This is a genomic window from Roseateles sp. PN1, assembly GCF_038419725.1.
Lineage (GTDB): Bacteria > Pseudomonadota > Gammaproteobacteria > Burkholderiales > Burkholderiaceae_C > Paucibacter_A.
Genome location: NZ_JBCARA010000013.1, coordinates 1 through 111,872, shown reverse-complemented (window position 1 = coordinate 111,872; position 111,872 = coordinate 1). Strand labels below are relative to the sequence as shown.

General features: G+C 64.7%; 106 protein-coding genes and 1 tRNA gene (1 of these 107 running past the window's edge). 37 read left to right on the top strand and 70 right to left on the bottom strand.

Translation table 11 applies throughout. The annotated features are described in order from the left end of the window. On the top strand, positions 1 to 190 hold the 3' portion of the coding sequence (locus AABB87_RS19040) for a LysR family transcriptional regulator (RefSeq protein WP_341972849.1). Its footprint begins 737 nt before the window's first position; 190 of the gene's 927 nt are visible here — the last part of the coding sequence; its start codon lies beyond the left edge, outside the window; its stop codon occupies positions 188 to 190. Between the two features lie 151 nt (positions 191 to 341). Here the strand turns inward: AABB87_RS19040 and folE2 are convergent, their stop codons facing one another. The 4 genes from folE2 to AABB87_RS19020 all read right to left on the bottom strand — a co-directional run bounded on the left by folE2 (position 342) and on the right by AABB87_RS19020 (position 4,423). Further along, positions 342 to 1,139: a GTP cyclohydrolase FolE2 gene (gene folE2, locus AABB87_RS19035; protein WP_341972848.1), complete on the bottom strand. Its 798-nt coding sequence runs from the start codon at positions 1,137 to 1,139 to the stop codon at positions 342 to 344. Positions 1,140 to 1,275: 136 nt separating this feature from the next. After that, positions 1,276 to 3,234 (bottom strand): 1-deoxy-D-xylulose-5-phosphate synthase, encoded by a 1,959-nt coding sequence (gene dxs, locus AABB87_RS19030; protein WP_341972847.1) that lies wholly within the window; start codon positions 3,232 to 3,234, stop codon positions 1,276 to 1,278. A 38-nt stretch (positions 3,235 to 3,272) separates the two neighbouring features. Further along, positions 3,273 to 4,187, bottom strand: coding sequence for a polyprenyl synthetase family protein (locus tag AABB87_RS19025; protein WP_341972846.1), 915 nt, complete (start codon positions 4,185 to 4,187; stop codon positions 3,273 to 3,275). Continuing rightward, complete coding sequence (locus AABB87_RS19020) at positions 4,172 to 4,423, bottom strand: exodeoxyribonuclease VII small subunit (protein WP_058718979.1); 252 nt, start codon at positions 4,421 to 4,423, stop codon at positions 4,172 to 4,174. The genes AABB87_RS19025 and AABB87_RS19020 overlap by 16 nt, the downstream gene beginning before the upstream one ends. Before the next feature lie 462 nt (positions 4,424 to 4,885). Here AABB87_RS19020 and AABB87_RS19015 point away from each other — a divergent pair, with 462 nt between their 5' ends. The 3 genes from AABB87_RS19015 to AABB87_RS19005 all read left to right on the top strand — a co-directional run bounded on the left by AABB87_RS19015 (position 4,886) and on the right by AABB87_RS19005 (position 7,515). Further along, a complete protein-coding gene (locus AABB87_RS19015; RefSeq protein ID WP_341972845.1) occupies positions 4,886 to 5,998 on the top strand; it encodes an aromatic ring-hydroxylating oxygenase subunit alpha in 1,113 nt (370 codons plus the stop codon). A gap of 72 nt (positions 5,999 to 6,070) precedes the next feature. Continuing rightward, a complete protein-coding gene (locus AABB87_RS19010) occupies positions 6,071 to 6,952 on the top strand; it encodes a sulfurtransferase (protein WP_341972844.1) in 882 nt (293 codons plus the stop codon). 128 nt (positions 6,953 to 7,080) lie between these two features. Then, the gene (locus AABB87_RS19005; protein WP_058718976.1) at positions 7,081 to 7,515 is read left to right on the top strand and encodes a universal stress protein; all 435 of its coding nucleotides are present in this window, start codon (positions 7,081 to 7,083) and stop codon (positions 7,513 to 7,515) included. 31 nt (positions 7,516 to 7,546) lie between these two features. On the opposite strand, the gene AABB87_RS19000 is transcribed toward AABB87_RS19005, so the two are convergent. Continuing rightward, on the bottom strand, positions 7,547 to 8,326 hold the full coding sequence (locus AABB87_RS19000) for a ZIP family metal transporter (RefSeq protein ID WP_341972842.1): 780 nt from the start codon (positions 8,324 to 8,326) through the stop codon (positions 7,547 to 7,549). Positions 8,327 to 8,776: 450 nt separating this feature from the next. Here AABB87_RS19000 and ppx point away from each other — a divergent pair, with 450 nt between their 5' ends. Then, positions 8,777 to 10,300 (top strand): exopolyphosphatase, encoded by a 1,524-nt coding sequence (ppx, locus tag AABB87_RS18995; protein WP_341972840.1) that lies wholly within the window; start codon positions 8,777 to 8,779, stop codon positions 10,298 to 10,300. 57 nt (positions 10,301 to 10,357) lie between these two features. Here the strand turns inward: ppx and AABB87_RS18990 are convergent, their stop codons facing one another. From AABB87_RS18990 to AABB87_RS18980, 3 genes are read right to left on the bottom strand one after another with little or no spacing between them, the layout of a single operon-like run. Further along, complete coding sequence (locus AABB87_RS18990; protein ID WP_295130861.1) at positions 10,358 to 10,819, bottom strand: SixA phosphatase family protein; 462 nt, start codon at positions 10,817 to 10,819, stop codon at positions 10,358 to 10,360. A 17-nt stretch (positions 10,820 to 10,836) separates the two neighbouring features. After that, positions 10,837 to 12,924: a polyphosphate kinase 1 gene (ppk1, locus tag AABB87_RS18985; protein WP_341972836.1), complete on the bottom strand. Its 2,088-nt coding sequence runs from the start codon at positions 12,922 to 12,924 to the stop codon at positions 10,837 to 10,839. Between the two features lie 18 nt (positions 12,925 to 12,942). Beyond that, complete coding sequence (locus AABB87_RS18980; RefSeq protein WP_341972834.1) at positions 12,943 to 13,860, bottom strand: UDP-2,3-diacylglucosamine diphosphatase; 918 nt, start codon at positions 13,858 to 13,860, stop codon at positions 12,943 to 12,945. Positions 13,861 to 14,013: 153 nt separating this feature from the next. On the opposite strand from AABB87_RS18980, the gene AABB87_RS18975 reads away from it, so the two are divergent. The 4 genes from AABB87_RS18975 (at position 14,014) to AABB87_RS18960 (ending at position 18,503) form a co-directional block, all read left to right on the top strand. Then, positions 14,014 to 14,964: a hypothetical protein gene (locus AABB87_RS18975; protein WP_341972833.1), complete on the top strand. Its 951-nt coding sequence runs from the start codon at positions 14,014 to 14,016 to the stop codon at positions 14,962 to 14,964. Beyond that, a complete protein-coding gene (gene recJ, locus AABB87_RS18970; RefSeq protein ID WP_341972831.1) occupies positions 14,964 to 16,700 on the top strand; it encodes a single-stranded-DNA-specific exonuclease RecJ in 1,737 nt (578 codons plus the stop codon). The genes AABB87_RS18975 and recJ overlap by 1 nt, the downstream gene beginning before the upstream one ends. A 113-nt stretch (positions 16,701 to 16,813) precedes the next feature. Next, positions 16,814 to 17,692, top strand: coding sequence for a 3',5'-nucleoside bisphosphate phosphatase (locus AABB87_RS18965; RefSeq protein WP_341972893.1), 879 nt, complete (start codon positions 16,814 to 16,816; stop codon positions 17,690 to 17,692). A gap of 175 nt (positions 17,693 to 17,867) precedes the next feature. Continuing rightward, entirely contained in the window at positions 17,868 to 18,503 is a 636-nt protein-coding gene (locus tag AABB87_RS18960) for an L-threonylcarbamoyladenylate synthase (RefSeq protein WP_058722068.1), read from the top strand. 17 nt (positions 18,504 to 18,520) lie between these two features. Here AABB87_RS18960 and AABB87_RS18955 read toward each other — a convergent pair whose 3' ends face one another. From AABB87_RS18955 to ybaK, 4 genes are all read right to left on the bottom strand, one after another. Continuing rightward, on the bottom strand, positions 18,521 to 18,877 hold the full coding sequence (locus AABB87_RS18955; RefSeq protein ID WP_341972829.1) for a glutaredoxin family protein: 357 nt from the start codon (positions 18,875 to 18,877) through the stop codon (positions 18,521 to 18,523). 139 nt (positions 18,878 to 19,016) lie between these two features. Next, positions 19,017 to 19,370, bottom strand: a complete 354-nt coding sequence (locus AABB87_RS18950; protein ID WP_058718962.1) for a RidA family protein — start codon at positions 19,368 to 19,370, stop codon at positions 19,017 to 19,019. Between the two features lies 1 nt (position 19,371). Beyond that, positions 19,372 to 20,094: a glycerol-3-phosphate 1-O-acyltransferase PlsY gene (gene plsY, locus AABB87_RS18945; RefSeq protein ID WP_341972828.1), complete on the bottom strand. Its 723-nt coding sequence runs from the start codon at positions 20,092 to 20,094 to the stop codon at positions 19,372 to 19,374. Positions 20,095 to 20,100: 6 nt separating this feature from the next. After that, on the bottom strand, positions 20,101 to 20,595 hold the full coding sequence (gene ybaK, locus AABB87_RS18940) for a Cys-tRNA(Pro) deacylase (RefSeq protein ID WP_341972827.1): 495 nt from the start codon (positions 20,593 to 20,595) through the stop codon (positions 20,101 to 20,103). A gap of 86 nt (positions 20,596 to 20,681) precedes the next feature. Here ybaK and ydiK point away from each other — a divergent pair, with 86 nt between their 5' ends. Next, positions 20,682 to 21,752, top strand: coding sequence for an AI-2E family transporter YdiK (ydiK, locus tag AABB87_RS18935; RefSeq protein WP_341972826.1), 1,071 nt, complete (start codon positions 20,682 to 20,684; stop codon positions 21,750 to 21,752). Positions 21,753 to 21,911: 159 nt separating this feature from the next. Here the strand turns inward: ydiK and AABB87_RS18930 are convergent, their stop codons facing one another. The 12 genes from AABB87_RS18930 to AABB87_RS18875 form a co-directional block, all read right to left on the bottom strand. After that, positions 21,912 to 23,954, bottom strand: coding sequence for a transglycosylase domain-containing protein (locus AABB87_RS18930; protein WP_341972825.1), 2,043 nt, complete (start codon positions 23,952 to 23,954; stop codon positions 21,912 to 21,914). Between the two features lie 29 nt (positions 23,955 to 23,983). After that, complete coding sequence (locus AABB87_RS18925) at positions 23,984 to 29,971, bottom strand: alpha-2-macroglobulin family protein (protein WP_341972824.1); 5,988 nt, start codon at positions 29,969 to 29,971, stop codon at positions 23,984 to 23,986. 169 nt (positions 29,972 to 30,140) lie between these two features. Next, positions 30,141 to 30,365, bottom strand: a complete 225-nt coding sequence (locus AABB87_RS18920; protein ID WP_058718956.1) for a CsbD family protein — start codon at positions 30,363 to 30,365, stop codon at positions 30,141 to 30,143. Positions 30,366 to 30,456: 91 nt separating this feature from the next. After that, entirely contained in the window at positions 30,457 to 30,780 is a 324-nt protein-coding gene (locus AABB87_RS18915) for a BON domain-containing protein (protein WP_341972823.1), read from the bottom strand. Between the two features lie 62 nt (positions 30,781 to 30,842). Next, complete coding sequence (locus AABB87_RS18910) at positions 30,843 to 31,403, bottom strand: ferritin-like domain-containing protein (RefSeq protein ID WP_445944887.1); 561 nt, start codon at positions 31,401 to 31,403, stop codon at positions 30,843 to 30,845. 75 nt (positions 31,404 to 31,478) lie between these two features. Next, a complete protein-coding gene (locus tag AABB87_RS18905; protein ID WP_341972822.1) occupies positions 31,479 to 40,232 on the bottom strand; it encodes a GH36-type glycosyl hydrolase domain-containing protein in 8,754 nt (2,917 codons plus the stop codon). Positions 40,233 to 40,235: 3 nt separating this feature from the next. Further along, positions 40,236 to 40,472, bottom strand: a complete 237-nt coding sequence (locus tag AABB87_RS18900; protein ID WP_058718954.1) for a hypothetical protein — start codon at positions 40,470 to 40,472, stop codon at positions 40,236 to 40,238. A 28-nt stretch (positions 40,473 to 40,500) separates the two neighbouring features. Then, the gene (locus AABB87_RS18895) at positions 40,501 to 41,391 is read right to left on the bottom strand and encodes an OmpA family protein (RefSeq protein ID WP_341972821.1); all 891 of its coding nucleotides are present in this window, start codon (positions 41,389 to 41,391) and stop codon (positions 40,501 to 40,503) included. Between the two features lie 53 nt (positions 41,392 to 41,444). Next, positions 41,445 to 41,831 carry a DUF4398 domain-containing protein gene (locus tag AABB87_RS18890; RefSeq protein WP_341972820.1) on the bottom strand — a complete coding sequence of 129 codons (387 nt, stop codon included), beginning with the start codon at positions 41,829 to 41,831 and terminating at the stop codon, positions 41,445 to 41,447. A 130-nt stretch (positions 41,832 to 41,961) separates the two neighbouring features. Beyond that, positions 41,962 to 42,513 (bottom strand): NADPH-dependent FMN reductase, encoded by a 552-nt coding sequence (locus AABB87_RS18885; protein ID WP_341972818.1) that lies wholly within the window; start codon positions 42,511 to 42,513, stop codon positions 41,962 to 41,964. A 66-nt stretch (positions 42,514 to 42,579) separates the two neighbouring features. Next, the gene (locus AABB87_RS18880) at positions 42,580 to 42,891 is read right to left on the bottom strand and encodes a chaperone modulator CbpM (RefSeq protein ID WP_341972817.1); all 312 of its coding nucleotides are present in this window, start codon (positions 42,889 to 42,891) and stop codon (positions 42,580 to 42,582) included. Positions 42,892 to 42,902: 11 nt separating this feature from the next. Further along, complete coding sequence (locus AABB87_RS18875; protein ID WP_341972816.1) at positions 42,903 to 43,907, bottom strand: DnaJ C-terminal domain-containing protein; 1,005 nt, start codon at positions 43,905 to 43,907, stop codon at positions 42,903 to 42,905. Between the two features lie 306 nt (positions 43,908 to 44,213). Between AABB87_RS18875 and AABB87_RS18870 the strand changes: the two genes are divergently transcribed. Together AABB87_RS18870 and AABB87_RS18865 are read left to right on the top strand one after the other, a co-directional pair. Further along, complete coding sequence (locus AABB87_RS18870) at positions 44,214 to 44,933, top strand: Crp/Fnr family transcriptional regulator (RefSeq protein WP_341972815.1); 720 nt, start codon at positions 44,214 to 44,216, stop codon at positions 44,931 to 44,933. Positions 44,934 to 45,027: 94 nt separating this feature from the next. Continuing rightward, the gene (locus AABB87_RS18865) at positions 45,028 to 45,753 is read left to right on the top strand and encodes a Crp/Fnr family transcriptional regulator (RefSeq protein WP_341972814.1); all 726 of its coding nucleotides are present in this window, start codon (positions 45,028 to 45,030) and stop codon (positions 45,751 to 45,753) included. 232 nt (positions 45,754 to 45,985) lie between these two features. Here the strand turns inward: AABB87_RS18865 and AABB87_RS18860 are convergent, their stop codons facing one another. The 5 genes from AABB87_RS18860 to AABB87_RS18840 all read right to left on the bottom strand — a co-directional run bounded on the left by AABB87_RS18860 (position 45,986) and on the right by AABB87_RS18840 (position 48,596). Beyond that, a complete protein-coding gene (locus tag AABB87_RS18860; protein ID WP_341972812.1) occupies positions 45,986 to 46,792 on the bottom strand; it encodes an N-acyl amino acid synthase FeeM domain-containing protein in 807 nt (268 codons plus the stop codon). Between the two features lie 110 nt (positions 46,793 to 46,902). Then, positions 46,903 to 47,328 (bottom strand): hypothetical protein, encoded by a 426-nt coding sequence (locus AABB87_RS18855; protein WP_341972810.1) that lies wholly within the window; start codon positions 47,326 to 47,328, stop codon positions 46,903 to 46,905. A gap of 14 nt (positions 47,329 to 47,342) precedes the next feature. Continuing rightward, on the bottom strand, positions 47,343 to 47,771 hold the full coding sequence (locus AABB87_RS18850) for a hypothetical protein (protein ID WP_341972809.1): 429 nt from the start codon (positions 47,769 to 47,771) through the stop codon (positions 47,343 to 47,345). Then, positions 47,768 to 47,959, bottom strand: a complete 192-nt coding sequence (locus AABB87_RS18845; RefSeq protein ID WP_341972808.1) for a hypothetical protein — start codon at positions 47,957 to 47,959, stop codon at positions 47,768 to 47,770. Before AABB87_RS18845 ends, AABB87_RS18850 begins: the two co-directional genes overlap by 4 nt. Positions 47,960 to 48,104: 145 nt before the next feature. Then, a complete protein-coding gene (locus AABB87_RS18840; RefSeq protein ID WP_341972806.1) occupies positions 48,105 to 48,596 on the bottom strand; it encodes a BON domain-containing protein in 492 nt (163 codons plus the stop codon). Between the two features lie 252 nt (positions 48,597 to 48,848). Between AABB87_RS18840 and AABB87_RS18835 the strand changes: the two genes are divergently transcribed. The 3 genes from AABB87_RS18835 to AABB87_RS18825 are packed head-to-tail and all read left to right on the top strand — an operon-like array spanning position 48,849 to position 52,489. Next, a complete protein-coding gene (locus tag AABB87_RS18835) occupies positions 48,849 to 49,316 on the top strand; it encodes a hypothetical protein (RefSeq protein ID WP_341972805.1) in 468 nt (155 codons plus the stop codon). After that, positions 49,313 to 50,791 carry an ATPase domain-containing protein gene (locus tag AABB87_RS18830; protein WP_341972804.1) on the top strand — a complete coding sequence of 493 codons (1,479 nt, stop codon included), beginning with the start codon at positions 49,313 to 49,315 and terminating at the stop codon, positions 50,789 to 50,791. Before AABB87_RS18835 ends, AABB87_RS18830 begins: the two co-directional genes overlap by 4 nt. 12 nt (positions 50,792 to 50,803) lie before the next feature. Beyond that, entirely contained in the window at positions 50,804 to 52,489 is a 1,686-nt protein-coding gene (locus tag AABB87_RS18825) for a diguanylate cyclase domain-containing protein (protein ID WP_341972803.1), read from the top strand. 47 nt (positions 52,490 to 52,536) lie between these two features. On the opposite strand, the gene AABB87_RS18820 is transcribed toward AABB87_RS18825, so the two are convergent. Further along, positions 52,537 to 52,776, bottom strand: coding sequence for a hypothetical protein (locus tag AABB87_RS18820; RefSeq protein WP_341972802.1), 240 nt, complete (start codon positions 52,774 to 52,776; stop codon positions 52,537 to 52,539). Positions 52,777 to 52,909: 133 nt separating this feature from the next. Here AABB87_RS18820 and AABB87_RS18815 point away from each other — a divergent pair, with 133 nt between their 5' ends. The 4 genes from AABB87_RS18815 to fumC all read left to right on the top strand — a co-directional run bounded on the left by AABB87_RS18815 (position 52,910) and on the right by fumC (position 56,497). Next, complete coding sequence (locus tag AABB87_RS18815; RefSeq protein WP_058718932.1) at positions 52,910 to 53,128, top strand: hypothetical protein; 219 nt, start codon at positions 52,910 to 52,912, stop codon at positions 53,126 to 53,128. Positions 53,129 to 53,162: 34 nt separating this feature from the next. Continuing rightward, positions 53,163 to 54,083 (top strand): YihY/virulence factor BrkB family protein, encoded by a 921-nt coding sequence (locus tag AABB87_RS18810; RefSeq protein ID WP_341972801.1) that lies wholly within the window; start codon positions 53,163 to 53,165, stop codon positions 54,081 to 54,083. A 105-nt stretch (positions 54,084 to 54,188) separates the two neighbouring features. After that, entirely contained in the window at positions 54,189 to 55,073 is an 885-nt protein-coding gene (locus tag AABB87_RS18805; RefSeq protein ID WP_341972799.1) for a Crp/Fnr family transcriptional regulator, read from the top strand. Positions 55,074 to 55,087: 14 nt separating this feature from the next. Beyond that, positions 55,088 to 56,497, top strand: a complete 1,410-nt coding sequence (gene fumC, locus AABB87_RS18800) for a class II fumarate hydratase (RefSeq protein WP_341972797.1) — start codon at positions 55,088 to 55,090, stop codon at positions 56,495 to 56,497. Between the two features lie 51 nt (positions 56,498 to 56,548). On the opposite strand, the gene AABB87_RS18795 is transcribed toward fumC, so the two are convergent. The 3 genes from AABB87_RS18795 to AABB87_RS18785 all read right to left on the bottom strand — a co-directional run bounded on the left by AABB87_RS18795 (position 56,549) and on the right by AABB87_RS18785 (position 58,778). Then, positions 56,549 to 57,082 carry a CBS domain-containing protein gene (locus AABB87_RS18795; protein WP_341972796.1) on the bottom strand — a complete coding sequence of 178 codons (534 nt, stop codon included), beginning with the start codon at positions 57,080 to 57,082 and terminating at the stop codon, positions 56,549 to 56,551. Between the two features lie 377 nt (positions 57,083 to 57,459). Beyond that, positions 57,460 to 58,530, bottom strand: a complete 1,071-nt coding sequence (locus tag AABB87_RS18790) for a flavodoxin family protein (RefSeq protein WP_341972795.1) — start codon at positions 58,528 to 58,530, stop codon at positions 57,460 to 57,462. Continuing rightward, entirely contained in the window at positions 58,527 to 58,778 is a 252-nt protein-coding gene (locus AABB87_RS18785) for a hypothetical protein (protein WP_341972794.1), read from the bottom strand. Before AABB87_RS18785 ends, AABB87_RS18790 begins: the two co-directional genes overlap by 4 nt. Before the next feature lie 242 nt (positions 58,779 to 59,020). On the opposite strand from AABB87_RS18785, the gene AABB87_RS18780 reads away from it, so the two are divergent. From AABB87_RS18780 to AABB87_RS18755, 6 genes are all read left to right on the top strand, one after another. Beyond that, complete coding sequence (locus tag AABB87_RS18780) at positions 59,021 to 59,494, top strand: PRC-barrel domain-containing protein (protein WP_341972792.1); 474 nt, start codon at positions 59,021 to 59,023, stop codon at positions 59,492 to 59,494. Positions 59,495 to 59,521: 27 nt separating this feature from the next. Further along, a complete protein-coding gene (locus AABB87_RS18775; protein WP_341972791.1) occupies positions 59,522 to 61,249 on the top strand; it encodes an ABC transporter ATP-binding protein/permease in 1,728 nt (575 codons plus the stop codon). Between the two features lie 108 nt (positions 61,250 to 61,357). Then, positions 61,358 to 61,597, top strand: coding sequence for a hypothetical protein (locus AABB87_RS18770; protein WP_058718925.1), 240 nt, complete (start codon positions 61,358 to 61,360; stop codon positions 61,595 to 61,597). A gap of 80 nt (positions 61,598 to 61,677) precedes the next feature. Beyond that, positions 61,678 to 61,836, top strand: a complete 159-nt coding sequence (locus tag AABB87_RS18765; RefSeq protein WP_341972789.1) for a DUF3309 family protein — start codon at positions 61,678 to 61,680, stop codon at positions 61,834 to 61,836. A 106-nt stretch (positions 61,837 to 61,942) separates the two neighbouring features. Continuing rightward, complete coding sequence (locus AABB87_RS18760) at positions 61,943 to 63,259, top strand: PQQ-dependent sugar dehydrogenase (RefSeq protein ID WP_341972788.1); 1,317 nt, start codon at positions 61,943 to 61,945, stop codon at positions 63,257 to 63,259. 14 nt (positions 63,260 to 63,273) lie between these two features. After that, positions 63,274 to 64,710 (top strand): phospholipase D-like domain-containing protein, encoded by a 1,437-nt coding sequence (locus AABB87_RS18755; RefSeq protein WP_341972786.1) that lies wholly within the window; start codon positions 63,274 to 63,276, stop codon positions 64,708 to 64,710. Here the strand turns inward: AABB87_RS18755 and AABB87_RS18750 are convergent. From AABB87_RS18750 to AABB87_RS18730, 5 genes are all read right to left on the bottom strand, one after another. Beyond that, positions 64,628 to 65,209: a hypothetical protein gene (locus AABB87_RS18750; RefSeq protein WP_341972784.1), complete on the bottom strand. Its 582-nt coding sequence runs from the start codon at positions 65,207 to 65,209 to the stop codon at positions 64,628 to 64,630. The two genes, AABB87_RS18755 and AABB87_RS18750, sit on opposite strands and share 83 nt — an antisense overlap. Continuing rightward, complete coding sequence (locus AABB87_RS18745) at positions 65,206 to 65,610, bottom strand: hypothetical protein (RefSeq protein WP_341972782.1); 405 nt, start codon at positions 65,608 to 65,610, stop codon at positions 65,206 to 65,208. The genes AABB87_RS18750 and AABB87_RS18745 overlap by 4 nt, the downstream gene beginning before the upstream one ends. A 46-nt stretch (positions 65,611 to 65,656) precedes the next feature. Further along, on the bottom strand, positions 65,657 to 66,046 hold the full coding sequence (locus tag AABB87_RS18740; RefSeq protein WP_058718921.1) for a hypothetical protein: 390 nt from the start codon (positions 66,044 to 66,046) through the stop codon (positions 65,657 to 65,659). Between the two features lie 53 nt (positions 66,047 to 66,099). Beyond that, on the bottom strand, positions 66,100 to 66,264 hold the full coding sequence (locus tag AABB87_RS18735; protein ID WP_341972780.1) for a DUF1328 domain-containing protein: 165 nt from the start codon (positions 66,262 to 66,264) through the stop codon (positions 66,100 to 66,102). Positions 66,265 to 66,479: 215 nt separating this feature from the next. After that, positions 66,480 to 67,850 (bottom strand): CHASE3 domain-containing protein, encoded by a 1,371-nt coding sequence (locus AABB87_RS18730; RefSeq protein ID WP_341972779.1) that lies wholly within the window; start codon positions 67,848 to 67,850, stop codon positions 66,480 to 66,482. A gap of 56 nt (positions 67,851 to 67,906) precedes the next feature. On the opposite strand from AABB87_RS18730, the gene AABB87_RS18725 reads away from it, so the two are divergent. After that, entirely contained in the window at positions 67,907 to 68,539 is a 633-nt protein-coding gene (locus AABB87_RS18725; RefSeq protein WP_058718919.1) for a response regulator, read from the top strand. A 55-nt stretch (positions 68,540 to 68,594) separates the two neighbouring features. On the opposite strand, the gene AABB87_RS18720 is transcribed toward AABB87_RS18725, so the two are convergent. Then, entirely contained in the window at positions 68,595 to 69,044 is a 450-nt protein-coding gene (locus AABB87_RS18720) for a response regulator (RefSeq protein ID WP_445944886.1), read from the bottom strand. Between the two features lie 298 nt (positions 69,045 to 69,342). Here AABB87_RS18720 and AABB87_RS18715 point away from each other — a divergent pair, with 298 nt between their 5' ends. The 6 genes from AABB87_RS18715 to AABB87_RS18690 all read left to right on the top strand — a co-directional run bounded on the left by AABB87_RS18715 (position 69,343) and on the right by AABB87_RS18690 (position 72,318). Further along, positions 69,343 to 70,155 (top strand): beta/gamma crystallin-related protein, encoded by an 813-nt coding sequence (locus tag AABB87_RS18715; RefSeq protein ID WP_341972777.1) that lies wholly within the window; start codon positions 69,343 to 69,345, stop codon positions 70,153 to 70,155. 131 nt (positions 70,156 to 70,286) lie between these two features. Beyond that, complete coding sequence (locus AABB87_RS18710; RefSeq protein ID WP_156421871.1) at positions 70,287 to 70,430, top strand: hypothetical protein; 144 nt, start codon at positions 70,287 to 70,289, stop codon at positions 70,428 to 70,430. Between the two features lie 72 nt (positions 70,431 to 70,502). After that, the gene (locus AABB87_RS18705; protein ID WP_341972776.1) at positions 70,503 to 71,054 is read left to right on the top strand and encodes a hypothetical protein; all 552 of its coding nucleotides are present in this window, start codon (positions 70,503 to 70,505) and stop codon (positions 71,052 to 71,054) included. Positions 71,055 to 71,141: 87 nt separating this feature from the next. Beyond that, positions 71,142 to 71,342, top strand: coding sequence for a heavy-metal-associated domain-containing protein (locus AABB87_RS18700; RefSeq protein WP_058718916.1), 201 nt, complete (start codon positions 71,142 to 71,144; stop codon positions 71,340 to 71,342). Further along, positions 71,339 to 71,647 (top strand): hypothetical protein, encoded by a 309-nt coding sequence (locus tag AABB87_RS18695; RefSeq protein WP_058718915.1) that lies wholly within the window; start codon positions 71,339 to 71,341, stop codon positions 71,645 to 71,647. The genes AABB87_RS18700 and AABB87_RS18695 overlap by 4 nt, the downstream gene beginning before the upstream one ends. 11 nt (positions 71,648 to 71,658) lie before the next feature. Next, a complete protein-coding gene (locus tag AABB87_RS18690; protein WP_341972773.1) occupies positions 71,659 to 72,318 on the top strand; it encodes a SagB/ThcOx family dehydrogenase in 660 nt (219 codons plus the stop codon). A 51-nt stretch (positions 72,319 to 72,369) separates the two neighbouring features. On the opposite strand, the gene AABB87_RS18685 is transcribed toward AABB87_RS18690, so the two are convergent. From AABB87_RS18685 to AABB87_RS18655, 7 genes are all read right to left on the bottom strand, one after another. Next, positions 72,370 to 73,077, bottom strand: coding sequence for a VIT1/CCC1 transporter family protein (locus AABB87_RS18685; protein WP_341972771.1), 708 nt, complete (start codon positions 73,075 to 73,077; stop codon positions 72,370 to 72,372). Between the two features lie 53 nt (positions 73,078 to 73,130). Further along, entirely contained in the window at positions 73,131 to 74,345 is a 1,215-nt protein-coding gene (locus AABB87_RS18680) for an ABC transporter permease (RefSeq protein ID WP_341972770.1), read from the bottom strand. Then, positions 74,345 to 75,094 carry an ABC transporter ATP-binding protein gene (locus AABB87_RS18675; RefSeq protein WP_341972769.1) on the bottom strand — a complete coding sequence of 250 codons (750 nt, stop codon included), beginning with the start codon at positions 75,092 to 75,094 and terminating at the stop codon, positions 74,345 to 74,347. The genes AABB87_RS18680 and AABB87_RS18675 overlap by 1 nt, the downstream gene beginning before the upstream one ends. After that, the gene (locus AABB87_RS18670) at positions 75,091 to 76,383 is read right to left on the bottom strand and encodes an efflux RND transporter periplasmic adaptor subunit (protein WP_341972890.1); all 1,293 of its coding nucleotides are present in this window, start codon (positions 76,381 to 76,383) and stop codon (positions 75,091 to 75,093) included. The genes AABB87_RS18675 and AABB87_RS18670 overlap by 4 nt, the downstream gene beginning before the upstream one ends. Before the next feature lie 182 nt (positions 76,384 to 76,565). Continuing rightward, positions 76,566 to 78,008, bottom strand: a complete 1,443-nt coding sequence (locus AABB87_RS18665; RefSeq protein ID WP_341972768.1) for an efflux transporter outer membrane subunit — start codon at positions 78,006 to 78,008, stop codon at positions 76,566 to 76,568. Positions 78,009 to 78,315: 307 nt separating this feature from the next. Beyond that, positions 78,316 to 78,828, bottom strand: coding sequence for a hypothetical protein (locus tag AABB87_RS18660; protein WP_341972767.1), 513 nt, complete (start codon positions 78,826 to 78,828; stop codon positions 78,316 to 78,318). Beyond that, entirely contained in the window at positions 78,825 to 78,992 is a 168-nt protein-coding gene (locus tag AABB87_RS18655; RefSeq protein WP_156421869.1) for a hypothetical protein, read from the bottom strand. Before AABB87_RS18655 ends, AABB87_RS18660 begins: the two co-directional genes overlap by 4 nt. Positions 78,993 to 79,198: 206 nt before the next feature. Here AABB87_RS18655 and AABB87_RS18650 point away from each other — a divergent pair, with 206 nt between their 5' ends. Next, positions 79,199 to 79,849, top strand: coding sequence for a BON domain-containing protein (locus tag AABB87_RS18650; RefSeq protein WP_341972766.1), 651 nt, complete (start codon positions 79,199 to 79,201; stop codon positions 79,847 to 79,849). A 133-nt stretch (positions 79,850 to 79,982) separates the two neighbouring features. After that, positions 79,983 to 80,204 (top strand): hypothetical protein, encoded by a 222-nt coding sequence (locus tag AABB87_RS18645; protein WP_058718908.1) that lies wholly within the window; start codon positions 79,983 to 79,985, stop codon positions 80,202 to 80,204. Positions 80,205 to 80,229: 25 nt separating this feature from the next. On the opposite strand, the gene AABB87_RS18640 is transcribed toward AABB87_RS18645, so the two are convergent. The 14 genes from AABB87_RS18640 to AABB87_RS18575 all read right to left on the bottom strand — a co-directional run bounded on the left by AABB87_RS18640 (position 80,230) and on the right by AABB87_RS18575 (position 95,900). After that, positions 80,230 to 80,709, bottom strand: a complete 480-nt coding sequence (locus tag AABB87_RS18640; protein ID WP_341972765.1) for a hypothetical protein — start codon at positions 80,707 to 80,709, stop codon at positions 80,230 to 80,232. Positions 80,710 to 81,055: 346 nt separating this feature from the next. Further along, a tRNA-Pro gene (locus AABB87_RS18635) sits at positions 81,056 to 81,132 on the bottom strand. 45 nt (positions 81,133 to 81,177) lie between these two features. Then, a complete protein-coding gene (locus AABB87_RS18630; protein WP_341972764.1) occupies positions 81,178 to 81,702 on the bottom strand; it encodes a MerR family transcriptional regulator in 525 nt (174 codons plus the stop codon). 35 nt (positions 81,703 to 81,737) lie between these two features. After that, positions 81,738 to 82,151, bottom strand: coding sequence for an integration host factor subunit alpha (locus AABB87_RS18625; RefSeq protein WP_445944889.1), 414 nt, complete (start codon positions 82,149 to 82,151; stop codon positions 81,738 to 81,740). Positions 82,152 to 82,213: 62 nt separating this feature from the next. Further along, positions 82,214 to 84,640, bottom strand: coding sequence for a phenylalanine--tRNA ligase subunit beta (gene pheT, locus AABB87_RS18620; protein ID WP_341972763.1), 2,427 nt, complete (start codon positions 84,638 to 84,640; stop codon positions 82,214 to 82,216). 53 nt (positions 84,641 to 84,693) lie between these two features. Further along, on the bottom strand, positions 84,694 to 85,737 hold the full coding sequence (pheS, locus tag AABB87_RS18615) for a phenylalanine--tRNA ligase subunit alpha (protein WP_295077901.1): 1,044 nt from the start codon (positions 85,735 to 85,737) through the stop codon (positions 84,694 to 84,696). Positions 85,738 to 85,860: 123 nt separating this feature from the next. After that, entirely contained in the window at positions 85,861 to 86,217 is a 357-nt protein-coding gene (gene rplT, locus AABB87_RS18610) for a 50S ribosomal protein L20 (protein ID WP_058718903.1), read from the bottom strand. A gap of 26 nt (positions 86,218 to 86,243) precedes the next feature. Next, positions 86,244 to 86,447: a 50S ribosomal protein L35 gene (gene rpmI, locus AABB87_RS18605; RefSeq protein ID WP_058718902.1), complete on the bottom strand. Its 204-nt coding sequence runs from the start codon at positions 86,445 to 86,447 to the stop codon at positions 86,244 to 86,246. Positions 86,448 to 86,688: 241 nt separating this feature from the next. Further along, entirely contained in the window at positions 86,689 to 87,234 is a 546-nt protein-coding gene (gene infC, locus AABB87_RS18600; RefSeq protein ID WP_082679750.1) for a translation initiation factor IF-3, read from the bottom strand. A gap of 72 nt (positions 87,235 to 87,306) precedes the next feature. Further along, the gene (gene thrS, locus AABB87_RS18595; protein ID WP_341972761.1) at positions 87,307 to 89,214 is read right to left on the bottom strand and encodes a threonine--tRNA ligase; all 1,908 of its coding nucleotides are present in this window, start codon (positions 89,212 to 89,214) and stop codon (positions 87,307 to 87,309) included. A gap of 304 nt (positions 89,215 to 89,518) precedes the next feature. Then, a complete protein-coding gene (locus tag AABB87_RS18590) occupies positions 89,519 to 89,872 on the bottom strand; it encodes a glycine zipper 2TM domain-containing protein (RefSeq protein WP_341972760.1) in 354 nt (117 codons plus the stop codon). 89 nt (positions 89,873 to 89,961) lie between these two features. Beyond that, positions 89,962 to 91,089, bottom strand: coding sequence for a phospholipase (locus AABB87_RS18585; protein ID WP_341972759.1), 1,128 nt, complete (start codon positions 91,087 to 91,089; stop codon positions 89,962 to 89,964). A gap of 2 nt (positions 91,090 to 91,091) precedes the next feature. After that, positions 91,092 to 93,305, bottom strand: a complete 2,214-nt coding sequence (locus tag AABB87_RS18580; RefSeq protein WP_341972758.1) for a TonB-dependent receptor plug domain-containing protein — start codon at positions 93,303 to 93,305, stop codon at positions 91,092 to 91,094. Between the two features lie 240 nt (positions 93,306 to 93,545). After that, on the bottom strand, positions 93,546 to 95,900 hold the full coding sequence (locus AABB87_RS18575; RefSeq protein ID WP_341972757.1) for a Tex family protein: 2,355 nt from the start codon (positions 95,898 to 95,900) through the stop codon (positions 93,546 to 93,548). Between the two features lie 121 nt (positions 95,901 to 96,021). Between AABB87_RS18575 and AABB87_RS18570 the strand changes: the two genes are divergently transcribed. Continuing rightward, positions 96,022 to 97,515 carry an RNB domain-containing ribonuclease gene (locus AABB87_RS18570; protein WP_341972756.1) on the top strand — a complete coding sequence of 498 codons (1,494 nt, stop codon included), beginning with the start codon at positions 96,022 to 96,024 and terminating at the stop codon, positions 97,513 to 97,515. Positions 97,516 to 97,578: 63 nt separating this feature from the next. On the opposite strand, the gene AABB87_RS18565 is transcribed toward AABB87_RS18570, so the two are convergent. The 4 genes from AABB87_RS18565 to AABB87_RS18550 all read right to left on the bottom strand — a co-directional run bounded on the left by AABB87_RS18565 (position 97,579) and on the right by AABB87_RS18550 (position 101,311). Next, positions 97,579 to 98,853 carry an NAD(P)/FAD-dependent oxidoreductase gene (locus AABB87_RS18565; protein WP_341972755.1) on the bottom strand — a complete coding sequence of 425 codons (1,275 nt, stop codon included), beginning with the start codon at positions 98,851 to 98,853 and terminating at the stop codon, positions 97,579 to 97,581. A 61-nt stretch (positions 98,854 to 98,914) separates the two neighbouring features. Beyond that, the gene (locus AABB87_RS18560) at positions 98,915 to 99,811 is read right to left on the bottom strand and encodes an SDR family oxidoreductase (RefSeq protein WP_341972889.1); all 897 of its coding nucleotides are present in this window, start codon (positions 99,809 to 99,811) and stop codon (positions 98,915 to 98,917) included. Between the two features lie 16 nt (positions 99,812 to 99,827). Continuing rightward, positions 99,828 to 100,289 carry a GNAT family N-acetyltransferase gene (locus tag AABB87_RS18555; protein ID WP_341972754.1) on the bottom strand — a complete coding sequence of 154 codons (462 nt, stop codon included), beginning with the start codon at positions 100,287 to 100,289 and terminating at the stop codon, positions 99,828 to 99,830. Next, positions 100,289 to 101,311 (bottom strand): NADP-dependent oxidoreductase, encoded by a 1,023-nt coding sequence (locus tag AABB87_RS18550; protein WP_341972753.1) that lies wholly within the window; start codon positions 101,309 to 101,311, stop codon positions 100,289 to 100,291. The genes AABB87_RS18555 and AABB87_RS18550 overlap by 1 nt, the downstream gene beginning before the upstream one ends. 406 nt (positions 101,312 to 101,717) lie before the next feature. On the opposite strand from AABB87_RS18550, the gene AABB87_RS18545 reads away from it, so the two are divergent. Beyond that, the gene (locus AABB87_RS18545) at positions 101,718 to 103,271 is read left to right on the top strand and encodes a methyl-accepting chemotaxis protein (RefSeq protein WP_341972752.1); all 1,554 of its coding nucleotides are present in this window, start codon (positions 101,718 to 101,720) and stop codon (positions 103,269 to 103,271) included. A gap of 24 nt (positions 103,272 to 103,295) precedes the next feature. Here the strand turns inward: AABB87_RS18545 and AABB87_RS18540 are convergent, their stop codons facing one another. The 6 genes from AABB87_RS18540 to AABB87_RS18515 are packed head-to-tail and all read right to left on the bottom strand — an operon-like array spanning position 103,296 to position 110,030. Then, positions 103,296 to 103,811, bottom strand: a complete 516-nt coding sequence (locus AABB87_RS18540; protein ID WP_341972751.1) for a PaaI family thioesterase — start codon at positions 103,809 to 103,811, stop codon at positions 103,296 to 103,298. Continuing rightward, positions 103,808 to 104,605 carry an SDR family oxidoreductase gene (locus AABB87_RS18535; protein ID WP_058718888.1) on the bottom strand — a complete coding sequence of 266 codons (798 nt, stop codon included), beginning with the start codon at positions 104,603 to 104,605 and terminating at the stop codon, positions 103,808 to 103,810. The genes AABB87_RS18540 and AABB87_RS18535 overlap by 4 nt, the downstream gene beginning before the upstream one ends. Before the next feature lie 47 nt (positions 104,606 to 104,652). Beyond that, positions 104,653 to 104,868 (bottom strand): hypothetical protein, encoded by a 216-nt coding sequence (locus AABB87_RS18530; protein ID WP_341972750.1) that lies wholly within the window; start codon positions 104,866 to 104,868, stop codon positions 104,653 to 104,655. Between the two features lie 43 nt (positions 104,869 to 104,911). After that, positions 104,912 to 106,735: an acyl-CoA dehydrogenase gene (locus AABB87_RS18525; protein WP_341972749.1), complete on the bottom strand. Its 1,824-nt coding sequence runs from the start codon at positions 106,733 to 106,735 to the stop codon at positions 104,912 to 104,914. A gap of 2 nt (positions 106,736 to 106,737) precedes the next feature. Then, positions 106,738 to 107,913, bottom strand: coding sequence for an acetyl-CoA C-acyltransferase (locus tag AABB87_RS18520; protein ID WP_341972748.1), 1,176 nt, complete (start codon positions 107,911 to 107,913; stop codon positions 106,738 to 106,740). A 23-nt stretch (positions 107,914 to 107,936) separates the two neighbouring features. Further along, complete coding sequence (locus AABB87_RS18515; protein ID WP_341972747.1) at positions 107,937 to 110,030, bottom strand: 3-hydroxyacyl-CoA dehydrogenase NAD-binding domain-containing protein; 2,094 nt, start codon at positions 110,028 to 110,030, stop codon at positions 107,937 to 107,939. Positions 110,031 to 110,125: 95 nt separating this feature from the next. Here AABB87_RS18515 and AABB87_RS18510 point away from each other — a divergent pair, with 95 nt between their 5' ends. Next, positions 110,126 to 111,439 (top strand): esterase/lipase family protein, encoded by a 1,314-nt coding sequence (locus AABB87_RS18510; RefSeq protein WP_341972746.1) that lies wholly within the window; start codon positions 110,126 to 110,128, stop codon positions 111,437 to 111,439. The last annotated feature ends 433 nt before the right edge of the window (positions 111,440 to 111,872 follow it).

The window sequence follows — 111,872 nt, the reverse complement described above, 5'->3', positions numbered from 1 at the left end:
GCTGACGGCATTGAGTTGCCGCGGCGAGGGCCTGCAACTGCGCCAACTGAGCGTGTCGGTGCCCTTTCAGGTTAATGCCCTGACACCGAAGTTTCGCCCCCGGCAAGACTTGCTGGAGGACTTGCTGGCCAGCTTGCGTGAACAGATCAGCAGCGTGGAGGCCGAGCTAGCAAGCGCCCTGGCGGTTTGATTCAGGCGCTTGCTATGGTCAAGCCTGGAATTCAGGCGCGCTCAACACGAGCTTCAGTCGAGCACTTGTGACAAGGGCTCACATCGCCATTCGATGTGAGCCCTTGCCGTAACCATTCAGGCGCCCTACGGGCGTTTGCGCGAAGCGCTACTTAGGCGCGCTCAATGCGCGCATAAGCCGAGTGGTTGTGAATCGACTCAAAGTTCTCCACATCCACCGTGTAACGCCCAATCCGAGCGTCAGCATTCAGGCGCAAAGCGACATCGCGCACCAAGTCCTCGACGAACTTGGGGTTCTCGTAAGCGTGTTCAGTGATCCACTTCTCATCGCTGCGCTTGAGCAGCGGCCAGATCTCACTGGAAGCACTTTCCTCAGCGAAGCGCACCAGCTCTTGCCAGCTGACCGCACCCGCCTCAGCCATCTCAGCGCGGATGGTCACCAAGGAGCGCTGGTTGTGCGCGCCGTAATCCGAGATTTCTTTGGAGCAAGGGCACAAGCTCTTCACCGGCACAGCCACCTCGGCCCACACGGAGGTCACACCGGCACGGGTCTCGGAGATCAAGGCGCCTTGGTAGTCCAACAAGCTTTCGATGCCGGACACCGGCGCACGCTTGCGAATGAAGAAGGCAAAACGGACCTCGATGCGGCCTTCTTGCGCTTCCAGCTTGCTGAGCATCTGGCCGTGCAACTCACGCAGCGAGGCGGGCTCCAGCGGGGCCTTGAGCGCGTCCAGCCAGGCGACGAAGCGCGACATATGCGTGCCCTTCTTCTCCGCAGGCAGGGCCACGTCCAGGGTCCAGGTGCCGACCGTCGGCTGGGCTTGCTTGCCCACCAGAACTTGCAAAGGGTAGCGAACGTCCTTCACGCCAACGCGTTGGATCATCAAATGGCGCTCGTCGCGCTCGCTCTGGGTATCGGGAATATGCAGGGCGCTGGTAACTTGGTTCATGCGTAATTATCGACCGGCGGCCAAAAGCCGCATAAAAACAAGGCGGCGCTAAGTTTGCTAGCGCCCCAAACATCCAGCGTGAAGCCCGGAAGCTAAGCCGCCCGCCAAGCGGCAAGGCAGGCAAGACGCGCCATCATTACTGATTGGCAGCAGGACGCACCAGCGCCGGACGGCCACCGAAGCGCTTCAGGATCGACTGCTCGATACCCGCGGCATCCAAGCCGCATTGCGCCATCAGCACGCCGGCATCACCATGCTCAACGAACTCATCCGGCAGGCCCAGTTGCAAGACCGGTACGTTCAGCCCGGCAGCCGCCAGGCTCTCCATCACGGCCGAACCAGCGCCGCCCATCAGGCAGCCCTCTTCCACCGTCACCAAGGCATCGTGAGTGCGAGCCAACTCGGCCACCAACTCATGATCCAGCGGCTTGACGAAACGCATATTCGCCACCGTCGCATCCAGGCTTTCGCCCGCAGCCAAGGCGGGATACAGCACAGTGCCGAAGGCAAGAATGGCGACGCGCGGATTGCTTTGCGAGAGGCCGGCATTAGCGCCACTACGAGATACGGGCTTGCTGGAACTGCGGCGGATCTCGCCCTTGCCCCAAGCCTGGGCTTGCATCTCTTTTTGAACCGCCACACCGGCACCGGCACCGCGCGGGTAACGCACCGTCACCGGCCCCGTATGCTGGTAAGCGGTGAACAAGGCTTGGCGGCATTCGTTCTCATCAGCCGGCGTCAGCACCGCCATATTGGGAATGCAGCGGGTGAAGGCGATGTCGTAATTGCCAGCATGGGTGGCCCCGTCGGCCCCCACCAGACCGGCGCGGTCCAAGGCAAACACGACCGGCAGGTTCTGCAGCGCCACGTCATGCAGCATCTGGTCATAGGCGCGCTGCAAGAAGGTGGAATAGATCGCCACCACGGGCTTGAGCCCCTCGCAGGCCAGGCCGGCGGCGAAGGTCACCGCATGCTGCTCGGCAATGCCGACATCGTGATAGCGGGCCGGGAAGCGCTTGTGGAACTCCACCATGCCCGAGCCTTCGCGCATGGCGGGCGTGATGCCGACCAAGCGCTTGTCCTGCTCGGCCATATCGCACAGCCACTCGCCGAAAACCTGAGTAAAGGTGGTCTTGGCCGGCGCCGTTGATTTGACGAAACCCACGGCCGGGTCAAACACGCCAGATGCCGCGTGGTACTTGACCGGATCGGCCTCGGCCAGCTTGTAGCCCTGGCCCTTCTTGGTCACGATGTGCAGGAACTGCGGGCCCTTTTTGTCGCGCAGGTTTTCCAGTGTGGGAATCAGGGCATCGAGGTCATGGCCGTCGATGGGGCCGACATAGTTGAAGCCGAATTCTTCAAAAATGGTGCCGGGCACGACCATGCCCTTGGTGTGCTCTTCAAAGCGGCGGGCGAACTCATACAGCGGAGTGTTCTTCAACACCGTCTTGGCGCCCTCGCGAGCGGCCGAGTAGAAGCTGCCACTCATCAAGCGCGCCAGGTATTTGTTCAGCGCGCCGACCGGGGGGCTGATCGACATATCGTTGTCGTTCAGGATCACCAGCACATCGCCCATCAAGCCACCGTGCGGCACACCGGCATTGTTGAGGGCTTCGAAGGCCATGCCGGCCGTCATCGATCCGTCGCCAATGATGGCCACCGCCTTGCGGTCTTCGCCCTTGATCTTGGCGGCCATGGCCATGCCATGCGCGGCCGAGATGGAGGTGGATGAATGCCCAGTTCCGAAGGTGTCGTACTCGCTCTCATCGCGGCGCGGAAAGCCGCTGATGCCGCCCATTTGGCGCAGCGTGGACATCTGATCGCGGCGACCCGTCAACACCTTGTGCGGGTAGGTCTGGTGACCCACATCCCAGACCAAGCGGTCATGCGGCGTGTTGAACACGTAATGCAGGGCGACGGTCAATTCCACCGCACCCAGATTGGAGCCCAGATGGCCACCCACCTTGGAGCGTGACACCGTGTCCAGCACATAGGCGCGCAACTCGCCGGCCAATTTGACCAGTTCCGTGCGCGGCAGGCGGCGCAGATCGGCCGGGCTGTTGATCGTCTGCAGGAGGGAATAGCTAGAGGTCATTGCGGATCTATTCGGAGTCTCGGGAATGACACAGTCGTTCAGTGCTGACGCTCGACCACCATATCGGCCAGCAAGCTGAGCCAGGCGGTATGGGTCAGACCACTCTCAGCCAAGGCCTTGTGGGCCTGCGCGCGCAGTTGCTCGGCCAACTCACGGGCATGTTCCATGCCCATCACGCTGACATAGGTCGGCTTGTTGGCGTCTTGATCTTTGCCTGCGGTCTTGCCCAGCACGGCGGAGTCCTGGGTGACATCCAGGATGTCGTCCACCACTTGAAACGCCAAGCCCAAAGCCGAGCCGTATTCGGCCAAGGCAGCCGTGGCTTGTGCAGAGGCTTGACCGCAAGCGGCACCCATCATCACGCTGGCCTGCAAGAGCACGCCGGTCTTGCGGCGGTGCATATCGCGCAGGGTGCATTCATCCAATTGCTGGCCGACGCTGGCCAAATCGATGGCCTGCCCGCCCGCCATGCCGGCATGACCGGCCGAGCGTGCCAACAAAGAGCAAAGCCGCGCTTGCAGAGCCGGCGGCATGGCACTGTCCAAGGCACAAGGCGTCAGCACCTCAAAGGCCAGGGCTTGCATCGCGTCACCCGCCAGCATGGCTTGCGCCTCGCCGAACTTGACATGCGCGGTTGGCTTGCCGCGGCGCAAGACATCGTCGTCCATGCAGGGCATATCGTCATGCACCAGCGAGTAGGCGTGGATCAACTCCACCGCGCAAGCTGCACGCATGGCGGCCTCGGTATCGCCGCGAACGGCGTCACAAGCGGCCAAGACCAGCAAGGGGCGAAGGCGTTTACCGCCATCCAGCACCGCATAACGCATCGCTTCACCGAGACCCGCGGGCGAGTCGATCGGCACGAATCGATCCAAGGCCTGTTCACATGCAGCCAGTGAGCGCTGCATCCATTGTTCAAAAATACCTGCGTCCACGCTCAGGAATCTCCCCATTGTTTCAATCCCTCACCCTCCAGCACCTTGACTTGTTGTTCTACGGCCTGAAGGCGAGCACGGCAAAATCCGAGCAATTCAGCGCCCCGTCGGTAACTCTCAAGTAACTGATCCAGCGGCAACTGGCCCGCCTCCATGCCCATGACCAAGCGCTCCAGTTCGGCCAACGCCTGCTCATAGCTGGGCGCGACCGCGTCACTGGACGCATTTTTGTTAGATTGGCTTGATTTAGGCATAACAGAAGGCGAAAACGCGGATTGTAGTCAGTGCAATTACGGAGCATGTCATTCAAGCACCACGCCCTGGCGGGGGATAGGCTTGACAAGGCGACCGACTTGCGACTGTCAACAGGTACAATCCCCGGCTCGCGACAGGCGAGGCAAGGCGGAGCGATGCGAAAGCAAGGGCGAAGGCGATGGCTTCAAGCGGATTGTCAATGGGGCGTTTTGATCAGGACTGGATCTTGCGTGAATTGGCCTCATCTGAGAATCGTCAGCAAGCCCGTTTGCATGCAAACATCCTCACTTCTTGCGACGCGGCCTTGCCCCCAGGGCCGCAATTCAGCCACGCCGGCATGACAAATTGTCACTAGTGCCGGTTCTTTGTTTCACACCCGACGTCCGGGCCGTCATGCTTCTCTGGCCAATCCAATTGGTTTGAGTGGCTGACTATTGGTTTCTTGGAGACCCACTTGGATCATGTCCGACCTGAGTATTTCCCTCGCGGCTCTTGAACGCAGCGATACGCAGCTGCCTGTTTCCTCCTATTTCGACGAGGAGCTGTTCCGCAAGGAACAGGATGTCATCTTCAAACTTGGGCCGCGCTACCTCGGACACGCGCTGGCGGTGCCCGAGGTCGGCGACTACTACGCGCTGCCGCAGGAACAAGAAGGTCGGGCCCTGGTGCGCACGCCGCAAGGGCTGGAGCTGATCTCCAATGTTTGCCGCCACCGCCAGGCGGTGATGCTGCGTGGCCGCGGCAATACCCGCAGCAATATCGTCTGCCCGCTGCACCGCTGGACCTACGACCTCAAGGGCGAATTGATCGGCGCCCCGCATTTCGACCACGACCCCTGCCTGAACCTGAACCGCTATGAGTTACAGGAATGGAACGGGCTCTTGTTCGAAGCCAATGGCCACGACGTGGCCAGCCATTTGCAGGCGCTTGGTCCCAAGGCGGAGTTGGACTTCACCGGCTATGTGCTGGACAAGGTCCATGTGCATGAGTGCGACTACAACTGGAAGACCTTCATCGAGGTCTATCTGGAGGACTATCACGTCGGGCCCTTCCATCCCGGCCTGGGCCACTTCGTCACCTGTGATGACCTGGCCTGGGAATTCGGCCGCAACCACTCGATGCAGACCGTGGGCATCCACAAGGATTTGGCCAAGCCCGGCTCGGCCATTTACCAGCGCTGGCATGAGCAAGTGCTCAAGTTCCGCGGTGGTGAGCCGCCCAAAGCGGGCGCCATCTGGCTGACCTACTACCCGCACATCATGGTGGAGTGGTACCCGCATGTGCTGGTGGTGTCGACACTGTTCCCGCAAGGCACGCAGAAGACCGCCAACATCGTCGAGTTCTACTACCCCGAGGAAATCGCCGCTTTCGAGCGCGACTTTGTCGAGGCTCATCAGGCCGCCTATATGGAAACCTGCATCGAAGACGACGAGATCGCCTTGCGCATGGATGCCGGCCGCAAGGCCTTGATGCTGCGCGGTGATAACGAAGTCGGCCCCTACCAAAGCCCGATGGAAGATGGCATGCAGCACTTCCACGAGTGGTATCGGCGCGAGATGAAGCTGGGGCGCTAAAGCCTCAGGTCAATCACAAAGCAGTCAGCGCCCCACCAGCCGAGCAGCCAAACGCCAACAACAGGACCCAGCATGAGCCCCGTTTTCCAGACCTTGATCACCGTGTCGGAACTGCAGGGCCTGCTGGCTCAAGCTGAGGGCAATGGCAGCATGCCGCCCTTGCTGATTGACGTGAGCTTCGATCTGGCCAACCCGGCTGCGGGTGAGCACGCCTACCGCACCGGCCACCTGCCCGGCGCCCACTATTTGCACCTGGACCGCGACCTCAGCGGTGCGAAGAGCGGCAGCAACGGCCGCCACCCCCTGCCCGAGCGCCAAGTTTTCGCGCAAAAAATGGCGGATCTGGGGCTATCCGCCGGGCGCCAAGTGGTGGTCTACGACGCCCAAGGCAGCATGTATGCGGCGCGGCTGTGGTGGATGTTGCACTGGGTCGGCCATTCGGCCGTGGCGGTGCTGGACGGCGGCCTGAGCGCCTGGTTGAGCGCACCCCATGCCGACAAGACTAGCGGTAGCAGCGACGTCATTCCGGCGCCCTCCCCGGCCACATTCCAAGTCTCCGAATCGCTGGTCAGCAGCATTGACGCCGACAGGCTGCAAGCCCAACTCGGCACGATTCGCCTCATCGATGCGCGTGCGCCGGAGCGCTTCCGGGGCGAGGTCGAGCCGCTCGACGCCAAGGCCGGCCATATTCCAGGCGCCAGCAACCGCTTGTTCAAAAACAATCTGACGGCGGACGGCCTGCACTTCAAACCGGCCGCGCAGCTGCGCGAGGAATTCTTGTCCCTGCTCGGCGCCTACCCGGCGGACCAGGTCGTGCATCAATGCGGCTCCGGTGTCACCGCCTGCCACAACCTGCTGGCCATGAGCCATGCCGGCCTGCCCGGCGCCAAGCTCTACCCCGGATCCTGGAGCGAATGGTCCTCCAACCCGCTGCGGCCCATCGCGACGGCTTGACGCACTCCCCTTCGAGCTTGATTTAGCGCAAGATGCAGTTTGGCCGAGCAGGCCAAACTGAAGGCTATCGGCCAAGCCTAAACCGCTGCGCTTGATGCCATCTCGTCACGCCAAGGAGGATCCAAACCATGTTCAAACGCATTCTTGTCCCGACCGACGGTTCCGAAATCAGCGCCAAGGCACTGAACACTGCCATCGGTCTGGCACGCATTCACGGCGCCAAGCTTTTCGCCCTGAGCGTGAAAGAACCCTTCCCCTACAGCGCCGTCTCGGAAATGCAGCCGACGCCGCCGCAAGAGTTTTTTGACGCGCAAGAGCGCATCGCCGGCGCTCGCGTCAAGGCCGCTTTGGACCTGGCCGCCGCAGCCGAAGTGCAATGCGAAGGCTTCACCGTCGAAGCCCTGCATGCCTGGGAAGCCATCATCGAGTATGTGGCCGACAACCAATGCGATCTGGTCGTCATGGCCTCGCATGGCCGCCGCGGTGTGCAAGCCCTGCTGCTGGGCAGTGAGACCCAGAAAGTGTTGACCCACTGCACCACGCCGGTGTTGGTGGTGCGCTGACCGAGCAACTGCTCGATCCAGCCAACCAAGCTCAGTGGTCGTGCGCTGAAACAGCCACGACCACGACGACCAAGCCGATGCCCACAGCCAACCAGGCCAATTGCGCGACCGTCTCGCGCCAAGGCAGGCGGCGCTGCAATTGCGGAATCAAGTCGGCCACCGCTACATAGACAAAGCTGCTGCTGGCCGCGACCAGCAAGTAGGGGAACAAGCTTTCCCACGGGCCCACTACAAAGTAGCCCACCACCCCGCCCAGCACCGCTGCCAAGCCTGAAATGGCATTGAAGAGCAGCGCTTTGGCGCGCGAAAAGCCGGCATTGAGCAGCACGATGTAGTCGCCCACCTCTTGCGGAATCTCGTGCGCAATGATGGCCAGCGAGGTCACCACACCCAGATGCGGGTCGGCCAAAAAAGCCGCCGCGATGATGATGCCGTCGCAGAAATTGTGGATGCTGTCGCCGACCAGCACGCTCAACCCCCCCCGCCCGGCCTGCTCGGCATCGAAGTGGTGGTGGTGATGGTGACCATCGCCCTCGTGATGATGGGTGTGGCGATACAACTCCACCTTCTCGAGCAAGAAGAAGAACATCAAGCCGCCCAACAGCACCATGAATAGCGCATGCGGGCTGGCCTTGCTCTCGAAGGCCTCGGGCAAGACATGCAGCAAGGCCGTGCTGAGCAGCACACCGGTGGACAGGCTCACCAGGTTCTTGACGATGCGGCTCAGCAGGCTAACGGTCAGGCTCGCCGCAATCACGACGGAGAGCACACCGCCGGCGAAAGTGGCCAGCAAGATATAAAAAAGAGTCATCAAGTTTCCGTTGTGCGGCAGACCAAAAACAAACCGCGCCCAAGGTCGGCGCGGTCTGGCTCAGCATGCAGCACTGCTACTTCATCTACAAACAACAAACATCGGCGCCAGACCGGCTTTTCCGCCAGGCCAGCTTGCCACCCCTCGTTGGCCACATCCTGGCGAAAGCTGGGTCGGGCATCTGCATTGAAGGCCTGCGGCGCAGCCGGATCGATCTGACTCGACGCGGGTGCAGCGTCTGACGCTACCTTCAAGCGACCCCTCATCTTATCAACCGTGTCAATAGCCCCGCAGCGAAGCCGGCCAGCCGCCGCGTCAGCCCCTTCGGCGCCAGAGTTCACGCCCTACTGAACCCAACAGGCTGCGCATGCCGTTGCTTTTCAGCCGCCGAGGGCCAAGGCCACGCCTTCCGTCACGTCCGCGCCCAAGTTTGCCGCGACAATCGCCAGCATGAATTTGCTGCCCATTCCGGTCACCCCCGACATCGCCGCCCCCCTCGCCGCCATCGATATGGGCTCCAACAGCTTCAGGTTGGAAATTGCCCAACTGCCGCGCGGCCAATACAAGCGCCAGGAATATCTGAAAGAAACCGTTCGCCTTGGCGCCGGCCTGGACGAAGAAGGCATGTTGACCGAGGCCGCCATGCAGCGCGGTCTGGAATGCCTGCAGCGCTTTGCCCTGCGCCTGAAGGGCTTCCCGGCCGCCCGTGTGCGTGCCGTGGCCACGCAAACCCTGCGCGAAGCCAAGAACCGCAATGCCTTTTTGGCGCGCGCGCAAGAAGCCTTGGGCTACCCCATCGAGGTCATCTCCGGCCGCGAAGAAGCCCGGCTGATCTACGCCGGCGTGGCGCGCCTGCAGCCCTCGGACGAGCCCCGGCTGGTGATCGACATCGGCGGCCGCTCCACCGAGATGATTCTGGGCCGCGGGCGCCGCCCGGCTTCGGCCGAGTCTTTTCAGATCGGCAGCGTCAGCCTGTCGATGCGCTTCTTCCCCGACGGGGTCTTCACCGCCGACGCTTTCCGTGCCGCGCAAGTGGCCGCGGGCGCCGAGCTGGAAGAAGCCCTGACCCTCTTCAAGCCGGCCCTGTGGCAGCGCGCGCTGGGCTCCTCCGGCACGGTGGGTGCGGTGGCGCAAATCCTGGCGGCCAGCGGCGTGACCGATGGTCGCATCACGCCCGAGGCCTTGCGCTGGTGCATTGAGCAATGCATTGCCGCCGGCAATATGAGCCGCCTCGACCTGATGGGCCTGAAGGAAGACCGCCGCGCCGTGGTGGGCGGCGGCCTGTGCATCCTCTACACCTTGCTGACCCAATTCGGCATTGCCGAGTTGTTCCCGGCCAAGGGTGCGCTGCGCCAGGGCGTGATCTTCGATCTGGTCGAGCGCCTGGAAGCCGCGCGCACCAGCGACGGCGCCGCCAAGCAAGATATGCGCGAAGCCTCGGTGGAGGCCTTGCAAAAGCGCTTTGCTGTCGACCTGGCGCAAGCCGCCCGGGTGCAAGCCACCGCCCAAAGTCTCTACAAGCAACTGGCGCCCCGCGCACCGCGTGAACGCCAGCGCGAACTGGCCTGGGCCGCCGCTCTGCACGAGATGGGCATGATGGTCTCGCACCACGACCACCATCGCCACAGCGCCTATTTGCTGGCCCATGTGGACGCGGCCGGCTTTTCGCAAAGCCAGCTCAAGCGCCTGGGCGACCTGGCACTGGGGCAACGCGGCGGTCTGCGCAAGCTCGACGGCATCCTCGGTGACGAAAGCCTGCTGCTGCAATTGCTGAGCCTGCGCTTGGCCGTCATCAAAGCCCATGCCCGCGAAGCAGTGGACAGCCAGGCCCTGCGACTCACGCGCGAAGGAAAACGCTTCACCCTAAGCCTGCCCAAATCATGGGCCCAACAAAACCCGCGCACGTCCTATCTCTTGCAAGAAGAAGCCGCGGCTTGGGCTCGCAGCGGGGTGCTGGAACTGGTGCTGGCTTAGTCAGCGGGCGACGGAGTGGCTTGAGGCAAACCCCTCGGGCGGTCTGTCACGCAAGGACTAAAGAAAGTCCGGTGCCTGCACCGCTTGCAGCACCACTTCCGAATGGCCGTCGCGCTGGCGCGAACGCAGCCACCAGACGCCCCCCTTTTTGACCGCCCAGGGCTGGGCCGTGCCGGTCAAGAGCAGCGAGGCCAGCAAGCCCAGCGTCGGCTGATGGCCCACCATCAGCACCGGCTCGCTGGACTGCGGCCAGCGCGAGGCGGCCAGCAGATCCTGCACCGAGGCGTCGGGCGCAATGCTGTTGACGATGCGCACTTCGCGCCCCAAGGCCGCCGCAGTGCCACGCGCCCGCTCGGCCGGGCTGACCAGCACGCGGGTGGATGCGGCCAGGCGATGGTTCAGCCAATCCGCCATGCGCGCGGCCTGGCGTTCGCCCTTTGCCGTCAGGCAGCGCGCCATATCGGTGCTGCCTTCGCGCAGCAACTCCGCTTCAGCGTGGCGCCACAGAATCAGGTCCATGCCAGCAATCCCCGTGCTTAGTCGCGCTGCGCCTTGAAGCGCTGCATCAAGGCCTGCTGAGCGCTCAGGCCGGTAGTGGAAACTCGGCTAGATCGGCCGTCCGGCCCGAGCTGCCAAGCATCCAGCCCGTCGTGCAGATAAGGCACCAGGGCCTCGTCGATGATGCGCTGGCGCAGCTTGGGGTCGTTGACCGGCCAGGCGATTTCAATGCGGCGGAACATATTGCGGCTCATCCAGTCGGCGCTGGCCAAGTACAGCGCCACTTCATCCTCGCTGGCACCCCACTGGAAATAACAGACCCGGGTGTGCTCCAAAAAGCGCCCAACCACCGAGCGCACCACGATGTTGTCGCTGATGCCCGGCAGGCCCGGCGGCAACATGCAAGCACCGCGCACGATCAAGTCCACCTTGGCGCCGGCCTGGCCGGCCGCCAAGATGCCGTTGATCAACTCGGCATCGGTCAGCGCATTGATCTTCACAACGATGCGCGCCGGCTTGCCGGCCCGCGCCGCCTCGGCCACCTGGGCCAGGTGCTCCATCATGCGGCTGTGCATATTGAAGGGCGCCAGCAGCAAGCGCTTGGGCGTCTTGATCTTGCCCAGCGAGGCCAGCTGACGGAACACCGAGTCGGCGTCCGAGGTCAGCTCAGGGTCGGCAGTCAGATAACCCAGGTCGGTGTAGAAGCGCGCCGTCTTGGGGTTGTAGTTGCCGGTGGACAGATGCGCATAGCGGCGGAACTTGGTGCCCTCGCGGCGCGTCACCAGCAGCAGCTTGGCATGGGTTTTAAAACCGACGATGCCGTACACCACTTGCGCGCCCACCGCCTCCAGGCGCTCGGCCCAGTTGATATTGGCTTCTTCGTCGAAGCGCGCTTTCAACTCCACCACGGCCATCACTTCCTTGCCACGCCGTGCTGCCTCGATCAGCAAATCACCCAGCACCGACTTGCTGCCCGTGCGGTAAATGGTCTGCTTGATGGCCAGCACATCGGGGTCTTCCACCGCTTCGCGCAGAAACTGCACCACCGGGTCGAAGCTCTCGAATGGGTGATGCATCAAGACATCGCCCTTGGTGCGCAAGCGCTCGAAGATGGACTTCTGGCGCGGCAGCGACTGCGGCCAAGCCGGCTCATGCGGCTCGAAACGCAACTCGGGCGCATCGGTCTGATCGATCAGCTCATTCAGGCGCACCAGATTGACCGGCCCGTTGACCCGGTAGAGCGCGGCGGCTGGCAGATCGAACTGCTCCAGCAGGAACTGCGCCAACTCGCCCGGGCAGGTGTTGACCACCTCCAAGCGCACCGCGCGGCCGAAATGCCGCGTCGTCAGGCCCGAGCGCAAGGCATTGCGCAGATTGGCGATTTCTTCCTCGTCCACTTCCAGATCGGAATCGCGGGTGACCCGGAACTGCGAGAAAGCCTCGACCTTGCGGCCCGAGAACAATTCCTCCAGATGGGCGCGAATCACGCTGGTCAGCAAGGCAAACGCTTGGCGTCCATCGCTGATGGCGGCCGGCAAGCGAATCACCCGGGGCAGCACCCGAGGTACCTTGACGATGGCAATGCGGTTATCGCGGCCGAAGGCGTCTTTGCCCGACAAGCGGGCAATGAAATGCAGGGACTTGTTGGCCACCTGCGGGAAGGGGTGGGCCGGATCCAAGCCGACAGGCACCAGCAACGGGCGCACCTCGCGCTCAAAGAACTTGGCCACCCAGGCCCGCTGCACTTCATTGCGGTCCGCGTGATTGAGGATGACGATCTTCTGCTCGGCCAGCAAGGGCATCAGCTGTTCGTTGAAGATGGCGTACTGCTCATCAATCAAGGCGTGCGAGGCGCGGGCCACCCGCTCCACATCGCGGTTATCCACCGTGCCCTGCGGATCGCGGGCCGCGTCCAGCATGTCGGCAAAGCGCACCTCGAAGAACTCGTCGAGGTTGGACGACACGATGCAGATATAGCGCAAGCGCTCCAGCAGGGGCACGTCCAGGCGCATGGACTGGGCCAGCACACGACGGTTGAACTCCAGAATAGCCTGCTCGCGGTTCAGCAAAGCGGGGGCGGAAGGCAAAACACTTGGGTTTGTCGGCATCGATTCAGCAGCACTCATTCTTTGATTCTAGGTGCGCTAAGCCAGCACTTCTGGCCTAGCCGCAGGCAGGCCTGGTTCAGTTAAAGGGGACGATCCAGCAGCCAGCACTTGACCCCAATCGAGGATTTCCAAGCGTCCATCGGCATGCTCGACCAAGGCGGTCAGGCTTTCCACCCAATCGCCATCGTTGCAATAAAGGATGCCGTCAATATCGCGCATCTCGGCAAAGTGAATATGACCACAAACCACGCCGTGCACGCCGCGCTTGCGTGCCTCCCGCGCCACAGCTTCTTCGAAGTCAGACACATAGCTGACCGCCCGCTTGACCTTGAGCTTGAGGTATTTGGACAAGCTCCAGTAAGGCAGGCCGAACTTGGCGCGCAGATGGTTCAGGTAGCGGTTGAGTTTGAGTGTCAGCTCATACGCCCAGTCGCCCACATGGGCTAGCCACTTGGCGCACTGGATCACCCCGTCGAACAAATCGCCATGGGTGATCCACAGCTTGCGCCCGTCGGCGGTTTCGTGGATCCATTCCTTCACCACCTCAATGCCACCGAAGTTGTGGTTGAGGTATTTGCGGGCGAACTCGTCGTGGTTGCCCGGCACAAAGTAGACCTTGCAGCCCTTGCGGGCCTTGCGCAGCAACTTTTGCACCACATCGTTATGGGCTTGCGGCCAGTACCAGCTGCGGCGCAGCTGCCAGCCGTCGATGATGTCGCCGACCAGAAACAGCTCCTCGCACTCCACTTCGCGCAAGAAGTCGAGCAAAGCATGGGCCTGGCAGCCGGGCGTGCCTAGATGCAGGTCCGAAATCCACACCGTGCGGTAACGGCGGCTGGGCTTGCCGCCGCCGTCCACGCCCTCGGAATCCGCCACATCAACCGATGTGGGCAGGCTGGTCAGGGCACCCGCTGCAGTCGCGGCGGCGCGCATCAAGGCGTGGTCGTTCTGCATGGCTAGTGAGTTTGGTCCCAGGCCGTGTCCAGCCCATGGCAGCTTGATGAAGCTTGTGTGACAAGCGCGCCCCGTCCCTATCGATTAGCCCGCACCTGCCCAGCCAAAGCCTGCGCAGCGTCTGACCAAGCACCGCACTCGATAATGGCCACCATGCACCTGATGATTTCCCACGCCAGCGCCCTCGACGAGGCCTGTAAGCACACCCTGAGTCACCTGACCCTGCCCCATCTGGCGGGCTTGCTAGGCCTGCTCAAACCCGCCGGCCCGGCGCTGGGCAGCGATGAGCAAAGCCTCAACACCCCCTTCGAACACAGCCTGGCCCGCTTGCGCGGTAGCGTCCAGCCCCACGCTGACAGCGATGGCCTGCTACCCACCGCCGCTTGGACTGCCGAAGCCGCTGGCGAAGACCCACGCCTGCCCTGGGCCCTGCTGACGCCGCTGCACCTGGCCGTGGGCAGCGATCAGGTCAATGCCTACGCCCCCGAATCCTTGGAGCTGACGGATGAAGAGTCACGCCAGTTCTTCGCCGCCCTCGCCGAGCTGTGGCCAGCCGACGAGGGCTGGCGCGCGCGCTGGCTCTCGCGCTACCAATGGCTGCTGACCCACGACAGCCTCGCGGGGCTCAGCAGCGCCAGCGTCGAGCGGGTGCTGCTGCGCAATGTCGACCCCTGGATGCCCAGCGCACGCCGCCTGCGCACCCTGCAAAACGAGGTGCAGATGCTGCTGCACCGCGAGCCCTTGAACGCCCAGCGCGAAGCGCGTGGTGCCTTGGCGCTCAACTCGGTGTGGATCAGCGGCTGCGGCGCCGCGCCCGACACGCTGACGCCGCTGCCCGGCAATCTGCAAATCAACAGCAGCTTGCAAGCGCCCCAGCTGGCCGCTGACTGGGCGGCCTGGGCCGAGGCCTGGACGAAGTTGGACGAAGGCGCGGTGTCGGAACTGCTGCAGCGGGCGCGCGTGGGCGAGCCGGTGCAGCTCACACTGTGCGGCGAGCGCTTCGCGCAGAGCTACCAGCTGCCGCCGCGCGGCGCCCTACAAAAAACCCTGCAGCGCTGGCTGCCGCCACGCGCCAATGCCGCCGCTGCGCTGGAGGCTTTGTGATGGCCGCTAACACCCCCCAACTGCTGACCCGCGAGGTGCCGCCCCGCGCCGCCTGGGCCCTGGAGCAAGCCGGCCACACGCCCCTGCTGGCGCGCCTGTTTGCCGCCCGTGGCGTGCGTGAGCCGCTTGAATTGGACGATGGCCTGGCTCGCCTGCTGCCGCCCGAATCCCTGCTCGGCGCCACCGCCGCCGCCCAGCTCTTGGCCGATGCCATCCTTGCCGGTGAGCGCATCTGCCTGGTGGCCGACTACGACTGCGACGGCGCCACCGCCTGCGTCGTCGCCCTGCGCGGCCTGGCTCTGCTTGGCGCCAAGCCCGAGCAACTCGGCTACGTCGTACCCGACCGCGCCGTGCATGGCTACGGCCTGACGCCCGCCATCGTCGAGCTGGCCCTGCCCCAGCGCCCGCAGGTTTTGATGACGGTAGACAACGGCATCGCCAGCATCGCCGGCGTGGCCCATGCCAAGGCCTTGGGCCTCAAGGTGCTGGTGACCGACCACCATCTGCCCGCCCTCATTGACGGCCAAATCGTACTGCCCGAGGCCGACGCCATCGTCAACCCCAACCAGCCCGCCTGCAGCTTCGAGAGCAAGAACCTGGCCGGCGTCGGCGTGGCCTTTTACGTGCTGCTGGCCCTGCGCAGCGAGTTGCGCCGGCGCGGCGCTTTTGATGCCGCCAGCCAACCCAAGCTCGACGGCCTGCTGGACCTAGTCGCACTCGGCACAGTCGCCGATGTGGTCAAGCTAGACGCCAATAACCGCCGCCTGGTCGCGCAAGGCCTCAAGCGCATGCGCGCCGGCCGCGTACAGCCCGGCGTGCAAGCCCTGTTCACGGCAGCCGGGCGGGATTGCAGCCGCGCCACCGGCTTCGACCTGGGCTTTGCCCTGGGGCCGCGCATCAATGCGGCCGGGCGCTTGTCCGATATGACGCTAGGCATTGAATGCCTGCTCAGCGATGAGCCCAGCCGCGCCCTGGAACTCGCCAAACAGCTCGACGCCATCAACCGTGAGCGCCGAGAGATCGAGGCCGATATGAAGGAGCAGGCCGAGGCCAAGCTCGATCACATCATGAGCTTGCTGGACGGCGAACCACCCGCCGCCCTTTGTTTGTTCGAGGCCGACTTTCACGAGGGCGTGGTGGGCATCATCGCCTCGCGCCTGAAGGACCGGGTGCATCGCCCGACCTTTGTATTCGCGCAAGGCGCCGATGGGCAGCTCAAGGGCTCGGGGCGCTCCATCCCCGGTTTTCATCTGCGCGATGCGCTGGATCTGGTCAGCAAACGCCAACCCGAGCTGCTGAAGAAATTCGGCGGCCACGCCATGGCGGCCGGCTGCACCTTGGCGGACCCGCGAAGCTTTGCCGCTTTCAACCAGGCCTTGCAAGCCGTGGCCGCTGAATGGCTGGACGCGGCCGCCCTGACCCGCACCCTGCGCACCGACGGACCACTCTCGCCCGAGTTCTTCACACCCGACACCGTGCGCAGCCTGGACGCACAGGTCTGGGGCCAGGCTTTCGAGGCGCCACTGTTCTGCGATCAGGTTGACGTAATTTCGCAGCGCATTGTGGGTGAGCGCCACCTCAAGCTGCGCATACGCCAGGCCGGCGTGCTGCGCGACGCTATCTGGTTCAGTCATATTGACCCAGTGCCCGAGAGCGGCCGCATGGCCTACCGGCTGAGCCTGGATGAATACCAAGGCCAGCAGCGGGTGCAGATGATTGTGGAGGCGCTGGTCTAGCCGCTTGAAGCATCCCGGTGGGCAATGACCTTGCGCAAGGCCGGTCGGCGTCGGCCACCTAAAATGGGCGGGTGAATAACAGCCCAACATCCCAGCCCTCTGCCAACATCGCCATTGGCAACCCTCGCAGCGTCGACGCCAGCACCAACGCCGACCTGCACTGCCATTCGCGCGTGTCCGACGGCACCCTCACGCCCGAAGAACTGGCGCAGCGCGCCAAAGCCAATGGCGTGGAACTCTGGGCCTTGACCGACCACGATGAAGTGGCCGGCCAACAGCGTGCCATGGAAGCCGCCTTGGCGCAGGGCATGGCCTACCTCACAGGCGTGGAAATCTCGGTCAGCTTTGCCGGCCGGGTGGTGCACATCGTGGGCCTGGGCTTTGATCATCACAACGCCGCCTTGATCCAAGGCTTGCGTGAAACCCGAGGCGGGCGCGAAGCCCGTGCCCGCGAGATGGCGGCCGGCCTGGCGCAAGTGGGCATCAAAGATGCGTACGAAGGCGCGCTGCAATTCGTTGGCAACCCCGAGCTGATTTCGCGCACCCATTTCGCGCGCTTCTTGGTCGAGGCCGGGCATTGCCAGGACGTCAACGAAGTGTTCCGCCGCTTCCTCACCGAGGGCAAACCGGGTTATGTGGAACACCGCTGGGCCCGCCTGGGCGACGCACTGCGCTGGATCAAACAAGCCGGCGGCGAGGCCGTCATCGCCCACCCGGCCCGCTATGCCTTCAGCCCCACCGAAGAGTACGCGCTGATCACCGAATTCATGGCCCACGGCGGGCGCGGCATCGAGGTGGTGACCGGCAGCCACTCGGCCGCCGAGGCCATCAAGTACGCCGACACGGCGCTGGAGTTCGACCTCTTCGCCTCCCGCGGCTCGGACTTCCACTCCCCCGAGGAAAGCCGCACCGATCTGGGCCGGCTGGACGGCTTGTCTGGCCGCCTGAAGCCGGTGTGGCAGGCCTTGGCGCATCGCATCCACTGGGCCTGAGCGCCAACTTCAAACGTCGCCGGTGCCTCTGATGAGCATGCTCTCACGGCAATAGCGCTTCTTTGCCCGCGACCTTGCCGGGCAATGCCGATAAACATGGGATCTGCCGTCGCGTTTTCGGCAACAGCCCTAGCCGGCTGTGCCGCAAGCCGCTGGCGGCGATGGACAATGCGGCATGGCCCAATATTTCGAAGTCCACCCCGAGAACCCGCAAGCACGCTTTCTCAAGCAAGCCGCGCAGATCCTGCATGGCGGCGGCGTGGTGGCCATCCCCACCGATTCCAGCTATGCCCTGGTTTGCCGTTTGGACGACAAAACCGCGGTTGAAAACCTGCGCCGCATCCGCGGCATTGACGACAAGCACCACCTGACCCTGCTCTGTCGCGACCTGAGCGAGCTGGCCAGCTACGCCCGGGTCGACAACCAGCAATACCGCCTGCTCAAGCTGGCCACGCCGGGACCGTTTGCCTTCATCCTGGAAGCCACCAAGGAAGTACCCCGCCGCTTGTCCCACCCCTCGCGCCGCACCATCGGCCTGCGAGTACCGGATCACCGCGTGGTGCAGGATTTGCTGGCCTTGTTTGGCGAGCCTTTGTTGTCGGCCACCCTGATTCCCCCCGGCGAGACCGAACCGCTCAACGACGCGCAAGAGATTTCCGCGCGCTTTGACAAGGTCTTGCAAGCCATCGTCGATGCCGGTGCCTGCACGCTGCAGCCCACCACGGTGATCGACCTCAGCGGTGACGCGCCGGTGCTGATTCGCCGCGGCCAGGGTGACCCGGAAAAGCTGGGCCTGAGCTTCAGCGATTGAGTTTCAGCGATTGAGACTCAAGGCTTGAGCGACTGAATCAGCCGCGCTTGATCGAAGCCTAGCTGGGTTTGACCTCGCACCACCAGCGTGGGCGTGCCCCGCGCGCCGCGCGCCTGAAACTCGGCCAGGCAGGCCGCATCGCTTTCAATAAAGCATTCCCGAAACGGCACTTGCTGCGTCGTCATCCAGGCACGCGCTTTGTCGCAGTAGATGCAGGTCTGCGAGGACAGCATCACGATGTCACCCGGCTTGGCCAGGGCGCGCAGTTCTTCGCCCTGCCCGCGCCCAAGCCACCATGACGCAGCCTGGGAGGCCCCCAGCACCAAGGCCAGGATCAGCGCCAGCGACCAGAAATCAGCTTTGACCCTGGCCATCAGATGGACGGCCTCAGGTTAATGCGAGTAAAGGCCGGCGCCGACGTGGCGGGTGCGGCCAAAACACGCGGCAAGTCTGGCGCGCAAGGCGTCTCGGCTGCGCTGAAGCGCTCAAGCACCAGACTCATGGCTGCAGTCTTTACACCGCAGCCGTCACCACAATTTCCACCTTCCACTCGGCGCGGGCCAGCTTGGCCTCGACCGTAGCGCGGGGCGGGGTGTGGCCGGGCACAACCCAGGCGTCCCAGGCGGCGTTCATGCCGGGGAAGTCGGCCAGGTCGGCGATGAAGATCTGGGCGCGCAAGATCTTGGTCTTGTCGCTGCCGGCCTTGGCCAACAAGGCGTCGATGGCGGCCAGCACCTGGGCGGTTTGGCCGGTGATGTCTTGCGTTGCATCTTCGGGCACTTGGCCGGCCAGATAGACCACGCCGTTGTAGACGGCCATCTCGGACATGCGTGCGCCGACGTCAAAGCGCTGGATGTTGTTGCTCATTTCAGGAACCTTTCTTTTTGGACGGATGGTGGTGCGAATGGCCATGCGGCTTGGCGCCCACATGCCCATGCGGATGTTTCTTGCTCGTGCCTTCGGCCGGAACAGCGCCAGCGGCCTTGTGGCCGAGCTTGCTCTCGGTGCCATTGAGCAGCTTCTTGATGTTCTCGAGATGGCGCCACACCAGCAGCAAAGCCATCAAGATCAGCACGCCGACGATGGGGCCGGTGTCCCAGATCAGCATTTGGTAGAAGGGCGCGAAGGCCGCAGCAGTCAAGGACGCCAGGGAGGAATAGCGGAAGAAGTAGGCCATGATCACCCAGGTGGCCAAGGTCGCCAGGCCCAGAACTGGGTTCAGCGCCAGGATCACGCCGGCTGCGGTGGCCACGCCCTTGCCGCCTTCAAAGCGGAAGAACACCGGCCACAAATGGCCCAAGAAGGCGCCCAGGCCCACCAAGGCGGCCGTGCCTTCACCCAGGCCGAAGCGGGCGCCGTACAGCGCCACCAGCAGCACCGGCACATAGCCTTTGAGTGCGTCGAACACCAGCGTCAGGATGGCGGCCTTTTTATTGCCAGAGCGCAGCACATTGGTGGCGCCGGGGTTGCCCGAGCCATAGCTGCGCGGGTCCGACAAGCCCATGAAGCGGCTGATGATGACGGCAAACGAGAGCGAGCCGACGAGGTAGCCGCAAATGGCGGCCAGCAGAGGGAGGAGTTGTTCTTGCATGGGGCGCTATTCTGCACTGGCACAGTGAACCGGCCGCGCTGCCAGCAGTTCGACCAAGAGATGAGGCGCCAAGCCAACCAAAAAACCACGCCGGCCGCCGTTGATGCAGATGCGCGGCAGCTCAAGAATCGTCGCCTCCACATAGATGGGCATGGCCTTCTTGCAGCCAAACGGCGAGGTGCCGCCCACCATATAGCCGCTGTGGCGTTGCGCCACTTCGGGCTTGCAGGGCTCGACCTTTTTGCAGGGAATTTGCCGCGCCAACTCCTTCAGGCTGACCTGGCGGTCGCCGTGCATCAGCACGATCAGGGGCTGGGCTTTTTCATCCTGCATCACCAGAGTCTTGATGACCTCATGCTCGGGCACGCCGAGCTGGCGCGAGGACTCCCCGGTTCCGCCATGCTCGACGTAGTCATACACATGCTCGGTGAAGCTAACGCCCTGGCGGCGCAGCATCTGCGTGGCCGGGGTCTCGCTGACGTGGACTGTTTTCTTACTCATGTTTTCTTGCTCCTGCGGGCATTTTCTCCGACTGCAGTCAGAATCTGGCCCATCGCCATTCTTCTGAGCCCGCAGCCCCCCCGCCCATGAGCAACACGCCCCGCCCCGAACTCATCCGCAATTTGCTGGCCATCGTGAGCGTCGCGCTAATGATGGCCGCCTCGCTATGGGTGCTGCGCCCTTTTCTCGGGCCTTTGATTTGGGCCACCATGGTGGTGGTGGCCACCTGGCCAATGATGCGCGGCCTGCAAGCGCGGCTGTGGGGCCGGCGCGGCCTGGCCACCGCCGTGATGGTGCTGGCCTTGCTGCTGGTGCTCTTCGTGCCCTTGTCGATTGCCTTGGGCGCCATGATCACCCATGCGGACAGCGTGGTGGCCCTGGCCAACAAACTGGCCGACTCAAGGTTGCCGGAGCCGCCCGAATGGGTGGGCGACCTGCCCCTGGTGGGCGGCAGCGTGGCGGAGATCTGGCACCGCGTGGCCGTGGATGGCTACGGTTATGTGATGGCCTTGGTCAAACCCTATTTCGGCATCTCCTTCAAATGGCTGGCGGGTCAGGCCGGCGGCCTTGGCATGATTGGCCTGCAGTTCCTGATCACGGTGGGCATTGCCGGCGTGCTTTACAGCTGCGGCGAAACCGCCGCGCGCGGTGTGCGCGGCTTTGCCTTGCGTCTAGCCGGTGCCCAGGGTGACCAAGTCATCACCTTGGCCGGTCAAGCGATTCGCGGCGTGGCGCTGGGCATTGTGGTGACGGCCATCGTGCAATCCTCGCTGGGCGGCGTGGCCTTGCTGATCGTCGGTGTGCCCTTTGCCGGCCTGCTGGCCGCCGTGATGTTCATGGCCTGCCTGGCGCAGATCGGGCCGGTGCTGGTGCTCGCCCCCGCCGTGGGCTGGTTGTACTGGAGCGGTGACAACACCTGGGGCACGGTGCTGCTGATCTTCACGGTGATAATCACCTCGCTGGACAATGTGCTGCGCCCCTGGTTGATCAAAAAGGGGGCCGACCTGCCCCTGCTGCTGATCTTCTCCGGCGTCATCGGCGGCTTGCTGGCCTTCGGCTTGGTGGGCCTGTTTGTGGGGCCGGTGGTGCTGGCCGTGACCTACACCATGCTGATCGCCTGGATCGGCGATGACATGCCGCCAGAGGAAAGCCACTAAGAACTTATCCGTCAATAGTCGGGGTCGGCTGGCGGCCGCTTTGAACGCATTGCTGCGTTGCAGATCCTCGCGATACCTACGGGTATCGCTCCGGTCTTCGCCTTGCTCTGCGCTCAAATCGCCTTGCCATCCTCTGACCCGCCTATTCACGGACAAGTTCTAAGGCTTCTTCAACAGCTCCGCCCCACGCACCTCAAATACCACCGCCTGCAAGACCTGACCCCGGGCATCCAGCAGGCGCAGGCGGTGCTTGCCCGGCTTTGGCGCCCATTGCCAGCTGGCGCCTCGGCCCAGGGCTTTGCCATTGAGCTCCCACAACCCCGTCTGGCCTTCGAAGCGGATGCGTTGGGCTTGCGGTGGAATGTCGGGGTCCAGCGCAAAAATGCTGCCATCGCGTGGGCTGGCAATGCCCATGGCGGCGCGTGCGCCCATCTGGGCGGTACTGCGCATCAGGGCCTGTTCGGTGCCGGCCACAAACCATTCTTCGCGGGAGGGCTCCCGCTGGGCCTCGAACTCCACGCGCTGATGCAGCACGCCGGCCGGCGGCTGCGGCGCGCGTGAGGGGCGGCCTCGGTGCAGATGGCGCATCAAGCCGGCCCAGATCGGCGCCGCGCCGCTGATGCCGCTGACCCCGTGCATGGGCGCGCCGCTGGCATTGCCGACCCAGACGCCGACCACAAAGCGCTCAGAAAAACCCAGGCACCAGTTGTCGCGCATATCTTTGCTGGTGCCGGTTTTGACGGCCGCAAAGCCGCTGGTGGCCAAGGGGCTGTCGAGGCCGAAAGTGAGCGCGCGGGCATTGTTGTCGGCCAGCATGTCAGCCACGATGAAGGCGGCGGGTGAGCGGTCATTGGCCAGCGTCCGGTAGGCCTGGGTCAGCTTGAGCAAGCTCACCTCGGCGCTACCCAGGGCCAGCGACAGGCCGTAAAAGCCCGCACTCTCACGCAGCCCCAGGCCCAGGGCATTGAGGCGCTCGAACAGCGGGTCCACGCCCAGCATGGCGGTCAGTTTGACGGCTGGCACATTCAGGCTATTGCCCAGCGCGGCACGCGCCGACACATAGCCGCGAAAAGTCTTGTCATAGTTCTGCGGCAGATAGAGGCCGGACGGGGTGCTGATCTGCGCCGCGGAATCGTCCAGCCAGCTGGCCGCAGTGATCAGCTTTTTTTCCAAGGCCAGCTGGTAGATGAAGGGCTTGAGCGTGGAGCCCGGTTGGCGCCGCGCCAGCACGCCGTCGACCTGGGCCGCGCTGGAATAGTCGTCCCCGCTGCTGCCCACCCAGGCCAGCACCGCGCCGCTGGCCCGGTCCAGCACCAGCACAGCGCCGTCCTCCACATTGCGGCCGGACAACTCGGCCAGTTGCTGGCGCAGCAGGTTCAGGGCCTGGCGCTGCAGGCCGGCGTCCAGGCTGCTGGCCTGGCGCGGCGGGCCATCTGCTTTGAGCACTTGGCGCGCGTAATGCGGCGCCAGGGCCTCGCCTTGCAGCGGTGAGGCGGGCCTGGCCAGCAAGGCCTCGACCTGACCCTGTACTGCCGCGCAGTTGGCAGCCACCCCCTGCAGCTTGAGCAAGGCACAAGCACGCTCGGCCACGCGCACAGGCGCGGCATTGGGCGCGCGCACCAGGGCGGCGGCCAGGGCGGCCTCCTGGGTCGTCAGCCCGGAAGGATGTTTGCCGAACAGGGTTTGGCTCAGCGCAAGGATGCCGATCACCTCGCCCCGGAAAGGCACGCTATTGAGATAGGCCTCCAGGATCTGCGCCTTGCTCCAGTTGCGCTCCAGCCGCCCGGCCTGCCAGGCCTGGCCGAGCTTTTGGCCCAGGCTGCGGCCGCCGCTGGGGCGGGCCAAGCCGTCATCGAGCAAGCCGGCCAACTGCATGGTGATGGTGGACGCACCGCGCGTGCGGGTGTTCCACAAATTGCCAAAACCGGCACTGGCCACCGCCGCCCAATCGACGCCGCTGTGGGCGTAAAAGCGCTGGTCCTCACCCAGCAGCATGGCCGTCAGCAAGGCGGGCGACATCTCGGCCAAAGGGACCCACGCCAGGCTGCGGCGTTGCATGTCCAGGCGCAAGGTCTGCAAGACCTGACCCTGGCGGTCCAGCAAAATGAAGTCAGAGACTTTGTGGGCGGCCTTGACCTCGGCAAAGCTGGCCTGCGCCGCTGCTGGCGGGGCCAGCAAGCTCAGCGCGAGACCAAGTGCCAAAACCGAGGCAAGCGCCGCCCTACTCCTCCTCAAGGCCCAACCTCCATCTGCTGCTGCGGCAGCACGCCGAAGCTATCGGGCGCATACATGGCCTCGGCGCGGGTGCCGGGCAGCTGGAAGCGGCCGGCATTGTTCAGGCGCACGAGGTACTCCACCGTGTGCTTGCCGCGCGGCAGATAGTCGAAATAGCCACGCCAAGCCTCGAAGCTGCGCTCTTCAAAAGTGGGCCAGATGGAGCTTTGATTGCGCTGACCTTGCTGGGCCAATTCGCTATCACCGCCCAGCCCTGAGCCCAGCACCGCCGCACCGGGCGGCAGCGGGTCGGCCAGCACCACCCAGCTCATATCGCTGCTGGCTTCCAGCTCCAGCCGCACCTTCAAAACATCGCCACGCGACCATTTGCCCGCCGTCTTTTGCTCCACCGGCAGCAAGGTGCGCGTCAGGCGGTAGCCCGAATACAAGGGCTGCTTGAGCGGCACGGCCGCCAGCGACTGGGTGGTCACGAAAGGCTTGCCCGTGCCCTCTTGCGTCAGCGTCAAAGTGCCGCTGGCCCAGGGCATCAAGAGGCTGCCGCCCTTGGCTTGCGTGGCCCAGTCCAGGCTTTGGGTCTGAGCGCCCAGCTCGGCCCGAGTGCGGCCACTCACAGCAACGCGCTCAAATCTGGCACTGAACTTGTCCAGCGCCAGCACACCCCACAGATTGGCCGTGGTGGTGGACCAGGCGCCCAAGCGCTGGCGCGCCAGCGTGCCTTGAAGCAAGCGCGGCAACTCAGTCGCCCAAGTCGTGTCGTCCAACACAGCCAGCAGCAGGCGCGAGGCATTGGCGTCGGCACTGTCCATCAACCACCACCAGGCATCGCCTTCCTCGGTGCTGAAGCGCAAGGTGGTGCCGGCATAGGTAAGGCGGCTGCGCAGCAGGTTTTGCGCCTCAAGAATGCGGGCCTGGCGCTGCGGCGCGGACTGCAAGCGCTGGTGGATTTGCAGCCAGTCCAGCACGGCGGCAGTCGGCCAGGTCGGCAGCGCCTGAGCGTCCACCGTACTGAGCATGGCTGGCGTGGCGCGGCCGTGCCGGGACAAGGCCTCCAGCGCGGCCAAGCGGCGCACTTGCTGGTCCAGTTGCCCGGGCTTGGGCGTCCAAGGCTGGCGCAGCAAACGCCCTTCGACAAAAGCCGTCAGGCCGTCCAGCATGCGGGCGCGCGGCACCGCGGGAATCTCCCGCCCGGCCTCATGAGCGGCCGCGATCAGATAGGCGGTGAGGCGTTCGCTGCCGCCTGCAGCGGCTTCCGGCGCCGGCGGGAAGTAGCTGGCCAGGCCGTCCCGGTCCAAATAGCCCGGCAGCTTGGCGCCCCAAGCCTGCCACAGCGCGTCGTCATGCAGGCCGATGGCTTTGGAGGCCATTTGCTCCAGGCAGCTATAGGGATAAGTCTCAAAGAAACGGCGCGGGCCGGGCAGATCGCCGCCGAGCTTGGGCAAGAGGCTGAGCTGAATGCCGCCGCGCTTGACGCCGCTCAGCGGCAAGGCATCAGCCGGCGGCGCCACTGGCAGGCTGAACTTGCCGTCCAGCTGAGTCAGGCTGGCTTGCAAGACCTGCAAGGGCACGGCGGGCAGCACGCTTTGCTTGAACTTCAGGCGGTCTTGGGCCGCGCCACTCGCATTGGCGGCAGCGCCCTGCTCTTGCGCTGCGGCCTCCCAAGTGAGGCTTTGCACGCCGACCGGCACCGTCACCGGCCACTGCACTTGGGCGGCAGCACCGGCGGCCAGCTGAACACTTTGGGCGGGCAAAGGCTTTTCCAGCCCCGGCGCCTGCAGCGTGGCCTGCAAGCTCATGGCGCGGCTGCTGCTATTGCGCAGGGTCAGCATGGCTTGGAATTGGTCGCCCTCACGCACCAGGGGCGGCAGGCCGGACAGCACTTGCAAGTCTTGCGTCACCCGCACCGTGGCCTGGCCGCTGCCAAAGCGCTGGGCGCCGGCATCGGCAATCGCCACCAAGCGGAAGCTGGTCAGCGAATCATTCAGCGGCACCTCGATCAGCGCCTCGCCCTGGGCGTCCAGCTTCACGCTGGGGCGCCACAAAAGCAAGGTGTCAAACAGCTCTCGGGTGGCACCCTGCCCGCCGCCGCCACCGGCCGCCACGGCCTTGCGGCCATAGTGGCGCCGGCCGATGATTTCGCTCTGCGCGGTAGACGTCTCCACCCCCCAGGCCCGCTGGCGGATCAAGGCGCCCAGCAGATCCCAGCTGGTATTGGCGCGCAGGTTCAGCAGGCCTTCATCCACGGCGGCAAAAGCCACATCGGCATCGGCCAGCGGCTTGCCGTCGGGCTGCAGCACCTTGAGCTTGGCACGCACCGTCTGGCGCACGCCGTACTGGGCTTTGTCGGGCGTGACCGTCACTTGCAGCTGATGGGCGGCCTGGCCCACCTGGAAGGCGGCCACACCGAATTTGTAGGACGGTTTGGCCAGATCCACCAGGGCGGTGGGCGCCGGCATGGCGCGCGACTCACGCCAGCTCTGCCACCAGTTCAGCGGCGCACGCCAGCCCCAGCTGAAAAAGCTGTACCAGGGCACATGGTGGATGCGGCCCCGCAAGGCCAGCACGCTGACGTAGACATTGGGCGCCCAGCTCGGCTCGATCTTGAGCGAGATGGTCGGGTCTTGGCCGCTGAGGGTGATCACGCGGGTGTCGATCACACCCTCGCGCTCGATCGCCACCAGCGCCGTGGCCTCACGGTAAGGCATGCGCACTTGCAGGCGCGCGGTTTCGCCGGGCTCGTAGCGCTGCTTTTCCGGCAGCACATCGATGCGGTCGTCATTGCTTTGGGCAAACCACTGCTCACCGCCGGCACTCATCCACATGGTGGTGGCGGCCTGCACGCTGCGGCCTTCGGCATCCTGCGCCTTGGCGATCAGCTCTACCTCACCGTTAGCATCCACCCGCGGCTCACAGCTCAGCAAGCCCTGGGCATCGCTAGTGCCGCTGCACACCACGCCCAGATCACGATGCTCGACATGGTTGTCGTAAGCGTAAAAGCCACCCACCATGCGTTTGCGGCTGCTGATGGTTTGGTTGACCCGGCCGCGCACCTCCAGGCGCTGACCGGCCTGCGGCTTGCCGGCGGTGTCCAGCGCCAGCACGGTGAATTTCAGTTGACCGTCGCGATTACTGGTCCAGGACGAAGCCCGCAGGCCCAGCACCAGCTTGGCGGGCCACAGGGCGATGCGCTGGCTGGCGGTCTTGATTTCACCATTCGGGTCGGCATAGCTCAGCTCGACTTGCAGCTCGGAGGGCCGCTCCAGCTTGGGTAAGGGTTTGAGCAGCAGCTCGGCCGCGCCATTGCGGTCACTCAGCAAAGCCACCTTGTCGGCCACCAGCTTACTGCCCAGGGCGGCCTGGCTGGCGTCCCCTTCGCCGTCCTCGCCCGCATCGGCCTCGCCAGCACCGATGTATTGCGCATCACTGCGTGGCGGATCAAAGCTGAAGCCGGGGTAAGCCGCGAACTGCACGGCACGTGGCCGCAGCAGGGCCGAGAGCTTGAGGGGGGCCTGCGCCATGCCGCCGCCCGACTGGTAGTTCAGCTGCGCGCTCAGGCGCAGCTCAGTTGGCGCCACCGGCACTTGCTTGGGCGCGCTGATCTGGGCCAGCACCAGGGGGACGCGGAATTCCTCCACCCGGAACTCGCCGCTGTCCCAGGCACGCGCGGGCTGGCCGTTCTTGGCCGCACGCAGCAGGTTGATGCGGTAGCTGCCCAGCTTGGCATTGGCCGGAATCTGCCACTGCGAGCTGCTGCTGCGCGGGCTGGGCCACTGCAAGGGGATAAGGGTTTGCTGGCCCGTACCCTCGTGGGTCAGCTGCACTTGATCGGGCAAATGCGCGGGCGTTGGCAAGGCCAGGCCGGTGCCAGTCTCGATGCGCAAAAAGTGCTTCATCGACACGGTTTCCCCGGCGCGCAGCAGGCTGCGATCCAGCACCGTGTGGGCGCGCAGATCCGGGTTGCGGTCGCTGGAGGTGGGCAGATTGAAGCGCCAGGGCTCGATGCCCTGATTCCAATTGCTGAACACAAACGCCATATCCGCTGGCGATTTGGCGTCGCCACCCGCACCAGCTGCAGTTCTCGCGGTCACGAACAAGCCGTACTCAGCCTCGCAGCTGGCATTCGAACCACGCGGTGTGAGGGGCAGGCTGTCTTGAATGCGGGCCAGGCCTTGGGCGTCGCTGCGGCCGCTCCACAAGCGTTTGCCACGGCAGTCGTAGATGGCCAGCTCGGCGTCCGCCACCGGCTTGGCATTGTCCAGCCGGGTCACCCAGACCAGGCTGTTCTCACGCCCTTGCTTGAAATGCACGCCCAGATTGGTGACCAGCACACCGGTGCGCACAAACATGCTGGTGTTGGCTTTGTCCAGCAGGGCCGCACCCAGGCGCGGCGAAGCGATTTCAACCACGTGATAGCCCGGCTCGGTCAGGGGCAGGCCGATCACCTCGAAGGGTCTCGTCGCTTCGCCGTTCTCTTTGCCCTTGCCCTCGGCAGGATCGGGCAGCTTCAAGGTCTGCGCCGCACGGTCGTTCTGCAGCAGCGAGACCTCGCGGGTGTGCACATAACGCGGCACTTGCCGGCTCTGGCTGCGGCCTTGGCCGTCGGTCCAGGTTTGCGTTTCCTGCCATTGCGCGGCGGGCAGGCCCAGCTCGCGGGCCAGCAAGGTGTTCTCGTGATAGCGGCGCAGCTTGTTGTACCAGGCCAGTACCTCAGCATCATTGCCCAGGCGTTTGATGCGGATCTGGCCGCCCGCCTTCAGGGCGGCACCGGCCGCAGCATCTGCCGCCCAATCGGCTTGCACATGGCGCATGGTCACCGGCAGCACGGCGGGGCCCTGGGCCTCGCGCTCGATGATGCCAAAGGGTGCGGCCGCAAACTTGGCCAGCGGCGGCGCGGTGCCGGTCTGGATCTTCAGTGCGGCAAGATTGGCGGCATTGGCCAGCGGGCGGCCACTGCGGTCGCGCAGCTCGGGCGGCACTTGCAGGCTGTATTCGGCGTTCTCGGCCAGGGGCGGGGCGAATTGCAGCTCGCTCAGCTCGGCCTGGGTATTGTCTTTGTCCACGCGCGGCGCTATTGCCGCACCACTCTTGGGCTGCAGTCGCATGCGCAGGGCCTGCTCGCGCGGCACGGCTTCGCTGAACAAGACGCGCAGGGGGCGGATCGGCAGGCATGGCGCCTGGGCGCGTTCGCGCTCGCAACTGAACTCCGCCGTGAAGGGCCGGCGCACCTGGAACTGGTAGCGCTGCACACCGGCCTCACCCGAAGCACTGGCACCTGAACCCGTGCCATGCTGCCACTTGATCAGCACCTGGGCTTCGGGCGGCAAGGGGCGCTGGCAGTTGAGCAGCACCGCCCAATCGGCCTGCTTGCCGCTGAGGCGTTTGGCGGCCAGCACGGCGGCGCGCTCGGCGCCCTCCACCCGCTTGACGGGCAGGCGCTCGCCCAAGCCCTCGACCTCGCACCAGGCCTTTTTGGCCAGCATGGCATCGCTGACCGGGCCGTTGAACTGCAGCAGGAAATGCTGGTCTTCCTCGATCTGGCTGCCCTCCCAGGGCTGCACACGGCTCACCACCGGCGCGCCGGTGCGCAACTCAAACTCACGCGGGCCGCTCAAGCTGATGCCGGCGAGGGGTTTGAACTGCGGGTCCAGCGTGACTTTGCAGACCGAGCTGGCCGGCAGGGGCTGTTGCAGATCCAACAGCCACTCGCGCTCGCTGGACCAACGCCCCTGTCCGGCGGGTGGCTTAGGGAAACCGGCGCATTGCAGGGTGGCAGGCGCGGGCAGGCGTGGGTCGCCGGCGGGCACGACCGCATCAGAAAAACTCAGGCGCAGCTGACGGACTTCGCTGACGAGGCCGGCTTGGCCATCCGGGCTGAGGCGCACCGTCGTGGCGGCGAGCCCGGCGAGCGGCAAAGCCAGCAAACCCAGGCCAAACATCGCGGCACGGCCCAAGCGCTGTGAGCTCTGCCAAATAAAACTTTTTCTCATCCCTACGCTCCTTCGGCGTCCGTCACCTGACGGCCTCGCGCGAGAGTCTAAGGCGGCGGCGCAAGGCCGGGGATGAATCTGCTACACCTACTGACCGCCTGCAGCCCGGCCCAAAACGACAGCGGCCCCTGTACGCACGCGCACAGGGGCCGCCAATCAAAACTGCTGCTTACTTCGCTGACGTGAACCAGTCATCGGTGACCGTGCGCTCCCAAGCGGCAATCTGCGACTCGGCCTCTTCCTTGGCGACGCCGTAGCGTTCCTGGATCTTGCCGGCCAGAATTTCGCGGCGGCCGGCGACGACATCAAAGTCGTCCTTGCTCAGCTTGCCCCATTGCTCAACAGCGCGGCCGCTGACTTGCTTCCAATTCCCTGCAATGCGATCCCAATTCATGGCGGACTCCCTAAGTGTTTGTAAAACCGTGTGCGTAAAAAGTACCCAGTTCAGTGGCGAGGCTGTTGCGCCACAGCCGCTGAACAGCCCATCAAGGGCGAACCGTGATTTCGTTCTTCACGGCCTTCACACCATTGACCTTCCAAGACATGGCTTGGGCGGTGTCTTTTTCCTTCTGGCTCTTGGCGAAGCCGGACAACATCACGGTGCCCTTCATCGTCTCGACGCTGATGGCGGCGGCGTCAACGTCGGTGTTGTCGACGAAGCGGGCCTTCACAGCCGTCGTGATGGCGCTGTCATCGATATAGGCGCCCAGAGGCTCTTGGCCACGGGTCACGGCACAGCCGGTGGCCGACAGCAGAGCGGCGGCGGCCACGATGATGGCCAGGGTGTTGCGAAGTTTGAGTGAGTTCATGGTGGTCAGTCTCCGGGTCGGGTTAGAACAAAAGAAATGGAAAGAACAGAGCCAGGCAGCCTTTAGGCAGCCAGCCAATCTTTGAGTTCCTCGGCATGGTCTTGCTCATCGCTGAGGATGCTTTCGAGCAAGCGGCGGGTGGTGCTGTCCTTGTCGCCGATCAGCGCGATCATTTGGCTGTAGCACTCGATGGCGACGCGCTCGGCGATCAGGTTGGCGCGGATCATGTCCTGCAGGCTGCTGGACTGGTCGTAAGCCGCATGGCTGCGCTCGGCCAGTGTTGCGGGTGAAAAGTCGGGTGCGCCGCCAAGCTGCACGATGCGCTGGGCCAGCCGGTCGGCGTGGCCTGCCTCCGCATTGGCATGCACCAGAAATTCCTCGGCAATCTTGGGCGAAGCCAAGCCCTGGGCGGTGAAGTGATGGCGCTTGTAGCGCAGCACACATACCAGCTCGGTCGCCAGCGAATCGTTCAGCAACTGAATGATGTCGGCCGCCCAGGGGCCGTAGCTGGGCGTCACCGCCCCATGCGCCAAGCTGTGCTTGGCGGCCTCAACGGCCACCATGTCCAGGCGCATCGCCGCATGAGGCTGGGCGGCTTGATCGTGATTCTTGTGATGCGTCATGGCGCGGTCCTGGTTGAACTTGGGGGCAGCCCCAAGCGATAAGGCCACTTTAAAAAACGCAGGCCCCGGCGACCATCAGCGCGCTTCGCCTGCCGCTGTAGGAAGAAGCCGCGCCGGGCTGTGGGCCGGCGTGCCGCCCGCAGCGGGCAAGAGTGGAATCAGGAAGTGGCGGGTAGCTGGCAACTCGGGCAAGTCGGCCCAAGCCAGGCTTTGCCCCGGCAGCAGAACCTGGCCCGCCAAGGCTTGGGCCATCTCCAGCGCCTCGGCCGGCGTGCCGCGCAGCAAGACAAAGTGCATCACCCGGCCGGCCCGCTTGAGCCTCAGCTCCACACGCGGCCAGTGGCTGGGCAGGCAAGGCGTGAAACTCAAGTTGCGCGCCTCCAGCCGCAGGCCACAGATGGACTCCAGCGCGGCGCGGTGCAACCAGGCCGCCGCCCCCGTGTACCAAGACCAGCCGCCACGCCCCACATAGGGCGGCTGGCTGTAGACATCGCCCGCCAGCACATAAGGCTCGGTCCGGTAGACAGGGCCGCGCTGGGGGTGCGCAGCACGGTGGGCCGGGCTCAGATAGCTGAAATACCGGTACAGCGCGTCGCCCACCAACTCAGTAACCTCACCTGCTCCACCCTGTTCGCCCCATGCGCCCTCCTCTGCCTGTGGGCTGGCCTGCGCCAGCTGGGCCCGGGCCATCAAGGCCCAGACCCCGGCGTGGGAATACTGGCCGCCGTTCTCTCGCACGCCCGGCGGATAGGCCTGGATGTAACCGGCGCTTGGCACGGCATCCACCAGCGGCGGATCCAGCAAGCGCAGCAAACCCGCCTCGGCATCCACCAGATGCGTCTTCGCGGCGGCCATGGCGATGCGCTGCAGGGCCGGCGGCGCGGCACCCGACAAAACGCTCCAGGCCTGGGCGATCAGGTCGATGCGGGCTTCCTTGTTCTGGCCGCTGCCCAGCGCCTCGCCGTTGTCGAAGAAAGCGCGCTTGAACCATTGCCCGTCCCAGCCCGGCCCGATCAAGGCCGAGCGCCAGCCTGCCGCGGCGTTCTCCCACACCGAGGCGCGGAAGCTTTCGCCGCGTGCCCGCGCCAGCGGTGCATAGTCGGCCACCACCCGGCACAAGAACCAGCCCAGCCAGACGGATTCGCCCCGCCCCTCGGCCCCGACCCGATTCATGCCGTCGTTCCAGTCGCCGCTGCCCATCAAGGGCAGGCCGTGCACGCCCACCTTCAAACTTCGGTCGATGGCGCGAGCGCCATGCTCGTAAACAGATGCCGCCTCGGCGCTTTCGGTCGGGGTGTAGTAAGCGTCTTCGGCGCCCTCGGGGATCTGCGCGCCGTCGAGGAAATGCACGCTTTGGTCCAGCAGTTCGGCGTCACCACAGCAGCGCAGGTAATGCGCGCAGGCCAAGGGCAGCCAGAGCAAGTCGTCAGAAAAATGCGTGCGCACGCCGGCCCCTTGCGGGCTGTGCCACCAATGCTGCACATCGCCCTCGACGAACTGGCGCGAGGCGCACAGCACGATTTGCTGGCGCAGCATGGCCGGCGCGGCCCAGGCCAGAGCCATGGCGTCTTGCAGCTGGTCTCTAAAGCCGGTGGCGCCGCCCGCTTGATAAAAGCCCGCCTTGGCCCAAAGCCGGCAAGCCACGGTCTGGTAAAGCAACCAGCGGTTGACCAGGGCGTCGAACATAGGGTCAGGTGTTGCCAGCTGGGTGGCGCCCAGCAGTTCATCCCAACTGGCACGCGTGGCAGCCAAGCGCCGCGCAGGAAGAACATCGGCGGCCTGCTCGGCCAAGTCCAGGGCGGCGGCCGGGCTGGCTGCGTAACCGAGCAAAAAAACCCGCTGCGCACTGGCGCCAGGCGCCAGCATCAGCTGGGTCGATAAGGCCGCGCAGGGGTCCAGTCCAGCGCCCTGGCGCTTGCCAAAAAAGTCCGGCAGCACCAGGCGCCCACGGGCGTCGAAGAACTCGCGCCGGTCGCAGGTCCAGTCCACGCCATGCCCTTCCCTGGCGTGCATCTCCGCCGGCGCAGCCAGGGCGAAGAAGGCCGTGCCATCGCCAAAGCCCTGCGCCCGCTCATGCTGGGTGGCCAGCAAGGTGTTGAGGCGATGGTCACTGGCGCGCGAGGGCCGGGCCGCCGTCAGCACCGTGCTGCGCTCGGCGCGGTTGGCGCCCATCAGCCACTCCACCATGCCCACCACGCGCAGGGACAGAACTCGGCTGCCATGGTTAACGAAAGCCAGCTCCACCTGCTTGACCGAGCGCTGTGCATCCAAGCACCAGGTCGCCGTCACCGCCAGATCACCGCGCCGATGCTTGATCACGCTATAGCCTTGGCCATGGATGATTTCATGGCTGACATCGGCCGGCCCCCAAGCGCCCGGCGCCACGCTCCAGGCTACCTGCGTCGCCAGGTCCTGCAACAAGAACCATTCGCCCGGCGGATCGGCCACCGCATCGTTGGACCAGGGCGTGAGCTGGTTCATGCGGCTGTTCAAGGCCCAGCTATAGCCGCCACCGGCTTCAGATATCTGCGCGCCGAAGTCGCGATTGGCCAGCACATTGATCCAGGGCCGCAGCGGCCGGGAGCGGGCGTCGACGTCGAAGCTGAACTCGCCCTGAGCTTCGTCGTCGGCGCTGCTGCTGAACTGGCCCTGGAACTGAGCCAGCTCGGGCATCGCCGAGCTGAGCAGTGCCGGCCCAACCGCCGTCATCGACGCCTCCAGGCGCGCGTCCAGCGCCTGTTCGTGCTGCTGCAGCCAGTCTTCCACATGATGGGTCAGGGGCCGGCCATCGGCATGCAGATGCAGGCAGGCCAGGCTGCGCAGGCTGTTCAGTTCGGCGTCTGAGAGTTCATCGGCACGCAAGACATGCAGGCCGCTCAAGCCCTGGGCCCCCGATGGCCCGGCCGCGCTTTCAGCCAGATGGCGCTCACGCAAAGCCGTCAGCTCGCGCTGCAAGGGCATCAGATAAGAGGCCGGCTCGGCATTGACGATCACCAAATCGCAAGCCACCCCGCCCCAGGACCACAGGCGCAGGGCCTTGGCCAGCGTGCGCACCAGGCCCAGGCCTTGCAACACACCGGCCGAGACCAAGATCAGCGGCTTATCGCCCGAGATGCCAAAGCGCCAGAGCAGGCGGCGATCACAGATGGGGGCGGCCGCGCCCTCCAGCGCGGCGGGCGCTTCGATGCCAGCAGCAGCGGCTACGGCAGAAGCAGCCTGCGGCCGCGTCAGCGTCAACACCAGCGCAGTGCTGAGGGACTGCAGCGCGTGCAGGCTCTCGGCGCTGAGGCCCAGCATGCGCAAGCGGATGCCGGTCAGCGTGGCCGACATCAACGTCGCCCGCTGCACATGGCTGGGCTGGCGGTATTTGTCGACGATGGCGTCCAAGCGGCTGCGGCTGTTCGAGGCGGCGGTGGCAAAGGTCAGCGTCACCTTGGCGTTGGCGGCGATGCGCACGCGCGCGGCCAAGGCGCACATCGGGTCCAGACCGGTGTCTTGGGCCAGCGTGGCGCCGGGCGGCAGCGCCGCCGCACTGATCACAGCGGGATCGAAATTCGCCAAAGGCTGGTTGGCCGGGCGATTGCGACCCAGCCATTGCTGGCGATCGGTTTGGCAGCGCAGGCTCAGCAGATGCGGGCCACCATCGGCCAGAAAGTGCACCGCCAGCAAACCTTGCTCGGTGGCCAGGCGCGGCTTGCGTTCGAACAGCAAGGCCTGGTGATCGGGCCGCCAATCGGCGCGCACAAAGAGATTGGAAAAAGCCGGGTGCGCCTCATCGGCACGCGGCTCCGCCAGCGTGACTTCAAAGGCCGAGATCAGTTCCAGCTCCAGGGTGTGCGGGCCCAGATTGCGCAGCTCGACCTGGCGGAACTCGATATCGTCCTCGGGGCTGACCCAGACCGTGGTTTGCGCCTGCAGCTGCGGCCAACTGGCTTCGAAGCAAACCGTGTCGGCATGGAAGGTGCAGCGGTACTGGGCCGCAGGATCGGGGGCAGGATGCTGGGTGATGGACACCAGCCCACTCCGAGCGGAAGGCGCCGACAGCCCTGATCGAGCTGACCCAGGCAGGCCGCGCAAATAGAAAAAGCTGCCCAGCGCATCGCGCAAGGCATCGTCGCGCCAGCGGCTGATGCCAAAACGCCCCCAGCGGCTCCAGCCCGCGCCATTGGCGCGCAGCGCCACGCTGTAATTCCCGTTTGACAGCAGATGGGTGGGCGCCACGGCGGTGTCGCCCGGCAGCACCTCGCGCAGCAAGCTGGGCGCACGCAACTCACGCGGCTGCCGCACCCAGCCTTGCGGCGGCTCGAACAGCACCGCCACTTCACGCGGTGCGCGCTCATGCAGCAGCGAGGCCACCGCCTCGATCTGCGGCGGCGCCATGCCCCAGCGCTGCGCCGGGCCGCCCAGCAGCACATTGGCCAGCGCCACCAAGCTCATACCCTGGTGATGGGCCATGAAGGTGTTGACTGCCATGAAGCGGGTGTTGCCGGCTTGGGCCAGCTGCCGCGCAGGCGAATAGTCCAGCGCTTCAATGAAACCATAGCGGCCGCGCACCAGGCCCGGCGGGCCCAGCGCTTCCAGCCGCGCGAAGTTGCGGCAAGCTTCCTGAGGTGCAATCTGCGCGGCCAGCGCCGTGGCATAGGGCGCGATCACCAACTCCTCGGTCGGCGTGCGCCGCAAGGCCAGGCGGGGCACGCCTTGCGGCGCGTACTGGTAGGCCAGGGTGTAGTCGCGCCCGGCATAGGCCGATTCCGAAATGCCCCAGGGCGTGAGGTTCTGCTCGGCAAAGCGCATCTGTTCTTGCAAAGCCGCGAGGCAGGCCTCACGCAGAACGCTGCCATGCGGCTCGTCCAGCACCAGGCTGGGCATCAGGTACTCGAACATCGAGCCCGACCAGGAACGCAGACCAGCCACCGCCGCCACGGCAAAAAAGGGCCGCCCCAGCGCGCCCCAGTGGCGCACCGGCACATCGCCCTTGGCAATCGCGAACAAGCTGGTCAGGCGTGACTCCGAGGCCAGCAAATCGTAAAAGCCCGAGTCCAGCTGCTGCTCGGCCACCCGGTAGCCGATGTGCAGCAGATGCCGCTTGGGATGGTGCAGGAATTTGAAATCCGCCTCGACCGCCAGGCGCTCAAACGCCGTGGCCAGCGCCAGCAGGCGCGTGGCTGCAAGGCCTGAATCGGGGCTGACCCGATCCAGCACGACGGAGCACCGCGTGGCCCGCAGATCGGCCAGGCACCAACGCAGCTTCTCACGCAGCGCCGCCGTGCCGCCGCAGCGCCCGGCCAGCAAAGGCTGCAAGCGCGTTTGCGCGGCCTGCAATGCGCGCGCGCCAGCCTGGCTTTCAAAAGGATCTGCTCGCAGCGCCCGGCAGGCTTGCGCGGCGGCCAAGAGGTGGCCGCAGAGATTGCCGCTGTCCACGGTGGAGACGTAGCGCGGCAGCAGCGCTTCGCCGCGCTCGGTGTCGTACCAATTCAAGAAATGGCCGCGATGACGCTCCAGCGCCAGCATGCTGGCCAAGGTGGCCTCCAGGCGGCCCAGCAAGTCCTGCGTGCCAATCCAGCCGAACTCGCGAGCGCAGGCGCTGGCCAGCAGATAGAGGCCGATATTGGTCGGCGAGGTGCGGTGGGCCAGCATGTCCTGCGGATCCAGCTGCAGGTTGTCGGGCGGCAAGTGACGGTCGGCGGCGCTGATGCAGCGCTCAAAAAACCGCCAGGTGTCGCGCGCAATGGCTTCGAGATAAGCCTGCTCGGGCGCCAAGAGCGGCGCTTGCTCACAGGCCGGATTGGGCCGACTGACCCACCAGCTGGCCAGGGGTGCGGCGAACCAGGCCAGGCACAAAAGACTGGCCAGGCCGGGATTGGCCGTGCCGGCGAGCATCAGCGCGCCCCAAGCCAGCAGTGCCAGCGCGGCGCCCCGCCAATGCTGGCGCAGCGCTGCGGGCAGCGTGGTTTTGGCGGCGGCCTGGGCGGCCGCGGCCGTGGTCCATTGCAAGAGCAGGCGGCGGCTGACAAGCAGGCGGTAGAGCGCCCGCAGCACGGCGTCCAGCGCCATCAGGGCTTGTTGCAGCAACTGGCCCAGCAACCACAGGCCGCTGAGCAGCGCGCGCAGCAAGTCGGCGGCCGCACGGCCGTAGAAGTGGCGCAGCGCCAAATCGTCCCGGCTGGGCGCAAAGCCGGCCAAGGCACCCAGCAGCGGCCCGGCCGCCACCGCCGCCCACACCAGGCCAAGGCCCGCCCAGGCCGAGAAGCCCAAAGCCGCCACGGCGGGGCTCAGCAAGAGCAGGAGCAAACACAAAGAGGCCGGAGCCACCAGCGAGCGGCGCAGATTGTCAAACATCTTCCAGCGGCTCACTGCCGCAAAGGGATAGCGCCAGGGGTTCAGCAGAATCGGCAACAGCTGCCAATCGCCACGGGTCCAGCGATGCACGCGGGAGGCCGCCACATCGGCATGGAAAGGCGCATCCTCGACCACCGTGATGTCGCTCAGCGCCGCGCAACGCGCAAGGGCGCCTTCGAGCAAGTCATGACTCAAGACCTGACCCTCGGGCAGGCGCGCATTCAAGACGGCGTGCAAGGCTTGCACATGCAGCAGCCCCTTGCCGCTGAAGCTGCCCTCCTGAAACAAGTCTTGATAGACCTCGGAGCTGGCGGCGCTGTAGGGGTCCACGCCGCATTGGCCGGCAAAGAACCAGTGATAGAGCGTGAAGTCCTTGGGCGCGGGCAGCGGCGTGACCACACGCGGCTGCAAGATGCCATAGCCCTGGGCCACAAAGCGGCCGCTGGGGTCCAGCTCGGGCTGGTTGTGCGGATGGGCCGCCACGCCGACCAGCTCACGCAAGCGGCCCGGCGGCAGCTGGGTGTCGCTGTCCAAAGTGACGATGTAGCGGGTGCCGGGCTGCGGCGTCGACAACTCGCCCAGAGGGATGAAGGCGCGGGCCGCGTTGGCGTCGGCGCTGGGCTCAATGACGGTCGTTGGGCTGGCGGATGCCAAGAGGTTCACCAACTGCTCCAGCTTGCCACGCTTGCGCTCCCAGCCCAGCCAGGCCTGCTCGCTGGGGCTGAAGCGCCGGCGCCGGTGCAGCAAGATGAAGCGCGGCGCCACCGGCACCTCGCCCGGCAAGGCGATGGCTTGCGGGTGGCGGGCATTGAGCTCGGCCAGCTGCGCACAGGCCAAGTCCAGCAAGGCGGCGTCGCCCACCAGCTCGGGCGTGGGCGCGTCCAGCCAATCGCTCAGCAAGGCGAACTGCGCCTGTGACTCGGGGTTGGCCAGGTAATGCAGATGCAGGCGGTGCACCAGCTCGGTCACCGCAGCAGCACTGCTCAGCATGGCAGGAATGACCACCATCACGCGGTGCTCGGCTGGTATGCCTTGGGCCAGGGCCAGGCGTGGCAAATGGCTGGGCCGGGCGGACTCGCTGACCAGGCGGTTGATCACCGCCACCACCGCCTCCGAGGCCGGGAACAGGATCAGCAAGGCCAGCACAATGCGCCAGCCACTCAGGTCGCTATTGAGCCCAAGTGCTGCCGGCCATAGCCAGGCCAGCAAACCCAGGCTGCCGCCCAGCAAGGCGGCCAGATAGAGCGGCAGCCGCAAGGGCCGACTCCAGCGTGCCAGCCAGCTGTCCAGGCGCTCCAGCAGGGCCGCTTGTTTCGGCAGGCCCAAGGCAGCGACCAAGGTCGGGCGGCCCGGCCCGCAAAGCCAGTGCCGGGCGTCGCCCTCGCTGCTATGGCGCATCAGCGCCAGCAAGGCCTGCGCCACGGCCACTTCACTGCGCCCGCTGCGCCGCGCCAGGCGCTCAATGGCGTGCAGGCTTTGGTCCCGCGTAACCATATGCTCGGCGGCAAACACCGGTGCGTCCATCATCATTTGCATCAAGCGGCTGCTGCGGGCGACGATGTCAGGCCAGTCGGCATCACCGATGGCGCGCAAGCTGGTCAGGGCATTGCTGACGCTGAGGTTGTCCGCCGTTTGATCAGCGATCTGCTGCGCCTGCGCCGCGGCCAGATCGGGCAAGGCCTCGCTCAACCAGCGGGCCGGCAGCGAATCGCTCAAGCGCACCCCGGTCATGCGCTGGTCTTGCAGGCGCTGCGCCATCTGGGCCAGAAACACCCGCCCGACGCCGCGCTGGTTCAGCAGCGCCAGCACCTCATCCAACGCCCGCGTATTGAAGCTGTCCAGCCGGTCAAAGCAGAGATTGGCGACCTCGCGCGCGGCCTTGTTGGTGGCCACGCGTTCAGCCAGGCGGCGCAGGTTTTCCACCAGCACCACCCGCAAGGTGGTGGGCAGAGCCCAGATTTCATTCAGGCTGAGTTCGCGCGTTTCTTGGTAGGCGGCCAGGAAGTGCAGCAGCAAGTCCTCTTCAAAAGCGCCGTCGGTATGCGCCACAAAAGCCCAGGCCACGCCGTAGATGCGTGGCAGCCCAGCCAGCGGCTCGTCCAGCAGCACCGGCAAGGCGCGGAAATAGCTTTGCGGCAGGCCCTCGTGGATCTCTTTGAGCTGGGCCTCGATCAGGTGGAAGTTGTCGAGCAGCCATTCGGCGGCCGGGCTGATGTCGTAGCCGCTTTTGGCGCGCTCGCCAATGTAGAGATGGGCTTGGCGCAAGGCCTGGATATTGCTGCGCAGGCGCGGGAAGAAACTCGCCGCGAAGGCACTGGAGCGCTCCGCCTTGTGAGTGAGGCCGAGGCTGCGGCCATGTTGGGCGAAGCGCTGCTGGCCGAAGATCTCCGCCCGAATCGGCGCCAACAAGGCGCCGCGCTGGCCGCCCAGGATGTCGCCCAAGAGGGGGGTCACCTCCGGCAGCAGGCGCTGCAAGTCTCCAATAGCCATGACCTAGCCAAACAAAACACTGCCGAGCACCAAGACCATCAGCACCAGCACCAGGCTGGTGACGAAACGCGGCGCCACAAAGCCATGCAAGCGCTCGGCCGCGCAGCGCAGCCGGAAGATGCGGCCGTGCGAGATGCGGCACAGCCCAAGATGTTCGCCCATGGCCTGAAGCTCGCCGGGCGAGGTGTCGGCACTGTCGCCGAAGGACGAGGTGCTCCAGTTGCAAGCGGAATCAGCCATGGCGTGCCTCATGCTGTTCAGCTGCCGCTCAACGACGCGGACGCACAGGTTGCTCGTTCTCCGAGATATAGATCTCGACCCGGCGGTTCATGGCCCGGTTGCTGGCGCTCGCGTTATCCGCCACCGGGAAGCGCTCCCCATGGCCGACCGTGGCGATGCGCGCGGCGTCCAGCCCGGTGTGGGTGGCCAACAAGGCCGCCCTGACGGCATCGGCACGACGCAAGGAAAGCGCATCATTCAGAGCCGCACCGCCGCTATTGTCGGTATGGCCTTCGACCAGCACCTGACGCTGCGGATATTGCTGCAAAAAGTCCGCCAGCTTGCGCAGCGACTGCTGGGCAGCGGGCTTGACTTCGGCACGATTGAGCTCGAACAGCACATCACCCAGCGTCACCAACATGCCGCGCTCGGTCTTTTGCGCTTGCAAGGCGGCCAGCTCGGCCTGGGCGTCGCGGGCGACTGCGACAGCCCGCTCACTCACCTGCTCGGCCGCTGCGGCTTGGCGCTGCGCCACGCCGGTCTGGCTGCGCGAGCGCTCCAGCTCTCGGCCGCGTTGATCGGCGCGGGCGCGTTCGCGCTCTGCCTCGCTGCTGAGCACGGCCGCATCGCTGCTCTTGGCCTGCGCCACCGCGGTCGCGCTGCGGGCTTGCTGCGCGGCCACATAGGCAGCGCTGTCCAGGTCGGAACTCGCATCGCCCTTGAGCAGCAGCGCATTGGCGCGGCTGAGCGAATCGTTGGCCGTTTTCAATTCCAACGGCGCATGCAGGCGCACCATCGGGTCAGCGGCGGCATTGGCCACGGCTTGACGTGCATCCACCAGCGCGGGCGGCGGCGTTGGCGGCGTGCTGGCGCAAGCGCCCAGCAGCAAGCCGGTCAACAGTAGCGTCGATGTCTTGGGGCTCAGAGTCAGTGTTTTCATGGAACGGGTTTCCTGTGGATTTGGCGCGGGGGCACTTAGATTGACGCAGGCCTTCACTTGCGCGACATCTCGTCACGCAGCTGGCGTATGCCTTCGCGCACTTCGGCCAAAGAGCGGGCGGAACGCGCTGAGCGGGCTTGGCTCTCGGCCAGGGTGGCGTCGGCCTCGGCCTGCTCGGCCAAGCGGCGCGCCAACTCAAAGTCTTTGTTCGCGAAGGCCGCGTTGGCCTGGCTGAGCTTTAGGCGGGCCGCGGCCACCTGCACCGGCGCATCCACGGCGGCCGAGGTGTCGGCCCGCTCCACCGCCGCCTTGCTGAGCGCCATCTGGGCCGTGGGCGGTGTACCGGCGCAGGCCGCCAAGCCAGCGATCAAGATCGCGCTGAACAGGCTCAAGCCGGCCCGGCGAATCAGCGCCGGCTGCGTTGGTGCAATAGTTTTCATGGCTTCTCCAGTGGTTTTCAAATGCTGAATGGATGATGCTGGCGCGGGCCCGATGAGGCCATCAGCCGAGCCCGCAAACAGCTGTCGGACAGGGCCTACAGCCGCCTGGCCGGGCCGCCGGGCTCACGGCCTAATCCGCATGTTTTTTGAGCCAAGCCAGGTAGTGCTCCATCCAGCTCTGCATAAAGGCTTTGCTGCCGGCGCCTAAGCCACCGTCGGCGTCGAACAAACCCTCTTTGGCCTGCAAGAAGACTTCCGGCACGCCCATGGCCGGCACATCCAGGGCGGCGAGCACATTGCGCAGATGCTGCTGCGCCATCGCGGTGCCGGTGGCACCGGGCGAGACCCCCATCAGCCCCGCCGGTTTACCGGCCCAGGCGTTTTGGCCAGTAGGGCGCGAGCCATGATCAAGTGCGTTCTTGAGCACGCCGGGGATGGAGCGGTTGTATTCGGGCGAGACAAAGAGCAAGCCCTGCGAGGAGCGCAGATCGGCGCGCAGGCGCAGCACCGGCGCGCCGGGCTTGTCGTCGTCATCCTGGTTGTAGAGCGGCAGATCGCCGATCTCCACAGCCTTGAACCTGATCCAGCTCGGCGCCAGGCGCATCACCGCGCCGGCCAAGCGCTGGTTGAAGGATTCGCGGCGCAAGCTGCCGACGATCAAAGCGACTTGGTAGTTCTGCATCAAGCTCTCCGGAAATGGAGGCTTGAACTTAGCGAGCCTGGGCGGCCGGGTCTGTGCGCTAGACCACTACGGGCGACCCAGCGCCTGCTTGAGCTGGGCAATTTCATCCAGCAGGTCCATCACCAACGCAATGCCATGTGGGCTCAGATCCAGCTCGCGCTGCAAGCGCAGCGCCAAGCGCGCCCGCCGCAGCGCGGCCCCTTCGAACAGCCATTGCCCGTCATCCTCCGCCACCAGGCCAAACACGCCTTCGCGCGCCAAGTCGTACAGCCGCGCGACGTCCACCTGGCAGGCTTGGCTGAGCCCGTCCAGCGTGAATTGCCATTCGCGCTCGACCAGCAGCGCCTGCCCTTGCCATTGCGCCAGAGTCGTGCTCATGGTGATAGTCCTCAAACCGGCGCCGAGACGCGTGGATCGAATGCGCTGAACTGCGCGGCCATGGCGCGATAGGCTTGCTCGGCCTCCGGGCTATCCGCCGGCGGCAGCTGCAGCTGCACGGTCGCGTAAAGGTCTCCCGCCACACCGGCATTGAAGGCAGGCAGGCCACGGCCTTTGAGCCGCAACTGGCGCCCGCTTTTGGAGCCCGGCGGCACGGTGAGGGCCAGTTCACCGTCCGGCGTTGGCAGGTTCACCGTGGCACCCAGTGCGGCCTCCCAGGGGGCCAGCGGCAGATCGGTGAACACATCGCTGCCTTCGACACGAAAGCGCGCCGAGGGCAAGAAGGCAATCTCCAAATACAAATCACCCGGCGGCGCACCACCCAGGCCCGCATGGCCTTGGCCCGCCAGGCGCAGATGCTGGCCGGCTTGTATGCCTTTGGGAATACGAATCTGGATGCGCTTGTTGTGCATGCTTGTGGCCGTTTTTCCCGCCCTGCTGGCGCCGCCCGCTTCATTCGGCGCGGCGGCTTGCGGCATGTGCAAGGTGATCGTGCGCTCGGCCCCGCGATAGGCATCCAGCAAGGTGATGCTGACCTTGGCATGCTGGTCGGCACCGGCGCGCTGCGCGAACTCAGGCGCCGCGCCGCGGCCGGTCTGGCGGCCAAACAAGGCTTCGAAAAAGCTGCTGCGGCTGGCACTTCCGCCTTCGCCGCCACTGCCGGCGGCGGCGAACTCCGCCCCGTCGAAGGCAAAGCCATCACTCCAGCCGGGGCTGGGCTTGAAGTCGGCGCCGCCTTGCGTGCGGCTGTCAATCGCATCGTAGGCCGCGCGCCGATCCACATCGCACAAGGCTTCATGCGCCTCGGCCACCGCTTTGAAGCGGGCTTCGGCATCGGGCTCTTTGCTGACGTCAGGGTGATACTTGCGCGCCAGCTTGCGGTAGGCGCGCTTGATCTGCTCGGCCGTGGCGCTGCGATCCACGCCTAAGGTCTGGTAATAGTCCTTGAACTCCATGAATGCACTTATCCGGGGTGAATGGCTGCTCGCGCCGGCCCTGCACAGGCGCCAGGCTTGATCCAGTATTGAGCGCACTCAGGCCGCCAGCGGTCTGTGCGCCAGCGCACATAAGCAGCGTCCTTCGATGCCCACATGCTGCGCAAGCCACAAGCCGGCCTCTTGCCCCCCCCTAGCTTCCACAGTGCAGCCGCAGTCCGAGAAGCCCCCGTCTACACTGCAGGCTCAACCTGACCAGGCCCCTCCACCGTAAGCACTCGCCGTTATTGGCCCTAAACGCCAATACACACCGCCTGGAGTTGTTTGATGGCCGCCCCCTCGCTTCTACGCAAAAACCGACTGCTCGATGCCTTGCCCGAGCCGGAGTGGCTGCGCATGCTGCCCCATCTGGAAAACGTGGACCTGCCCCTGGGCACGGTGCTGTACGAGCCGGGCAGCACGCTCAGCCATGTCTACTTCCCCACCAGCGCCATCGTTTCTTTGCTCTATGTGATGCAAAACGGCGCTTCGGCCGAGATTGCCGTGGTCGGCTTCGAAGGCCTGCTGGGCATCTCGCTCTTCATGGGCGGCGACTCCACCCCCAGCCGGGCGGTGGTGCAAAGCGCCGGCCAAGGCTTGCGCATGAAGGCGCAGGCGATCAAGGAGGAGTTCAAGCGCTCCGGCCCGGTGATGCAGCTGCTCCTGCGCTACACCCAGGCGCTGATCACGCAGATGTCGCAAACAGCGGTCTGCAATCGCCACCATTCGCTCGATCAGCAGCTCTGCCGTTGGCTGCTGCTGAGCCTGGACCGGCTGCGCAGCAATGAACTGGTGATGACCCAGGATTTGATCGCCAATATGCTGGGTGTGCGCCGCGAGGGCGTGACCGAAAGCGCACTCAAGCTGCAGCGCGCCGGCTTGATCCGCTATGCCCGCGGCCATATCTCGGTGCTGGACCGGCCCGGCCTGGAGCAGCGCAGCTGCGAGTGCTATGCGGTGGTCAAAGACGAATACGAACGCTTGTTGCCCCGGACTTCGCCGCTGTAGGACAGAGTTGACAGAGTGATCAGCCGCCCGCTGATGGTCAGGCGGGCGCGGCAGGACAAAGATGGGCTCTCCTAAAGACGCAGCGGAGCCTGTCATGAAAACTTGCCCTAGCCCGACTTGCCAGCCGCGCCAAAACCTCTTGCTGGCCGACTTGCCCGAGGCCGATCTGGCCAGCTGGGCCGCCGACCTGCAGCCGGTGGCGCTAAGCCTGGGCCAAGTGCTGTGCGAATCCGGCAGCACCGCCGCCTATGTGTATTTCCCCACCACGGCCATCGTCTCCTTGCTCTATCTGACGCAAGACGGCGAATCGACCGAGATTGCGGTGGTCGGCCGCGACGGGGTGGTGGGCATCTCGCTCTTCATGGGCGGCAATGGCACGCCCAGCCGCTCGGTGGTGCAAAGCGCGGGCGAAGCCTTGCGCTTGCCGGCGCACCGGGTCAAACAAGAAATCACGCAAGCCGGGGCCATCCAGGCCATGCTGCTGGGCTACACCCAAAGCCTGATGGCGCAGATGGCGCAAACCGCCGCCTGCAATCGCTATCACTCCATCGACCAACTGCTGTGCCGCCGCCTGCTGATGGGCCTGGATCGCCTGCCCAGCGAGGCCTTGATGATGACGCAGGAGTTGCTGGCCAATCTGCTCGGCGTGCGCCGCGAGGGCGTCACTGCCGCCGCGCTGAGGCTCAGCCAGGCCGGCCTGATCAGCTATAGCCGCGGCCGCATTGCCGTGCTGGACCGGGCCAGGCTGGAACAGCGCATCGGCGACCCGATGATGGCCGGCAAGCAGGGCGGAGCCGCCTCCATGCAGATCGCGGCGTAAGCCAAGCGGCGCGCCAATCACCTCGCACACAAAGCGCAGCCGGACCGAAACGTGCGCCTGCTCTTCTCAAGTCACTGCTGGGCTCAGCGCCTGCCACAAAGCCATCGCCACCAAACCGGCCAAAATCACCATGCAGGCCTCTGGCTGCATGCCAGCAAGGCAGCGCCCCTCAGGCCAGCGCAGACTGACTGACTGCCACCGTAGCCGCTCAGGCAGGCGCCGGAGTTCACTTTTAGACACCCGCTGCGATAGCCATTTCGGGTGGAGGTATGGGCAGATGAGAGAAAACCACGTCGGGCTGGGTCCGCTTGAGCCGGCCGACGATGCTGGCCTCCTCCGCCACCGAGAACACAAAGGGATAGAGCGAGCGGGCTTGCAAGGCCAGCTCCGGCCGCCCGCCGTACATGGCGATCTGGTCGTGGATATAGCTGAAGTCAATGCGCATCAGCACCGCCACCGCATTCACACGCGGATTCATGCGCGGCTGGCCCAGCACCTGGAAGCCCAGCATGCCCTCGTAAAAGCGCACATGGCGTGGGTTGACCTCGATCAGCAAGCTGTCAAAGCCCATCATGCGGTGGGCATAGATATAGGCCACATGAAAAAGCGAGGCCAGCACCCGCTTGGAGCGCATCACACTGTCAACGGCCAGTTGGGTGAACTCACACAGCTTGAGGCCGCGCGCCCGCAGCGCCGCCGTTTCAAGCGCGAAGGGCTGGTCCACGCAAAGCCCGGCGCCTGAGTCAAAGCCTATCGTGATGGTGCCAATGGTCAGCTCATCCTCACTGGCCAGCAAGGTGATGCGTTCGGGCAGCTGGGTGACCGGCACATGGTCAGTGTCATAACCGCGCCAGGCATACATGCGATTGACCAAGATGCTGGCCGAGCTGCGCTGGCCGGCCGAGTCGGCGCTGCGGATCTTGAACAAGCGCTGGCTCTGCTCGGGCGAAGGCGGCTGCAAGGGCTCGAAAGCCTCTTGCAACAAAGAGCGCAAAGGTCGCGACTCAAAGGGCACGCCAATGATGGTGTCTACGTTCATGGTCAGGGACCTTCGCGGCTTGAACAGGGCTTGCGGCCTGCGAATGCGGAGCCTGCCTCTTCAGGTGCAGACGGCCACTGCAGCGAATGCAACCACTTTTGCGAGCGTGGCTAGGGCTTGGGTTGAGAAGCAGGTGCGGGCGGTGGGCCAGGAGTCACCGCGCGACGCAGAAGGCCCCCTCCGGCCACACTGCCGCTGGCCGGCTCGCGCATGCGGGCAATGCACTCGTAGCGCTCCGGCATGGGCAAGGCCATGCAGCGCTCGCGCGCATTGCGCTCGTAGGCGGCGGGGCCGTCATTGAGTTCACCGCGCTTGGCCTCGGCAAAAGCAGCTTCGGCCTCGCGCAGGCAATCGGCCCGGCTTTGCGCCGCCTGCCCGCTCTTGCACGCGGCAATCTCGCGCTGATGCCGTTGCGTCAGCTCAGACGGCTGCGCCGCCACAACCTGGCTCAAGAGCACGGCGGGCAACACAAACAAGAGGCCGCTGAGGCGAGCCGCAAGCGGTGATCGGGCAGCGGGTGAAAACTTGGCTTTCATGGTGTGCTCCTTGGCTAGGGATTCGATGCTTGAACTGGCGGCAAGGCCTGCTGGGCTTGCGCCCCCAAACGCGCGCTTTCGTTCAGCGCCAGCAGGCAGGCTTCTTGCTGCCGCCCACCGGCCAGTTGCGTGCAATGGCGGGCTTGGCTGATTTGGGTGGCTTTGATGGCGCGGCGCACCTGACCTTGCTCGACCGAGCGCTGCACAACCACTTGCAGCGCCAGCAACAAGGCCAGGCACAGCAAGGCCGCCAAGCCAGACCACCACCACAAACCGGCATGCGCAGGACCGTCTATATGGCGAACGGCACGCAGACCGGGACCTTGGTGCGGGTGCCATTGCCCTTGTGCTTGCCCTTGCGCTTGCCCTTGCGCTTGCCCTTGTGATTGCCGCTGTGATTGCGTTTGCGACCGCGGCCAATGCGGCAAGATGTGGCTGCTCATGCAGGCTCCACCGCAGCGCCACCGTCTGCCGCTGCACCCAGCCAATGGCTGGCAAGCAAGGCCGGGCAGGCCGACTCAAAGCCGATGGCGCCGAGCCCGTCCACATCGAATTCAGCCGCTCCGCCCCTGCCGTCCTGAGGGCGATCACCCGCCGGCGTCGGGCTCAGTGCGTTCAACTCATATGTCATGACAGACCTTCAAGCCAACCCGCTGGCAGCGGGCTTTGGATGGCATCATGGTCCGCCCGCACAGGGCGGCTCGCCATCGGCAAACAGCGGGCCTGCGTGTAGGACGAACTCGACTGGGCGCAGCGTGCACCCGCAGGTCAGCGCATCAAGACTTGGTCTTGACGGTCAGCTGGTTGTCCACATCGACCACACCTTTGACGCCCAGTGCGACCGCCCGCGCACGGGCCACGGCCACTTGGTCGGCCGCCGTGCCGCGCAAGACCACCCGGCCCTGGGTCGAATCGACGTTGATGTCGGACACCGTCAGCAGCGTCTCGGCGGCGAGCTTGGCCTTGACGGTGGTAACGATGCCGGCGTCGCTGAGGTCAGCCCCCACCTGCTCACGCATCTCAAGCGTGGCCTGCTTGGCGTCTTGCATTGCCGTGCTGCTGGCTGAGGCCGCATCGGCTGCGCCCTGTTTCACTTCGGCCTTCATGGCCTCGGACTGCTGCTCCATCTTGGCAATGCCATCGTCCAGCTTCTTGCCCGGTGTGCGCGCGTCATCAGCTTCTTTGCTGCAAGCGGCCATGCTCAAAGCGATGATGGCGGCGGCCAGGGCACGCATGGCCTGGGGAGAAGGATTTTTGGGAATTTTCATGGCGTTCCTGATTTGAATGGCACACTGCCAGCCTAGCCCTCGCCCGGGCCAGCGCCTGTGGGCGCAGGCCGCAAATGCTTGTCGGATTTCGCTGACAGGCGCGACCCGAAAGCCAAGCCCTTTCACCCCCCTATGTACGCTAGCGTACAGATGCCGCACTGAATGTGCGTTACGGTCAAGCGTCTATTCCAAACAGCAGGCAAACAAGACAGGCATGCTTGCATTTGATTGCTTGCGCGCCTCGACCCAACCATGACAAGTCCAGAGAGCGATCAAACCTTGGCCTTCCGGGCCCAGCACCTGGATGCTGGCGCCACTGCGCCGCAGATTGCCCGGCTGGTCGAGCGGGTCTGCCATGAGATTTCGCTGGCCTTGGTGCCCATCGTGGGCCAACGCGGCGTGGCCGCCTTGTTCGCCCGCAGCGTGCAACTCAGCGCCAAAAGCCACCCCTGGCTGCTTGGCCTGAGCGCCAGCATGGGCACGGGCATGAGCAGCGGCAAGAGCGCCGACGGCACGCCTGCGGAATTCAATCCGAGCGCCCTGTCCGCACTGATCGCCACGCAGCCCCGCAACGAGGCGGCTGTCGGTGCCTGTCACTTATTGCAAACCTTTTGTGAGCTGTTGGCCAAATTGGTGGGGCGCGCGCTCACCGAACGCCTGCTTCGCACCCCTTGGCTTACCTTTTTGAGCGGCACGGCCGCGCAGGACAACACGCAATGAGCAGCAAAGTAGCCATCCAACGTTTGCCCACCGGGGTGCCGGGCTTGGATCAAGTGCTTGGCGGCGGCTTGCCAGAGTTCTCCTTCAATCTGATCGCCGGCCAGCCGGGCTGCGGCAAAACCACTTTGGCGCACCAGATCATGTTCTCGCTCGCCACCGCGCAGCGCCCGGCGATTTATTTCTCCGTGCTGGGCGAGTCGCCGATGAAGATGCTGCGCTACCAGCAGCAGTTTGATTTCTTTGACAACGAGCGCGTCAACGACTCGGTGCGCTTCATCAATTTGTCAGAGGACGCCGCCAACGGCGACCTCGACCGCGTGCTGGCGCGCATCGGCGAGGCAGTGGCCACCTATGAGCCGGGTCTGGTGTTTGTGGACTCCTTCCGCTCGGTGATGATTGCCAGCGAAACCAACGGCAACCCGCAAAGCCCCACGCATCGACTGCAGCAATTCGTGCAGCAGCTCGGCATGATGATGACCAGCTGGCAGGCCACCACCTTCTTGATCGGCGAGTACTTCATCGAGACCGATGCCAACCCGGTCTTCACCGTGGCCGATGGCCTGATCTGGTTGCGCCAAAGCGTGCAGCGCAACTCCATGGTGCGCAAGATCGAGATCCTGAAGATGCGCGGCCAGCCAACGCTGCCGGGCCTGCACACCTTCCGCATCGCCAGCTCCGGCATCCAGATCTTCGCCCCGGCCGGGCATCAAACAATGGCCTCGTCAGCTGAGACGATGTCCAGCGCACCCGCCACCGACACCCGCTTGCAGCTGGGTGTGCCCGAGCTGGATGAAATGCTGGGCGGCGGCTTGCCGCGCGGCTATTCGCTGCTGGTGGCCGGCCCTTCGGGTTCGGGCAAAAGCATTCTGGCGGCGGCCTTTCTGGCCGAGGGCGCGCGGCGCGGCGAAACCGGCGTGGTGGCCGCTTTTGAGCAGCGCCCCAGCCAGGCGCAGAACCGCATCATTGCCGAGCTGGTCGCCAGCGGCCAGGTCGGGCTGGTGGACAGCCGGGCGCCGGATCTCTCAATTGATGAAGTCATTGGCCTGCTGCTGGGCGAGATCACGCGGCTGGGTGCGACCCGGGTGGTGATCGATTCGCTATCGAGCTTTGAATTGGCGGTAGCCCCCACCTTCCGCGATGATTTCCGCGAATCGCTGGCGCGGCTGGTGCTTGCGATGGCGGCCGCCGGCGTGACGATCTTGATGACCTCCGAGCTGGAAGACCGCTACACCGATCTGCGTTTTAGCCCCTACGGCACCGCCTTCCTGACCGACGCCATCATCGTGCAGCGCTATATCGAGATCGACAGCCGCTTGCGCCGCTTGCTGGCCGTGGTCAAGGTCCGGGGCAGCGCGCATTCCGACCAGCTGCGCGAGTTCCACATCGACGACGATGGCCTGCAGATCGGCGCCCCGCTGGCCGATCAGGAAGGCCTGCTGGGCGGCCGGCCCCGCCAAAAAAGCATAACGGCTTAAGCCACAGCACCCGTGGACGCGCTGCCCACTCCCCCAACACCTGCTGTGGCCGAGGCCGAGCAGGAGCTGAGCCGGATCACCCAACGCGTCGAAGCAATGCGGGCGGTCTTGGTGCAATTGCTACAGGATGTGGTGCGGGCCGAGAGCTTTCTCGGCGAAAGCCAGAGCGTGCAGTTGCTGGAAGCGAATGAGCAGCTGGTACTGAGCGCATTAGGCGCGCAGATCGACAGCGAGTCGGCCCTACAAGCACTGGACGAGGCGGCTCGCACCAGCGGGCTCGATCCCTTGACCCAGCTGGCCAATCGGGCGCTGGCCTTTGACCGTTTGGAGCAGGCCATCGCCCATGCCAAGCGCCAAGGCACCCAGCTGGCCCTGCTGTTCGTGGACCTGGATAAATTCAAGCAGATCAACGATTCCAAAGGCCACGCCATTGGCGACCAGGTCTTGCGTCAAGTGGCGCAATGCCTCTTGTCAGCGGTGCGGGAGTCAGACACCGTCAGCCGCCATGGCGGCGATGAATTTTTGATCCTGTTGGACGATCTGGCCCAGATCAAAGACGCCTTGAGCGTGGCCGAGAAGCTCAAGGAAGTACTGGGCGAGGCCAGAGCCAGCAATGAGCATTGGGCCGAGCTGAGCGCCAGCATTGGCATCAGCATCTACCCACGCGACGCCGACACGGCCACGGCGCTCATCGCCTGCGCCGACCAGGCCATGTATATCGCCAAGCGCCAAGGGCCTGGCGGCATTTCCTTTTTTGTCGAGAACGCGGCCTTTCCGGAACTAGGCTCGCCTTGGGCAGCCGGCACGGCCGCAGAGCCATCGGAGTCCTCAGAGCCCTCCGTATTGGCCCTGCAACGCCAAGCAGCCGAATTGACTCAACGCTTGGCCCGGCAAGAGAAGTCCCAACTGCTCTTGCAAGAGGCGAACGAGCAGTTGGTGCTGGCCACACTCAGCGCACTGGACTTGCAGGCCGCTGCGGCAGCCGCGCAGCAACGCCAGGGCGACTTTATCGCCAGTGTGGCCGCCGAGCTGAATGACCCGGTGTCACCGATCCGGCTCGCCATGACGGCGCTGGGCCGCCAGCCCGATGCCGCATCGCTGCTGCCGCACGCCCAGGAGATGATGACGCAGCAGGCGGCGCAGATACGCGGCTTTGTCAGCGACTTGCTGCACCCGCTTGATGCATCAGCAAAAGCCAAGGCCAAGCTGCTGCTGAATCGCCAGCCCCTGTCGCCATCGGCCCTGCTTGATCATTGTGCGCAGCTATGCCGGCCGCTGCTTGAGCAACGCCAGCAGCAACTGCGGCGAGATCAGGCGCCCGAAGCTTTGCAGGTCTACGGTGACGCCCAAAGGCTGACTCAGGCCATCAGCAATCTGCTCAGCAATGCCAGCCGCTATTCGCATGACGGCGGAGTCATTCAAATGACGCTGCAGCGCGCCGGCGATCAGGCGCTCATCACCATCAGCGATGTCGGCATTGGCATCAGCGATCAGGCCTTGCAAACGATTTTTGAACCCTTCGGCCGCGAGGCCCATGCGGTGGGCGTGCACGGCGATGCGCTGGGCCTGGGCTTGACCGTAGTGCGCGAGATCGTCGAGGCGCATGGCGGCACGGTACGCGCCAGCAGCCCTGGCATCGGCCAAGGCTGCCAGTTCCAGGTCAGCCTGCCGCTGTTAGGACAAGCTGAGCAAGGCTGAGCTCAGGGGCTCAGCACAAGCGCGGCCAAGCACTGGGCCGCACGGCTTCAGTCCTTCTTATCCTTCTTCTTGTCCTTCTCAAGCTCATGGCCGATGACGCCGCCAACGACCGCGCCGCCCACCGTCGCAGCCGCGTTGCCACCGGTCAGCACCGCGCCACCGGCAGCGCCGATGCCGGCACCGATCGCCATATTTTTGTCACGCTCAGACATACCGGCGCAGGCGCCAAGAGCGAGCAGCAGGGCGGCGCTGAGCGCCATATTTGCCAAGCGTTGCAGTGAGTTCATAAAGGACCTCTTGAAAGGTTGAAAGACCTCACCCTATGCCGCGCTATTCGCTGTGTCTGTCTGCCAGCGCACGGACGACTGCCCTTTCGCCCCCTAGCCTGACACACCACAACTCTTTGGCAAGGCGGCAGTGATGAATGCAATCAAAGTCATGGCATTGGCCCTGATCGTGGCCGGCCTCATGGCCCTGGCCTACGGCGGATTCAGCTATACCGAGCGCAGCCAAGCGATCAAGCTGGGGCCGGTGGCCGTGACGGTGGATGAAACCCATGTCGTCAATGTGCCGATCTGGGTCGGCTTGGGCGCCCTGGTGCTGGGCGGCGCGCTGCTGCTGTGGGGGGCGAGGCGCTGAGCCGCGGGCGGCAACCGCCCCAAGGCCTGCCTTCATGTCCATCCTCGACCCACGCTTAGGCTTGCTGCTGGCGCATCCCGCCGCCTTCAGCCTGCGCGTGCTGCGCAACTTTCAACGCAATCAGGGCCTGCTGCTGGCGGGCGCGGTGGCCTATTACGCGCTGCTGTCCATCGTGCCCATGTTGATCTTGATCCTGATCGCCTTATCGCACCTGACGACCGAGGCCGAGTTGCTGCAGACTTTGCGGCGCTACCTCGATTGGCTGCTGCCGGGGCAAGCGCCGGCGCTGGTGGCTGAGTTGGTGCTGTTTTTGGCGCACCGTCAGGTCATTGGCTGGACCTTGGCGCTGACCATGCTGTTCTCCAGCTCCCTGGCCTTCACCGTGCTGGAAAGCGCCATGGCGGTGATCTTCCGCCACCGACTGGCCTTGCTGCAGCGGGGGCGCAAGCGGGGCCGGCGCTGGTTGATCTCCGCCCTGATCCCCTATGCCTTCATCCTCTGCCTCGGTCTGGGGCTATTGCTGGTGACCTTGATGACCGGCAGCTTGCTGGCCATGGGGCAGGACGAGATTGAACTGCTGGGCCGCGACTGGTCGCTGGGCCGGCCCTCCAGCGCCTTGCTGTATTTGCTGGGCCTGGCCGGCGAAGTGGCGGTGCTAACGTCAATTTACATGGTGATGCCCGCCGGGCGCCTGCCGCTCAAGCATGCCTTGTTCGGGGCGGTGTTTGCGACCGGCCTGTGGGAGATCTCACGCCGCCTGCTGGCTTGGTACTTCAGCAGCCTGGCGCAGATCGGACTGGTCTACGGCTCCCTGACCACAGCCATCGCCGTGCTGCTGAACCTGGAGCTGGCGGCTAGCTTGCTGCTGCTGGGCGCGCAAGCGATCGCGGAGTTTGAGCGCCTGCCTGGCCCGGCAAGCCCTGCCTCGAAGCTCCCGGTTTTTCCAGACGACTGAGCTGAGCTGAGCTGAACCGAGCCATGGCACGCCGCTGTGTTGCGCAGCGCACATACAGCGCCGGCCTAGGGTCTTAGCCTGAACATCTAGCCCAGGGGAGTCGCCATGTACAAAGCCCAGCAGGACACATTTGAGGACCGCCCGCCCCGGCTTACCGCCCTGGCCGCGCATCCGCAGCCACCAAAGGCCATGACTGCCGCCGACACGGCGGACAGCGGGCGCCGCAGCGCAGCAGCCAGCCATCGCGGCGCCAGCGCCGGAACGAACCCTGGCGCCGACCGGATCGCCCGCTCACTGAGTTTGCTGCAAGAGCATTTGCCACTGCGGCGGCGACTGGTGCACGCCGGCGACCTGATCTTTGAAGCGGGCGTGCCCTTCAAGCAGCTCTATGTGCTCAATTCGGGCAGCGTCAAGCTGGTCAACACCGCGGCGGATGGGCGCAACCAAGTCGTTGGGCTCTTGCTCCGGGGTGACTGGCTGGGTTTTGACGGCATTGCCAAAGGCCGCTACGGCTGCAGCGCGCAAGCCCTGGAGATTGGCGAGATCTGGAGTTTGCGTTATGACGCGCTGATGGACGCAGCCAGCAGCCAGCCCCAGTTGCTGCAGGTGTTGCATGCGGAGATGAGCCGCGCCATCAGCCGCGGGCGCGACGCCATGCTCTCTGTCTGCACCCTGCCGGTCACGGCGCGGGTGGCAGAGTTTTTGCGCCAGTCGGCCGCATCCCTGGCCGCCCGCGGCCTGCGCAATGACCAGATCATCTTGCGCATGTCGCGCGCCGAGATCGGCAACTACCTGGGCATGACGCTGGAGTCGGTCAGCCGCGCGTTCTCTAGCCTGGCGCGGGCGCAGGTGATCTGCTTCTCAGAGCGCGGCCGCCGCATGATTCAAATCCCCGACCTGCAAGCCTTGAGCGACTTCATTCAGGTCGAAGCCCAAGTTCAAGCCCACGTCCTGCCCCACGTTCCCGCACCCCGCGCGACCCTGCAATGAAACCCCCACCGGCCATGGCCAGTACCCGCAGCGAGACCGATAGCTTTGGCACGCTGGAGTTGCCCCTGGACGCCCTCTGGGGCGCGCAGACCGCGCGCAGCTTGCAGTTCTTCAAGATCGGCCAGCATGAGGGTCAGCAGCAAATCATGCCCTTGAGCCTGATCCACGCGCTGGCCTGGTTCAAATGGGCGGCGGCGCTGGTGAACCGGGATCTGGGCCTGCTGGACGGCGCCGAGGCCGAGGCCATTGCGGCAGCGGCGCGCGAGGTAGCGGCGGGCGCGCATGACGGGCAATTCCCGCTCTCGGTCTGGCAGACCGGCTCGGGCACGCAAAGCCATATGAATGTCAACGAGGTAATCGCCAATCTGGCCTCGCAAGCGCTCGGCGGCGCCTTGGGCGCGCAGCGCTCGATTCACCCCAATGACCAAGTCAATCTAGGCCAGAGCAGCAACGACGTTTTCCCCAGCGCCATGCACCTCGCCGTGGCCTTGCAGGCCAAGCAAAGCTTGCTGCCGGCGCTCGGCGACTTGCAGCAGGCGCTGACGGCCAAGGCGACTGAATGGGCCGCCATCATCAAGATCGGCCGCACCCATGGCCAGGACGCCACGCCGCTGACCCTGGGCCAGGAATTCAGCGGCTATGCGGCCCAACTGCGCCTGTGCGAGGAGCATCTGCGTTATGCCTTGCGGGCAGTACACGCATTGGCGATTGGCGGCACGGCGGTGGGCACCGGCCTGAACACCCACCCGGAGTTCGGCAAGCGCGTGGCCTCCATGCTGGCGCAGACGCTGGACTTGCCGCTGCGCCAGGCCAGCAATCTCTTTGCCGCGATGGCCGGCCACGAGGCCTTGGTCGGCTTGCATGCTGGATTGAAGATGCTGGCCATTGCACTGAACAAGATCGCCTGCGACATCCGCCTGATGGGCAGCGGCCCACGCGCCGGCCTGGGTGAGTTGCAATTGCCGGCCAATGAGGCAGGCAGCTCCATCATGCCGGGCAAGGTCAACCCGACGCAGATCGAGGCGCTGACCATGGTCTGCGCGCAAGTCATCGGCCATGACGCGGCCATCGGCTTCGCGGCCTCGCAAGGCCAGTTCGAGCTCAATACCTACAAGCCGCTGATCATTCTGGATTGCCTGGACAGCCTGCACTTGCTCAGCCAGGCCATGCGCAGCTTCCAGCAGCACTGCTTGCTGGGCCTGCGGGCCGCGCCCGAGCGCATCCAGGCCTTGCTGGAGTCTTCGCTGATGCTGGTGACCGCGCTGGTGCCGCATATCGGCTACGACCGCGCCGCCGCCATCGCCAAGCAGGCCCAAGCCAGCGGCTCAACACTGCGCGACGCAGCACTGGCACTTGGCGTGCTCAGCGCCGAAGACTTTGACGCCTGGGTCGACCCTCGCCTGATGCTGGGGCCGCAGGCCTAGTTGGCGGAGCAAGGCGCAAGCTGCAAGGTGAGGCCAAGGCCTCACCAGGGGCTACTGATAGCCAATGCCCATCACATAGTTGCGCAACAACTCCTCCTCAAAATTGCCCGCCAAGAGCAGCGCGCGCAGGCCGTCACGCAGATTCACAACGCCCAGCGGCTTGTTGTCGGCGTCGAGCAGCAGCATGTGGATCAAGCCCTGCTGGTGCATCTCAGCCACCACCTCAGTCAGCAGGTCTTGCAGCGTGCAGGACTTGATTTCCCGCGTCATCACCGCGTCGGCCCGAGTGCTGAAGAAGTTGGCTTGCCCCAGGCCAAGCTGCCTGACCAGCATGGTCTCGGTGATCAGGCCTAAGACTTCCCCTTGCGCGTCACAGACAACCACCACGCTGATCTGCGCATTCGCGAGCAGCGCAGCCACCTCGACCAAGTGGGTGTCCGCCGCCACGGTCAGCAGCCGCGAGCGGGCGACTGCCTCGATCGCACTGACCGAGGATGGCGGGGCGCGGCCGGTCTTTGTGCTGTCGCTATCGGTGTGGTTATCGATGTGGCTTTCGGTAAGGGCAGCGGTAACGGTGTCAGCCATGGTGAATCCCTTCATCAAACTCAAAGCGGTGGCAGGGGCGTTGTTCTTTGTCTGCACTCATGCTCGCGGCCGGGAACGTTGCTGTCTGTTGTCCAGCGCACAGACCTGCGGTGCTGCCGCCCCCACACTGCAAGGCTTGCCCTGGCACTCTCACCTGGACGCATGAACGAATATGGCTCAAGCCCACAAACACCCTCATCCCCATACCGATGTGCCGGCTGAGTTTGAACCCGGAGCGCTGCCGGTGGAGCCGGACTCTGGGGCAGACCCAAGCCAGATCCCAAGCGAGCCCGAGCACGAAGGCGAACCCCAGGCCTGACGCTGGGCCGCAAGGTGGCCGCTCAGGCGCGGCCGGACACAGACTTGGCCGCGCACCCCTACTTCGGGCGCGGCGCCTTGACTTGCTGATCGGGCTGGCTCAACTGCCCCATGCGCACTTGCATCACCGCCTGAACCACGGCGCGCGCGGTGTTGCGGGCTTCCTCCTGCACGGCGAGGTCACGGTCGAGCGCTTCGTGGCTGTTGAAGTAGGGCTCGTAGTAGCCGATGTAACGATCTAGTTTGGCGGCAGCACCGGCATCGATCAGGCCCATCCACTCCAGCCAATCGCAGAGCGTGCGTCGGTGTGCTTCGGCGCCAGCCACATCGCCGTGCACGATCACGCCATAAGCCCGGCCGGCTAGGTGTTTGGGGTAGTCCCAGCCCTGCTCTTCGATCAGCTTGGCTTCCGCCACATGCTTGCCATGGGTCGTCGTCGGATCGGGGTTTCCCCCATCGGCCGAGACCATGCGGTCCATCATCAGCTTGAGCGGGCTGGGCGACTGATACCAATAAGTCGGCGCCAGGATGATCACCGCATGCGCGGCGACCCAGCGCTCATAAATCTCGGCCATCCAATCATTGGTCTGATCCAGCGCATGGTTGGGGTAGCAGCTGCAAGGCCAGTGACACAGTGGCATCGCGGTTGACACGCAAGCCTTGCAGGGATGGATCTTGCGGCCGTATTCCGAGGTCACCAGGCTCAGGTCCAGCAAGTCGGCATGCAGGCCCGCTTGCTCGATCACCTCTTGCACCAGCCCGCTTAAGCGCCAGGTCTTGGACACTTCGCCCGGGCAAGTGCCGTCATTGCGCGCACTGCCGCAAATCACCAGCACACGGGAGGGCACCTTGCTGTCGCTCCAGCGCCTTTGCGCGGCCTTCAGGCGCTGATGGGTGTCCAGCCACTGCACCGACACCTCGTAGCTCGGGTCGGCAAAGCCGCGTCCGGCCGGCCGGGTGAGCGGCGCTTTACGGCCTTGCTGCAAGGCCGTCCAGGCAATCGCCTCCAAGCGCTCGATGGCGGCCACTTCCGCCTCGAATGCGGGGTCGTAGAAATGCGCCTTGAAGCGGATGCTGAACTCCGCGCGAGTCAGGGGCGCTGGCGCTTGGCCGGTACGGATGGTGCTCATGCTGAGCTCTCTTCATCAAGCAATTCAATCGCCCGGCTGGCAACGTAGCTCTTATAGACGGCCAGTGGGATTGCGGCCGATCCGTGCGTCAAGCCCTCGCCGTCGCTGTCGCCCTGGCCATCGCTCCAACTCAGCGTCACATCCTGCGCGGACTCCTCGACCTCACAGCGGCCTTTGCGAATCGTCATCTGTGCGCCCTCGCCTTCGCGGTATTCGACTGTTCCGATGATCTGCGCTGGTCTGCTCATGGCGGCTCCGCTGGCTGGATGGGGCACTGCACCGATGCGGTTCAGTGGCAGGCATCTTGTGAGCTGCTGAACCCGCTTGTCCGTGCGCTGGCGCACATGCACGCTGGCCGTCTGCCGCCCGGCTCTGTGCGCGAACGCACAGCCGAAAGCAGCCTCAGCCCTTAGCTTAAGTGTGCGGCGCTGCTTCCCTCATTGCAGCGCGCGCATCCACTTGCCAATGAGTCATCCACTTGGAGCAGCAGATGAACTACGAAGAACGCGACCCCTACGGCATGTACCGCGTCAATAACGGCACGGGTACCGATCTCAACAGCCAGGGTAATGACAGCCTATACACCCCAACGCATCAAGGCCCCGGCCCGCGGCTGATGGGAGCCAACACCCTGATCGGCAACGACGTCAGCAACCAAGACGGTGACGATCTGGGCGAGATCAAGGAAATCATGCTGGACGTCAGCAGCGGCCGCATCAGCTACGCCGTGCTGTCCTTTGGCGGCTTCCTCAGCCTGGGCGAGAAGCTCTTTGCCGTGCCCTGGAGCGCCCTCAAGCTGGACACCGTCAACAAGCGCTTCACCGTCAGCATCGACAAGACTCGGCTGGAAAGCGCCCCCGGCTTTGACAAGGACCAATGGCCCGATATGGCCGACCCAGAATGGGCCGCCGGCATCCATGCCTACTACGGCACCACGCCGCGCGCCGAAACCTTGATGAACTGACGCAGAAAGAAAAGGCTGCCCCGCCTCATGCAAAGCCTTGCCGAGCCCGGATTCAACGCCCGCCTCTGGCATCGCTTTGCCGCCATCGCCCAGCCTTTTTGGCGCAGCGAGCAACGCTGGCGGGCCAGCGGCCTGCTGACCTTGCTGGTGGTCTTGCTGCTGGGGCAGACCGCTTTCAACGTCTTGTTCAATCAAGAGACGGGCGAGTTCACCTCGGCCCTGGCCGCCCGCGACGGCGCGCGCTTTTGGAGCGCCATCGGCCGCTACACCGCCATCCTGGTCGGTGCGGTGCCGATCTACGCGCTCTACTTCTATGTGCGTGACACCTTGGGCCTGCGCTGGCGGCGTTGGTTGACTGATCACTTTCTGGCCCGCTACTTTGAGCAGCGCGCCTTCTACCGGCTAACGGCAGCCTCCGGCATCGACAACCCGGACCAGCGCATCGCCGAAGACATCAATGCCTTCACCCAGCAGTCGCTGTACTTCTCGATGGTTGTGATTGGCTCGGTGATGCAGCTGATCGCTTTCGCCGGCGTGCTGTGGTCGATCTCGCAGGGCTTGGTCTATTTCCTGGTGGGCTATGCGCTTTTGAGCACCTGGTTCGCCAGCACGATGTTCGGGCGCCGACTGATTGCCTTGAACTTCCGCCAGCTGCAACGCGAGGCTGACTTTCGCTACAACTTGGTGCGGGTGCGCGAACATGCCGAGGCCATCGCTTTTCACGACGGCGAGGCGCGCGAAATGTCGGCGCTGCAGCGCGTCTTCACGGCGCTTTACGGCAACTATCTGCAAGTGCTGCGCTGGCAGTTCAAGCTCAATTTGTTTCAGTACGCGCACAGCTTTCTGATCGCGGTGCTGCCGATTGTGATCATCGCCGGCCCGGTGCTGGCGGGCGACTTGGAAGTTGGCCGTGCGATCCAGGCCGCCGGCGCCTTCGTGGCGATTCTGAGCGCGCTGACCGTGATCGTGGACCACTTCGAAAGCCTGAGCCGCTTCTCGGCCGGCGTTGATCGCCTGCATGCTTTTGCCGCGGCGCTGGGCACGCCCGGCCAGGCACCAGCCTGCCCGCCGGATGAAGCCCTGCAGCAAATCATCACCGCACCGGCCTTCGCCTTGAGCGTGGCGCGGCTGACCGTCCTGACCCCTAACCGCGAGCATCTGCTGATTCAAAACCTGGACCTGAGCGTGCCGCCCGGTGAAGGGCTGTTGATTGCCGGCGCCAGCGGTTCGGGCAAAAGCTCGCTGCTGCGCGTCATCGCCGGCCTGTGGACCAGTGGCTCGGGCCAGGTGCAACGCCCGGCCGGGCTGGACATGTTGTTCCTGCCGCAGCAGCCCTATTTGCCCCTGGGCAGCTTGCGCGATCAGCTGATCTATCCGCAGACCGAGCGTTTGATTTCAGACCAAGAGTTGCTGGGCTGGTTAGAGCGCGTCAACCTGCCCCTGCTGGCCGAACGCTGCGGCGGCCTGGCGGCCGAGCTGGACTGGGCGCGGGTACTCTCGGTTGGTGAGCAGCAGCGCCTGGCATTTGCCCGCGCGCTGCTGGCCAAGCCGCGCTATTTGCTGCTGGACGAATCGACCAGCGCGCTCGACGCGGCCAACGAGGCCATGCTCTACGGCCAGTTGGCCGGGCTGAGCATCACGCCCGTCAGCGTCAGCCACCACGCCAGCTTGCTCTGCCATCACCGGCAAGTGCTGGAGTTGCCCGGCGACGGCAGCTGGTCATTGCATGTGGCGCAAGCTTATGTCTGGCGTTAAAGGCCAAGTATCTGAGCGCTGTGTTCGCTAACGCACGGAAGCCACGGCGCTGCCGCCCTAGTCTGAGCATGTTCAGTCCCAAGGTCCACCCAAATTCCAAGGAATCCCATGAAGAACTTTGTATTGCTAGCTGCACTCATGCTGTCCCTGGGCCTTGCGGCCTGCGACAAGCCCACCGTCGTCAATGTGCCGCCGCCGGCCACGCCGGTACCTGGCCCAGCCGGCCCGACCGGCGCCACCGGCAGCACCGGCGCCACAGGCATGACTGGGCCGCAAGGCGCCAGTGGCGCACAGGGCGGCGCCGCGGTGATTGTCGTCACGCCGCCGGCTTCCGCCGTACAGAACTAAGAACTTGTCCGCCAGCCGACCCCAGCGATTGACGGATAAGTTCTCAGTCAAACCACCATTGCCCAATTCAGGAGACCACCATGAGCTTAGGCGCCATACTTTTGATCGTTTTGATTTTGATGCTGATCGGCGTCTTCCCCACTTGGCCGCACAGCCGCGGCTGGGGCTACGGGCCTAGCGGCGGTGTCGGCTTGGTGGTGTTGATCATCGTGGTCTTGCTGCTGCTGGGCCGCATCTAGGGCGGGCATGGGCGCTTCCGGCAGACCGTCAGGTGGACGCGTAGGCGCACGGCCCACCACAGGTCGCCGCCAAGCACCGCATCGCCGGATCCTGCTGAGCTTGGGCATGGGTTTAAGTTTAGGCCTAACGCTCAGCGCCTGCGGTGACCTGGCCACTCAACCACTGAGCGCCGGCACCGGCCCTCAGCCCACGCTGCCGGCACCGGTGAGCCGGCTCATCCCCACCGTCCATATTGCACCCGCCATTGGGTGGCCCAAGGGGCTTGCGCCTGTCGCAGCCCCGGGCCTGCAAGTACAAGCCTTTGCCCGTGGGCTCGAGCACCCACGCAATTTGCTCGTACTGCCCAATGGCGACGTGCTGGTTGCCGAGAGCAATGCGCCCGCCAAAGCGGCCCTGCAAGAGGGCTTGTGGGCCAGCATCAAAAGCCGTGTGATGGGCTGGGTGATGAAGCGGGCCGGCGCGGGTGTTGCCAGCGCCGACCGCATCAGCTTGCTGCGTGACAGCGATGGCGACGGCGTCGCCGACGTCCAAGTCCCCTTTCTGGAGGGCCTGCATTCGCCCTACGGCATGGCACTGCTCGGCCAAGACTTCTATGTGGCCAATACCGACGCCTTGCTGAAGTTCGCCTACACGCCCGGCAGCAGCCGCATCAGCGGCGCGGGGCTCAAAGTGCTGGATCTGCCCGCAGGCCCCATCAATCACCACTGGACCAAAAACATCATCGCCAGCCCTGATGGACAGCGGCTCTACATCACCGTGGGTTCCAACAGCAATGTGGCGGAACGCGGCCTAGCTGTTGAGCAGGGGCGCGCCGCCATTTGGGAGCTGGAACTCAAGACCGGCGTCAGCCGCCTCTTCGCCACCGGCTTGCGCAACCCCAACGGCATGGCCTGGGCAAGCACCGGGCCGGGCCAAAGCAGCTTGTGGACCGTGGTCAACGAACGCGATGAACTCGGCAGCGATCTGGTGCCCGACTACCTCACCTCGGTTCGCGACGGCGCCTTTTACGGCTGGCCCTTCAGCTACTTCGGTCAGCATGTGGACAGCCGTGCGCAGCCACAAGCACCCGAGTTGGTCGCCCGCGCTGTCGCGCCCGACTTTGCACTTGGCGCCCACACGGCCCCGCTCGGCCTGGCCTGGGCGCAAGGCAAGCACCTGCCCGCGCGCTACGCCGAGGGCATGTTCATCGGCCAGCATGGCTCCTGGAACCGCCGCCCGCACAGCGGCTACAAGGTCATCTTTGTGCCCTTTGCCCAAGGGCGGCCGCTTGATGGGCCGGTGCAGGATGTCTTGAGCGGCTTCCTCAGCGCCGAGGGCGAAGCCTACGGCCGCCCGGTCGGCGTCGCCCTGGACCGCAGCGGCGCGCTGCTGGTGGCGGACGATGTCGGCAATGTGGTTTGGCGCGTCAGCGCGCTGCATTGAAGGCTGGGCCGGCCATGCGGCAATCCAAGAATCGCAGCAAGCGCGGCTGGCTCTGGCTTGCGCTGGGAGTGCCGAGCCTGCTGGCCATCCTCGGCCTGGCCTGCTGCACCCGCTTGCCCACACTCAGCCCGGAGTTGTCGCGCAGCGCCCGCACACCGCTGATCATCGAGGGCGCCAACGGCCCCTTGTCGGCCCGCCAGGCCAAGGCCATCTTGCTGCGCCTGAGCGAAAGCGCCCCAGCGACCGGCATCTTTGACCGCCATCTGGCGCTGGAAGAAGCCATCAACGGCAGCCCCTTGAGTGCGGGCAATGCGGTGCAACTCTTGCAAGACGGGCCGGCCACTTACCGGGCCATGTTTGCGGCCATTTTGGCGGCGCAGGATCACATCAATATGGAGACCTACATCCTCGACGACGATGAGGTCGGCCAACGTTTTGCCCAGGCCTTGATCGAGAAGCAGCGCGCCGGGGTGCAGGTCAATTTGCTGCGCGACAGCGCCGGCACCATGGCCACGCCGGCGGCCTTTTTCGAGCGTCTGCGCGCCGCCGGCATTGCGGAGCTGGAGTTCAACCCGCTCAACCCGGTGCATGCGCTGAGCGAGCGCAGCGAGTGGGAGCTGAATCAGCGCGACCACCGCAAGCTGCTGATCGTTGACGGCCGCATCGCTTTTCTGGGCGGCATCAATATCAGCAGCGTCTATTCGGGCGGGTCCTTCAAGTCGGGGTCGCACGCGGCCAAGACAGCGAATGCGCAAAGCGGCTTGGCTTGGCGCGATACCGATCTGCAACTGCAAGGGCCGGTGGTGGCTGATTTGCAGCGCTTGTTCATCGCCAGTTGGCAAGCCCAGCAGGGCCCGCCCTTGGCCGCGAGGCACTACTTCCCTGCCCTGCCGGCGGTGGGCCGGGAGGTGGTGCGCGCCATCGGCAGTTCACCCGACGAGCCCTTCAGCCTGATCTACGCCACCTTGCTGTCGGCCATTGCCAGCGCCGAAACCAGTGTGCATCTGACCAATGCCTACTTTGTGCCCGACCCACGGCTGCTGGCCGCGCTGATCGATGCGGCCCAGCGCGGGGTGGACGTCAGCCTGATCCTGCCCGGCAAGTCGGATTCCCAGCTGGTGCTGCAGGCCGGGCGCGCCAGTTACGCGCCGCTGCTGCAAGCGGGGGTGAAGATTTTTGAGCACCAAGGCGCCATCTTGCACGCCAAGTCCGCCTCGATTGACGGCGTCTGGTCAACCGTGGGCTCCACCAATCTGGACTGGCGCAGCTTTGTGCACAACCAGGAGTTGAATGCGGTGGTGCTGGGCGCCGACTTTGGCGCGCAGCTGCAAGCCTTGTTTGAGCGCGACCTGCGCGCCTCGACCCAGATCAGCTGGGCGATGTGGCAGCAACGCCCGCTGTCGGACCGGCTGCAGGAGTGGTTTGCGAGTGCCTGGGCGTATTGGCTGTAGTTCCGGCGCCCGCATCAGGACTCACCTCATGCGCCTGGAGCATCTGCCCCAGCGCCGCCAGCCAGTCTTCCAGCCCGGCGCCGCTGAGCACCTTGGCCAGCAGGGGCTGAACCAAGCCCACCAACAAGGCCGGCTTGAGCACACCACCCCAGCGCCAGGGCCGCGCCCAGACCAGCAAGCCACCGGCTGCAGCGCCCAGGCAGACCAGAGCCAGCGGATGCTTTTTCGCCAGCGGCGCCAAGCCCGCCTTGGCGCTCTGCGCCAACAGCGAGATGACGCCATTCAGCGGCTGCTTTTGCCACCAGGCCCGCGCCAAGGCCATCAAGAGGCCGGTCGCCTGCATAGCCTTCAAATCGGCCAAGCAATCTGCCAGCTCGGCATTGCCAGCGGGCCGATCACGCAAGCCTTGCTGCAAGCGGGTGCGCGACAGCGCCAAGCGAGCCAGGGCAGCAGAAGTGGATGTTGCGATTGAGGATGTGCTTGCCGGCGGCCTGCTCATGCGCCACCTTCCGGCGCTGCATCCCGGCTCTGCAACAGGGCACGGTCGGCGGCCCACTGCTGGCGCAGCTGGACAAACAAGGCACCGTCCCGGCTGCCGCTGGCCGAGGCGGCACGCATGCACACCAGCGCCAACAGCAGCGGCGGCAGCGGCACGCACACCATCAGCCAGGGCGCGTGGATTTGCGCCGGCGGCGTCACCGCCCACAGCAGCAGCGCCACGCCGCCCAAGCCAACGCCCAGGGCCACGCTGCACATCACCACGGCATGCAGCACGAAGCGCCGCCGCAACGCGTGCTTGGCCTCTTCAAACTCCGCACCGAACAAGTCGGCATAGGCTTGCGCATGCTCGGCCAAGGCCGTGGGCTGCGTCGTGAACAGATGGAAAAGCGCATGCAGCATGGTGGTGCGGAAGTGGAGAAGCGCCAGAGGGCGGTGCCGTGCAGCTTCAGCTGCGCGTGCGGTTCAGCATATTGACCAAGGCCATCAGGGCCGCGCCGGCAGCTGCGGCCATCAGCACCGACTTGAGCGGCTCGGCGCGAATGTAGTTCGTGCTGTTGGTGCCGGCCCGAAGCGCTTGCTCACGCAGGCGCAGCGATTGATCGCGCACCGCGTCCACGGTTTGGTGGGCCAGATGGCTGGCGCGGTCGGCCGCTCTGTGCAGCATGGGCTCGGCCTGATCGCGCAATTCTTGTACGCCGTCGCTCAGGCCATTGAGGGCCTCTTGTGCCAGCTGCTGCGTGGCCTGAACGGCTTGGGCCGCTTGCTCAACCGGGTGACCGGCATGATCGAGGCTGCTGAGTGCAGGGCTAGATGAAGACTTATTGCTACCGAACATGATGTGTCCTTAGAGAGTTGTGGTGGGGTGAGCCGAACAGGCAGCTGAGCAAGTCAGTTCTTGCCAATCCAGCCAAACAAAAAGCTGGCAACCGCTAGCACCGCGAAGATCACGAACAAGATCTTGGCGATGCCCACGGCACTGGCCGCGATGCCGCCGAAGCCAAACACGGCGGCAATCAGGGCGATCACGAAAAAGACAACGGCGTAGTGAAGCATGCTGATCTCCTGTCAAGCCGGGGCTAGGGGCTGATGGCGGTGAGGTCGCCGCCCAAGTGGCGGCGGCATGCAAGGAGTGTGGGCTCTGCACAGCGCGGCCGCGATAGGCGGCCCGCTTGCAGCAGGGTCGGACGACCCGGCGCCGCTGTGTAGGACGATGGCTCTGCGCCCCCGCCCGAGGTTTCGCCAGCCCGTCCGCTCGGCCGCAAATCAGCCTATGCCGGGCTGTCTTGGGCCGGCAGCAAGAGCTGAATCAAAGTGCCTTGGCCCTGCTGCGAGCACACCGTCAGGCGCCCGCCCTCAGCCTCCACCCGCACGCGCATGCCCAGCAAGCCATAGGCCGAACGTGGCGTGGCATCGGCATCGAAGCCCAGGCCATCGTCACGCACCGATACCGTCACCCAGCCCTGCGCCTGTTTCATCTCCACCCAGAGCTGACTCGCCTGCGCGTACTTGGAGATATTGGTGATCGCCTCTTGCAGCACCCGGTAAACCACGATCTCGGTGCCGCTGGCCAGGGCCACCGGATGCAAATCGCAATGCACTTGCACGCCCTGGGCCTCGGCAAAGTCACGCACCAAGATCTCCAGGGTCGGCAGCAGGCCGAGATTACTCAGCGTTGAGGGCCGCAAGTCCTCGATGATGGTGCGCCCCAGGGCGATACTGGCATTGAGGGTGCTGACCAGATGCGCCAAGCGCTCCAAGGCCTCGGTCACGCCGGGCGCCGGCACCGGAGCCTGGTTCAGGCGCGACTTGATGCGCGCGGCGTCCAGCTTGGCCGAGGTCAGCAAGGCGCCCAGCTCATCATGCAGATTGCGCGCCAGGCGGCCGCGCTCATCTTCGCGGGCGCTCAGCAAATGTTGGGTCAGCTCGGTCAGCATCAGCTTGCTGATGCCGGCCTCGTCTTGCAGCTGGTCGCGGTCGTCTTGCAGGCTGCGGCTGGAGTCCTGCAATTGCTGTTCCAGAATCAGGCTCTTGCGCACGTACAAGAACAAGGCCAGCAAGCAAGCCGCGCAGAGAGCGGCCAGGCCGATGCGGTTGATCAGCAGGGTGCTGGCCAGCGCAGCTTGTTCTTCGGCCGTGCGAGCGGTCTCCAATTTCAAGAGCGCCGAGACGTGGTCTCGAAACGCGTCCATTTCCTCTTTGTCCGCACCGCTTTGCACCAGCTCGCGCGCCTGCTCGCGCTGCCCGGCGTCGGTCAAGCGTATGCCCTGCGACAGCAGGGCGAGCTTGGCATCAAAATGCTGCCGGGTTTCGGCCAGCAGGGCCTTGTAGGCGGGATCACGCTCATAAGAGAGATCAAGCTCGCGCATGCCGTCCTGGCTCGCCGCCAGCCCCCGCGCATAGGGCGCCAGATAGGCCTTGTTCTCAGTCAGCAGATAGCTGCGCTGATTGGTTTCAGCATCCAGCAGACCCATCAACACCAGGCGTGTGGTCATGCGGATCTTGGTCATCATGGCCAACTCCGCCAGGCTGGCGGTGGCGCGCTGGTAGGAACTCTCGCTCAGAAAGATGACGGCCACCGTCGCCACACAGGCCAGGGGCACGACCAGCGGACTGCGCCTTGCGACAGTGAAAAGATTCATAAGCCGGCCCAAAGGGAATTCGTGGGATCATGGCCCATAGGAGCGCCGTCACACCCATGATTCGTATCGCCATTGTTGATGACCACGCCATCGTTCGCGCCGGCTTGCAGCAGTTTTTTGCCGAGCAGATCGATTTCCAAGTCGTGGCCGAGGCGGCCACCGGCCGGGCGGCGATGGAGATCGTGCGCCAGGGTGAGGTCGATGTGATCTTGCTCGACATTTCCATGCCCGACCAAAGCGGCGTCGATACCCTGGCCGCCATCAAGGCGCGCGCGCCGGACTTGCCGGTCTTGATTTTGAGTGGCTTCCCCGAGGCCCATTACGCCACCACCTTGCTGCGCCAAGGTGCGAGCGGCTATCTGAACAAGGACTGCGACCCGGATGAGATTGTTCGCGCCATTCGCACCGTGGTGCGCGGGCGCAAATACATCAGCGCCGGTGTGGCCGAGCAATTGGCCAATGGGCTGGCCAGTGGCGGCGACCGCCCGCCGCATGAAAGCTTGTCGGAGCGTGAGTTGCAGGTCTTCTTGCGCCTGGCCCGGGGCGAGACGATTGGCCATATGGCCGACAGCATGTCGCTCAGCGTCAAAACAGTCAGCACCTACCGCACCCGCGTGATGGAAAAAATGTCGCTCGCATCCAATAGCGACCTGACCTACTACGCCCTGAAGAACGGCCTGATTCAATAAGGCTGGCGGGCCGGCAGCGCGGGGACTCACTCGCCAAGCACAGCACGCGCCCATCTCAGTCCAGGCCAGCGCGGCCGGTGTCGCCCACCGCCAAGCGGCAGCAATAGTCCAGCAAGTCATCAATTTCATTGGACTTGTCGAACACCCGCGCCGCACCCAAGGCCAGGCACTTACGCCGCATATCGCTGGTGGCGTAGTTGCTGAGCACCACCATGGTGTGGTGGCCGGGTATGGCGCTGAGCGCCGTCAACACACCGATGCCTGAGCCCTGCTTCAAGAAGATATCGACGATGGCCAAGTCAAAGCGGTGCGCGTTCTGGCGGGTCCACTGCACCGCGCTGGCCTCATCTTCGGCCGTGCCGACCACTTCGATCGGACCAAGCTCTTCCAGGGTCGCGATCAAATTCTCACGGATCACCGGGCTGTCCTCGACGATGTAAGTCTTGAGCCTGGCCATGGGCCGCGCAAGTTCGATGGGGTCAGGGGCCGAGATTTCAGGTGTCATGGGGGGTGGCGGCTGGCTGGGCAAGGCCCAAACGTATCCCGCTGACCTCGGGTCATTGGTGGATGGGCCGAGTGTGCCAGCAAAGCCACGCATGCTGCAGGTTGGACTTGCCCGGCTTGATGTAGGAATTGGCCTACAGCAGCCGCCCAAGGCCCATGCGTAGGACAGCAACTACGCGCTTCCAAGCCCCCGTCTGCTTCCGCCAGAGGGTGCTGGCTTCAACACTGCTCCTACCGCACCAATGATGCCGCTCAAATTCAAAATTAGCGGAGAACCACTCTCACTTCAGGAGCTTTCGATGAGTTCAAAGCTGAAACTACTGGCCGCTGCAGCGGGCCTCGCCTTGGCCACCCAGGCCGGCGCCCAGATCACCTTCTACGAGCATGACAGCTTCGCCGGCCGATCCTTCAAAACGCAGAACAAGGTCAACAATCTGCAGCGCTATGGCTTCAACGACATGGCCTCCTCGGCGGTGGTCGGCAAGGGGCGCTGGGAGGTTTGCGATCAACAGAATTTTGGTGGGCGCTGCGCCATCTTGCGCCGCGGCAACTACCTGAACTTCTCATCCATGGGTCTGAACGACCGCATCTCGTCGGCACGCGCGGTGTCGGCCAATGCCCAGTTTGATGACGAGCGCTATGCCCCCGCGCCGGTGTCGAGCTATGACTCGCGCCGCCGCGATAACGAACGCCTGTATGAGGCCGAGGTCACCTCGGTGCGCGCCGTGATGGGCCATCAAGCCCAACAGCGCTGCTGGATCGAGCAGCAAGAAGTCTCCCAAAGCAGCAATGCCAATGTGCCGGCCGCCCTGGTGGGCGCCTTGATTGGCGGCGTGCTGGGTCACCAGGTGGGCGGCGGCCGCGGCAAAGACTTGGCGACCGTGGGTGGTGTGGTGGCCGGCGCAGCACTCGGCTCGCGGATGGGGGACGACGGGCAATCCAGCCGGACCCAAGACGTGCAGCGCTGCAGCTCCGACACGGGCCAACAACAAGGCCGGCCTGAGTACTGGGACGTGTCCTACACCTTTCAGGGCCGCCAGCACCGCATGCAAATGAGCTCACCCCCGGGCCGCACCATCATCGTCAACCGGCAAGGCGAACCGCGCACTTGAAGTTATACGCAGCCAAGGCCCGGCGCTGACCGTAGGACATTGACTACCCCGACAAGCGAAGTCGTCCGCTAGGCCAGCCGCCCCGGCAAGCCAACACTGGGGACTCGCTCACCCGTCGCAAAAGGTCCCCCATGAGCTTCGTTCTTTTAGCGCTGACCGCGCTGGCGTTTGCGTCCTCATGCGGACTCGCGATTTTGAGCTGGTATGCCGCAGAGCAAGTCCAGGCGGAAATGGGGCGCCAGGCGCTAGGCGGCTTGCGGATCTGGGATGACTGATCGCCCCCAAGCCGATCGCACACCCACAAAAATTTCTTTCTCCCTTTCTTTCATCAAGCACCAAGGAACATCATGAACACTCAATTCAATCTCAAGGCTTCAATCCTTCTTGCCGCCCTGTTCTGCGTGCCTGTGGCGCAAGCCGCCATGACCAGCAAGGATGAGTACAAGGCCAACAAGACCCGCATTGCGGCGGACTACAAGTCCGAGAAAGCGGCCTGCGGCGCCATGAACGGCAATGCCAAGGACATTTGCGTTGAGGAAGCCAAGGGTCGCGAAAAGGTGGCACTCGCTGAAGGCGAATATGCCCACACCGGCAGCGCCGCCGACAGCAAAAAAGTGATCATCGCCAAGGCGGAATCGAACTACGCGATTGCCAAAGAGAAATGCGATGACCGGTCCGGCAATGACAAGGACGTGTGCGTCAAAGAAGCCAAGGCAGTCGAAGCCAAGATCCTGGCCGATGTGAAGTTGAGCAAGAAGATCGACTCGGCCGTGAAGGACGATGTGCAAACCAAGCGCGACGCCGACTACAAGGTGCGCGTCGAGAAGTGCGACTCCCAGTCCGGTGACGCCAAGGCTAGTTGCGTGGCGAACGCCAAGGCCAGCGTCGGTAAGGACTAAGTTTTAGTTCGGGGCAGTGATATGCCCGGTCGACATGCCAGCAGCCCAGGCCCCGCTTGGGCTGCGCCTTGAAAGGATGGCCTCGCCATGATTGCGTTTCAAGTCAGCGATATGAGTTGTTCGCGTTGTGCCGGCGCCATCACCAAGGCACTCAAAGAGGCCGATCACTCCGCCTTGGTGCGGGTGGATCTGGCCACCTTCACGGTCGAGATCGAACCCAGCCACGCCACAGCGCGGCAGCTGAGCGATGCGATCAAGCGGGCCGGCTATTCGCCGGTGGCGGCATGAAGAAGACCTTTGCGGTTTCCAAGGTCAGGTTGGATGCTGGCGGGCGCATCACCGCCGTGCTCTGGGGTCCGGTGGACACCGAGAAAAACGCCTGGGCCGCGCCCGAGGTGGAAGTACCGGTGAGCAAGGCCGTCAAGGCCATTCGCGCCGGCGCCCCGGTGTTCGCCCTATTTCCTTCGACCCATGGTCACATCCCCGACCGCCAATTCATGGTGGCAGACTATGAGGGCGGCCGCGCCACCATTGTGATGGACGGCCCGGCCACCCATGAGCGCGAGGTCCACGATATGGACCGGCTTGCCTGAGGACGGATGCGATGAATAGCTTGACCAAAATGGCCCTCGGCCTGATCGGCCAATTGAAGCCTTTGCCAGCGCTTGAAGGTGCCAGCACCCTGCTGCACCTGCCCGCGCCCTCGCTGACCGGCGGCATGCCCTTGATCGCTGCACTCGCCAGCCGGCAGTCGCGGCGCGAATTCGCGCCCGAGCCTCTGGCCGAACAACAACTCTCCGATCTGCTTTGGGCCGCGGCCGGCATCAACCGGCACGAACTCGGCGGGCGCACCGTGCCCAGCGCGATGAACTCGCAAGAGGTGCTGCTGTATGTGGCGATGCCGCAGGGCCTGTTTCTCTACGAGCCGCTGCCTCACCATTTGCGCCTGATCGTCGCCAGCGATGTGCGCCGCGTCACCGGCCAGCAAGATTTTGTCGACACCGCCCCGCTGGACCTCGTCTTCGTGGCCGACCATTCACGCCTGGGCCTGGTGCCCGCCGCCCAGCGCGAGGCGTACGCCTACGTCATGGCCGGTGCGATGGCGCAGAACGTGTATCTCTACTGCGCCTCGGAAGGCCTGGCCACGGTGATACGCGCCTGGTTCGACCGCGACGCGCTGTCGCAAGCCATGGGCCTGCAAGCCGATCACCAACTGCTGCTGTCGCAGACGGTGGGCGGAATGAAGGCTGAGTCCGGCGCCTGAAGGCACAGGCGCCGCGCAAGGGCGTCGGCGCTTCCATGCCCTTGCCAGCGATCAAACGCCAGCGACCGCACCAAATATGGCGCCGGCCGCTGCGGTAACCGCCATCGCCACCGCGCCCCAGAATGCCACCCGCCAGGTGCCGCCCCAGATGGGTGCCCCGCCCGCCTGGGCCGAGAGCGCACCCAGACCGGCCAGAAAGGCCAGGGACGAGGCGGACACCCAAACACTCAGCTGCGCAGGTGCTGCCACCACAGTCACGGCGACCACAGCAATCGGCAAGGCTGCGCCCAGCGCAAAGCTCGCCGCTGAAGCCCAGGCCGCCTGAAGAGGACGCGCGGCCGTGGTGTCAGACAAGCCCAATTCATCCCGCCCATGGGCCGCCAGCGCGTCATGCGCCATCAATTGCGCGGCCACCTGATCGGCCAGCGCCGGCGCCAGGCCACGGCCGACGTAGATGTCCGCCAACTCGCGCTGCTCACCCGCAGGGTCTTGGGCCAACTCGGCACGCTCACGCGCCAAGTCGGCATGCTCGGTGTCCTTTTGCGAGTGCACCGAGATGAACTCCCCAGCCGCCATCGACATGGCACCGGCGATCAGGCCCGAGACGCTGGTGAGCAAAATCAAACGCGGCTCGGTGCCGGCTGCCGCCACACCCAGCACCAGGCTGGCAGTGGACACGATGCCGTCATTGGCGCCCAGCACGGCGGCGCGCAGCCAGCCAATGCGGACGCTGCGGTGGTTTTCAGCAGGAAGACGCATGACTCAAACCCCAATCAAATTTCTAGTTATGCCAGGCCGAGCACTTGCACCAGCTACTCATGCCGCAGCGCCTCAATCGGGTCCATGCGCGCCGCGCGGCGGGCCGGGAAGTAGCCGAACACCACGCCAATCACCGCGGAGAACAGCAGGGACAGCAGATTGATGGCCGGATCGAATGTGTAGGGCACGCCCATCACACCCGACAGCGCATAAGACGCCGCCGTGGCAATGACGATGCCGATCACACCGCCCAGGGCCGACAGCACCACCGCCTCGATCAGGAACTGCAGCAGCACCTCGCTCTCCAGCGCGCCCACGGCAAGGCGCAAGCCGATCTCGCGGGTGCGCTCTGTGACGCTGACCAGCATGATGTTCATGATGCCGATGCCGCCCACCAGCAGGCTGACCGCCGCCACCGCGCCGAGCAAGCTGGTCAGCACGCCCATGGTGCTGGACAAGGTTTCGGCGAGTTGCTGGGTGTCGAAGATATTGAAGTTGTCGTCATCGCTCTCGGCCAGGTGGCGGCGCTCGCGCAGCAGCTGGCGCAGGCTGGCTTTGAGCGGCGCGCTGTCACTGCCGTCTTGCATGGACACCAGCAAGACGCCCACTTTGCGGCTGCCGGTGACCCGCCGCTGCAAGGTGTGCAGCGGCAGCAGCACGGTGTCGTCCTGATCCCCCATGCCGCCCTGCCCCTTGGCCGCCAGGATGGCGATCACCTCGCAGGAGAAATGCTTGACCCGCAATTGCTGGCCCAGGCCGGTCTGCCCCACGCTGCCGCCCCAGAGTTCGCGCCGCACCGTCTCGCCAATGATGCACACGGCCGCACCCGAGAGCTGCTCATCGGGCGCGAACAGCCGGCCGCTGGCAAGCTCCCAATTGCCGGTCTCAAACCAGGCATTGCTGCTGCCCACCACGGTGGTGGCCCAGTTGCGCCCATTGGCCACCACGGTGGCGGTGGCGCGGCCCTGTGGTGCCACCGCAGCCACGCCGCCGATTTGCGCGGCGATGGCCTCACCATCGGCCTCAATGAACTGCGGCACACCGCCGCCGCCCCCGCCGCCACCGATGCGCTGACCCGGGCTGACCATCAACAAATTGGTACCCAAGCTGGTGATCTTATCTTCAATCGCCTGCGTAGCGCCATTGCCCAAGGTCACCATGGTGATGACGGCGCTGACGCCGATGACGATGCCCAGGATGGTGAGGAAGGAGCGCAGCATATTGCGCCTCACCGAGCGCAGCGCCAGCATGAAGACGCTGAACAGCATCAGATGCTCTCCACACTGCTCTCAATGCCGTCCATCACCGGTGCGGCCGTGGTCGGATTGGGGTTGAGCACGTCCTTGGCGATGCGTCCATCAACGAAGTGCACCATGCGCCGTGCGTACGCGGCCATATCGGGCTCATGCGTCACCATCAGCACGGTGATGCCGTGGTCGCGGTTCAGCGCCATCAGCAGGCCCATGATCTCGTGGCTGCGCAGGGTGTCCAGATTGCCGGTGGGCTCGTCGGCCAGCACCACGGCGGGCTGGGTGACGATGGCGCGGGCAATCGCCACCCGCTGCTGCTGGCCGCCCGATAGCTCGCCCGGCGTGTGCTGCTCCCAGCCGGCCAGGCCCACATCGGCCAAGGCTTTGGCAGCTGCGCTGCGGAGCGCCGCCGCACCGTCGCCCCGGTACAGCAGCGGCAGCTCAACATTCTCTTGCGCCGAGGTGCGCGCCAGCAGATTGAAGCCCTGGAACACAAAGCCCAGGTAGCGCCGCCGCAAGCGCGCACGCTGGTCGCGCGACAGCGCTTCGACATGTGCGCCTCGGAACAGGTACTGGCCGCTGCAGGGCGTATCCAGGCAGCCCAGGATGTTCATGGCCGTGGACTTGCCCGAGCCGCTGGGGCCCATGATGGCGACGAACTCGCCGGCGTCTATGTCCAGGTTGATGCCCTTGAGCGCCAGCAGCTCCGCCGCACCGCTGCCATAGCGTTTGCTCACGCCGCGCAGCTCGATCAGGCGCGTGCTCACTTGGCCCCCGCTGTTTGCTGGGCGGTGATGACCCGCATGCCGGCGCTCAGCGCGCCGCTGACGATCTCGGTCATATGGCCGTCGCTGATGCCCGGCACCACGGCCACCGCCTTGGGCACCGCGCCGCTGATGGCCACACCGTTTGAGTCAGCGGGCAAGATCCAGACCTGACGCGCCGCGGCCGTGCTGGCGCCGTCGGCCGCACCGCGGCGCCGGCTCTCGGTCTTGGGCGGGCCGAAGGCAATGCCCGAGGCGATGCCCTTCTTGGCGCTGGCCGCTGCCGTGCTGGGCGCATAACGCAAGGCGGCGTTGGGCACCAGCAGCACGTCTTTGCGTTGGGTGGCCACGATGATGGCGGTGGCCGTCATGCCCGGGCGCAGGCTGAGGTCAGCGTTGTCCACATCGAGGTAGGTCAGATAGGTGACGACGTTGTCGGTGATGGTCGAGCCAAAACCCACCCGCGTGATGCGTGCCGGGAAGGGCCGGCTCAGATAGGCGCTCACGGTGAAGGTGGCCGCCTGGCCGACCTTGACCGCCCCCACATCGGCCTCGTCCACATAGACCCAGAGGCGCAGCCGGGCCAGGTCCTCGGCCACGGTGAACAGCGTCACCGCCTGCAGCGAGGCGGCAACCGTGTTGCCGGGGTCGACCGCGCGGGTCAGCACCACGCCATCGGCGGGCGCGGTGATCGAGGCTTTGGAGAGGTTGATCTGGTCGGTGGAGAGTGCTGCCAGCGCATCGCTGATGCCGGCCTGCGCGCTGCCGTCATCGGCAACGGAACGCGCCAGGGTGGCGCGGCCGCTATCCAGCTCGGCCTTGGACGGCACCTTGCCGCCGGACAGGCGCGCCACTTCTTCCAGACGGCCTAAAGCGGCGCGGGCTTCGGCCACGGTGGCCCCGGTCTGCGCATGCCGGGCGTGGGCGGCGGCCAAAGTGGCTTGCGAGCGCAGGATCTGGCCGCGCAGCTTGGCGGTGTCCAACACCACCAGCACCTGGCCTTTTTTTATGCGGTCATTGACGTCGACATTGACCTTCAAGACCGTGCCCGACAGCTCGCTGCCGATATTGATGGAGCGCGTGGGCTGCACCGTGCCATTGGCGGTGACGGTCAGCGTGAGATCGCCCCGCCCCACCACCACCGTGGTGTAGCCCGGCTCCGCCTTGGCCGCCCGCCCCGCCCACCACCAGGCGAGGCCCGCCGCGGCCAGCAACACCGCGGCGAGCAGGCCCCACAGCCAGCGCCGCAGGTACCAAGGCCGCGCCGCCGGCTCGCCCAGCAGTTCAGACAGATCGGCGCCGGGCGCCGCCGTGCCTGATGCTGCTGCAGGTTTGGCTTCAGCTTTTGCCTCGGGTTTGGCGGCGGCCTGGGGTTCGGTTGGAGGGACGGCGGCAACTTCGGGCGCAGGCGCAGGCGCAGGCGCAGGCACGGGCCCGGGAACTACCACTGGAGCCGGGGGCGGGATCGCTGAGTTCATCTGTTGGGTGCTTCCACGGCGGGCGACCAACCGCCGCCTAATGCTTTGAATAAGCGCACTTGGTCGCTACCCACTTCGGCACTGGCGCTGGCCACGCCGTCCTGGGTGGCGAACTGGGTGCGCTGGGTTTCGAGCACGGTTTGAAAATCGATCAGGCCGCTGCTGTAGCGCTGGCGGGCCAGCTGGGCGGCGCTGCTGGCGGCGTCTGCCGCCAAGCGCAGGCTGGCCAGGCGCAGGCGCGCGCCCTGCAGCGCCAGCAGCGCGTCTTCGACTTGCTGCAAAGCGCTGAGCACCGCCGCGCGATACAGCACTTGCGCCTGAGTCAAAGCCGCCTGCTGCACGCGCAGCTGCGCGCTCAAGGCGCCGCCATCAAAGAGCGGCAGGCTCACACTGGCCAGCAAGCTGCCCAGCACCGCATTGCTATTGCCCAGCGCGCCGACCGTGGCAGCACTCCAGCCCAAAGAGCCGCCGATGGCAAAGCTGGGAAAGCGTTGCGCCTGGGCCTGCGCCTCGCGAGCCAGGGCCGCGGCCACTTGGTATTCGGCCGCGCGCACATCGGCACGTTGGCGCAAGGTCTCGGCGGGGATGTTCAGAGACAAAACCTCGCGCGCTTGCGGCACCTTGAGCGCCGAGCCGACGGCGCCAAACTCGGCCATCTCCAACAGGGCCGCCGGCGGCCGCCCCGTCAGCACCGCCAGCGCATGCAGCGACTGCCCGCTGCTGGTTTGCAGCAGGGGAATCAGGGAGCGGCTTTGCTCGACGGCGGCGCGCGCCTGCTCGGCCTCCAGCGCGGTGACCAAGCCCGCTTGCTGGCGCCACAGCGTGATCTGCAGCGTTTCCTCTTGGCTGGCCAGGTTCTCGGCTGCGATGAGACTGCGCACCTGGCTGGTTCGCAGCAAGATGTAGTTCAGCGCCACCTCGGCTGCGATTTGCACCTGCACATCGCCCAGGCCGGCCTGGCTGGCCGCGAGGCCGGCTTCGCCCGCTTCCAAGGCGGCACGCCGGGCGCCAAACAAGTCCAGTGCCCAGCTGGCATCGGCACCGAGCTGAAAGTTTTTGCCACTGCTGCGGCCGCCCACCGTGCCACGCTGCGCGGAGGCCTGGCCCGTCACGTTCGGCCACAAAGCGGCAGCGGCAAGGTCGCGCAGCGCCCGCGCCTGCCCCAGCGCCGCACGCGCGCCCTGCACCGTGGTGTTGGCCTGCAGGGCCTGGCCTTCTAAAGCATCAAGCTGGGCATCATCAAAGCGCTGCCACCAAGCCAAGAGCGAAGCGGTGCTGACGGCTGAGCCGCCCGCTGCTGCTGCCGCTACTGCAGTGCCCCTTGACCAAGCGGCAGGCATGTCGAGCTTGGCCAGCGACGCTTCCTCGCTTGGCGCCAGCGACGCGCAGGCTGCCAAGCTGCCGAGCAAGCCCAGGCCGGCGAATCGGCACGCCAGCATGACGCATGGCGCAATGCCCATGACCCGCTTCACCGGCGCGGCCGACCGGCGTCAAGGCGCCGCGTCAGCACGCCAGCAAGTTCGCCAGGGCCATCAAAGTTCAGGGGCATGATGCGAGTCCTCCGCTGCTGCTACTACTGCTGCCACCCGGCCGAGTCGGCGAGGTGTGACGATGACACTGTTTTAGTAGGCGATGAACAGGCCGTCTGTTCGGCAGCGCACACGGCAGGATCCATGGCGGTGAGCCAAGCGCGCGCACCACGGCGCGAGTCAACCCAGTGAATGACTACGTTTAGGCGAGGCAAACTCACCCGCGCAGGCCGTGGCCCTCAGCCCTGCGCCCATGCACAGGTATAAAGCCGCCGACCGATTGCACGGCGCTGGCGGCCCGCCGCACCGCCTCAAAATCCGACGCCAAGACGTCGACCGGCCGGCACTGAGCTAGATGCGCGTTAGCCCCAGCGAACCAAGCCGCCACCGCCCAACCCGACCACAGCTGCGGCAAGGCGGCACGCACCTCTTGCGCCTCCGCCTTCAAGGCCAAGTCCTGCGCCTCAAACTGAAACATCGGTATCCACAAACTGCTGCGCCATTCAAAGCCGAAGACTTGGCCCGTATGAACGAGTTGGGCGAGGCTGCAGGCACGGCCGAGCTGATATTCCTCCAGCAAGCGCGCCAACACATCAGCCGGCGCAGTGCCCCCCGTCGCCCGAAATGCCTCCAGCAAGGCGATGAAGCCGCGGCCGCTGGGCACTTCAAGCTCAGACGGTGGCTGGTAGGTGAACGAAGGTGCAAACGCGGCACGGCTGGCGCGGCTCATTGCGCCCCCTTGTGATCTTTTTGGCCCGTGTTCTTGTGCCGGCCCAGCACTTCATTGGGCTCGGTCGGCGCGAGGGGTGACTTGGCTGCGGGCTTGTTTTGCGCGGGCTTAGTCGGCCGCCCAGGCACGGGCGCCATCCAGGGGCTTTGGTACTTCTTGTTCATCAGGAGCTCCTATCAAAACGTGGGCACCGGCGTCCGCAATGACGTCAGCATGGGAAAGCACAGCCTAAGCAAGCCCAGCGCGGCCTTCTGTGCGACAGCGCACGCGCGCGACATCAGTTCATTGGCGCGTCAAGGTGCGCTGTCGCACAGAAATCATGTGCGCCGGCGCGCAAGCTCAAGCCCCTCAAGCAACCGGATGGACACTTATGAAAACTGATTCACAGCTGCAACAAGACGTGATGGCCGAGCTGAAGTGGGAGCCTTCGGTGCATGCCGCGCAGATCGGCGTCGAGGTCAAGGACGGTGTGGTGACGCTGGCCGGTGAGGTCAGCAGCTATACCGAGAAGCTCAATGCCGAGCGCGCCGCGCAAAGGGTGCATGGCGTCAAGGCCTTGGCCGTGGAGATGTCGGTCAAGCTCTCACAGCTGGGCAAGCGCAACGATGCGGACATCGCCGGCTCCGCCCGCAATATCCTGAGCTGGACCAGCTCACTCCCCAGCGACGCGGTCAAGGTGCTGGTGGAGGACGGCTGGCTGACCCTGTCGGGCGATGTGGAGTGGCAATTCCAACGTCAGGACGCGGCGGACAGCGTGCGCTATCTGCTGGGCGTTGTTGGCGTCAGTAATCAGATTGCCATCAAGCCCATGTTGTCGGCGACGGTCGTCAAGGCGGACATTGAGTCTGCCCTCAAGCGCCGCGCCGCAGCCGATGCCAAGACCATCACGGTCGAGGTCAAGGGTACCGACGTCACCCTCACCGGCACCGTGCACAGCTGGGCCGAGCGTGACCTGGCCAGACGCTCCGCCTGGGGCAGCGTGGGCGTGCGCAATGTTGTCGACAAGATGAACCTCGTCTGAGCGAGGTGGAGGGGATTGCGAGCGAGGCAGGTCCTGCTTGTTTCGCACGCGATCAGTAAGCCGTGTCCGAGTTTCTGCATTCAGTCACAGCTCGGCAAGCTCACAAGATCAGCAATCAACAAGGGGCAGCAGCATGGACATCACCACACACCGCGCACGCATCATCGGCCCGGTCTCTTACCTGGCCGGCACGGGGCGCAAACAGCGCATTCCCATCGGGCCTTGTCTGGTGGAAAGCCGGGACGGGCGACCGATCGACATCGTCTGGGGCGCGCAGGGGCAAAGCTCCGTCACCCTGCCCTTCGAAGATTTACAAGCCGCCCAAGATCAAGGGCATTTGGTGCTGCTGGACTGATAACGCCGATGCTGTGCGGATAGGTTCAAGACTGGGGCACGGGTGGGCGCAGTTGCAAATCGAACTGCGCCAGGCTGGTCACAAAGATGGCGGTCACCGCCCTGTCTAGGCTCTCCGGGCTGAAGGCATCTGAGTTCGCGAGTTCAGCGGCGCTGTGAAGCGACTGCCGCTGGGCTAGTCCCGCCATCACCACATCGCCACAGGCATCCAGCAGTCGGACATCCAGCGCCACGTATGGCTCTTGGCCCAGCGCCATGCCGTCGAGCAAGCTGATGTCGACGATGCCGATCAAGCCACGCTGTCCAACCAGGGCCAAAAAGGTCGAGTACCCGCGCGGCGTCTGCCGGACCTGCACGTCACCGCGCAGGCCGATGCCCTGAAAGCGCCGCAGCAGTGTTTGCGCACAGGCCTCGAGCCGCGGCTGCAGGGCCTGAGTCAAACGGGTGACGGTGATCTCCCATGCCGGCTGGCTGGGCGCTGCGGGGATGGGGTGTGGGATGGCCATGACTCAGATTGTCCGGCGCGAGCCCTAAGCGCCATGCCCGAAACAGGCGGGTCATCGCCGCTCACCCATGTGCTGGACACAACCGCTGGCTGGCTATTGATTCAGCCCAAACCGGCGGGGTGACTACCAGTCATCAGATGGGCCGGCAGCGCTTTGCTGAAGAGTTGGCATGCGCGCGGGAAACAGCCGCGAAAAAGATGCGCCGAAATTCGAGACTCCGCAGACACCCTGCGCGCACGACGTACACCGTGGACACGCGCATCAGCTTGTTTCGGCTGTTTCGGACCCCCAATGGAAAAACGGCCTAGCTGCTTACGCCGCTAGGCCGTTAGTCTCTTCTTATAAATGGTCGGAACGGTGGGATTCGAACTCACGACCCCTTGCACCCCATGCAAGTGCGCTACCAGGCTGCGCTACGCCCCGACTGAGCTTTGCATTATAGGACAGTTTTTAGTCCCATGCAAAGAATTACTTTAAAAGATCTTCGCGTATCGAAAAAAGCTCGTCCCGGATCTGTTCGATAGACCAAGGACCTGCGGGCATTGTACTCGTACTGGCACGGTGAATTTGGCTAACAGCCAAAGCTGCGACCGAAACACCCTGACTAGAAGCCGCAGGCTTGCGAGGCAAGTCATCTGCGTCCAAGGCGCCAACATCAAAGCCCTCGATGCCGTCCGCCGCATCGACATCACTGTCTTGCAAATGTTCAAACGCCAGGGCCGCGTCGCCACGCGAGCTGGCGGCATCGACCAATTGATTGCGGGCGCCGCTGATGGTGAAGCCCTGCTCATACAACAAGCTACGGATGCGACGAATCAGCAGCACTTCATGATGCTGGTAATAGCGCCGATTGCCGCGACGCTTCATGGGCTTGAGTTGGGTGAACTCCTGCTCCCAGTAACGCAGCACATAAGGCTTCACGCCACAAAGCTCGCTCACCTCACCGATGGTGAAGTAGCGCTTGGGCGGAATGGCGGGAAGCACGTTGTCCATGCAAATCAAGGGCTAGACCTTTGGGAGCTCAGACTCTACTCGATGTCGTCTTCATCGCACGCATCGCCTTGCACTGCACTCTTGAGTTTGTGGCTGGCGTGAAAAGTCACCACATCACGCGCCTTGATCGGGATGGACTCACCGGTGCGCGGATTGCGTCCCGGGCGCGGTGCCTTGCGGCGGATATTGAAATTGCCAAAGCCTGAGAGCTTGACGTCATCACCGCGCACCAGATTGGCGTGGATGATGTCGAAGAAGGCCTCGACCATGTCCTTGGACTCGCGCTTGTTCAGGCCCAGCTTGTCGAACAGCAGCTCGGCCAGTTCGGCCTTGGTCAAGGTGGGCGTTTCCAGGCTGGGCAGCAGCACGCGGGCAGGCGCGCTGGGCGTGCTCAAAGCATCCAGCTTGCTGTCATCGGCGCTGTTGTTCTTATTGTTTTCCATCGTCATCATCAAGCAAGCGTTCGCTGTTCTCAGGTGGGTGGAGCAAGAGCTGGATGGTTCTGAGACTATCAGCCGCGCAAGCGCGCGCCCAGCCCTTGAGCGAGTGCCGCGATCACAACTGCCACCGTCTGCTCGATGCGCTCGTCGGTCAAGGTTTGCTCGTCGTCCAGCAATTCCAGGCGCACGGCCATGCTGCGCTCACCGTCCTTCAGGTCGGCGCTGGCCTGGGTCGGCTTGAACACGTCAAACAGCTTGGCCGAGCGGATCAGGCCCTGGTGGGCCGAGCCCAGAATGGTCTGCATCAAGGCATCGTGCGTGACACCCTCGCCCACGATGACGGCCAGGTCACGCAGCACAGCCTGCTGGCGCGGAATGGCCTGGGCCGCCGGCAGCACGCGCTGCAGCGTGGCATCGAGGTCCAGCTCGAACAGCACCGGCGCGCTGGGCAGTTCATAGCCCTGGCGCCATTTGGGATGCAACTCGCCGATCACACCGATGTCAACGCCGTCCAGCTCCACACGGGCACTGCGGCCGGGATGCAAAGCGGGATGCTCAGCTGCCACGAAGCGCAGCTGGCGCGGCGCGAACAGCGCCTCCAAATCACCCTTCACATCGAAGAAGTCAATCAGGCGATCACGCTGGCTCCACTGCTGCTGCTCGGCCGGGCCAAAGGCCAAGCCAGCCAGACGCATGGGCTGGTGAATGCCGGCCACGCTGGTGTCGCCCTGCTGCACCGAGGGGTCGCGCAGGAACACACGGCCAATCTCGAACAAGCGCACGCGCGAGGCGCGGCGGCTCAGGTTGTAGCGCAAGGTGTTGACCAGGCTGCCGATCAAGCTGGTGCGCATCACGGCCAGTGGTGCTGCGATCGGGTTGAGCAACTGGATCGGGTTCTGATTGCCCGCCAATTCCTTTTCCCAACGCGCTTCAACAAAGCTGAAGTTGATGGTCTCGAAGTAACCCAGGCCGGCAACGGCGCTGCGCAGTGCATGCGTGGCGCGACGCGACTCCGAGCCCACCTTGGCCACCACGGGCGCCAGCGGCGGCGTGTCCGGCAGCGTGGGGTAGCCCAGCACGCGGATGATTTCTTCGATCAGGTCTTCCTCGATGCGCAGATCGAAGCGGAAGCTCGGCGGCGTCACGGTCAGCACGCCGCCATTGGCGTCGCTCTCGGTGAAGCTCAGGCCCAGGCGGGTGAAGACGCGGGCGCAGTCTTCCTGCGTCACCGGCATGCCGATGATCTTGGCGGCGCGCGCCACGCGCAGGGCCACCGGCTGACGCTCGGGCAGCGTGGTGATGGTGTCGTCGATCGGGCCGGCCTGGCCGCCGCAAATCTCCAGCACCAGCTGGGTGATGCGCTCGATATGGGCCACGGTCAAGGCCGGGTCAACTCCGCGCTCGAAGCGGTGGCCCGCGTCGGTCGAGAAAGCGAAGCGGCGCGAACGGCCCATCACCGCCTCGGGCCACCAGAAAGCGGCTTCGACGTAAATGTTTTGCGTGTCATCAGACACGGCAGTGGCGTCGCCGCCCATGATGCCGGCCAGGGACTCAGGCGCTTGGCTGTCAGCCACCACGCCAACTTTCTCATCCAACTCGACGGTATTGCCGTTGAGCAGCTTGAGCGTCTCGCCCTGCTTGGCCCAGCGAACCACCAGCTCGTCGTGGATCTTGTCCAGATCGAAGATATGCGAGGGGCGGCCCAGTTCGAACATCACATAGTTGGAGATGTCCACCAGCGCCGTCACCGAACGCTGGCCACAGCGCGCCAGACGATCCACCATCCACGCAGGAGTCTGCGCCTTGGTATTGACGCCGCGCACGATGCGGCCAGAGAAACGGCCGCACAGATCAGCAGCCTCGATACGCACCGGCAGCTTGTCCTGATGCGCCACCGGCACCGGCGTGCAATCAGGCTGAGTCAGCGGTGTGCCAGTCAGTGCCGAGACCTCACGGGCAATGCCGTAAACGCTCAGCGCATGGGCCAGATTGGGCGTCAGCTTGAGGGTGAACAAGGTGTCATCCAAGTTCAGGTGTTCGCGGATGTCTTGACCGACGGGGGCATCGGCAGCCAGCTCCAACAGGCCGCCATGCTCTTCGCTGAGCTTGAGCTCACGCGCCGAACACAGCATGCCGAAGCTCTCAACGCCGCGCAGCTTGCCCACGCCGATCTTGAAGGCCTTGCCATCTTCGCCCGGGGGCAATTCGGCGCCCACGGTGGCCAGTGGCACCTTGATGCCGGCACGCGCATTGGGCGCGCCGCAGACGATTTGCAGCGGTTCGACCGCGCCAACATTGACCGAGCAGATGCGCAGCTTATCGGCGTTAGGGTGTTGTTCGGCCGACAAGATTTCGGCCACTTTGATGCCGTGGAAAGGCGGCGCCACCGGGCGCAGCTCTTCGACTTCCAAGCCGGACATGGTCAACAGCTCGGCCAGTTCTTGGGTGTTCAGTGCAGGGTTGCAAAAGGCCCGCAGCCAGGATTCAGGAAATTGCATGGTGTGTGTTCTCTCGGGTTCTCAGATGGTGGTGTGGGTGGAGGTACTGGGCCTCACTTGAACTGCGACAAGAAGCGCAGATCACCATCAAAGAACTGGCGCAAATCATTCACGCCGTAACGCAACATGGCCAGGCGGTCGATGCCGGAGCCAAAAGCAAAGCCGATGTAACGCTCAGGGTCCAGGCCCATATTGCGGATCACCTGCGGATGCACCTGGCCGGAGCCAGACACTTCCAACCAACGGCCTTTCAGCGGGCCGGACTCGAACATGATGTCGATCTCAGCGCTGGGCTCGGTGAAGGGGAAGTAGCTCGGGCGGAAGCGCAGCTGCAGCTGGTCGGTCTCGAAGAAGGCGGTGATGAAGTTGAGATAAACCGCCTTCAAGTCCTTGAAGCTGATGTTCTCGCCAACCCACAGGCCTTCGACCTGGTGGAACATGGGGGAATGGGTGGCGTCGTTGTCGACCCGGTAAGTGCGGCCGGGGGCAATGACGCGAATCTCAGGCATATGGTCCTGACCGGCATAGCGGCGGGCATGGGCCTGGGCATAACGGATCTGCATCGGGCTGGTGTGCGGACGCAGATTGAAATAGCGCCCGCCTTCGTCCTTCATATCCACATAGAAGGTGTCCTGCATGGAGCGCGCAGGATGATTCTCAGGATTGTTGAGGGCGGAGAAGCTGAACCAGTCGGTCTCGATCTCAGGGCCATCGGCAACATCAAAACCCATCGAGCCGAAGATGGCCTCGATGCGCGCCATGGCACGCGTGATCGGGTGCAAGGCACCGGTGCCACGGCTGCGGCCAGGCAGGGTGACGTCCAGCGCTTCAGCCTTCAGCTGCAGCGCCAACTCGGCATCGGCGAGGGCTTGGCGGCGCTCGGTCAGCGCGGCTTCGATGCCACTCTTCAAGACATTGATCTCGGCGCCGCGCGCCTTTTTCTCGTCCACAGGCAGGGCCGCCAGACCCTTGAGCAACTCGGTCACGCGACCGGCCTTGCCCAGAAAACGCGCCTTGGCGTTCTCCAGTTCGGCAGGCGTGCTGGTGGCGGCGAATTCGGCCTGGGCGGCTTGCAGCAATTGTTCGAGATCAGTCATCTTGAAGAAGAAATTTCGGGCGGAAACAAAAAAGGCCGAGCACCAGGGTGTCGGCCTTGAGGTTGCTCACCGCGGCTCCTAAGAGACGCGGCTGCAAAGAACCGCCAAAGGCGGCCCTATGCATTAAGCCAGTGCGGCCTTAACCTTGGCGAAGACGGTGGCAAAGCCAGCCGGATCGTTGACGGCCATGTCGGCCAAGACCTTGCGGTCGATCTCGATCTGAGCCTTCTTCAGGCCAGCCACAAACTTGCTGTAGGTGAGTCCCAGGCCACGGCTTGCTGCGTTGATACGAGCAATCCACAGAGCACGGAACACACGCTTCTTGGCGCGACGGTCACGGTAGGCGTATTGGCCTGCCTTCATCACCGCCTGTTTGGCGATGCGGAAGACATTCTTACGACGACCACGGAAGCCCTTGGCCAGAGCCAGGACCTTCTTGTGACGGGCACGAGCGGTAACACCACGTTTAACGCGAGGCATATTAAATCTCCTTTAGTTAAATGGGTTTACAGACCAAAGCCGGGCAACATCTGAGCGATGTGACCCATATTGGTTTCGTGCACGGCAACCGAACCACGCAGATGGCGCTTGTTCTTGGTCGACTTCTTGGTCAGGATGTGGCGCTTGAACGCTTGACCGCGCTTGACGGTACCACCCGGACGAACGCGGAAGCGCTTCTTCGCGCTGCTCTTGGTCTTCATTTTGGGCATGTGAGTGCTCCTTTTAAGATGTCCCAGGGGCGGTTGAGGGCCTCTCAACACTTGCCAGCCTCTGGAGACTAATAAGCCCGCCGATGACCAAATCAGCGGGCTTGAACTTCATACGGGCGCCATATTGGCCGCCTGCCGGACCGCCCCAAAAGGCGGCGCTTGCAATTCAAAGCGGGCTAGCCGCCCGCTTTGAATTGCCCCCCCCTCAGGGGGTGTGCCTGCGTACCCGCAGGCAGGGGGCTTAGCGCTTTTTCGGCGCCAGCACCATGATCATCTGACGGCCTTCAAGGCGCGGCATGTTCTCAACCACGGCCACATCCGCCAATTCATCGCGGATGCGTTCCAACAAGCGCATGCCAATGTCTTGGTGGGTAATTTCACGACCGCGGTAACGCAGCGTGACCTTGCCCTTATCACCATCCTCAGCGATGAAGCGGCGCAGATTGCGCATCTTGATCTGGTAGTCGCCTTCGTCCGTACCCGGGCGGAACTTGACTTCCTTGATTTCGATGACCTTCTGCTTGGACTTCGCCTCGGCCGCACGCTTTTGCTCGATGTACTTGAACTTGCCGTAGTCCATCAGGCGGCACACAGGCGGTGTCGCGGTGGCGGAAATTTCGACAACGTCAACATCCAACTCGCCCGCCATGCGCAGCGCTTCTTGGATGCTCACGATTCCGAGCGGCTCGTTTTCCGGACCGTTCAGACGAACTTCGGGAGCCATGATTTCGCGATTCAGCCGATGCTTACGCTCCGGTACAGCACGACGGTCAGCAAAAGTAGCGATGGTGAAAACCTTTCAGCGAGCCCCAAGGCGAGAGGCCCAAACAAAACAAAAGCGCGCCTCGCTTGGCAAGAATCAGGTCTTTGAGGAGATATCGGCTGAGGCCTTCGCTTGGAAGTCTGCCAGAGCCATCACACCCAAATCCTGGTTGCCACGGGCGCGCACCGCAACGGTTCCATTTGCCTTCTCCTTGTCGCCTACGACCAGGATGAAAGGAACCTTTTGCAAAGAATGCTCGCGGATTTTATACGTGATCTTCTCGTTACGCAAATCAGCCTGAACTCTAAGCCCTTGTTTCTGCAGCGATTTCACGATTTCCGCGACGTAATCCGCTTGTGCGTCGGTGATATTGGCCACCACCACCTGCGTCGGCGCCAGCCACACCGGCAGCGCGCCGGCATGCTGTTCGATCAAGATGCCGATGAAGCGCTCCAGGCTGCCGACGATGGCGCGGTGCAGCATGACCGGGGTCTTGCGCTGGCTGTCCTCATCGACAAACTCGGCCTCCAGACGCGAGGGCATATTGGAGTCGATCTGAATGGTGCCACACTGCCACTGGCGACCCAGGGCATCCTTGAGCGCGTATTCGATCTTGGGTGCGTAGAAGGCTCCCTCGCCATGGGCGATCTCGAACTCGCAGCCCGAACGACGCAGCGATTCCATCAACACCTGCTCGGTGCGATCCCAATACTCATCCGTGCCGATGCGCGCCTCGGGGCGAGTTGCCACCTTGTAGACGATGTCGGTGAAGCCGAAGTCGGCATAGACCTTCTTCAGCAGCGCCGTGAAATTGGCGCACTCGTCTAGGATCTGGTCTTCGGTACAGAAGATGTGGCCGTCGTCCTGCGTGAAGCCGCGCACACGCATGATGCCGTGCAGGCCACCCGTCGGCTCGTTGCGATGGCACTGGCCGAACTCACCGAAGCGCAGCGGCAGATCGCGGTAGCTCTTGATGCCATGCTTGAAAATCAGGATGTGACCCGGGCAGTTCATCGGCTTCAAGGCGTAGTCACGCTTCTCCGACTCGGTGATGAACATATTGTCCCGGTACTTGTCCCAGTGGCCGGACTTCTCCCACAGGCCCTTGTCCAGGATTTGCGGACCCTTAACTTCCTGGTAGCCGTTGTCGCGGTAGACGCGGCGCATGTACTGCTCCACTTCCTGCCAGACGGTCCAGCCCTTAGGGTGCCAGAACACGGTGCCGGGCGAATGCTCGTCGATATGGAACAGGTCCAGTTCACGACCCAGCTTGCGGTGGTCGCGCTTCTCCGCCTCTTCCAGACGCAGCAGGTACTTCTGCAGATCATCCTTGCTGGCCCAGGCCGTGCCGTAGATGCGCTGCAATTGCTCGTTACGGTGGTCGCCGCGCCAGTAGGCGCCAGCCACCTTCATCAGTTTGAAATGCTTGAGCTTGCCGGTGGACGGCACGTGGGGGCCGCGGCACAGGTCAGTGAACTTGCCTTCGGCGTAAAGCGACACCGCCTGATCGGCCGGGATGCTCTCGATGATCTCGGCCTTGTAGGCCTCACCCAGGCTCTTGAAGTAGCTGACGGCCTCGTCGCGCGGCAGCACCGAGCGGGTGATCTTTTCGTCCTTCTTGGCCAACTCGCCCATCTTCGACTCGATCGCCGCCAGGTCTTCGGGCGTGAAGGGGCGCTTGTAGCTGAAGTCGTAGTAGAAGCCGTTCTCGATCACCGGGCCGATGGTGACCTGCGCCTCGGGGAACAATTCCTTGACGGCATAGGCCAGCAAGTGGGCGGTGGAGTGACGAATGACCTCCAGGCCATCGGCATCCTTGTCGGTGATGATGGCCAGCTGCGCGTCGGCCTCGATCAAGTGGCTGGTGTCCACCAAATTGCCGTCCACACGGCCAGCCAGCGCGGCCTTGGCCAGGCCGGCGCCGATGGAGGCAGCCACATCGGCCACGGTGACGGCTTGCGGAAATTCACGCTTGGAACCGTCAGGCAGTTGAATCGAAATCATTGCTCAGTACTCCGAAATTTGCGCGGGCGCTTGTGGCAGAAGATAAATAAAGCCAGCCCGACAATGAAAAAAGCGCGGCCACTGTGCCGCGCTTTTGACTGGGTTGCTGCTTTGAAAACAGCTAAGAAAGACGTGACAAGCCGCGGCCGACTAGAGAACCTGTGAGGTTGTGCTCGTAGTTCGCGGTGTCATAACCATGATGCCTTTCTCGCCCTTGTTCGTTGATCGAGCCCGGATTGTAGACGAGCCCTCGCAGAGCCCGCCATTTTTAGCGCCCTGAGCAGCGCAATCGCTACGTTCGCTTCTAACGCCGCTGACCGCGCTCGATCTCATTGCCGATCACTGCGCCGCCGATCACACCAATGGCGGTGCCCACGCCAGGCTCCACCGCATGGCCCAACACACCGCCGACCACACCACCCACCAGCGCCCCGCCACCCGAGCTGGGGGCTGCGCCGTAGCGACTGGGGCCGTAGCCACGCCGTCCTTGATCATCACCATGACCATAGCCGCGCCGTTCGTCATAGTGGTGGTGATGGCCGCCGCGCGGGGCGACCCAAACACAAGCGCTCAAGCTGCTGGCAGCGCACAGAACGACAAGCAAGCGCAACCCACGCGACAAGACTTTGCGGGGCTGAAAAGCGGGGGATTCAGACATGGCGGACAACTCCAGCGCGATGGCATTCCAGATTGGAACGCTGGCTCAACGCTGCCACGGGCCGCCGGGTTGTCGAGACTTGCTTTCTTTTACAACTGTAAAGCGCGCAGGCTGGACGCCTCGCAGGCCTGGGCAAACTCATCCGCCAGGCGCTGGCTCTCGGCAATGGCGCGCAGCCAGGCTTTGGCGCGCGCAGGCATATCGTCGCCGTAGCGCTGAAAGTCATTGCGATCCGGCAGCTTGGCATTGGGCAGGGTCGCAATCCAGGCCGGGTTAGGCGCCAGCAGCACGACGTTGTCCAGTGACGGCGTGGCGGCATGGCGCCGCTTCAAGGCCTTGTCCAGCCAACCCGGCACCACCTGCTGCTGGAAGTGCGGATACAGCACCAGGCCAGCGCTGTGCTCATCGGCGGCCATGGCCGCGTAGTTGAGGTGCAGGTGATAGTCGGTGATGCCGCCGTCCCAGTAGGCACCGCGCGGGGCACCGGGAATGTCGTGCACCGCCTGCAGCCAAAAAGGAATCGCGCAGCTGGCCAAGATGCTGGCCTGGAAGTTGGCCTGATTCAGCTCAACGGCGTGACTGCGGAAGTCGTCCAGCGGCAGGGGCAGCGGCGTGCGCGGGTCAGAAAAAGCCACCCGCTCCAGCCAGGCGGCCAGGCTGGGGCGAGAAATCAAATTGGCCGCGAACGCGGCTGTGTAGCCCAGCGGGGTGCGCCAGCGCCCTTCCCGGCTGAGCAGCTTGCGCCCGCGCGAGGCCAGCACATGCAGGCGAAAGCGCGGGTGGCTCAGGGCCAGCTGCTCGCGCCCACCAAAGACTTGGTCGAGGGTTTGCGCAAAACCCTGGCTGACCCAGGCAGCAGAAGGCATCTTGCCCTTTTTGGCGCCCGGCTCATCCGCATAGCTCTGGTGCACATAGCCATGCGCCAGTTGGTCGAACTCATGTTTCACCTCGGCGGCATTGCGGGTCACGCAAGCCGTGGCCATGCGCCAGGCGCCGATGGAAGCGCCCATCAAATGCACCGGCTGCTGGCTGCGCGCCAGCCAGTCGCCAAAGATGAACTGGTCCAGCGGCCCCAGGATCAGGCCCTTGGGGCCACCGGCCGCAGCGGGCACGACCTGCACATCTTCGGGCCGCAGGCCGCGCTCGGCCAGACGGGCACGCGCCCGCGGGCCAGCGAAGATCTGCAGAGCCGGGACGCTGCTGCCGCCGCCGCTCATGCTCAGAGCTTGTATTCCAGCACCGCGCCGTACTGGGTGCGGGAGCTGCGCTCGACGCCGATGCTATTGTCCGCACCATTGACCAGGAGCGAGCGGGTATCCAGCGGCGCCAGGTTATTGGCCGAGACCCGCAGCGACAAGCTCTTGCTGAAGGTCCACTGCGCGAACATGTCGAGCGCGCGGCTATTGGACGCATCCAGCGACTGGCTGAGCGTCTGCTGCGTCAGATAGCCCGGCGTGTAGGCCAGCGACACGCCCATATTCAAGGGCAGGCTGCTCAGCCGGTAATCAAAACCGGCATTGGCGGACCAAGGCTGCTGGCCGTCAAGGCGGTTATTGGCCATGGCAATCGCGTCCACATTGGAGTGGTAGACGCTGATATTGCCGCGCAGATTCAACGCCAGTTTGGGGTCGAACAAGGCAGGCAGCAGCTCACCGGCGCGACCCTTGACTTCCAACTCCAAGCCCATGGTCTGGGCACGGGAGAAGTTCTGCGGCTGCGACACATAGCGCGGCAGCGGCGACCAATCCACAGTCTGCTGGGTCGTGACGTTACGAATCAGGTCGCTGATGCCGCGGTAGAAGCCGCCCACGCTGACCATGCCACCGCCAGCCAGATACTTTTCAAACGCGATGTCCAGGCCGGTGGCCAGCTCGGGCTTGAGATTCGGGTTGCCAATGCGATCCGGGTTGAGCGGGTCGTTGGTCTGCGGATTGCCGTTCGCATCCAGCAAGGGCTTGACGCCACTGATGCTGGGCCGAGCCAGCAGCGCGTTCAAGTCGGGTGCCTTGTAGCTGCGCGTGACGCTAGCACGGATCATGTCCTTGCCCTTGGGGTCCAGCTTGTAATTCAAGTGCCACAGCGGCGTCACCACGGTGCTGGTGTTGCTGACCTGGCTGCCTTCACCGCTGCTGGTGGTTTGAATTCGCTCGGCGCGCAGGCCGATATAAGTGGACCATTGCGGCGACAGCTCCCACTCGTCCTGCACGAACAGGGCTTGACGCTGGATGCGCGCACCGAAGGGCTGGCCTTCGATGCCGGGCTGCTGCGGGCGGCCGTTCTCGGTGATGTTGCGGGTCTCGTCGCGCTGACGCCACTCCAGATCCCAACCCACCGTCAGGCTGTGATCCTCGCCCAGCAACTGGCCGTACTTGCCGGCCTGGATCACGCTCTTGTCATGGCTCTCACCCAGATTGACACGCCAAACCTGCGCCTCGGTGGCCGGGGCCACAACGCGGAAGCTGCGGTTGTCATTCGTGCCCCTGGAATCCTGCAGGGCCAGCTTCAACTCGATGCGTTGCGAGTCACTGAAGCGGTTGATCCACTGCGCATTGCCGCGCAGGTTCTGCCAAGTGCCACGGCTAAGCGAGTCGTCATCCACGCCGGGGAAGCCGCTGATCACCTCGTTTTGGAAGGTCATGCGATTGCGCCAATAGCCTTTTTGCACAAAAGCTTGCAGGGCCAGCGACTCTTCATCGCTGATGCGCCAGTTGAGGCGCGGCGCCGAATTGAAGCCATGGCCCCAGTTGTCTTGCACACCGCGCTGAATGACTTCCGAGGGCTGGTCATTGCTACCGAGCGCCTTGCGGTCCGTGACCACATCGGTTTGCTGGCGCCACTCAAAGCCAGACAGCGGCACCGAGATCGACACATTGCCGATCTTCTCGCCATAGGTGAAGGTGCCCGACGCCGTCGGCCGCACAGCGCTATAGCCCGTGCCCAGACGCAGATCGCGCTGCGAAACGCGCGGCGCGTCCTTCAGGATGATGTTGATGGCGCCGGCCACGGCCTGGGCACTTTGGTCAGCAGTCGGGCCTTTGGTGACCTCGATGCGCTCCACCTGGGCGGGATCCAGCTGATCCAGGGCAAAGCCCGGAGGCGCCGGGTCGCCGTTGATCAGGATCAGGGTGTAGCCTGAGCCCAGGCCGCGCATGCGCGGCGCGCCACCGGCCACCGACACGCCGGGCAGGCGCTTGAGCACATCGGCCACATTGGTGTCGCCAAACTTTTCCAGCTCCTCGCGGCCGTAAATCTGCTTGGCCACCGGCGCGCGGCGGCGCAAATCGGTGTCGCTGCTCTGGCGCGAGATTTCTACCCGCTCCAGCTTGGCGCCAGGGCGAGCCTGCGGCTCGGCACCCGGCTGGGCGTCTTGGGCTTGCGCCAGGGTCACAGACAACAAAACGCAGGCGGCGGCAATGGGCGACAAGGATTTCAAGAAACAGGCTCCGTGATCGCTGCGCAAGGCAGCTCAAAATTCGATGGCTGAACCATAGCGGAAGTGGCCGCGCAGTCTGCCACCTTTGCGACCAATGGTGGATTTGAGGGGGTCAGCAACCGGTGCTGACCCTGATTGGAGCCGGCTGCCAGAAACAGCACCGCTCTCACCCCTTCATCCAGATATCACCCTAGGCCCGGACGCCACCGCTCGGCAGCCGGGCCGGCCGCTGCAGCAGGCTCAGCGCTTGCCCTGCAGCTTGGCGAAGGCGGCCGCCATCGCATTGCCACCTGCGGGCGCGGACGCGGCCGGTGCCGGGCGCCCGCCGCCGCTGCTGCGCTCGTTACGGGCCGCCGGGCGATAACTGTTGTCGGCCTTGCCGCCGGGGCTGCCGCTCTTTTGCACCGGTGCATCCAGCTTCATGGTCAGCGAGATGCGCTTGCGGGCCAGATCCACCTCCAGCACGCGCACCTTGACGATGTCCCCGGTCTTGACCACTTCACGCGCATCGTTGACGAACTTATTGGCCAGTTGGCTGACGTGAATCAGGCCGTCCTGGTGCACGCCCAGGTCCACAAAAGCGCCGAACTGGGCGACGTTGGACACCGTGCCTTCCAGCACCATGCCCTCCACCAGATCCTTGATGTCGTCCACGCCTTCGCTGAAGCGGGCCACCTTGAAGTCGGGGCGTGGGTCGCGGCCAGGCTTTTCCAGCTCGGCCAGGATGTCTTTGACCGTGATGGCGCCGAATTTCTCGTCGGCAAAAGCCTCGGGCTTGAGGCTGCGGATCACATCGCTCTTGCCCATCACCTCGGCCGCGGGCCGCTTGACGGCGGCCAGGATGCGCTCAACCACGGGGTAAGTCTCGGGGTGGACGCCGGAGAAGTCCAAGGGGTTCTCACCATCGCGGATGCGCAAAAAGCCCGCCGCCTGCTCGAAAGTCTTAGGACCCAGGCCCGTCACATCCAGCAACTGCTTGCGGCTCTTGAACGCGCCGTTGGCATCGCGCCAGCGGACGATAGACGCGGCGACCGTCGCGCTAAGGCCCGAAACGCGCGACAGCAAGGGGGCCGAGGCGGTGTTGAGGTCCACGCCCACCGAGTTGACGCAGTCTTCCACCACCGCGTCCAGGGTCTTGGCCATCTCGCTCTGGTTGACATCGTGCTGGTACTGGCCAACACCAATGCTCTTGGGGTCGATTTTGACCAACTCAGCCAGCGGGTCTTGCAAGCGGCGGGCGATGGACACCGCGCCGCGCAGGGTCACGTCCAAATCGGGCAATTCCTTGGAGGCGAATTCCGACGCGGAATAGATCGAGGCGCCCGCCTCGCTGACCACCACTTTTTGAATCTCGGTGCCGGGGGCGAGCTGCTGGATGCGCTTGATCAAGTCGGCCGCCAGCTTGTCGGTTTCGCGGCTGGCCGTGCCATTGCCGATGGCAATCAGGTTCACGCCATGGGCCGCGCACAAGCGCGCCAGGGTGTGAATCGAGCCTTCCCAGTCCTTGCGCGGCTCGTGCGGGAACACGGCGCAGGTATCCAGCACCCGGCCGGTGTCGCTGACCACCGCCACTTTGACGCCGGTGCGAATGCCCGGGTCCAGGCCCATCACCACCCGCTTGCCGGCCGGCGCGGCCAGCAGCAGGTCACGCAGATTCTCGGCAAACACCTTGATGGCCACGGCCTCCGCCGACTCACGCAGGCGCGAGAACAAATCGCGCTCCAAGCTCATGCTGAGCTTGACCTTCCAGGTCCAGGCCACGCATTTGCGGATCAGCGCGTCGCTGGCGCGGTTGGCATGGCTCCAACCCAGATGGCGGGCGATGCGTCCTTCGGCCAAGCCCGGTTGGCCCGCCACCGTTTCTTCGTCCAGCACCAGCTTGGCGTCGAGGAACTCCAGCGTGCGGCCACGGAACACGGCCAAGGCACGGTGCGAGGGCACGGTCTTGATCGGCTCGTCGTAATCGAAATAGTCGCGGAACTTGGAAATGTCCGGGTTGTTCTCGTCCTTGCCTTCCATCAGCTTGGAGCGAAACAAGCCCTCCTCCCACAGCCACTCGCGCAGCTTGCCGATCAGCAAGGCGTCTTCGGCCCAGCGCTCGGACAGCAGATCGCGCACACCGTCCAGCACCGCAAAGGCATCGGCAAAACCAGCGTCGGCATTGATGAAGGCCTGCGCCTCGGCTTGCGGGTCCAGGCTCGGGTCGGCAAACAGCTTGTCGGCCAGCGGCTCCAGGCCGGCTTCGCGGGCGATCATGCCCTTGGTGCGGCGCTTGACCTTGTAGGGCAGGTAAAGGTCTTCCAGCTCCTGCTTGGTGGGGGCGGCTTCGATCAGGGCGCGCAGCTCAGGCGTGAGCTTGCCCTGCTCGTCAATGCTTTTGAGCACCGCGGCGCGGCGGTCTTCCAACTCGCGCAAATAGCCCAGGCGCGCTTCCAGATCACGCAGCTGCGCGTCATCCAGGCCATCGGTCACTTCCTTGCGGTAGCGGGCAATGAAGGGCACGGTCGCACCTCCATCGAGCAATTCAACAGCGGCGTTGACTTGGGCCGGCCGAACACCCAGCTCGGCGGCAATTTGAAGCAGGATCTTGTCCAAAGCAGTCTGGAATCACATGAAAACGGGAAGCGGCGGAGTTTGCCACAGGCCGACCCGGCCGCCCGAGGCTGGGCAAGGAGGTCGTTGGAGCCAGCCGCGCAGAAAGCTCTACAGTAGGCTGATGCGAAATCAACGCCGCTTCAAACGCCACGACCTGGCCGCCCTGGCCAGCCAAGCCATGCTGGAGCGCGGGCTGGAGCCCGAATTCCCGCCCGCCGTCGAACTCGAACTCAGCCGCTTGGCGGCTAGCCACCGCCGCCCTGCGGCGGATGGGCCGCAAGAACAGGGCGCAAAGATTGCCGATCTGCGCGCCCTGCCCTGGTGCTCGCTGGACAACGACGACTCGCTCGACCTCGATCAGCTCACCGCCTGCCAGCGCGAAGCAGGCGGCGGCCTGCGCCTCTTCGTGGCGGTGGCGGATGTGGACGCGCTGGTGCATCGGGATTCCGCCATTGACCGGCACGCCCGCCACAACACTTGCTCGGTCTACACCTCGGCGCGCATTTTCCCGATGCTGCCCGAGCGCCTGTCCACCGACCTCAGCTCGCTCAACCCGCAGCAAGACCGCCTAGCCCTGGTGACCGAGATGCTGATCGACGGCCAGGGCGATTTGCAAGACTCAACGATTTACCGCGCCCGCGTGCGCAACCAGGCCAAGCTGGCCTACGACGCCACCTCCGCCTGGCTGCTGGGCGAGGCCGAGTTGCCCGCCGCCGCCCAGGCCTGGCCGGGCATGGACGAGCAGCTGCGCCTGCAAGACGCGATGGCGCAAACCCTGCGCGCGCGCCGCCATGCCCACGGCTCACTTGAGTTCGAGACCTTGCAGCCGCGCGTCATCTTCGAGGGCGAGCGGGTGGTGGATTTGCAGCAGCAGGAACAAAACCGCGCCCGCCAGCTGATCGAGGAATTCATGATCGCCACCAACGGCTGCTGCGCGCGCTTTCTGGCCAGCCATGGCGGCGCCTCGCTGCGCCGGGTGGTGCGCTCACCCGAGCGCTGGGCTCGCATCCGGGAAGAGGCCAACAAATATGGCGAACAGCTGCCCGGCTCGCCCGACGCGAATGCGCTGGAAGGCTTTCTCGCTCGGCGCCGCCGCGCCGACCCGCTGCGCTTCCCCGACCTGTCCCTGGTCATCATCAAGCTGATGGGTTCGGGGGAATATGTGGTGGAGCGCCCGGGCCGCGAGCCCATCGGGCATTTCGGCCTGGCCGAACGCGAATACACCCACGCCACCGCGCCCAACCGGCGCTACCCAGACTTGATCAGCCAGCGCATGGTCAAAGCCCTGCTGGCCGGACGCCCCGCGCCCTACAGCCCGGCCGAGCTGGAAGACCTAGCACTGCACTGCACCCAGCAAGAAGACGCCGCCCGCAAGGTGGAGCGGCGCATGCGCAAGTCAGAAGCCGCGCTATTCCTGGAGCCGCGCCTGGGCGAGGTGTTCTCTGCCTTGGTCACCGGCCACGGCGCCTCTGGCATCTGGGTGCGCCTGCTAACGCCGCCGGTGGAAGGCATGCTGGTGGGCCACGCGCCCGAGCTGCGCCTGGGTCAGCGCCTGCGGGTGCGCCTGGTGGGCTGCAATATCGAGCGCGGCTTTATCGACTTCGAGTATGTGTAGGGCTAACGAGGCTTTGCTCAAACTTGAATCGCTGAACCGGCTGGCCCAGCCGGCCCCACCGACTCAAGCGCGAGCGAATGCCGCCGCGCCCTCACCGGCCACCGCGCCGCTGGCCATGCTGGCGGTCAGCAAATAGCCACCGGTCGGCGCCTCCCAGTCCAGCATCTCGCCGGCGCAGAACACGCCCGGCAAGGCCTTGAGCATCAGGCGCTCATCCAGCTCTTCCAGGCGCACGCCACCGGCGGTGCTGATGGCTTCGGCCACCGGGCGGGTGGCGCGCAGCGTCAGCGGCAGGCGCTTGAGGGTGCGGGCCAGATGGGCGGGGTCGTTGTACTCTTCCTTGCTCAAGACTTCATGCAGCAAGCCGGCCTTCAGGCCTTCGATGCCCAAACGGCTCTTCAGATGAGTGGACAGCGAGCGCGGGCCGCGTGGGCGCGCCACTTCGGCGGCGACGAAGTCCTCGCTGCGGTCGGGCAGCAAATCGAGGTGGACGGTGGCCGAACCGAATTCGGCGATCTCCTCACGCAAAAGGCTGGACGCGGCATAAACCAGCGAGCCTTCGATGCCGCTGGCCGTCACCACGAACTCACCCTGGCGTGCAAACTGGCGGCCACCCTGGCCTTGGAAATGCAAGGCCACCGGCTTGATCGGCAGGCCGGCGAATTTGCTGGCGAACAGCGCGCTCCAGCCCGGCTCTTCCGCGCCAGCGCGGCGTGGGCCCAAATCAAAACCGCAGTTGGCGGCACGCAGTGGCGCCACGCCCACGGCGCGGGCGCTCAGCAGCGGCAGCCAAGCTGCGTCGGAACCCAGCTGCGGCCATGAGGCGCCGCCTAGCGCCAGCACCAGTACATCGGCGCGCACCAGACGCTCCTGCCCCTCGGCATTCAAAAAACGCAGGCTTTGGCCATCGGCAGCCCAGCCCTGCCAACGCTGGCGCATCGAAAAACGCACGCCCGCTTCGCGCAGGCGATGCAGCCAGGCGCGCAAAAGCGGCGCGGCCTTCAGGCTGACCGGGAAGACCCGGCCGGAGCTGCCCACAAAGGTTTCCACCCCCAGCTTGGCGGCCCAGCCGCGCAAGCCCGGGCCGTCCAGCTTGTCCAGCCAGCGGGCGACTTCGGGTGCGCGCTCGGCGAAGCGCTGGTCAAACACCGGGCGGTCTTCGGAGTGGGTCAGGTTCAGCCCACCCTTGCCGGCCAACAGGAATTTGCGCCCTACCGAGGGCATGGCATCGAAGAGTTCAACATCCAAGCCCGCGGCGCGCAGGCGCTCGGCCGCCATCAGTCCGGCAGGGCCGCCGCCGATGACGATGGCGGATTTGGTGGGGGCTGGCTGGGACATCTGGCGCTTTCTGGCTGGGGCATGGGGGGCTGCGAGTGTGCCAGATTCGCCCCGCCCCGGCTCAAGAAGCTTTCAACAAGGCTTTGATTTGCTCGCCGAGCTCGGGCTTGTCGATGAAGGGGCTGGTCGGATTGCGTAGCTGCATCACGTCTTCCAGCCGGGTCTGCACACCGGCCAGCACCTTGGGGTGGCTGAAGACATAGAACTGCTTCTCGTCCATCGCCGCGAACACCATGGCCGCCACTTCCGCCGCGGTGACCTTGCCGGACGAGACCGCCTTGTCGCTCATGGCTTGCGACACCAACTGGCTCTTGGTTGGCTTGCTTGCCGCAAACTCGCCCGGGCGGTTGCGATGGCTTTGCGAAATGCCGGTGGGCACGAAGAAGGGGCACAGCACGGCGGCATGCACCTGGTTGCTGACGAGGGCCAGGTCTTGATAGAGCGTTTCGCTCAGCGACACGACGGCGTGCTTGCTGACGTTGTACACGCCCATATTCGGCGCATTGACCATGCCGGCCATCGAGGCGGTGTTGACGATATGGCCTTCATAAGCCGGGTCGGCCGCGGCGGCCTCCAGCATCATGGGCGTGAACAGGCGCACGCCGTGCACCACACCCATCAGATTCACGCCCAGCACCCACTCCCAGTCGGCCAGGGTGTTTTCCCAAACCAAGCCGCCCGAGCCGACGCCGGCATTGTTGAAGACGAAATGCGGGGCGCCGAAACGCTGCTTCACGGCGGCCGCCAAGGCTTCCATCTCGGCCGCCTTGCTGACATCCACCCGCTGCACCAGCATGGGCCGGCCTTCAAATTCAGCCGCCGCGGCCTCCAGGGCATCGGCTTGCACATCGCACAGCACCAAATTCATGCCGCGCGCCGCAGCAATACGCGCCACTTCGAGGCCGAAGCCCGAGGCAGCGCCGGTGATCACGGCCGTTTGGCCTGAGCAGTTCTTCATATTCATCCTTGGCCCCTCAGGGCAAACGCATGTCGATATGGGCAATACCGTCTTCGTCGTACACATCAGAGATCGGCACAAAGCCGAAGCCGGCATAAAAGCGCTGCAAATGGGCTTGCGCACTCAGCACCTGGGCCAGGCCAGGCCAGAGGCGCCGACCCTCGGCCACGGCCTGGCTCATCAGCTGTTGGCCCTGGCCTTGGCCGCGCGCCTCGGGCGCCGTCAGCACACGGCCGATGGCCGGCTCGGTCTGCGCGGGGCCTTTGAGCCCCGGCGGCAGTAGCCGGGCATAGGCCAGCAATTCACCGGCCTCATTGAGGCCGCGCAAATGCCAGGCCTCCAAATCAAGCCCGTCCGGGTCCAGATAAACGCACCGCTGCTCCAGCACAAACACCCGCGCACGCAGCGCCAGGATTTGGTAGAGCTGCGGTGCGCTGAGTGCAGTTAAACGCTCACAGTGCCAGATCAATCCCGCCATCACACCAGCTTGACCAACTGCTTGCCGAAGTTGCGGCCCTTGAGCAAGCCCAAGAAGGCTTCCGGCGCGCTGGCAATGCCTTCGGCCAGCGATTCGCGGTACTTCAAGCGGCCGGTGGCCACCAGGCCGCCCAGCTCCTTGAGCGCTTCGGGCCAGACTTCCATGTGCTCGCTGACGATAAAGCCTTCCACCTTCATGCGGTTGACCAGGATCAGCTGCGGCGCGGCCATCGGGATGGGCTCGCCGTTGTAGCCGGCGATCATGCCGCACATGGCGATGCGGCTGAAGGCATTGGCGCGCAGCATCACCGTGTCCAGAATCATGCCGCCGACGTTCTCAAAATAGCCGTCCACGCCCTTGGGGCAAGCCGCTTTCAGCGCGGCATTCAGCGACTTCACATCGGGGTGCTGCTTGTAGTCGATGCACTCATCGAAGCCGAGCTCTTCCACCACATAGCGGCATTTGTCTGCACCACCGGCCAGGCCCACGGCGCGTGCACCGCGTGCCTTGGCCAGCTGGCCCACCACGCCGCCTACGGCGCCGCTGGCGGCACTCACCACCACGGTTTCACCGGCCTTGGGGTTGATGATCTTCACCAGGCCGTACCAGCCGGTCACGCCGGGCATGCCGACGGCGCCCAGGTAGGCCGACAAGGGGATGTGCGTCGTGTCCACCTTTTGCAAGACGCCGCGCTGGGCCGCATCGACCACGAAATACTCTTGCCAGCCGCCCATGCCCACCACCTTGTCGCCCACGGCGAAGGCGCTGTTCTTGCTGGCCACCACCTCACCGGCGGTGCCGCCCAGCATCACAGCGTCCAGCGGCTGGGGGTCGGCATAGCTCTTGCCGTCATTCATGCGGCCGCGCATATAGGGGTCGAGGCTGAGGAAGTGGTTCCGCACCAGCACCTGGCCGTCGGCCAGCTCGGGCACGGGCGTCTCCACCAGGCGGAAATTGGCGGCACTGGGCTCGCCGCTCGGGCGCGAGGCCAGCACGATCTGGCGGTTGATGGCTTGGCTCATGGGGCGTTCTCCTGCTTCTTGGGTTTGTGGGGAAAGAATGCGGCTGATTGAACCACGAGCTGAAAGCGGCTGGCGTCCCTTCAGCGACAAGGGCGCGAGGCGGGTGCGGGGGTGGGCGATCCTCAGCTCGGTCCTGGCCTGACGACCTTAAAGAAACGCCGCGCTCGGTCGATAGCAATGGGTTTGACACAGTTTTCGCGGTTTATGCGGAGGCCCAAGTGATGGCGGAATAGGGGTGAAGACAGGTCCCAAAAGGGCCTGCCATCGCCGGCCAGCCATGCCTAGAATGGATTGGACTCGGCGGCTTCAAGCCCGCTGCTGACGCCGCCACCTGCTCACTCGACGACTCGCTCCGACCTTTCAGCTCAAGCTGAACCACGACCGCCCTAGTACCCTGGAGGACAGCATGCGTTTATCTGACTACCGACTCTCGACCCAGTTGATCGGTGCCTTTGTGATCGTCACCACGGTGATGGCTTTGGTCGGCCTGTTTGCAGTGCTGCAGATGAACCGCATCAACGATGCTGACACCCTGCTGTACGAACGCGATCTGGTGGGACTCTCGCTGATCAAGGAAGCGAAAACAGATATCGCCCTGGCCGGGCGCGCCGTGCGTGCCGCCTTGTTGGCGCCATCGATGGATGCACGCAAACTGGCACAGGAACAGGTGCAAAAGGCGGTCAAAGACGCCAAAAGCAATATCGATAAAGCCGTGCCACTGTTCTGGACCGAAAAGGGCAAGGAGCAAATGCGCCAGCTTCAGTCTGAATGGGCCGGCTATGAAGCGGTCATTGTCAAACTCGAAAAGCTGACTTTGAGCGCCCCGCTGGTGGATGCGACCGATGCCTCAGATTACTTGTTCGGCGACGCCGCTAAGCAAACCGGCCGCATACAAGAAATGATGTCGGCACTGAGCACCAGTAAGGAGGCAGCTGCCAAACAAACCTCCGACGACAACGACAGCATCTACCACAGCAGCCGCAATATCTCCGTCTTGCTGATCGCGCTGGGCATGGGCCTCGGCATTGGCCTGGGCTGGTTCATCAGCCGCCAAGTGACCGTGCCCTTGGCGCGCGCCGCCGAAGTGGCCGGCGCCATGAGTGGCGGCGATATGAGCATCGCCCTGCATGCCGAGGGCCGCAACGAAACCAGCCAGTTGCTGCAAGCCCTCGAAGGCATGCGGCAGCGCCTGCGCGACATCGTCGCCACCGTGCGCTCCAATGCCGAGAACGTCGCCACCGGCAGTGGCGAAATTGCCCAGGGCAATGCCGACCTGAGCCAGCGCACCGAAGAGCAGGCCAGCGCGCTGGAGCAAACCGCCGCCACCATGGACGAACTGAGTTCCACCGTGCGCAATAACGCCGACAACGCCAAGCAAGCCAATCAGCTCGCCCTGAACGCCTCGCAAGTGGCCACACGCGGCGGCCATGTGGTGGGCGAGGTGGTGGAGACGATGAAGGGCATCAACGACAGCTCCAAGCGCATCTCCGACATCATCTCGGTGATCGACGGCATTGCCTTCCAGACCAATATCCTGGCCCTGAACGCCGCCGTCGAAGCAGCCCGCGCGGGCGAGCAAGGGCGCGGTTTCGCGGTGGTGGCCTCCGAGGTGCGCAGCTTGGCGCAGCGCAGCGCGGAAGCGGCCAAAGAGATCAAGAACTTGATCAATGCCAGCGTCGAGCGGGTCGAGCAAGGCACCGTGCTGGTGGACAAGGCCGGCGAAACCATGACCGAGATCGTCGGCTCGATCAAGCGGGTGACCGATATCGTCGGCGAGATCAGCGCCTCCAGCACCGAGCAAAGCCTGGGCATCTCACAAGTCGGCGAAGCCATCACGCAGATGGACAAGGTGACCCAGCAAAACGCCGCCCTGGTCGAAGAAAGCGCTGCCGCCGCAGAGAGCTTGCGCCAGCAGGCCGATCAGCTGGTGGGGGCGGTTGCCTTCTTCAAGACCCGCTGAGCAAGCAATCCAAATCGGCCGAGTTCAGTCGGCCGATGATGAATCCGCCGAATCCTGCGCCTTGCGCTGCAAAGCCTTCAAAGCCCTGCCCTGACCCGGCAGGGCTTTGATGTATTTGAAGGTAGCTGTGGCATGGGCGCAGAGCCGGCCGTCCGCCGTGAAGATGGAACCCTCGCAAAAGGCCAAGGTGGCTGAGCTGTGCAAGAGCTTGCCCACGGCACGCAACTCACCCTCACCCGGGCGCATGAAGGAGGTCTTCATCTCCACCGTGACCACCCCCGGCCCCATGCCGGGTTGATCCATATGCACGCTGCGCGCGGCGTGCGCCATCGCCACATCCAGCATGGTCATCAAGAGCCCGCCATGCGCCACGGCAAATGAGTTGTGATGCTTCTCGCTCAGGTCGACCCGCAACTCCGCCGCCCCGCCGCCCCAGGCATGCAAGCTCAGGCCCAAGTCCTCGACAAAGGGGATGTGCACCGGGAAAGGAAGCGGGCCAGACTTCGCTGACTTCACGGGTTGGCTGTCGGCCTCACTCATGCGCCGTGCACCGCGCTGACGCCACCGTCCACCGCCAGGATTTGGCCGGTGATGTGCTTGCCGGCGGCGGAGGCGAACATGAGCGCCGCGCCCTTGAGGTCTTCGTCATCGCCGATGCGGCGCAGCGGCGCATGGGCGGCGAGATTCTCTTCGCCCAACGCGGCCAGCAAGCCCTTGGTCATCTTGCTGGGGAAGAAGCCCGGCGCCAGGGCGTTGACGGTGATGCCGAACTCGCCCCACTCCCCCGCCAACGCGCGGGTGAAGTTGACCACCGCACCCTTGCTGGTGTTGTAGGCAATCGTCTTCATCGCGCTGGGGTTGCCACTCAGGCCGGCGATGGAGGCCACATTGATGATGCGGCCATGGCGGCGCGGAATCATGCTCAGCTTGGCCACCGCTTGCGCCATCACGAAGAGGCTGCGCACATTGAGGTTCATCACCTTGTCCCAGGCCTCGATAGGATGGTCCTCAGCAGGCGCGCCCCAGGTGGCGCCGGCGTTGTTGATGAGGATGTCGATCTGGCCCAGGCGCTCCAGCGTTTCGTTCACCACGCGCTGGGCCTCGGCGGCGTCGGACACATCGGCGGCGATCCAGCGAGCGTCGATGCCGCGATCTTGCAAATGCGCCACGGCCTGCTCCAGATCGGCCGCCTTGCGCGAGCACAGCATGATCTTGGCGCCGGCCTCACCCAGGCTTTCGGCGATTTGCAGCCCCAGGCCGCGTGAACCACCGGTGACCAGGGCCACCTGGCCGGTCAAATCAAAAAGGCTTTGCACCGTGCGGGCTGTCGTCATGCGGAACACTCCAAAAAAGATTAAACGTCGTCAGTGAATTTGTTTGCTCAATCGGCCTTGAGCCGCGAGCGCAGCCAGATCAGCAGCACGCCAACCGCCGCGCCCAGCGCGCCGCCCACCATCAAAGCAAGGCCAAAGCTCTGGCCCATTTGCTCTTCAATGCCCTGGCGCAGCACGAACAAGCCCAGCACAAAAGCCAGGCTGCCGAGGTAGATGAAGATCCACACCAGGCGCTCGATCCAGGCAATGGCTTTGGGGCTCATCGCTCAAGCCTTCGCCCTGAATCGTCGCATTGCTGCCGCAGGCTCAGAACCACTCATCTTGCATCTCCCGGCACAGCGCTTCGCGCCGTGCCACCACGCCCAGCCAGGCGTCGATCTTGGGCAACTCATAGGCGAAGAAATAGCGCGCGGCGCTGCGCTTGCCTCGGGCGAACTCGTCATCGCGCTCGCACAGATGGCACACCACATCCAGCCACAACCAGGCCAGCACCAGGTGGCCGAAGGCTTGCAGATACGGTGTGGCGTTGGCCAGCGCTTCCTCGGGCTGGCCCGTTGACCAGGCCTTCTTTGTAGCCCCGCCGACTTGGCCCAGGGCCGCTGCGAGCTGGTTGCCCAGTGCCGCCAGGCTCGGCTCTTGCAAGGCCTGCTGCACGCTGGTGTTGATGCGCCCGGCCAGCGCCAGCAAGGCCTGACCCCCATCCATGGTCACCTTGCGGCCCAGCAGGTCCAGGCCCTGAATGCCATGCGTGCCTTCGTGAATCATATTGAGGCGGTTGTCGCGCCAATATTGTTCAACGGGGAAGTCGCGCGTATAGCCATAACCGCCCAGCACCTGGATGGCCAGGGAGTTGGCCTCCACGCACCACTCGCTGGGCCAGCTCTTGACGATGGGCGTCAGCACCTCCAGCAGCAAGCGTGCTTCTTTCGCTGCCTCGGCCGTGCCGGTGTGCTGTTCGTCCACCAAGCGGGCGCAGAACAGCGCCAGGGCCAGGCCGCCCTCCACATAGCTCTTTTGCGCCAGCAGCATGCGCTTCACATCGGCGTGCTCAATGATGGGGCGCTGCGGCTGGCTGGCATCTTTGCCGGCGGCGGTGAGCGCGCGGCCTTGCGGGCGTTGGCGCGCATAAGCCAGGCAGGCCTCATAGCCGGCATAACCCAGCATCACGGCGCCCAGGCCCACGCCAATGCGAGCCTCGTTCATCATGTGGAACATGCATTTCAGGCCCTCACCGGGCTGGCCCACCAGATAGCCGATGGCACCGGCCGCGCCGCCGGGCTTGAAGCGCCCCTCGCCAAAGTTCAGCAAGCAGTTGCTGGTGCCGCGAAAGCCCAGCTTGTGGTTGAGCCCGGCCAGGGCCACATCGTTGCGCTCACCGGTCAACTCGGCTTGTGCGTTGACCAAATGCTTGGGCACGATGAACAAAGAGATGCCGCGCGCGCCGGCGATCAGCCGGCCCTCGGCATCCGGGATCTTGGCCAGCACCAGATGGATGATGTTCTCGCCCAGCTCATGCTCGCCGGCCGAGATCCACATCTTGTTGCCCTTGAGGCGGTAGCGCGGGCCGAGCAGGTCGGCGGCAAAGTCAGCGCCATCGGGCGTGGCGCGGGTGACGATGTCAGACAGGCTGGAGCCCGCCTGCGGCTCGCTCAAGCACATGGTGCCAAACCAGCGCCCGGCCAGTTCTTGCCGGGCGAAGACCTCGCGCTGCATCGGCGTGCCATGCGCCAGCAGCAAATTCGCATTGCCGCTGGTGAGCATGGCGTAAGCGCCCATGGCCACACTGGCCTTGCTGAAAAAGGCGTTGGCCGCCATCTCCACCACACAAGGCAGCTGCATGCCGCCCCAGTCATAGTCTTGCGAGGCCGCCAACATGCCCGACTCGGCATAAGCACGCACCGCCTGCGCGGTGGGCTCGGGCAGATGCACCCGCTCGCCGTCGAAGCGGGGCTCCTCCACATCGCTGAGGCGGTTGAAGGGTGCGAACTTCTCGGCGGCGATGCGCTCGCAGCTGTCCAGCACCGCGCCAAAGGTCTCGGCCGAATGCTCAGCGAAGCGCTCGCGCGAGCTCAAGTCTTGCGCGTGCAGCCAGTCGCTCAGCAGAAAGTCCAGGGTTTGGCGCATGCTCATGGTCAGAGCACCTCGAACACGCCCGCCGCGCCCATGCCGCCGCCAATGCACATGGTGACGCACACCAGCTTGGCGCCACGGCGCTTGCCTTCGATCAGCGCGTGGCCGGTCAGGCGTTGGCCCGACACGCCGTAGGGGTGGCCCACCGCAATCGCGCCGCCATTGACGTTAAGGCGATCCAGCGGAATACCCAGCGTGTCGGCGCAATACAGCACCTGCACGGCAAAGGCTTCGTTGAGTTCCCACAGGTCGATGTCGGCCACCGTCAGACCCAAGCGCTTCAAGACCTTGGGCACGGCGAAGACCGGGCCAATGCCCATCTCATCGGGCTCGCAGCCTGCCACGGCAAAGCCGAGGAAGCGGCCCAGGGGCTGCAGGCCATGGCTTTGGGCGTAGCTCTCGCTGGTCAGCACGCAAGCACCCGCGCCATCGGAGAACTGGCTGGCGTTGCCAGCGGTGATCAGGCCGCCGGGCAAGGCCGAGCGCAGGCCTTGAATGGCCTCCACTGTCGTGCCTTCGCGCAGGCCCTCGTCGGCGCTAACGGTGACTTCACGCGTCGTCAGGCCCAGGGTCTTGTCGGCCACGCCCATGGTCACGGTGATGGGGGCCAGCTCGGCATTGAAGTAACCGGCGGCCTGAGCGGCGCAAGCGCGTTGCTGGCTTTGCGCGCCATAGGCGTCCATGCGCTCGCGGCTGATCTGGTAGCGCTTGGCCACTTGCTCGGCGGTTTGCAACATATTCCAGTAGATCTCCGGCTTGGCCTTGAGCAAGGCCGGGTCGGTGATCATGTGGCGGTTGGCTTCGTTTTGCACGCAGGAGATGCTCTCCACCCCGCCGGCCACATACACATCACCCTCACCGGCAATGATGCGCTGCGCCGCCATGGCGATGGTTTGCAGGCCACTGGAACAAAAACGGTTGATGGTGACGCCGCTGACGCTGATCGGCAGGCCGGCGCGCAAGGCGATCTGGCGGGCGATATTGCTGCCGGTGGCGCCTTCGGGCGTGGCGCAGCCCATCAGCACGTCTTCAATGCTGTCGGGGGCGATGCCGGCGCGCTCAACGGCGGCCTTGACCGCGTGGCCACCCAGGGTGGCGCCGTGAGTCATATTGAAAGCGCCCTTCCAGCTCTTGGCCAGAGGAGTGCGGGCGGTGGAAACGATGACGGCTTTGCTCATGATCTGTTCTCGTCTCTGTTGAATCAGGAGAAGGATTTGCCTTCGGCCACCAAGCGGGCCAGCAGGGGGGCGGGTTGCCAGAACTCGGCATCGTCCAGCGGATTTTTGGCGAAGCGCTGCATGGTCTGCACGACGTTGAACAGGCCCACCGTGTCGGCGTAGCACATGGGGCCGCCGCGCCACAGCGGGAAGCCGTAGCCGGTCAGGTAGACCATGTCCACATCCGAGGCGCGCTGGGCGATGCCCTCTTCCAGCAAATGCGCGGCTTCGTTGACCAGGGAATAGACCAGGCGGTGCACGATCTCTTCATCGCTGATCTGGCGCGGCGTGATGCCCAGAGCGGCGCGGTGCTTGTCCAGCATCTCGGCCACCACGGCCGAAGGCAGCGCGTCGCGCTTGCCCGGCGCATAGTCATACCAACCCGCGCCCGTCTTCTGGCCGTAACGGCCCAGTTCGCACAGCAGGTCGGCGCTCTTGGAATAGCGCAGATTGGGCTTCTCTTCGTAGCGACGCTTGCGGATGGCCCAGCCGATGTCGTTGCCGGCCAAATCGCCCATGCGGAAGGGGCCCATGGCGAAGCCGAACTTCTCCGCCGCGCGGTCCACTTGCGCGGGCGAGCAGCCCTCGTCCAGCAAGAAGCCGGCTTGGCGGCTGTATTGCTCGATCATGCGGTTGCCGATGAAGCCGTCGCACACGCCCGACACCACCGCCGTCTTGCGGATCTTCTTGGCCAGAGCCATCACGGTGGCCAGCACATCCTTGGCCGTGTGCGCGCCGCGCACCACTTCCAGCAGCTTCATCACATTGGCCGGGCTGAAGAAGTGCATGCCAACCACGTCCTGCGGACGCTGGGTGAAGCTGGCGATTTTGTTGACGTCCAGGGTCGAGGTGTTGGAGGCCAGGATGGCGCCGGGCTTCATCACCGCATCCAACTGCTTGAACACCGATTCTTTGACGCCGATTTCTTCGAACACGGCTTCAATCACCAGATCGGCATCACCGATCTCGGCATAGCTCAGCGTGGTGCTCAGCAAAGCCATGCGCTGCTGGTACTTGTCTTCCTTGAGCTTGCCTTTTTTGACCTGTGCTTCGTAGTTCTTCTTGATCGTGGCCACGCCGCGGTCCAACGCCTCCTGCTTGGTCTCCAAGATGGTGACCGGGATGCCGGCATTGAGGAAGTTCATGCTGATGCCGCCGCCCATGGTGCCGGCGCCAATGACGGCCACCTTGGCGATATTGCGGGTGGGTGTGCTCTCGGGCACATCGGCAATCTTGCTGGCGGCGCGCTCGGCGAAGAAGGCGTGGCGCAAGGCCTTGGACTCGGGCGTCATCATCAGCGCGGCAAAGCCTTCGCGCTCGGCCTTGATGCCTTCGTCAAACGGCTTGCTAACGGCAGCGGCCACCGCCTCCAGGCAGCGCAGCGGCGCGGGGAAGTTTTTGCTCATGCCGCCCACCATATTGCGGGCGAACTGGAAGTAAGCCTCGGGGTTGGCATGGCGGGCTTTGAGGTCGCGCACGCGCGGCAGGGGGCGCACTTGCGCCACCTCGGCGGCCAGGGCCAAGGCCTCTTCCATCAGGTCGCCGCTGGCGACACGGTCAAACAGCTTCTGGCCTGGCACCTGGGCCAGCAGTTCGGCATTGACCGGCTCGCCGCTGACGATCATGTTCAGCGCCGGCTCCACGCCAAGCGCGCGCGGCAGGCGTTGCGTGCCGCCTGCGCCGGGCAGCAAGCCCAGCTTTACTTCCGGCAAAGCCACCTTGGTGCCGGGCGCCACCACGCGGTAATGGCAACCCAGGGCCAGCTCCAGCCCACCGCCCATGCACACACTGTGGATGGCGGCCACGACCGGCTTGCTGCAAGCTTCCACCACGCCGATCAGGTCCAGCAGATTGGGTGCGGCCATGGCCAGCGGCGAGCCGAATTCCTTGATGTCTGCACCGCCCGAGAAGGCCTTGCCTGCGCCGGTGATCACCACCGCCTGCACATGGGCATCGCTCTCGGCTTGGCCGATGGCCGCAGCAGCCGCCTTGCGGGTGGCAAACCCTAGGCCGTTGACGGGCGGGTTGCTGAGGGTGATGACGGCGATATTGCCGCGGACTTCGTAGGTGGCTGTCATACAGAAAATCCTCTGTTCGTTAGCAAAAATAGAACGCTCGTTCGATTCTAGGCAGCAAAGCCAACAATTCGATGTCCCTGCAGTGACAATGGTGCATGAGCACAGCCAAGCCGGAACGCGCGCCCAAGCCCACGGACATGCCCACGGACACGCCCCCCCACAAGCCCAAGCAGCGCCGCAGCAGCATCGCCCGCCACTGGCAGGCCAGCGATGCGCGTGCCCTCAGCCAACTGGCCGTGCAGGCCACGCTGGGCGTCACCGAGATGGTGCAAGGCGTGCACCAATCCGTTTGGCGGCGCCTGGGTCTGGCCAAGCCGGAACAGACGCAAGCCAGCGGCATCAGCGGCCTGGTGTTTCGCAGCGTCAAAGGCGGCACCAAGCTGGTGGGCTTAGGGCTGGACATGATGTTGCGCGGCCTGGAACCCTGGTTGGCACAGTCGCTGGCGGGCCCCGTCAGTTCCCCCGAGCGCGAGGCTGTGCTGGCCGCCCTGAACGGCGTGATGGGCGACCACCTGCAAGCCAGCAACAATACCCTGGCCACCCCAATGAGCTTGCGCTGGCAGGGTCAGGTCTTGCAGGAGACGCCGCAAAGCTGGCCGGCCGCCGCAGCCGTGCAAGGCAAGGTTCTGCTGCTGCTGCACGGCCTGTGCATGAATGATTTGCAATGGCGCCCGCCGGGCGACAAGCAGCTTCACGGCGGCCATGCTCAGGCCCTTTGCGATGCGGGCGGCATGACGCCGGTGTTCCTGCGCTACAACTCCGGCCTGCACATCTCGCAGAACGGGCATTTGCTGGCCTCGCAGCTGGAGTTGCTGTGCCGGCGCTGGCCGCGCGCCATCGACGAGTTGCAGGTGCTAGCCCACAGCATGGGCGGCCTGCTGCTGCGCAGCGCCTACCAAAGCGCCTTGAGCCAGGGCATGCTGTGGCCGGCGCGCCTGAGCCGGGTCTACTTCTTGGGCACGCCCCACCACGGCGCGCCGCTGGAGCGGGCCGGCAATTGGATTGACGTGCTGCTGGGCAGCAGCAGCCACTCCGCCCCCTTTGCCAAACTGGGCCAATTGCGCAGCGCCGGCATCACCGATCTGCGTTACGGCAATCTGCTGGACTCCGACTGGCACGGCCAAGAGCGCTTCGCCCGCCGCCCCGATCAGCGCGAACACCTGCCCCTCCCCGCCCGCGTGGACTGCTTCGCCATTGCTGCCACGACTGCCGCCAAGCGCAGCCCCTTGGCCGAACGTTTGATTGGCGACGGCTTGGTGCCCTTGTCCAGCGCCCTGGGCGAACACGAGGACCCGGCACGCTGCCTGCACTTCGCGCCCGAGCGGCAATGGATCGCCTTCCGCACCGGCCACCTGGCCCTGCTGCATGACCCGGCGGTGACCAAGCAGTTACTGCTCTGGCAAGGCTGAGTGCGCTGCGGTTAACGCCGTGACTGCACTGCTTGCCACGGCGACCTCAATGCAGACAGGTTTGCCGACCATTTTTTGGACGAAGCACCTTGCGCCGAACTCCCCCCCTTGGTGCGATGGACGAATCACGCTGGCGAATCTCCAATGCACAGAGCCGTCTACCTATGGGTTGCCACCAAGCAGTTCACCCGGTAATGCAGCTCAGAATCGGGGCGAAGTTTTCCCTGTTATTTGATACGGTTGTTTCGCACAGAAAATGCCACACAAAGCCAAGCTGCAAGCCGCTTGCAGCCTAATCACATCGAACATGTTATGGAGACAGGGCGCCAAGTTATGCGGCACTGATGTCTCCACAAATCCAAGTTGAACTAAACCGCTGACGCGGTGACTGCGCTGGCTGCGGTCACCGCGTTTTTCATGGGCAGAAGTGTCG

Bases quoted from the DNA above. Each gene is read 5' to 3' on its own strand.
- AABB87_RS18840 (WP_341972806.1), bottom strand. From the start codon at position 48,596: ATGAAAATTCCCAAAAATCCTTCTCCCCAGGCCATGCGTGCCCTGGCC.
- plsY (WP_341972828.1), bottom strand. From the start codon at position 20,094: ATGCAAGAACAACTCCTCCCTCTGCTGGCCGCCATTTGCGGCTACCTC.
- AABB87_RS18860 (WP_341972812.1), bottom strand. From the start codon at position 46,792: ATGAACGTAGACACCATCATTGGCGTGCCCTTTGAGTCGCGACCTTTG.
- AABB87_RS18555 (WP_341972754.1), bottom strand. From the start codon at position 100,289: ATGGCGGGATTGATCTGGCACTGTGAGCGTTTAACTGCACTCAGCGCA.
- AABB87_RS18540 (WP_341972751.1), bottom strand. From the start codon at position 103,811: ATGAGTGAGGCCGACAGCCAACCCGTGAAGTCAGCGAAGTCTGGCCCG.
- AABB87_RS18855 (WP_341972810.1), bottom strand. From the start codon at position 47,328: ATGAAAGCCAAGTTTTCACCCGCTGCCCGATCACCGCTTGCGGCTCGC.
- AABB87_RS18690 (WP_341972773.1), top strand. From the start codon at position 71,659: ATGAATAGCTTGACCAAAATGGCCCTCGGCCTGATCGGCCAATTGAAG.
- ppk1 (WP_341972836.1), bottom strand. From the start codon at position 12,924: ATGAGTGCTGCTGAATCGATGCCGACAAACCCAAGTGTTTTGCCTTCC.
- AABB87_RS18560 (WP_341972889.1), bottom strand. From the start codon at position 99,811: ATGAAGAACTGCTCAGGCCAAACGGCCGTGATCACCGGCGCTGCCTCG.
- AABB87_RS18890 (WP_341972820.1), bottom strand. From the start codon at position 41,831: ATGAAAACTATTGCACCAACGCAGCCGGCGCTGATTCGCCGGGCCGGC.
- AABB87_RS18700 (WP_058718916.1), top strand. From the start codon at position 71,142: ATGATTGCGTTTCAAGTCAGCGATATGAGTTGTTCGCGTTGTGCCGGC.
- rplT (WP_058718903.1), bottom strand. From the start codon at position 86,217: ATGCCTCGCGTTAAACGTGGTGTTACCGCTCGTGCCCGTCACAAGAAG.
- AABB87_RS18830 (WP_341972804.1), top strand. From the start codon at position 49,313: ATGAGCAGCAAAGTAGCCATCCAACGTTTGCCCACCGGGGTGCCGGGC.
- AABB87_RS18765 (WP_341972789.1), top strand. From the start codon at position 61,678: ATGAGCTTAGGCGCCATACTTTTGATCGTTTTGATTTTGATGCTGATC.
- AABB87_RS18660 (WP_341972767.1), bottom strand. From the start codon at position 78,828: ATGAGCCGCGCCAGCCGTGCCGCGTTTGCACCTTCGTTCACCTACCAG.
- AABB87_RS19025 (WP_341972846.1), bottom strand. From the start codon at position 4,187: ATGGGGAGATTCCTGAGCGTGGACGCAGGTATTTTTGAACAATGGATG.
- AABB87_RS18925 (WP_341972824.1), bottom strand. From the start codon at position 29,971: ATGAGAAAAAGTTTTATTTGGCAGAGCTCACAGCGCTTGGGCCGTGCC.
- AABB87_RS18680 (WP_341972770.1), bottom strand. From the start codon at position 74,345: ATGCTGTTCAGCGTCTTCATGCTGGCGCTGCGCTCGGTGAGGCGCAAT.
- AABB87_RS18750 (WP_341972784.1), bottom strand. From the start codon at position 65,209: ATGAGCAGGCCGCCGGCAAGCACATCCTCAATCGCAACATCCACTTCT.
- AABB87_RS18710 (WP_156421871.1), top strand. From the start codon at position 70,287: ATGAGCTTCGTTCTTTTAGCGCTGACCGCGCTGGCGTTTGCGTCCTCA.
- AABB87_RS18875 (WP_341972816.1), bottom strand. From the start codon at position 43,907: ATGGAGTTCAAGGACTATTACCAGACCTTAGGCGTGGATCGCAGCGCC.
- AABB87_RS18640 (WP_341972765.1), bottom strand. From the start codon at position 80,709: ATGGCCATCCCACACCCCATCCCCGCAGCGCCCAGCCAGCCGGCATGG.
- AABB87_RS18920 (WP_058718956.1), bottom strand. From the start codon at position 30,365: ATGAATTGGGATCGCATTGCAGGGAATTGGAAGCAAGTCAGCGGCCGC.
- ybaK (WP_341972827.1), bottom strand. From the start codon at position 20,595: ATGAGTAAGAAAACAGTCCACGTCAGCGAGACCCCGGCCACGCAGATG.
- AABB87_RS18565 (WP_341972755.1), bottom strand. From the start codon at position 98,853: ATGTCCCAGCCAGCCCCCACCAAATCCGCCATCGTCATCGGCGGCGGC.
- AABB87_RS18715 (WP_341972777.1), top strand. From the start codon at position 69,343: ATGAGTTCAAAGCTGAAACTACTGGCCGCTGCAGCGGGCCTCGCCTTG.
- AABB87_RS18650 (WP_341972766.1), top strand. From the start codon at position 79,199: ATGAAAACTGATTCACAGCTGCAACAAGACGTGATGGCCGAGCTGAAG.
- AABB87_RS18780 (WP_341972792.1), top strand. From the start codon at position 59,021: ATGAACTACGAAGAACGCGACCCCTACGGCATGTACCGCGTCAATAAC.
- AABB87_RS18835 (WP_341972805.1), top strand. From the start codon at position 48,849: ATGACAAGTCCAGAGAGCGATCAAACCTTGGCCTTCCGGGCCCAGCAC.
- AABB87_RS18975 (WP_341972833.1), top strand. From the start codon at position 14,014: ATGCACCTGATGATTTCCCACGCCAGCGCCCTCGACGAGGCCTGTAAG.
- AABB87_RS19000 (WP_341972842.1), bottom strand. From the start codon at position 8,326: ATGACTCTTTTTTATATCTTGCTGGCCACTTTCGCCGGCGGTGTGCTC.
- AABB87_RS18805 (WP_341972799.1), top strand. From the start codon at position 54,189: ATGTACAAAGCCCAGCAGGACACATTTGAGGACCGCCCGCCCCGGCTT.
- AABB87_RS19015 (WP_341972845.1), top strand. From the start codon at position 4,886: ATGTCCGACCTGAGTATTTCCCTCGCGGCTCTTGAACGCAGCGATACG.
- AABB87_RS18865 (WP_341972814.1), top strand. From the start codon at position 45,028: ATGAAAACTTGCCCTAGCCCGACTTGCCAGCCGCGCCAAAACCTCTTG.
- AABB87_RS18730 (WP_341972779.1), bottom strand. From the start codon at position 67,850: ATGAATCTTTTCACTGTCGCAAGGCGCAGTCCGCTGGTCGTGCCCCTG.
- AABB87_RS18625 (WP_445944889.1), bottom strand. From the start codon at position 82,151: ATGACGATGGAAAACAATAAGAACAACAGCGCCGATGACAGCAAGCTG.
- AABB87_RS18585 (WP_341972759.1), bottom strand. From the start codon at position 91,089: ATGAGCGGCGGCGGCAGCAGCGTCCCGGCTCTGCAGATCTTCGCTGGC.
- AABB87_RS18665 (WP_341972768.1), bottom strand. From the start codon at position 78,008: ATGCTGGCGTGCCGATTCGCCGGCCTGGGCTTGCTCGGCAGCTTGGCA.
- AABB87_RS18785 (WP_341972794.1), bottom strand. From the start codon at position 58,778: ATGAGCAGACCAGCGCAGATCATCGGAACAGTCGAATACCGCGAAGGC.
- AABB87_RS19010 (WP_341972844.1), top strand. From the start codon at position 6,071: ATGAGCCCCGTTTTCCAGACCTTGATCACCGTGTCGGAACTGCAGGGC.
- AABB87_RS18850 (WP_341972809.1), bottom strand. From the start codon at position 47,771: ATGAGCAGCCACATCTTGCCGCATTGGCCGCGGTCGCAAACGCAATCA.
- AABB87_RS19005 (WP_058718976.1), top strand. From the start codon at position 7,081: ATGTTCAAACGCATTCTTGTCCCGACCGACGGTTCCGAAATCAGCGCC.
- pheT (WP_341972763.1), bottom strand. From the start codon at position 84,640: ATGCAATTTCCTGAATCCTGGCTGCGGGCCTTTTGCAACCCTGCACTG.
- AABB87_RS18905 (WP_341972822.1), bottom strand. From the start codon at position 40,232: ATGGCTATTGGAGACTTGCAGCGCCTGCTGCCGGAGGTGACCCCCCTC.
- AABB87_RS18910 (WP_445944887.1), bottom strand. From the start codon at position 31,403: ATGACGCATCACAAGAATCACGATCAAGCCGCCCAGCCTCATGCGGCG.
- AABB87_RS18895 (WP_341972821.1), bottom strand. From the start codon at position 41,391: ATGAAAACACTGACTCTGAGCCCCAAGACATCGACGCTACTGTTGACC.
- AABB87_RS18520 (WP_341972748.1), bottom strand. From the start codon at position 107,913: ATGAGCAAAGCCGTCATCGTTTCCACCGCCCGCACTCCTCTGGCCAAG.
- AABB87_RS18720 (WP_445944886.1), bottom strand. From the start codon at position 69,044: ATGACACCTGAAATCTCGGCCCCTGACCCCATCGAACTTGCGCGGCCC.
- fumC (WP_341972797.1), top strand. From the start codon at position 55,088: ATGGCCAGTACCCGCAGCGAGACCGATAGCTTTGGCACGCTGGAGTTG.
- AABB87_RS18645 (WP_058718908.1), top strand. From the start codon at position 79,983: ATGGACATCACCACACACCGCGCACGCATCATCGGCCCGGTCTCTTAC.
- AABB87_RS18655 (WP_156421869.1), bottom strand. From the start codon at position 78,992: ATGAACAAGAAGTACCAAAGCCCCTGGATGGCGCCCGTGCCTGGGCGG.
- AABB87_RS18525 (WP_341972749.1), bottom strand. From the start codon at position 106,735: ATGAGCATGCGCCAAACCCTGGACTTTCTGCTGAGCGACTGGCTGCAC.
- AABB87_RS18900 (WP_058718954.1), bottom strand. From the start codon at position 40,472: ATGGCTGATTCCGCTTGCAACTGGAGCACCTCGTCCTTCGGCGACAGT.
- AABB87_RS18960 (WP_058722068.1), top strand. From the start codon at position 17,868: ATGGCCCAATATTTCGAAGTCCACCCCGAGAACCCGCAAGCACGCTTT.
- AABB87_RS18530 (WP_341972750.1), bottom strand. From the start codon at position 104,868: ATGAGCCCCAAAGCCATTGCCTGGATCGAGCGCCTGGTGTGGATCTTC.
- AABB87_RS18590 (WP_341972760.1), bottom strand. From the start codon at position 89,872: ATGTCTGAATCCCCCGCTTTTCAGCCCCGCAAAGTCTTGTCGCGTGGG.
- AABB87_RS18795 (WP_341972796.1), bottom strand. From the start codon at position 57,082: ATGGCTGACACCGTTACCGCTGCCCTTACCGAAAGCCACATCGATAAC.
- folE2 (WP_341972848.1), bottom strand. From the start codon at position 1,139: ATGAACCAAGTTACCAGCGCCCTGCATATTCCCGATACCCAGAGCGAG.
- ppx (WP_341972840.1), top strand. From the start codon at position 8,777: ATGAATTTGCTGCCCATTCCGGTCACCCCCGACATCGCCGCCCCCCTC.
- AABB87_RS18685 (WP_341972771.1), bottom strand. From the start codon at position 73,077: ATGCGTCTTCCTGCTGAAAACCACCGCAGCGTCCGCATTGGCTGGCTG.
- AABB87_RS18735 (WP_341972780.1), bottom strand. From the start codon at position 66,264: ATGCTTCACTACGCCGTTGTCTTTTTCGTGATCGCCCTGATTGCCGCC.
- AABB87_RS18545 (WP_341972752.1), top strand. From the start codon at position 101,718: ATGCGTTTATCTGACTACCGACTCTCGACCCAGTTGATCGGTGCCTTT.
- rpmI (WP_058718902.1), bottom strand. From the start codon at position 86,447: ATGCCCAAAATGAAGACCAAGAGCAGCGCGAAGAAGCGCTTCCGCGTT.
- AABB87_RS18980 (WP_341972834.1), bottom strand. From the start codon at position 13,860: ATGCAGAACGACCACGCCTTGATGCGCGCCGCCGCGACTGCAGCGGGT.
- AABB87_RS19020 (WP_058718979.1), bottom strand. From the start codon at position 4,423: ATGCCTAAATCAAGCCAATCTAACAAAAATGCGTCCAGTGACGCGGTC.
- AABB87_RS18885 (WP_341972818.1), bottom strand. From the start codon at position 42,513: ATGCAGAACTACCAAGTCGCTTTGATCGTCGGCAGCTTGCGCCGCGAA.
- AABB87_RS18915 (WP_341972823.1), bottom strand. From the start codon at position 30,780: ATGAACTCACTCAAACTTCGCAACACCCTGGCCATCATCGTGGCCGCC.
- AABB87_RS18760 (WP_341972788.1), top strand. From the start codon at position 61,943: ATGGGTTTAAGTTTAGGCCTAACGCTCAGCGCCTGCGGTGACCTGGCC.
- AABB87_RS18725 (WP_058718919.1), top strand. From the start codon at position 67,907: ATGATTCGTATCGCCATTGTTGATGACCACGCCATCGTTCGCGCCGGC.
- ydiK (WP_341972826.1), top strand. From the start codon at position 20,682: ATGAGCAACACGCCCCGCCCCGAACTCATCCGCAATTTGCTGGCCATC.
- AABB87_RS18745 (WP_341972782.1), bottom strand. From the start codon at position 65,610: ATGCTGCATGCGCTTTTCCATCTGTTCACGACGCAGCCCACGGCCTTG.
- AABB87_RS18870 (WP_341972815.1), top strand. From the start codon at position 44,214: ATGGCCGCCCCCTCGCTTCTACGCAAAAACCGACTGCTCGATGCCTTG.
- AABB87_RS18535 (WP_058718888.1), bottom strand. From the start codon at position 104,605: ATGACGACAGCCCGCACGGTGCAAAGCCTTTTTGATTTGACCGGCCAG.
- AABB87_RS18815 (WP_058718932.1), top strand. From the start codon at position 52,910: ATGAATGCAATCAAAGTCATGGCATTGGCCCTGATCGTGGCCGGCCTC.
- recJ (WP_341972831.1), top strand. From the start codon at position 14,964: ATGGCCGCTAACACCCCCCAACTGCTGACCCGCGAGGTGCCGCCCCGC.
- AABB87_RS18880 (WP_341972817.1), bottom strand. From the start codon at position 42,891: ATGAGCACGACTCTGGCGCAATGGCAAGGGCAGGCGCTGCTGGTCGAG.
- AABB87_RS18740 (WP_058718921.1), bottom strand. From the start codon at position 66,046: ATGTTCGGTAGCAATAAGTCTTCATCTAGCCCTGCACTCAGCAGCCTC.
- AABB87_RS18755 (WP_341972786.1), top strand. From the start codon at position 63,274: ATGCGGCAATCCAAGAATCGCAGCAAGCGCGGCTGGCTCTGGCTTGCG.
- AABB87_RS18550 (WP_341972753.1), bottom strand. From the start codon at position 101,311: ATGAGCCAAGCCATCAACCGCCAGATCGTGCTGGCCTCGCGCCCGAGC.
- AABB87_RS18515 (WP_341972747.1), bottom strand. From the start codon at position 110,030: ATGACAGCCACCTACGAAGTCCGCGGCAATATCGCCGTCATCACCCTC.
- AABB87_RS18810 (WP_341972801.1), top strand. From the start codon at position 53,163: ATGTCCATCCTCGACCCACGCTTAGGCTTGCTGCTGGCGCATCCCGCC.
- AABB87_RS18845 (WP_341972808.1), bottom strand. From the start codon at position 47,959: ATGACATATGAGTTGAACGCACTGAGCCCGACGCCGGCGGGTGATCGC.
- AABB87_RS18820 (WP_341972802.1), bottom strand. From the start codon at position 52,776: ATGAACTCACTGCAACGCTTGGCAAATATGGCGCTCAGCGCCGCCCTG.
- AABB87_RS18705 (WP_341972776.1), top strand. From the start codon at position 70,503: ATGAACACTCAATTCAATCTCAAGGCTTCAATCCTTCTTGCCGCCCTG.
- AABB87_RS18695 (WP_058718915.1), top strand. From the start codon at position 71,339: ATGAAGAAGACCTTTGCGGTTTCCAAGGTCAGGTTGGATGCTGGCGGG.
- AABB87_RS18950 (WP_058718962.1), bottom strand. From the start codon at position 19,370: ATGAGCAACAACATCCAGCGCTTTGACGTCGGCGCACGCATGTCCGAG.
- pheS (WP_295077901.1), bottom strand. From the start codon at position 85,737: ATGACTGATCTCGAACAATTGCTGCAAGCCGCCCAGGCCGAATTCGCC.
- AABB87_RS18510 (WP_341972746.1), top strand. From the start codon at position 110,126: ATGAGCACAGCCAAGCCGGAACGCGCGCCCAAGCCCACGGACATGCCC.
- AABB87_RS18790 (WP_341972795.1), bottom strand. From the start codon at position 58,530: ATGAGCACCATCCGTACCGGCCAAGCGCCAGCGCCCCTGACTCGCGCG.
- AABB87_RS18770 (WP_058718925.1), top strand. From the start codon at position 61,358: ATGAAGAACTTTGTATTGCTAGCTGCACTCATGCTGTCCCTGGGCCTT.
- AABB87_RS18955 (WP_341972829.1), bottom strand. From the start codon at position 18,877: ATGGCCAGGGTCAAAGCTGATTTCTGGTCGCTGGCGCTGATCCTGGCC.
- thrS (WP_341972761.1), bottom strand. From the start codon at position 89,214: ATGATTTCGATTCAACTGCCTGACGGTTCCAAGCGTGAATTTCCGCAA.
- AABB87_RS18775 (WP_341972791.1), top strand. From the start codon at position 59,522: ATGCAAAGCCTTGCCGAGCCCGGATTCAACGCCCGCCTCTGGCATCGC.
- dxs (WP_341972847.1), bottom strand. From the start codon at position 3,234: ATGACCTCTAGCTATTCCCTCCTGCAGACGATCAACAGCCCGGCCGAT.
- AABB87_RS18630 (WP_341972764.1), bottom strand. From the start codon at position 81,702: ATGGACAACGTGCTTCCCGCCATTCCGCCCAAGCGCTACTTCACCATC.
- AABB87_RS18990 (WP_295130861.1), bottom strand. From the start codon at position 10,819: ATGGACCTGATTCTGTGGCGCCACGCTGAAGCGGAGTTGCTGCGCGAA.
- AABB87_RS18570 (WP_341972756.1), top strand. From the start codon at position 96,022: ATGCGAAATCAACGCCGCTTCAAACGCCACGACCTGGCCGCCCTGGCC.